The 115343-nt window shown below is 67.9% G+C and carries 95 protein-coding genes and 2 tRNA genes (1 of these 97 running past the window's edge); 55 read left to right on the top strand and 42 right to left on the bottom strand.

Going from position 1 to position 115343, the window contains the following annotated elements:
• Positions 1–671: 671 nt before the first annotated feature.
• Both mfd and ACFU5M_RS04890 read left to right on the top strand, forming a co-directional pair.
• Positions 672–4283: a transcription-repair coupling factor gene (gene mfd / locus ACFU5M_RS04885; protein WP_379043802.1), complete on the top strand. Its 3612-nt coding sequence runs from the start codon at positions 672–674 to the stop codon at positions 4281–4283.
• A 146-nt stretch (positions 4284–4429) separates the two neighbouring features.
• Complete coding sequence (locus ACFU5M_RS04890; protein WP_379044097.1) at positions 4430–5071, top strand: MazG family protein; 642 nt, start codon at positions 4430–4432, stop codon at positions 5069–5071.
• 341 nt (positions 5072–5412) lie between these two features.
• On the opposite strand, the gene ACFU5M_RS04895 is transcribed toward ACFU5M_RS04890, so the two are convergent.
• The 6 genes from ACFU5M_RS04895 to ACFU5M_RS04920 form a co-directional block, all read right to left on the bottom strand.
• Positions 5413–6786, bottom strand: coding sequence for an aminotransferase class I/II-fold pyridoxal phosphate-dependent enzyme (locus ACFU5M_RS04895; RefSeq protein WP_379043805.1), 1374 nt, complete (start codon positions 6784–6786; stop codon positions 5413–5415).
• The gene (locus ACFU5M_RS04900) at positions 6783–13181 is read right to left on the bottom strand and encodes an SDR family NAD(P)-dependent oxidoreductase (protein WP_379043808.1); all 6399 of its coding nucleotides are present in this window, start codon (positions 13179–13181) and stop codon (positions 6783–6785) included. The genes ACFU5M_RS04895 and ACFU5M_RS04900 overlap by 4 nt, the downstream gene beginning before the upstream one ends.
• Before the next feature lie 73 nt (positions 13182–13254).
• Positions 13255–13884 carry a GNAT family N-acetyltransferase gene (locus tag ACFU5M_RS04905; protein WP_379043811.1) on the bottom strand — a complete coding sequence of 210 codons (630 nt, stop codon included), beginning with the start codon at positions 13882–13884 and terminating at the stop codon, positions 13255–13257.
• A 555-nt stretch (positions 13885–14439) separates the two neighbouring features.
• Positions 14440–15015, bottom strand: a complete 576-nt coding sequence (locus ACFU5M_RS04910) for a TerD family protein (protein WP_379043814.1) — start codon at positions 15013–15015, stop codon at positions 14440–14442.
• A gap of 70 nt (positions 15016–15085) precedes the next feature.
• Positions 15086–15565: a hypothetical protein gene (locus ACFU5M_RS04915; RefSeq protein WP_379044100.1), complete on the bottom strand. Its 480-nt coding sequence runs from the start codon at positions 15563–15565 to the stop codon at positions 15086–15088.
• Positions 15566–15707: 142 nt separating this feature from the next.
• The gene (locus ACFU5M_RS04920; protein WP_379043817.1) at positions 15708–15908 is read right to left on the bottom strand and encodes a hypothetical protein; all 201 of its coding nucleotides are present in this window, start codon (positions 15906–15908) and stop codon (positions 15708–15710) included.
• A 506-nt stretch (positions 15909–16414) separates the two neighbouring features.
• Here ACFU5M_RS04920 and ACFU5M_RS04925 point away from each other — a divergent pair.
• Positions 16415–17878: a stealth family protein gene (locus ACFU5M_RS04925; RefSeq protein WP_379043820.1), complete on the top strand. Its 1464-nt coding sequence runs from the start codon at positions 16415–16417 to the stop codon at positions 17876–17878.
• Here the strand turns inward: ACFU5M_RS04925 and ACFU5M_RS04930 are convergent.
• From ACFU5M_RS04930 to ACFU5M_RS04960, 7 genes are all read right to left on the bottom strand, one after another.
• Complete coding sequence (locus tag ACFU5M_RS04930) at positions 17826–18779, bottom strand: phosphodiesterase (RefSeq protein ID WP_379043823.1); 954 nt, start codon at positions 18777–18779, stop codon at positions 17826–17828. The two genes, ACFU5M_RS04925 and ACFU5M_RS04930, sit on opposite strands and share 53 nt — an antisense overlap.
• 163 nt (positions 18780–18942) lie before the next feature.
• Positions 18943–19185 (bottom strand): hypothetical protein, encoded by a 243-nt coding sequence (locus tag ACFU5M_RS04935; protein WP_379043826.1) that lies wholly within the window; start codon positions 19183–19185, stop codon positions 18943–18945.
• 353 nt (positions 19186–19538) lie between these two features.
• The gene (locus ACFU5M_RS04940) at positions 19539–20942 is read right to left on the bottom strand and encodes an MATE family efflux transporter (protein ID WP_379043828.1); all 1404 of its coding nucleotides are present in this window, start codon (positions 20940–20942) and stop codon (positions 19539–19541) included.
• A gap of 73 nt (positions 20943–21015) precedes the next feature.
• Positions 21016–22047, bottom strand: a complete 1032-nt coding sequence (locus ACFU5M_RS04945) for a PLP-dependent cysteine synthase family protein (RefSeq protein WP_379043831.1) — start codon at positions 22045–22047, stop codon at positions 21016–21018.
• Between the two features lie 34 nt (positions 22048–22081).
• Positions 22082–23386 (bottom strand): alanine racemase, encoded by a 1305-nt coding sequence (locus ACFU5M_RS04950; RefSeq protein WP_379044103.1) that lies wholly within the window; start codon positions 23384–23386, stop codon positions 22082–22084.
• Positions 23387–23480: 94 nt separating this feature from the next.
• A complete protein-coding gene (locus tag ACFU5M_RS04955; RefSeq protein ID WP_379043834.1) occupies positions 23481–24491 on the bottom strand; it encodes an ornithine cyclodeaminase family protein in 1011 nt (336 codons plus the stop codon).
• Positions 24463–25560 carry a TauD/TfdA family dioxygenase gene (locus tag ACFU5M_RS04960; protein WP_379043837.1) on the bottom strand — a complete coding sequence of 366 codons (1098 nt, stop codon included), beginning with the start codon at positions 25558–25560 and terminating at the stop codon, positions 24463–24465. Before ACFU5M_RS04960 ends, ACFU5M_RS04955 begins: the two co-directional genes overlap by 29 nt.
• A gap of 361 nt (positions 25561–25921) precedes the next feature.
• Between ACFU5M_RS04960 and ACFU5M_RS04965 the strand changes: the two genes are divergently transcribed.
• The 9 genes from ACFU5M_RS04965 to ACFU5M_RS05005 all read left to right on the top strand — a co-directional run bounded on the left by ACFU5M_RS04965 (position 25922) and on the right by ACFU5M_RS05005 (position 35188).
• A complete protein-coding gene (locus ACFU5M_RS04965; protein WP_379043840.1) occupies positions 25922–27439 on the top strand; it encodes an ABC transporter substrate-binding protein in 1518 nt (505 codons plus the stop codon).
• Positions 27424–28365 carry an ABC transporter permease gene (locus ACFU5M_RS04970; RefSeq protein ID WP_379043843.1) on the top strand — a complete coding sequence of 314 codons (942 nt, stop codon included), beginning with the start codon at positions 27424–27426 and terminating at the stop codon, positions 28363–28365. Before ACFU5M_RS04965 ends, ACFU5M_RS04970 begins: the two co-directional genes overlap by 16 nt.
• Positions 28362–29183, top strand: a complete 822-nt coding sequence (locus tag ACFU5M_RS04975; RefSeq protein ID WP_379043847.1) for an ABC transporter permease — start codon at positions 28362–28364, stop codon at positions 29181–29183. The genes ACFU5M_RS04970 and ACFU5M_RS04975 overlap by 4 nt, the downstream gene beginning before the upstream one ends.
• Positions 29180–30790, top strand: a complete 1611-nt coding sequence (locus ACFU5M_RS04980; RefSeq protein ID WP_379043850.1) for an ABC transporter ATP-binding protein — start codon at positions 29180–29182, stop codon at positions 30788–30790. The genes ACFU5M_RS04975 and ACFU5M_RS04980 overlap by 4 nt, the downstream gene beginning before the upstream one ends.
• 81 nt (positions 30791–30871) lie before the next feature.
• Positions 30872–31597: a lytic transglycosylase domain-containing protein gene (locus ACFU5M_RS04985; RefSeq protein WP_379044106.1), complete on the top strand. Its 726-nt coding sequence runs from the start codon at positions 30872–30874 to the stop codon at positions 31595–31597.
• 115 nt (positions 31598–31712) lie between these two features.
• Positions 31713–32999: a phosphopyruvate hydratase gene (gene eno / locus ACFU5M_RS04990; protein ID WP_379043853.1), complete on the top strand. Its 1287-nt coding sequence runs from the start codon at positions 31713–31715 to the stop codon at positions 32997–32999.
• A 91-nt stretch (positions 33000–33090) separates the two neighbouring features.
• A complete protein-coding gene (locus tag ACFU5M_RS04995) occupies positions 33091–33711 on the top strand; it encodes a septum formation initiator family protein (RefSeq protein WP_379043856.1) in 621 nt (206 codons plus the stop codon).
• A complete protein-coding gene (locus tag ACFU5M_RS05000; protein WP_379043859.1) occupies positions 33708–34241 on the top strand; it encodes a DUF501 domain-containing protein in 534 nt (177 codons plus the stop codon). Before ACFU5M_RS04995 ends, ACFU5M_RS05000 begins: the two co-directional genes overlap by 4 nt.
• On the top strand, positions 34241–35188 hold the full coding sequence (locus ACFU5M_RS05005) for an exopolyphosphatase (RefSeq protein ID WP_379043862.1): 948 nt from the start codon (positions 34241–34243) through the stop codon (positions 35186–35188). The genes ACFU5M_RS05000 and ACFU5M_RS05005 overlap by 1 nt, the downstream gene beginning before the upstream one ends.
• A gap of 31 nt (positions 35189–35219) precedes the next feature.
• On the opposite strand, the gene ACFU5M_RS05010 is transcribed toward ACFU5M_RS05005, so the two are convergent.
• Complete coding sequence (locus tag ACFU5M_RS05010; RefSeq protein WP_379043865.1) at positions 35220–35738, bottom strand: SRPBCC family protein; 519 nt, start codon at positions 35736–35738, stop codon at positions 35220–35222.
• 223 nt (positions 35739–35961) lie between these two features.
• Between ACFU5M_RS05010 and ACFU5M_RS05015 the strand changes: the two genes are divergently transcribed.
• The 18 genes from ACFU5M_RS05015 (at position 35962) to asnB (ending at position 55435) form a co-directional block, all read left to right on the top strand.
• Entirely contained in the window at positions 35962–36138 is a 177-nt protein-coding gene (locus ACFU5M_RS05015) for a hypothetical protein (protein ID WP_379043868.1), read from the top strand.
• Between the two features lie 9 nt (positions 36139–36147).
• Positions 36148–37656: an APC family permease gene (locus tag ACFU5M_RS05020; protein WP_379043871.1), complete on the top strand. Its 1509-nt coding sequence runs from the start codon at positions 36148–36150 to the stop codon at positions 37654–37656.
• 46 nt (positions 37657–37702) lie between these two features.
• Positions 37703–38620 (top strand): ribonuclease Z, encoded by a 918-nt coding sequence (locus tag ACFU5M_RS05025; protein WP_379043874.1) that lies wholly within the window; start codon positions 37703–37705, stop codon positions 38618–38620.
• 217 nt (positions 38621–38837) lie between these two features.
• A tRNA-Leu gene (locus ACFU5M_RS05030) sits at positions 38838–38911 on the top strand.
• A 630-nt stretch (positions 38912–39541) separates the two neighbouring features.
• Positions 39542–40759 carry a condensation domain-containing protein gene (locus ACFU5M_RS05035; protein ID WP_379043877.1) on the top strand — a complete coding sequence of 406 codons (1218 nt, stop codon included), beginning with the start codon at positions 39542–39544 and terminating at the stop codon, positions 40757–40759.
• Positions 40756–43029, top strand: a complete 2274-nt coding sequence (locus ACFU5M_RS05040) for a peptidase domain-containing ABC transporter (RefSeq protein ID WP_379043880.1) — start codon at positions 40756–40758, stop codon at positions 43027–43029. Before ACFU5M_RS05035 ends, ACFU5M_RS05040 begins: the two co-directional genes overlap by 4 nt.
• A 29-nt stretch (positions 43030–43058) precedes the next feature.
• Positions 43059–43979: a BTAD domain-containing putative transcriptional regulator gene (locus ACFU5M_RS05045; protein ID WP_379043883.1), complete on the top strand. Its 921-nt coding sequence runs from the start codon at positions 43059–43061 to the stop codon at positions 43977–43979.
• Positions 43976–44839, top strand: a complete 864-nt coding sequence (locus ACFU5M_RS05050; protein ID WP_379043886.1) for a phytanoyl-CoA dioxygenase family protein — start codon at positions 43976–43978, stop codon at positions 44837–44839. Before ACFU5M_RS05045 ends, ACFU5M_RS05050 begins: the two co-directional genes overlap by 4 nt.
• Positions 44836–45615, top strand: a complete 780-nt coding sequence (locus ACFU5M_RS05055; RefSeq protein ID WP_379043889.1) for a transketolase — start codon at positions 44836–44838, stop codon at positions 45613–45615. The genes ACFU5M_RS05050 and ACFU5M_RS05055 overlap by 4 nt, the downstream gene beginning before the upstream one ends.
• Positions 45612–46574 carry a transketolase family protein gene (locus ACFU5M_RS05060; RefSeq protein WP_379043892.1) on the top strand — a complete coding sequence of 321 codons (963 nt, stop codon included), beginning with the start codon at positions 45612–45614 and terminating at the stop codon, positions 46572–46574. Before ACFU5M_RS05055 ends, ACFU5M_RS05060 begins: the two co-directional genes overlap by 4 nt.
• Before the next feature lie 41 nt (positions 46575–46615).
• Positions 46616–47644, top strand: coding sequence for an inositol-3-phosphate synthase (locus ACFU5M_RS05065; protein ID WP_379043895.1), 1029 nt, complete (start codon positions 46616–46618; stop codon positions 47642–47644).
• Complete coding sequence (locus tag ACFU5M_RS05070) at positions 47641–48429, top strand: HAD family hydrolase (RefSeq protein WP_379043898.1); 789 nt, start codon at positions 47641–47643, stop codon at positions 48427–48429. The genes ACFU5M_RS05065 and ACFU5M_RS05070 overlap by 4 nt, the downstream gene beginning before the upstream one ends.
• A gap of 3 nt (positions 48430–48432) precedes the next feature.
• Positions 48433–49611, top strand: a complete 1179-nt coding sequence (locus ACFU5M_RS05075; RefSeq protein WP_379043901.1) for a nucleotidyltransferase family protein — start codon at positions 48433–48435, stop codon at positions 49609–49611.
• Positions 49612–49682: 71 nt separating this feature from the next.
• The gene (locus tag ACFU5M_RS05080; RefSeq protein WP_379043904.1) at positions 49683–50618 is read left to right on the top strand and encodes a hypothetical protein; all 936 of its coding nucleotides are present in this window, start codon (positions 49683–49685) and stop codon (positions 50616–50618) included.
• A complete protein-coding gene (locus ACFU5M_RS05085) occupies positions 50615–51403 on the top strand; it encodes an SDR family NAD(P)-dependent oxidoreductase (protein ID WP_379043907.1) in 789 nt (262 codons plus the stop codon). Before ACFU5M_RS05080 ends, ACFU5M_RS05085 begins: the two co-directional genes overlap by 4 nt.
• Positions 51404–51432: 29 nt before the next feature.
• Positions 51433–52596 carry a hypothetical protein gene (locus ACFU5M_RS05090; protein WP_379043910.1) on the top strand — a complete coding sequence of 388 codons (1164 nt, stop codon included), beginning with the start codon at positions 51433–51435 and terminating at the stop codon, positions 52594–52596.
• 5 nt (positions 52597–52601) lie between these two features.
• Entirely contained in the window at positions 52602–53705 is a 1104-nt protein-coding gene (locus ACFU5M_RS05095) for a hypothetical protein (RefSeq protein ID WP_379043913.1), read from the top strand.
• Positions 53705–55435 carry an asparagine synthase (glutamine-hydrolyzing) gene (gene asnB, locus ACFU5M_RS05100; RefSeq protein ID WP_379043916.1) on the top strand — a complete coding sequence of 577 codons (1731 nt, stop codon included), beginning with the start codon at positions 53705–53707 and terminating at the stop codon, positions 55433–55435. The genes ACFU5M_RS05095 and asnB overlap by 1 nt, the downstream gene beginning before the upstream one ends.
• 88 nt (positions 55436–55523) lie before the next feature.
• Here the strand turns inward: asnB and ACFU5M_RS05105 are convergent, their stop codons facing one another.
• From ACFU5M_RS05105 to ACFU5M_RS05120, 4 genes are read right to left on the bottom strand one after another with little or no spacing between them, the layout of a single operon-like run.
• The gene (locus tag ACFU5M_RS05105; protein ID WP_379043919.1) at positions 55524–56573 is read right to left on the bottom strand and encodes an aminoglycoside phosphotransferase family protein; all 1050 of its coding nucleotides are present in this window, start codon (positions 56571–56573) and stop codon (positions 55524–55526) included.
• Entirely contained in the window at positions 56570–57202 is a 633-nt protein-coding gene (locus ACFU5M_RS05110) for an AAA family ATPase (protein ID WP_379043922.1), read from the bottom strand. Before ACFU5M_RS05110 ends, ACFU5M_RS05105 begins: the two co-directional genes overlap by 4 nt.
• A gap of 7 nt (positions 57203–57209) precedes the next feature.
• Positions 57210–58238, bottom strand: coding sequence for a hypothetical protein (locus ACFU5M_RS05115; RefSeq protein ID WP_379043925.1), 1029 nt, complete (start codon positions 58236–58238; stop codon positions 57210–57212).
• A gap of 7 nt (positions 58239–58245) precedes the next feature.
• The gene (locus ACFU5M_RS05120; RefSeq protein ID WP_379043928.1) at positions 58246–59691 is read right to left on the bottom strand and encodes a methionine adenosyltransferase; all 1446 of its coding nucleotides are present in this window, start codon (positions 59689–59691) and stop codon (positions 58246–58248) included.
• Between the two features lie 202 nt (positions 59692–59893).
• On the opposite strand from ACFU5M_RS05120, the gene ACFU5M_RS05125 reads away from it, so the two are divergent.
• From ACFU5M_RS05125 to ACFU5M_RS05145, 5 genes are read left to right on the top strand one after another with little or no spacing between them, the layout of a single operon-like run.
• Complete coding sequence (locus ACFU5M_RS05125) at positions 59894–61297, top strand: class I adenylate-forming enzyme family protein (protein WP_379043931.1); 1404 nt, start codon at positions 59894–59896, stop codon at positions 61295–61297.
• Positions 61290–62525, top strand: a complete 1236-nt coding sequence (locus tag ACFU5M_RS05130) for a type III PLP-dependent enzyme (protein WP_379043934.1) — start codon at positions 61290–61292, stop codon at positions 62523–62525. The genes ACFU5M_RS05125 and ACFU5M_RS05130 overlap by 8 nt, the downstream gene beginning before the upstream one ends.
• A complete protein-coding gene (locus tag ACFU5M_RS05135; RefSeq protein WP_379043937.1) occupies positions 62522–63742 on the top strand; it encodes an acyl-CoA dehydrogenase family protein in 1221 nt (406 codons plus the stop codon). The genes ACFU5M_RS05130 and ACFU5M_RS05135 overlap by 4 nt, the downstream gene beginning before the upstream one ends.
• Positions 63743–63797: 55 nt before the next feature.
• Positions 63798–64064, top strand: coding sequence for a phosphopantetheine-binding protein (locus ACFU5M_RS05140; RefSeq protein WP_379043940.1), 267 nt, complete (start codon positions 63798–63800; stop codon positions 64062–64064).
• Positions 64065–64113: 49 nt separating this feature from the next.
• The gene (locus ACFU5M_RS05145) at positions 64114–64686 is read left to right on the top strand and encodes a response regulator transcription factor (protein ID WP_379043943.1); all 573 of its coding nucleotides are present in this window, start codon (positions 64114–64116) and stop codon (positions 64684–64686) included.
• 49 nt (positions 64687–64735) lie between these two features.
• Here ACFU5M_RS05145 and ACFU5M_RS05150 read toward each other — a convergent pair whose 3' ends face one another.
• Both ACFU5M_RS05150 and ACFU5M_RS05155 read right to left on the bottom strand, forming a co-directional pair.
• Positions 64736–65872 (bottom strand): glycosyltransferase 87 family protein, encoded by a 1137-nt coding sequence (locus tag ACFU5M_RS05150; protein ID WP_379043946.1) that lies wholly within the window; start codon positions 65870–65872, stop codon positions 64736–64738.
• A 182-nt stretch (positions 65873–66054) separates the two neighbouring features.
• Complete coding sequence (locus ACFU5M_RS05155; protein WP_379043950.1) at positions 66055–67059, bottom strand: histidinol-phosphatase; 1005 nt, start codon at positions 67057–67059, stop codon at positions 66055–66057.
• Between the two features lie 17 nt (positions 67060–67076).
• Here ACFU5M_RS05155 and ACFU5M_RS05160 point away from each other — a divergent pair, with 17 nt between their 5' ends.
• From ACFU5M_RS05160 to ACFU5M_RS05170, 3 genes are read left to right on the top strand one after another with little or no spacing between them, the layout of a single operon-like run.
• Entirely contained in the window at positions 67077–68876 is a 1800-nt protein-coding gene (locus tag ACFU5M_RS05160) for an ABC transporter ATP-binding protein (RefSeq protein ID WP_379043953.1), read from the top strand.
• Positions 68873–70711 (top strand): ATP-binding cassette domain-containing protein, encoded by a 1839-nt coding sequence (locus ACFU5M_RS05165; RefSeq protein ID WP_379043956.1) that lies wholly within the window; start codon positions 68873–68875, stop codon positions 70709–70711. Before ACFU5M_RS05160 ends, ACFU5M_RS05165 begins: the two co-directional genes overlap by 4 nt.
• Entirely contained in the window at positions 70708–71457 is a 750-nt protein-coding gene (locus ACFU5M_RS05170) for an SDR family NAD(P)-dependent oxidoreductase (protein WP_379043959.1), read from the top strand. The genes ACFU5M_RS05165 and ACFU5M_RS05170 overlap by 4 nt, the downstream gene beginning before the upstream one ends.
• 14 nt (positions 71458–71471) lie before the next feature.
• Here ACFU5M_RS05170 and ACFU5M_RS05175 read toward each other — a convergent pair whose 3' ends face one another.
• Positions 71472–72275, bottom strand: a complete 804-nt coding sequence (locus tag ACFU5M_RS05175) for an SDR family oxidoreductase (protein ID WP_379043962.1) — start codon at positions 72273–72275, stop codon at positions 71472–71474.
• A 462-nt stretch (positions 72276–72737) separates the two neighbouring features.
• Here ACFU5M_RS05175 and ACFU5M_RS05180 point away from each other — a divergent pair, with 462 nt between their 5' ends.
• A complete protein-coding gene (locus ACFU5M_RS05180) occupies positions 72738–74141 on the top strand; it encodes a three-helix bundle dimerization domain-containing protein (RefSeq protein ID WP_379043965.1) in 1404 nt (467 codons plus the stop codon).
• Between the two features lie 105 nt (positions 74142–74246).
• Positions 74247–74582, top strand: a complete 336-nt coding sequence (locus tag ACFU5M_RS05185) for a hypothetical protein (protein ID WP_379043968.1) — start codon at positions 74247–74249, stop codon at positions 74580–74582.
• Between the two features lie 9 nt (positions 74583–74591).
• On the opposite strand, the gene ACFU5M_RS05190 is transcribed toward ACFU5M_RS05185, so the two are convergent.
• From ACFU5M_RS05190 to ACFU5M_RS05215, 6 genes are all read right to left on the bottom strand, one after another.
• Positions 74592–80759: an amino acid adenylation domain-containing protein gene (locus ACFU5M_RS05190; protein WP_379043971.1), complete on the bottom strand. Its 6168-nt coding sequence runs from the start codon at positions 80757–80759 to the stop codon at positions 74592–74594.
• Positions 80760–80799: 40 nt separating this feature from the next.
• Entirely contained in the window at positions 80800–80961 is a 162-nt protein-coding gene (locus ACFU5M_RS05195) for a hypothetical protein (RefSeq protein ID WP_379043975.1), read from the bottom strand.
• Between the two features lie 120 nt (positions 80962–81081).
• A complete protein-coding gene (locus ACFU5M_RS05200) occupies positions 81082–81633 on the bottom strand; it encodes a hypothetical protein (RefSeq protein ID WP_379043977.1) in 552 nt (183 codons plus the stop codon).
• A 138-nt stretch (positions 81634–81771) separates the two neighbouring features.
• Complete coding sequence (locus tag ACFU5M_RS05205; protein ID WP_379043980.1) at positions 81772–82383, bottom strand: DUF305 domain-containing protein; 612 nt, start codon at positions 82381–82383, stop codon at positions 81772–81774.
• Between the two features lie 80 nt (positions 82384–82463).
• Entirely contained in the window at positions 82464–82988 is a 525-nt protein-coding gene (locus ACFU5M_RS05210) for a DUF6153 family protein (RefSeq protein ID WP_379043983.1), read from the bottom strand.
• A gap of 49 nt (positions 82989–83037) precedes the next feature.
• Positions 83038–83613, bottom strand: a complete 576-nt coding sequence (locus tag ACFU5M_RS05215; protein WP_379043986.1) for a hypothetical protein — start codon at positions 83611–83613, stop codon at positions 83038–83040.
• Positions 83614–84054: 441 nt separating this feature from the next.
• Between ACFU5M_RS05215 and ACFU5M_RS05220 the strand changes: the two genes are divergently transcribed.
• Together ACFU5M_RS05220 and ACFU5M_RS05225 are read left to right on the top strand one after the other, a co-directional pair.
• Entirely contained in the window at positions 84055–85206 is a 1152-nt protein-coding gene (locus tag ACFU5M_RS05220; RefSeq protein ID WP_379043989.1) for a class I SAM-dependent methyltransferase, read from the top strand.
• Positions 85207–85338: 132 nt separating this feature from the next.
• Positions 85339–86202 carry a Bax inhibitor-1/YccA family protein gene (locus ACFU5M_RS05225; RefSeq protein WP_379044109.1) on the top strand — a complete coding sequence of 288 codons (864 nt, stop codon included), beginning with the start codon at positions 85339–85341 and terminating at the stop codon, positions 86200–86202.
• Between the two features lie 58 nt (positions 86203–86260).
• On the opposite strand, the gene ACFU5M_RS05230 is transcribed toward ACFU5M_RS05225, so the two are convergent.
• The 3 genes from ACFU5M_RS05230 to ACFU5M_RS05240 form a co-directional block, all read right to left on the bottom strand.
• The gene (locus tag ACFU5M_RS05230; RefSeq protein ID WP_379043992.1) at positions 86261–87481 is read right to left on the bottom strand and encodes an acetyl-CoA C-acetyltransferase; all 1221 of its coding nucleotides are present in this window, start codon (positions 87479–87481) and stop codon (positions 86261–86263) included.
• A gap of 40 nt (positions 87482–87521) precedes the next feature.
• Entirely contained in the window at positions 87522–88373 is an 852-nt protein-coding gene (locus ACFU5M_RS05235) for an SGNH/GDSL hydrolase family protein (RefSeq protein WP_379044112.1), read from the bottom strand.
• 83 nt (positions 88374–88456) lie between these two features.
• The gene (locus tag ACFU5M_RS05240) at positions 88457–88918 is read right to left on the bottom strand and encodes a hypothetical protein (RefSeq protein WP_379043995.1); all 462 of its coding nucleotides are present in this window, start codon (positions 88916–88918) and stop codon (positions 88457–88459) included.
• A gap of 103 nt (positions 88919–89021) precedes the next feature.
• On the opposite strand from ACFU5M_RS05240, the gene ACFU5M_RS05245 reads away from it, so the two are divergent.
• Positions 89022–90410: a cystathionine beta-synthase gene (locus ACFU5M_RS05245; RefSeq protein ID WP_040869628.1), complete on the top strand. Its 1389-nt coding sequence runs from the start codon at positions 89022–89024 to the stop codon at positions 90408–90410.
• A 95-nt stretch (positions 90411–90505) separates the two neighbouring features.
• On the opposite strand, the gene ACFU5M_RS05250 is transcribed toward ACFU5M_RS05245, so the two are convergent.
• Both ACFU5M_RS05250 and ACFU5M_RS05255 read right to left on the bottom strand, forming a co-directional pair.
• Complete coding sequence (locus tag ACFU5M_RS05250; RefSeq protein WP_379043998.1) at positions 90506–90985, bottom strand: DUF4254 domain-containing protein; 480 nt, start codon at positions 90983–90985, stop codon at positions 90506–90508.
• Positions 90986–91260: 275 nt separating this feature from the next.
• Positions 91261–92895, bottom strand: a complete 1635-nt coding sequence (locus ACFU5M_RS05255; RefSeq protein ID WP_379044000.1) for an HD domain-containing phosphohydrolase — start codon at positions 92893–92895, stop codon at positions 91261–91263.
• Positions 92896–93174: 279 nt separating this feature from the next.
• Between ACFU5M_RS05255 and ACFU5M_RS05260 the strand changes: the two genes are divergently transcribed.
• The gene (locus ACFU5M_RS05260) at positions 93175–94161 is read left to right on the top strand and encodes a hypothetical protein (protein ID WP_379044003.1); all 987 of its coding nucleotides are present in this window, start codon (positions 93175–93177) and stop codon (positions 94159–94161) included.
• A 96-nt stretch (positions 94162–94257) separates the two neighbouring features.
• Here the strand turns inward: ACFU5M_RS05260 and ACFU5M_RS05265 are convergent, their stop codons facing one another.
• A complete protein-coding gene (locus ACFU5M_RS05265; protein ID WP_379044006.1) occupies positions 94258–95433 on the bottom strand; it encodes an acyl-CoA dehydrogenase family protein in 1176 nt (391 codons plus the stop codon).
• Positions 95434–95661: 228 nt separating this feature from the next.
• Here ACFU5M_RS05265 and ACFU5M_RS05270 point away from each other — a divergent pair, with 228 nt between their 5' ends.
• Complete coding sequence (locus tag ACFU5M_RS05270) at positions 95662–96804, top strand: cystathionine gamma-synthase (RefSeq protein ID WP_379044009.1); 1143 nt, start codon at positions 95662–95664, stop codon at positions 96802–96804.
• 97 nt (positions 96805–96901) lie between these two features.
• Here the strand turns inward: ACFU5M_RS05270 and greA are convergent, their stop codons facing one another.
• Positions 96902–97396, bottom strand: coding sequence for a transcription elongation factor GreA (greA, locus tag ACFU5M_RS05275; protein ID WP_379044012.1), 495 nt, complete (start codon positions 97394–97396; stop codon positions 96902–96904).
• A gap of 297 nt (positions 97397–97693) precedes the next feature.
• On the bottom strand, positions 97694–98164 hold the full coding sequence (locus ACFU5M_RS05280) for a DUF4307 domain-containing protein (protein ID WP_379044015.1): 471 nt from the start codon (positions 98162–98164) through the stop codon (positions 97694–97696).
• Positions 98165–98266: 102 nt separating this feature from the next.
• Between ACFU5M_RS05280 and mca the strand changes: the two genes are divergently transcribed.
• The 3 genes from mca to ACFU5M_RS05295 all read left to right on the top strand — a co-directional run bounded on the left by mca (position 98267) and on the right by ACFU5M_RS05295 (position 100894).
• Positions 98267–99151, top strand: a complete 885-nt coding sequence (gene mca, locus ACFU5M_RS05285) for a mycothiol conjugate amidase Mca (RefSeq protein ID WP_379044018.1) — start codon at positions 98267–98269, stop codon at positions 99149–99151.
• A complete protein-coding gene (locus ACFU5M_RS05290; protein WP_379044021.1) occupies positions 99148–99426 on the top strand; it encodes a hypothetical protein in 279 nt (92 codons plus the stop codon). Before mca ends, ACFU5M_RS05290 begins: the two co-directional genes overlap by 4 nt.
• A 157-nt stretch (positions 99427–99583) precedes the next feature.
• Entirely contained in the window at positions 99584–100894 is a 1311-nt protein-coding gene (locus ACFU5M_RS05295; RefSeq protein WP_379044024.1) for an FAD-binding oxidoreductase, read from the top strand.
• A 51-nt stretch (positions 100895–100945) separates the two neighbouring features.
• On the opposite strand, the gene ACFU5M_RS05300 is transcribed toward ACFU5M_RS05295, so the two are convergent.
• Positions 100946–102550 (bottom strand): TROVE domain-containing protein, encoded by a 1605-nt coding sequence (locus tag ACFU5M_RS05300; protein WP_379044027.1) that lies wholly within the window; start codon positions 102548–102550, stop codon positions 100946–100948.
• Between the two features lie 660 nt (positions 102551–103210).
• Positions 103211–103280 (bottom strand) — tRNA-OTHER (locus tag ACFU5M_RS05305).
• Between the two features lie 172 nt (positions 103281–103452).
• Here ACFU5M_RS05305 and ACFU5M_RS05310 point away from each other — a divergent pair.
• Positions 103453–104031 carry a TIGR03086 family metal-binding protein gene (locus ACFU5M_RS05310; protein ID WP_379044030.1) on the top strand — a complete coding sequence of 193 codons (579 nt, stop codon included), beginning with the start codon at positions 103453–103455 and terminating at the stop codon, positions 104029–104031.
• 1008 nt (positions 104032–105039) lie between these two features.
• Positions 105040–107094, top strand: coding sequence for a thioredoxin domain-containing protein (locus ACFU5M_RS05315; protein WP_379044033.1), 2055 nt, complete (start codon positions 105040–105042; stop codon positions 107092–107094).
• 187 nt (positions 107095–107281) lie between these two features.
• On the opposite strand, the gene ACFU5M_RS05320 is transcribed toward ACFU5M_RS05315, so the two are convergent.
• Positions 107282–108910 (bottom strand): adenylate/guanylate cyclase domain-containing protein, encoded by a 1629-nt coding sequence (locus ACFU5M_RS05320; RefSeq protein ID WP_379044036.1) that lies wholly within the window; start codon positions 108908–108910, stop codon positions 107282–107284.
• A gap of 118 nt (positions 108911–109028) precedes the next feature.
• Positions 109029–109652 (bottom strand): hemolysin III family protein, encoded by a 624-nt coding sequence (locus ACFU5M_RS05325; protein WP_379044115.1) that lies wholly within the window; start codon positions 109650–109652, stop codon positions 109029–109031.
• A 276-nt stretch (positions 109653–109928) separates the two neighbouring features.
• Here ACFU5M_RS05325 and ACFU5M_RS05330 point away from each other — a divergent pair, with 276 nt between their 5' ends.
• Positions 109929–110708 carry an isoprenyl transferase gene (locus ACFU5M_RS05330; RefSeq protein ID WP_379044039.1) on the top strand — a complete coding sequence of 260 codons (780 nt, stop codon included), beginning with the start codon at positions 109929–109931 and terminating at the stop codon, positions 110706–110708.
• Here ACFU5M_RS05330 and ACFU5M_RS05335 read toward each other — a convergent pair.
• Together ACFU5M_RS05335 and coaA are read right to left on the bottom strand one after the other, a co-directional pair.
• Positions 110687–110902: a hypothetical protein gene (locus ACFU5M_RS05335; protein WP_379044042.1), complete on the bottom strand. Its 216-nt coding sequence runs from the start codon at positions 110900–110902 to the stop codon at positions 110687–110689. The genes ACFU5M_RS05330 and ACFU5M_RS05335 overlap by 22 nt on opposite strands.
• Before the next feature lie 57 nt (positions 110903–110959).
• Positions 110960–111892, bottom strand: coding sequence for a type I pantothenate kinase (gene coaA, locus ACFU5M_RS05340; protein ID WP_379044045.1), 933 nt, complete (start codon positions 111890–111892; stop codon positions 110960–110962).
• Between the two features lie 181 nt (positions 111893–112073).
• Here coaA and ACFU5M_RS05345 point away from each other — a divergent pair, with 181 nt between their 5' ends.
• Together ACFU5M_RS05345 and ACFU5M_RS05350 are read left to right on the top strand one after the other, a co-directional pair.
• On the top strand, positions 112074–113273 hold the full coding sequence (locus ACFU5M_RS05345; protein WP_379044048.1) for a DUF885 domain-containing protein: 1200 nt from the start codon (positions 112074–112076) through the stop codon (positions 113271–113273).
• A 37-nt stretch (positions 113274–113310) separates the two neighbouring features.
• A complete protein-coding gene (locus ACFU5M_RS05350; protein WP_379044051.1) occupies positions 113311–113481 on the top strand; it encodes a hypothetical protein in 171 nt (56 codons plus the stop codon).
• 52 nt (positions 113482–113533) lie between these two features.
• On the opposite strand, the gene ACFU5M_RS05355 is transcribed toward ACFU5M_RS05350, so the two are convergent.
• Entirely contained in the window at positions 113534–113992 is a 459-nt protein-coding gene (locus ACFU5M_RS05355; protein ID WP_379044054.1) for a PaaI family thioesterase, read from the bottom strand.
• Between the two features lie 94 nt (positions 113993–114086).
• Here ACFU5M_RS05355 and ACFU5M_RS05360 point away from each other — a divergent pair, with 94 nt between their 5' ends.
• Both ACFU5M_RS05360 and glyA read left to right on the top strand, forming a co-directional pair.
• A complete protein-coding gene (locus ACFU5M_RS05360; RefSeq protein WP_379044057.1) occupies positions 114087–114665 on the top strand; it encodes a TetR/AcrR family transcriptional regulator in 579 nt (192 codons plus the stop codon).
• A gap of 123 nt (positions 114666–114788) precedes the next feature.
• A protein-coding gene (gene glyA, locus ACFU5M_RS05365; RefSeq protein WP_379044060.1) for a serine hydroxymethyltransferase crosses the window boundary here: on the top strand, positions 114789–115343 show its start. Its footprint extends 741 nt past the window's final position; the window shows 555 of its 1296 coding nt (coding positions 1–555); it begins with the start codon at positions 114789–114791; its stop codon lies off the right edge, out of view.

Here is a 115343-nt window from a genome sequence, read left to right on the forward strand (position 1 = left end):
GGACATGCTCGGTCTCGCTTCGCTCGAAACCTGGAGTTGAGGTAGGTGGGCGTGTCGGCGTTCGAACTCGGGACGGAGTGCGCGCGGCTCAGGCGGGTGGAGTTGGGGTGACCAGTGGGTGTGATCCGTTGCGGCGTCGTTCGGGCAAAGCCGGGGACACGAACGACTCGTGATCGCTCCGCGTCGCCCGACACCTGGCGTTTGGTGCGCGGCGGCCTCGAGTTCGCGATATTGCGCGGCTTGGAGCCGCAGGACGGAGTGCGCGGCTCGGGCGGGTGGAGTCGGGGCGATCAGTGGGTGTGATCCGTTGCGGCGTCGTTCGGGCACAAGCCGGGGACGTGAACGACTCGTGATCGCCCCGCGTCGCTCGACACCTGTCGTTGTGGTGGGCGGCGGCCTCGAGTTCGCGATATCGCGCGGCTTGGAGCGGCAGGGCGGTGCGCGCGTCGGTACTGGTCGCGGCCGGGCGTGGGCGATGCCGACACCAGTGTGGTCGGGGCTCGCTTCGTTCGTCCTACCGGAGGTGCGCCTGCCTGCTTGCGGCTTCTTCGGAGCGCAGACCGGTGGCGGGCGCGAGTGCGTGTCCCCGCAGGCGCTGCATTTGTGAGACACCCGCTTAACTAGACTCGGTTGGCCGCTAGAACCGTGTCGCCTGCGCTCAGGAGTTGTCGATGTCCACCCACCGCCCACCGCTGGCGGGACTGGCCGCTGCGGCCGGTGCCGATACCTCGCTACGGACCGTCGCGGAGCTGATCGGCACCTCGTCGGTCGAGTTGGTCGCGCCGTCGGCGGTGCGGCCGTTCGTCGCGGCGCGGGTCGCGGCCGAGCGGCCGTTGGTGGTGGTCACGGCCACAGGGCGGGAGGCCGACGATCTGACCGTCGAGCTGGCGGAGATGCTGGGTCCCACGGTCGCGCAGTTCCCGTCCTGGGAGACGCTGCCGCACGAGCGGCTCTCGCCGGGCGCGGACACGGTGGGGCGCAGGCTGGAAGTGCTGCGCCGGATCGCGCACCCCGACGACCCGTATTCCCCCGCGCCACTGCGCGTGGTGGTGACCACGGTGCGGTCGCTGATGCAGCCGATGGCGGGCGGGCTCGGCGACATCGAGCCGGTCGTGCTTCGCGTCGGCGTCGAGCTGGACTTCGACGACTTGCTCCTGCGGCTGGTCGAATTCGCCTACACCCGGGTCGACATGGTGGGCAAGCGCGGCGAGTTCGCGGTGCGCGGCGGCATCCTCGACGTCTTCCCGCCCACCGCAGACCACCCGGTGCGCGTGGAGTTCTGGGGCGACGAGATCACCGAACTGCGGCCGTTCGCCGTCGCGGACCAGCGCTCGCTGCCGGACGTCGCGGTGGACGTCGTGGTCGCGCCGCCGTGCCGGGAGCTGCTGCTCACCGCCGAGGTGCGCGAACGGGCCGCCGAGGTGGCCGCCGCCAACGCGGCCGACGCGGCGCTGGTGGAAATGCTGGAGAAACTGGCGCAGGGCATCCCGGTCGAGGGCATGGAAGCGCTGCTGCCGGTGCTGCAACCCGGGCAACTGCGGCTGCTCACCGAGGTGCTGCCGGAAGGCACTCACGTGCTGCTGTGCGATCCGGAGAAGATCCGCACCCGCGCCGCGGACCTGGTGCGCACCGGTGAGGAATTCCTGGAGGCGTCCTGGACCGCCGCTTCGTTCGGCGGCGCGGCGCCGCTCGGCGGGCACGGGCTCGACCTGGCCGCGTCGGCCTATCAGCCGCTGCCCGAGATCCACGCCAGCGCCGACCGGCAGGGCCTGCCGTGGTGGACGCTGAGCCCGCTCGCCTCCGGCGATGCGTCCGAGGTCGTCCTGCGGGTGCTGCCCGGCCCCACCGCGCGCGGGTCCGACGAATTGGTGGCGACGATGTTCGCCTCGTTGCGCGCCCACGTGATGACCGGCGGCAGGGCCGTGGTGGTCGTCGCCGGTCACGGCACGGCCCAGCGCATCCTGGAACGGCTGGCGGAGGCCGACGTGCCCGCCGCGACGCTGGAGACGGGCGCCGAGCCGAACGAAGGCGTGGTGGGCGTGCTGTGCGGCTCGCTGCACGACGGCCTGGTGTTCGAGGACGCCGGGCTGGTGGTCGTCGCCGAGTCCGATCTCACCGGCAACCGGGTGACCGCGCCGACCGAAGCCAAGCGGATGCCGGCCAAACGCCGCAACCAGGTCGACCCGCTCGCGCTGAGCGCCGGTGACATGGTGGTGCACGACCAGCACGGCATCGGCAGATTCGTCGAGATGATCGAGCGCACCGTCGGCGGCGCCCGCCGCGAGTACCTGGTGATCGAGTACGCGCCCGGCAAGCGCGGCCAGCCCGGCGACCGGCTGTTCGTGCCGATGGAGTCGCTCGACCAGCTCTCCCGCTACGTCGGCGGCGAGATGCCCAGCCTGTCCAAACTCGGCGGCTCGGACTGGGCCAACACGAAACGCAAGGCGCGCAAGGCCGTTCGCGAGATCGCGGGGGAGCTCGTGCAGCTGTACGCGGCCCGTCAGGCCGCACCGGGCCACGCCTTCGGGGCCGACACGCCGTGGCAGAAGGAGATGGAGGACGCGTTCGCGTTCACCGAGACCGTCGACCAGATGACCGCCATCGCCGAGGTGAAGGCGGACATGGAGAAGCCGGTCCCGATGGACCGCGTGGTCTGCGGCGACGTCGGCTACGGCAAGACCGAGATCGCGGTGCGCGCCGCGTTCAAGGCGGTGCAGGACGGCAAACAGGTCGTCGTGCTGGTGCCCACCACGCTGCTTGCCCAACAGCATCTCCAGACTTTCGCCGAGCGGGTCGCCGGTTTCCCGATCACCGTGAAGGGCCTGTCCCGGTTCACCGATCCGGCCGACGCCCGCGCCGTGCTGGAGGGAATGGCCGACGGCGGCGTCGACATCGTGGTAGGTACCCACCGGCTGTTGCAGACCGGCGTGCGCTGGAAAGACCTCGGCCTGGTCGTCGTCGACGAGGAGCAGCGGTTCGGCGTCGAGCACAAGGAGCACATCAAGGCGCTGCGCACGCACGTCGACGTGCTCACCATGTCGGCCACCCCGATCCCGCGCACGCTGGAGATGAGCCTGGCCGGAATCCGTGAGATGTCGACCATCCTCACGCCGCCGGAGGAGCGCCACCCGGTGCTCACCTACGTGGGCGCCTACAACGACAAGCAGGTCACCGCCGCCATCCGCCGCGAACTGCTGCGCGACGGCCAGGTCTTCTACGTGCACAACCGTGTGTCCTCGATCGACAAGGCGGCCAAGCGGATTCGTGATCTGGTGCCGGAGGCGCGGGTGGCGGTCGCGCACGGCCAGATGAACGAGGACGCGCTGGAATCCACCGTGCAGGGCTTCTGGCAGCGCGAATACGACGTGCTGGTGTGCACCACGATCATCGAGACCGGCCTGGACATCTCCAACGCCAACACGCTGATCGTGGAACGCGCCGACGCGCTGGGCCTCTCGCAATTGCATCAGTTGCGCGGCCGGGTCGGGCGCAGCCGGGAACGCGGCTACGCCTACTTCCTGTACCCGCCGGAGAAGCCGCTCACCGAGACGGCCTACGACCGGCTGGCCACCATCTCGCAGAACTCCGACCTCGGCGCGGGCATGGCGGTCGCGATGAAGGACCTGGAGATCCGCGGCGCGGGCAACGTGCTCGGCGCCGAGCAGTCCGGTCACGTCGCGGGCGTCGGCTTCGATCTCTACGTGCGGCTGGTCGGCGAGGCCGTCGAGGCGTATCGCGCTGCGGCAGATGGCAAGCCGATCACCACCGAGGAGGTCAAGGAGGTGCGCATCGACCTGCCCGTGGACGCGCACATCCCGCCCGATTACATCGCCAGCGACCGGCTTCGCCTGGAGGCATACCGGAAACTGGCTTCCGCGCAAGATGATTCGGCGCTGTCGCTGGTCGTGGACGAACTCGTCGACCGCTACGGCCCGCTGCCGGTAGAAGTCGGGCGCTTGGTCTCGGTGGCGAAGTTGCGGCTGCTCGCCCGCGAGTACGAGATCGCCGAGATCGCGGTCACCGGGACGACTTTGAAGATCTCGCCGCTGCACCTGCCCGATTCCAAGCAGATGCGCCTCAAGCGGCTCTACCCGAGCGCGGGATACCGCGCCGCCTCCGGTGTGGTGCAGCTTCCTCTGCCGCGTGTCGAGGACAGCGTCGGGGCCGAGCGAGTCCGGGATGTGGTGCTGCTGCAATTGGTCGCCGACCTGCTGCTGGCGTTGGACGGGAAGGCACAGGGAGCGGTCGATCTCACCGTCGCCGCCGAGATGGCGCCGCGATGAGTTCGACGGGGCGTGACGAGTCCGTCCTGCGGGCCGCCCGGCATCGCGCCGCCGGGAGCGTACCGTCCGGCAGCGTGCCGAACGGCGACTCGCCACGCACGGATACGGCGGTGGTCGCGGCGGGGCTGGCGGACGCCGTCGAGGTGATGGACCGCCTCTGGCATTTCGGGGGGTGGGAGGTCACCCAGACCCACGACTCCCTGCGCCCCTATCTGCTCGAGGAGACCTACGAGCTGCTCGACGCCATCCAGCACAGCGATGCCGAGACGATCAAGGAGGAACTCGGCGACCTGCTGCTGCAAGTACTCTTCCATTCCCGAATCGCCGAGGCAGCAGGAGAATTCACGGTCGACGATGTAGCCGCCGCCCTGGTCGCCAAGCTGGTCAACCGCAGCCCGCACCTGGTGGACACCCCGATCGATCCGTCCGCGTCGGTGGCGGAGAAGATCGCCGCTCAGGAACGCGCCTGGGAGGAACGCAAATCCGCCGAGAAGTCCCGCCGCTCCTGCCTGGACGGCATCGCCATGGCCCAGCCCGCCTTGGCGCTGGCGGAGAAGATCGTCTCTCGCAGCACCAAAGCCGGTCTCCCGCCCGATCTCGTCCCCGAAGCGCTCCGGGTGGTGCGTCTCGGCGGTCCGGAAAGCGCTGAAGAACGCCTCCGCAAAGCGGCGCTGAGGTTCGCCACCGCTATCCGTGCGACGGAAGACGCGGCGGAAGAGGACCGCGGCGAACGCCTCCCGCTCAGCGCCGAGGATTGGCGCGCCTTCTGGCCGGGAGAGACCGAGTAGGAAGACCACCTGGCTGCGAACCGTAGGGCAATCCGCGCGGCCGTCCGCATCAAGGACACCGAGATGATGCCGGACCCCGAGCTGAACGCACGCCCGCGCCGGCAATCGACCGGGAACGGCAGGTTTCCCGTCGCCGCCCACGTCGACGGCCAGTGGTGGATCTCGCGGATGAACGGTTTTCCCGACCACCCGCTCTGGAACTGTTCATCGACGGCGCACCGCGTTTCGATCTCGACGACACCCCGGCCACCTGGGGCGCTGCCGCCGTAGTCGCTCGGCGGAAGACGCGGCCGCGAGAACTCGCACAATCGACAGGCCACTGACAGCATGGCCGGTGCGGATCATGTGTCGACCGTGCTGTCCGGGATCTGCTCGGCTCGGGCGATCGTTTCGGTGAGCAGATCCACCGTTCTGGTCAGTTGCTCCTCGGTGTGCTCGGAGGTGATGAAGAAGCGGAGGCGTTCCTGTCCGGCCGGGACCGCGGGCGAGGAGATCAGGCCCGCGTAGACGCCGTTCTCCAGCAAGGTGGAGGAGACGTACCCGGCGCGGATCTCGCCGGGAACGATGACGGGCACGATCGGCGTGCCATGGGAGACACCCAGGTTCACGCCGCGTTCGGACAGCGCACCGTGGAACAGGGCGGCATTCGCCCACAGGCGGGTCAACCGTTCCGGCTCCCGCTCGAGCACCTCCAGTGCCGCCAGTGCTGCGCCGATCGCCGCGGGCGCGGGTGCGCCGGTGAGCATGGCGACGCCCGGCGCGGACGACTTCATCGCGCCGATGAGATCCGCGTCGGCCGCGACGAATCCGCCGGTGCTACCCAACGCTTTGGACAACGTCGCCATCCAGATGTCGACGGCGTCACCAGGCAGACCGTAGTGCTCGCGGATGCCATGCCCCTTGTCGCCGAAGACCCCGAACGAGTGGGCTTCGTCGACCATCACCGCACAGTCGTACTCCCGCGCTATGGCGGCCAATTCCTCGATTCGGCCGACGGTGCCGTCCATGCTGTAGTGGCCCTCGAGCACCACCAGCGCACGGTCGAATCCGCTGCGCGAAGTACGCAGTACAGACCGCAGCGACTCGGGGTCGTTGTGCCGGAAATTGATGCGTCGCGCACCGGACCACTGAACGCCGGAGATGACGCTGCCATGAATGAGCGAGTCGCAGACCGCGACATCGCCCTCCCCGAGCAGGAATCCGATCACACCGGCATTGGTGAGGTAACCGCTGGTGGTCACCATGGCGTCGCCGACACCGTAGATGTCGGCGAGGCGGCGTTCCAACTCTTGGTAGAGCGGGATCTCACCGGCGACGATGCGACTGGCCGCCGCCGAGGCCCCGAACTGATCCAAGGCCCTCTTCGCGCCATCGACCACCCGCGGATGGTTGGCCAAGCCGAGGTAGTTGTAGGCGCTGAAGTTCACCAGATCCATGCCCGCCAGCCGTGGCTCCGTGACGTGGATAACCGTGTCGTTGGGCCCCGTCCGGGGCAGGAACAACGGGTTCACCAGCTGGGTCTGCTCATACAGCGACGCGATCATCGCTCGCTTCCGCACGGCCGCCGCCACGTCCGGATGATCGGCGAACTGGCGTCCCGGGCCGCGGCGCTGCCGCGACCGCGTCACCGGTCGCATCGGCGGCGCCGCCGCAGTGCTCCCGGATTTGTTATCCGCCAGTAGTTTTCGCGCCAAATCACGCGCCGACTCGGTCATGCCTGCACCGTCGCCGCGCCGATCGATGCCCCATGTGAGCCGACGCCCTCGACGATCGCCTCGGCGGCCTTGGCGCCGGCTTGCTCCAGGCTGAACGACCGACCGAGCTTCAGCGAGATCAATTCGACACCCAAGGACTGCGTGACCAGCGAACCGAATTCCACCGCCATGAGCGAGTCCAGGCCCAGTTCCGGCAAGGGCAGGGTCAGGTCGATCGATTCAGCGGACACTCCCATCACCGACGCCAGCTGCTCGGCCAGCATGTGCGCGACCACCTCGTTGCGTTTGGCCTCGTCGAGGGCGGCGAGTTCGGAACGGAGGCGGCTGGCGGCGGAATCGTTCTGCGCCGCCGCCGCGATCATGGACTCGAGCCTGCCGGTCAGGGCCAGTTGCGGTCCGGTGGCGGCGACTCGGGTCCAGTTGATCGGGAAGATGTCGACTCTCGTGACGCCGAGTCGCAGGGCCTCCTCCAGATATTCCGGTCCTTCGTCCATTTCGATCGTGTCGAATCCCGTGTTGACCAGGTAGCGAGCAAGATTCTCGTCGGCGGCCGCCATACCGGCTCCGGCCATATGGCCCCAGCCGACCGCCAGCGCGTTGACTCCCTCGCGGGCCAGGGCCTGCGCATACGCGTTCACCGCGATATTCGCTGCGGTGTAGGAGTAGTGGCCGATCCCGCCGAAGATGGCACTACCCGAGGAGAACAGGACGAACTGTTCGAGTTGTGCGCCGGCCGCCACCACTCCGGCGTACAGCGCTCGCGCGCCCTCGAGCTTGGGCCGGAACACCTTCGCCAGGCTGTTGCGATCCATCGCGTGGATTCGCTTGTCGTCTACCGCACCCGCCGTGTGGAAGATGCCCTCGAGCGGATGCTCGGGCCGGTGTGCCCGCGCTATCACCGCACCGACGGCCTCCGGATCGGTCACATCGACCAGCTCGGTGGTCACCTCGACACCCTGTCGCTCCCAGACGACCAGTTGCTGCCTGGCCTCCTCGGTGGTCGCGCCACCGCGTCCGAGCAGAGTCAGGCGCCGAGCGCCCTTGCCGACCAGCCAGCGGCCGATCGCCAGCCCGAACCCACCGAAACCTCCGGTGATCAGGTACTGCGCATCGGAGTGGATGACCACATCGGGGATCTGCGGGCGCACCTGTGGAGCCTGCTCGTCCATGCGCAACACGACGCGACCGATCCGCGTGGATCGCGCCACTTCCTCGAACGCCTGGGCTACCTCGGCAGTGCTGAACGTGTCGAAGGGCAGCGGCCGGTAGGTTCCGTCGTCGAGTCTGCCGTTGACCGCTTTGACGAAATCGAAGACCTTGTGCTGCCGCAGCTTCATCATCCGGTCCAGGTCGAACGAGGAGTACGTCACGTTCTTGTCGAAGTGCCGCAGCTCGAGGACGCCGCCGAAGTAGATGTCCGCCTTGCCGACCTCGATGATGCGCCCGAATTCCGCGACCACGGCGAAGTTCTGCACCAGGATCTCGCCGGGTGCCGAGCTGATCACCACGTCCGCGCCGCGGCCGCCGGTGAGTTCGAGGACGTCGTCGACGAAGTTCAGCGACCGTGAGTGCAGCGCGTGGTCCGCACCTTGATCGAGCACGTAAGCACGGCGCTCGGCGGTGCTCGCGGTGCCGATCACCACGGCGCCGTGGAGTTTCGCTATCTGCACCGCCGCCGAACCGACACCGCCGGCCGCACCGTGCACCAGCACCGTCTCGCCCGGCTGGAGCCGGGCCAGCTCCAGCAGCGCGTACTCGGCGGCGACGAACGAGGTCGAACTGCTGCATCGGCCGGGTTCGAAGCCGTCGCCGACGCGCCAGACCAGATCCGCGCTCAAGGTGTTGAATCGGCCGATCATCCCCTTGCACGCCAAGCTGACCTGGTCACCGATCTCGAATTCGCTGACATCGGGACCGATGCGGACGATGGTGCCGTCACCCTCCATGCCCGGCGCGGTGCCGAAGAAGGTGTCGCCGAGTTCGCGATCACCGAGCAGTCCGATGACCCGCAGCGAGTCCTTGTAGTTGAGGCCGACGGCCGCCATGCGCACCTCGACCTCACCCGGACCGGGATCCCGCCGTTCACTACGCCGCCAGCCCAGTCGCGAGAAGGTCTTGGTCTTGGGGATTTCCAGCCGGAAATCGGCTTCCGGATCGGTCAGCGGCTCGGCCTGGTCCAGGGCGTCCAGGCGATCCTGCAACGTCCGGCTCACCACGGTGGTCCAGCGCAAGCCGTTACGCAGGAACACCTCATCGGCGCGGTCGAAAACGAAGGCTCCGGGAATGGTCAGTTCCGCGCGCAGATCCGCATCGGCGACGTCGGCTGAAACGTCGATCAGTCGCCACCGCAGCCGGGTCTGCTCATTGAGCAGCGCACGACGGGCACCGGCCAGTGCGGCATGGCTCGGATTCGGCGCGACATCGCCCTCCGGGTGGGTGTAGGCGTGCTCGGTGACGAGGGAGGCGTAGAAGGTGTCGTCACCGAGGACATCCCGGTCGGAACCTTGCTCCACCAGCCAGGTGTCGAGGAAGTCCTGTTCGGTCGAGTCGAGGAACTGCTGCGCGGCCAATGCGATCCGGCGCAGTGTCCAGAGGTTGTCCATATCGTCGTAGCCCGATCCGGCGACCACAACCAGATGCACGCGGCCGACGCCGGGAAGCATCCGAGCAGCCCGAAGCCGTTCGGTCACTACGGCTTCCAAATCGTCACGGGACGGGTCGCCGGTGACGATCAGTGGCGAGACCTCGCCCGATACGACCGGAGTGGTGATGCGGACGAGATGTTCGGCCCGCTCGGTCGCCGCGCGGTCCATCGCGACGACCAAGGTGAACAGATCGTCTGTCGCCGGAAGCGCGGCGCGGTCGATGGGATCGCGCATCTCCCAGCGGTCCTCGTAGAAGAAGTCGACCATCCGCTGCATCGGGCCGGGCCGCGGTGCGATCGATCCGAACTTCATCCCGACGATCTGCATACGGAGGTTGTGGTCGGCGTCGAGCAGGTCGATGTCCGCGGTCGGTTCGTCCGTAGTGTCCAGCCGGGCCACCACCGTGACCTCCTCCGGCAGCGACGCGAACAACCGCACCGCACCGACCGCCACCGGGACCATCGCGCCGTCCTGCTTGCTGCCTGCGCCGACGAGCAGGGCGGCCACGCTCTGCAACGCCGCGTCGACGACCGCGGGGTGCGCCGGATGCCCGGCCTTACGGGCGATGGTGCCATCCAGGGTGCTCACGACCGTGGAGCCGGAGATTCGAATCGCGGTCGCACGGCGGAAGGTGGGCCCGTAATCGAGTCCATGCGCCGCGAGACCGGTGTAGAAGTCGACGGGATCGATCTCGAGCATCGAATCGTCATCGGGTACGTCGATCTTGGCCGGTTCGTACACGCCCTCCACGAGCCGTCCGACGGCATTGATCGTCCACACCGAACCCGCCACACCGCGCGAGCGAATGGTGAAGCGCCGGGTCGACTCCTCGAGGTCGAACTCCATGATCGGCGTCTCGCCCGCATCGATGACCAGTGGTGCGACGAAGCGTACGTCTTCGACCGCCACGGACGCGGATTCGGTCCGCAGCGCTGCCGCGCTGAGCGCGGCATCCAGATAGGCCGCACCGGGCAGGATCCGCGATCCGCCGACGACATGGTCGGCCAGCCACGGCAGCGATTCGATGCCCAGCTCGACCCGCCAGGTCGAGGCGTCGTCCGGATCCTGGTCGCCCAGCATCGGATATGCCTCGGCAGTGCCGTGCCGCTTGCGCTGGTATGCCGGAATGTCGTTGCGCAGATGGGTGCGCTGCCACGGGTATGCCGGCAGATCGATATGCCGTGTCGGGGAAATCGAATCGGCGAACAGCGCGTCGATATCGAGGGCTCCGGCGTTGTACAGTCCCGCGATGGTCTGCCTGATGCTGTCGGCATCGGACTGCTTGCGGTTGAGCGTCGCGACGGTCGCCCCGGTCTCGCCCGCGGCGATCAGGATTTCGCGGATGTTGGCGCCGAGTACCGGATGCGGGCCGACCTCGAGGAACACACGGCTGCCCGCGCGCACGAGTTCGGTGATCGCATCGTGGAAGCGGACCGCCTGCCGCACATTTCCGCACCAGTACTCGGCATCCCAATCCGGTTCGGTGACGCGCGCACCGGTGACGGTGGAGAACAGCGGGATGCGGGGCGCCCGCAGCTCCAAATCGGTCAGTACCGAGCGCAGCTCATCCAGGATCGGCTCCATCAGGTGGCTGTGGTACGGCACCTCGACCTGTAGTCGACGGGCGAAAACACCCTGTTCGGTGAGTGCTTCCGCGATTTCGTCCAGGCGGAGGGCGTCACCGGCGAGAGTGACGGCCGACGGACTGTTGACGGCCGCGACATCCACCCGTGCATCGTCCGCGATCAGTTTCCGCACGTCGGCCGGCGCCAGGCCGACCGCGAGCATCCCGCCGGATCCGGCGGTCGTGGCCTGTAGCCGGGCGCGGTGATAACTCACCAGCAGGGCGTCGCGCAGCGACAGCATGCCGGTCACATACGCGGCCGACACCTCGCCGACGCTGTGACCGACGATCGCCGCGGGCTTGATGCCGAGTTCGTCCAGCATGGCGTACAGGGAGACCTGAACGAGGAAATTCGCGGGCTGCGCCACAGCGGTCGTCGTCACGCGCGACTCTTCCTCGGGCCGCAGCAGTTCCTCGATGATCGACCAGCCCGCGATCTCCCGGAACACCGCATCGATGCGCTCGGCCTCCGCGGCGAAAGTGCCCCCGTTGCGCAACAGCTCACGGCCCATCGCCCACCATTGCGGACCCATACCGGTGAACACGAACACCGGTTCGGGAGCGTTGCGAGCGACGGTCCGGCTCACCCGTCCCGCGCCGCCCGCGAATTCGATCAACGCGCGGACCAATTCGGTGTCGTCGCCGAAGGCTATCCCGGCGCGAAGCAGATGGTGATTGCGTCGGGTCCAGGCGGCCTCGGCGAGGTGGCCCGGGTCGGCGCCGTCGGCAATGCGCTCGGCGAAACCGCGCGCCAGATCTCGGGCGGCCTGCTCGCTGCGCGCGGAGATCGGCAGCACCCCGAAGTGTTTCGGCCGGCGTTCGGCCGCAATCGAAGGGCGATATTCTTGCAGGATCGCATGCGCGTTCGTGCCGCCGTAGCCGAATCCGTTGACGGCGACGGTCATCCGCTCGACCTCTGGGCCGACCTCCTCGGCCTCCAGCTGCAACCGGAGCCCGAGTTCGTCGAAGGGAATTTCCGGATTCGGCGTTTCCAACCAACCCTGTGGTGCGATGGTCCGTTTGGACACGGCCAGCGCCGACTTGATGACACTCGCGATACCGGACGCGGCCTCGGTATGGCCGAGCTGCGCCTTGACCGAGCCGACGCCCAGCGGTGTGGTGCGGCCGTCGACAGCGCCATACGCACGGCCGATCGCTCGTAGCTCCAGAGGATCTCCGACGGGGGTTCCGGTACCGTGCGCCTCCACGTAGGTGACCTCGTGCGGCCGGATGCCCGCGCGGCGGGTCACCATCTTCGCCAGCGCCTCCTGCGAATCAGCGTTGGGTACCGTGATCGCCGTGGTGCGGCCGTCTTGGTTGGATCCCGTACCCTTGATCACCGCGTAGACCCGATCACCATCGCGTTCGGCGTCGGCCAGCTTCTTCAGCACCACCATCCCGGCGCCTTCACCACGACCGTAACCGTCAGCGGCGGCGTCGAAAGGCTTGCTGCGGCCGTCGGCGGCGAGGAAGCCGCCCTTGCACATGGAGACGAACGGCTCGGGCTCGGCCAGCACGGTCACACCACCCGCGACGGCGACCTCGCAGTCGCCGTTGTCCAGCGCTTGGCAGGCCAGGTGCACCGCGACCAGCGATGACGAGCACGCGGTGTCCACGGTGATCGCGGGGCCGACCAGGTTGAGCGCGTAGGCGATCCGGTTCGAGATCATCGTGTAGGAGGCACCGGCCGCGGTGTGCATGTCGACGAACGGCAGCGCCGGGCCGCCGACCGAAACACCCAGCTGGTCCATGGTGAACGCGCCGGCGTACACGCCCAGCGGTGCGCCGCTGACCCGCCCGGCGATACCGGCGTCGTCGAAGGCTTCCCAGGTGACCTCGAGAACGAGGCGCTGCTGCGGATCCATCGCCGCCGCCTCGCGCGGTGAGATGCCGAAGAAGTCCGGGTCGAACGCCCAGGGGTCACTGGTCATGAAAGCCGCACGCTTGGTGTACATCCGGCCCGGCGTCCTCCGATCCGAGTCGTAGAAACGCCGGTAATCCCAACGGCTCTCCGGGATATCCACGACACCGTCGCCTTTTCCGACGATGAATTCCCAGAAGGATTCGGGGGAATCGATACCACCGGCGTACCGGCAGCCGATACCGATAATTGCAATGTCGGACACAACAACTCCCTGGATCGAACTCGAAATTTTCCCCGACGAGAATGGGAATTTTGAATCGCGCTGCCGGTCCCGGCTACGCGGCGGCGTTGCGCAGTGGCTGACGAGCCACGACGTTCATTTCCGGGCCGTTCTTGCCCAGCACCGTCTTGGCCACCGGTTCGAGGCCGAAGGCGCGGTAGTAGTCGACATTCGCATCCTTGCAGAGCCCATACAGCGGAACCGATTGCGCGTCGGCCTTGTCCACGAGCGAGCCGAACAGCGCGCGACCGACACCGCTGCGCTGCAGCCCGGGGTCGCACCCGAGATAGACACAGCACAAATTCGGCTCGGCGGGTGCTGCCCGCTCGATCGCGCTGTCCACGACGACTCCGCGTCGCGTCGCGGTGCCCATCGCGAACAGCAGCAGGACCCCCGAGACGAGTTCGCGCCAGAAATCTTTTCGGTATCCGGCCGGATACCACAGCAGCACACCGGCCACCTTGTCGTCGACGATGCCGACCTCGGCGCCGCCCGCGGGCAGGAAACGGTACTCGATCATCAGCCGCAGCATCCGCGCAGCACGACGATGACGCACTTTCTCGTCCGGGAAGACGAAGTCCTCGATCGGATCGTCATTGGCAAAGGCGGCACTGAGCACGCGCACCATATCGGTCACATCGTCACGCGTCGCCGGACGCACGACCGGCCCGTTCGCCTGGTTCAAAGCTGTTGTCCCTCAAAGCATGTCGATCATCTGCGGACTGTGCGGCAGCACAACGAACGAAGCTACCGATCAGTAGACTACATGAATCCGCGTGCAACGCTACCCGTCGGTAGTCAGCAATATGTAACGCGTTCCAACATTGTCCCGAGCGGCAGTCTGGAGTGGTTGTGCGCAATCCTGCAAATCTCTGGCTTACCATCCGTGGGAGTATCGGGACCGGCGGATCGCCTCGAATTGGACATTTACGGCAATACGGTTGGCGACGACTTCGCCGAGGATTTCGGACCGGCGAGCGCGGTCGCGGCTGAAGGGCCGGGCACGTATGACCCGCCGCAGAGGTCCGGCGAAAGTCGGAATGGTGCCGCATGAGTCGGTCTTGCCGACGGTGGCCGGGTCACGAAAGGGCGCGGATGCGCGGCATTCGACACCTCGCGGTATCAGCACCCGGCGGGAACGTGACAGATCGGCTCGCGCCACACGAATCGCCACGAACTCGGGGCTGTGCACGCCACCGAGCCGAGAACCCGGCGCGGCGGTCGTGGAAGTGGGACGCAGTCAGACGTTGACGCCGTAGTCCCGGGCGATGCCCGCCAGGCCGGAAGCGTAGCCCTGGCCGATGGCGCGGAACTTCCACTCGTTGTTGTGGCGGTACACTTCGCCGAAGATCATGGCCGTTTCGGTGGACGCGTCCTCGGTGAGGTCGTAGCGAGCCAGTTCGACGCCGGTGCCTGCGTCGACGACGCGGATGAAGGCGTTGCGGATCTGGCCGAACGACTGGCCGCGGGCGTCGGCGTCGTGGATGGACACCGGGAAGAAGATGTTGGTGATCTCCGGTGGAACGGCGGTGAGGTCGACGTTGATCACCTCGTCGTCACCTTCTCCCGCGCCGGTGAGGTTGTCGCCGGTGTGCTCGATGGATCCGTCGGGCGAACGCAGGTTGTTGTAGAAGATGAAATGCTGGTCGGACAGCACTTTGAGATTCGGTCCGCAGACCAGCGCGCTGGCGTCGAGGTCGTAGTCGGCACCGGTGGTGGTGCGCACGTCCCAGCCGAGCCCCACCGACACCTTGGTGAGATTCGCCGCCTGCTTCGACAGCGAGACGTTGCCGCCTTTGGCCAGAGTGACGCTCATGATTCCCTTCCGCGCGGCACGGCCGGTGCCGCCTTCTCTCTGCTCCCGGAAACGTCGGGCTGCTGAAGTTCTAGTGGTCGGCCCAGGATTGCAGGATGCCGACCCGGTCCTTCAGCGCACGCAGTTCGCTCTCGTCGTCGAGCACCGTGCGCTGGATGCCTTGCACGACCGCGAAGGCCGACTGGCGGTGGTCATCGATCACGTCGACGTCGATGCGGACGGCGACATAGTCGTCGGCGCCGGGCATCTGCTCGGCGACTACATGCGCGGTGCCCCGGGCGCACATCGCCACGTTGCCTCCGCCGAGGATCAGCAGCGCCACCTCGGGATGGTCGCGCAGCCGGGCCAGCGAACCGCGATCGTACTTCAGGCTGAGCAGGATTCGCCGGTCACCCGCCCGCACCGGCCAGGACACCGGAATCGCATGCGGCGCGGGATCGGTCGTCACCAGCACGCCGATCGTCTCCAGGGGCCATTCCGGGAGCACGTCCAGCTCGGGATGATCTGTCGAGTTGTGCTGACGTTGGGCGGGGCTCGCTCCGGCTGCCATCTTCGTCACCTCATGGATCGTCGAGCGCGGCGGGCTGTGCCGCGCTTGATAGCAGTCTAAGGTGCTGTGCCCCTTGCGTGCTGGCGCTGGGTGCTTTGTCCGGACCTCACTTCGGGGACCCGCCGCCGGTGCGCGGCGCCGGTCAGGCCGAGAGCAGCGCGGGGACGTCGAGTGCGTCGGCCCATTGCCGAGCCATGTCCCGGACGCGGATCTCGGTCGACGCGTCGTGCCGCGCGTGTTCGCCGAGCTGGACGGCTCCGCGGGCGACGAGCTCCTCGGCGATGCTGTCCGCCGCGGACTCCGCGGTACCCATCTCGGTTCCGAACAGGATGACGACACGCACTGCGCAACCCTTTCTCCAACATGAATATGGTGAGGCTACCCTAATTGTAGCCGGAGGTGTGCTGTGCCTCCGGCGGATGGCCGGGGCCCGCGGCAGCGCCGGGACACGCGCGGTTCAGCTGCGCCGATTGACGGAATCCGCAACACGTTGCATCATTCGTAGAGGTGCCCGGTGTTTTCTGGGCTGACCACTTTTCCGCCGGCCGATGGCTGTCCGGCTCCGCGACTGCCGCCCGTGTCCTTCGAGTCCTCGCACGAGTGCAGCGCTTCCATCCATGACGCTCAGCGCGTCCGGCCGTGAGTGAGGTGAAAACGAAATGGTCTACCAGTCGTCTGCATTCCCGGTGATCAATTCGCGCGCCCGCTTCGGCTCCCTTCCCCACTTCTGAATGTCACCGCGCCGGGCGCGGTCTTCAATCGTCGATGTCTCGCATCGGCGGACTCGCGGCTCGGCGCGGTGCCCCGGACGTAATCGAAACCGGTGGATCGACGGATGTGGAGACAGTCATGGTGGACAGGGGAGCGGTGGATTCGGGGGCTGTGGAAATGGTGACGCGGCCTATGGCGAGCAACCTCGCCGTGTCGGCCGCGATGATCGCGGATCTGGGGTATCTGCGCGCGGAACTGGCGGCGGCGGAGGTGCCGTTTCTGCTCGTGCGAGACAGCGGGCACCGGCTCGTGCTCGCGGCCGACGCGGCGCACCGCCCGATGGTGCGCCGGGTGACCGCCGCGGCGATGTCGGCGGGATTCTCCTTCGCCGAGGTGCAGCGCAACGTCTTCCGGCTCGGGCGCGACCACGATCCGGCGCATCACGTCGAGCTGGAGCTGTGGGAGTACCACGGTGACACGGTGACCTGTCCGCGCCCGAACGCGCTGACTCGGACGGTCTTCGACGTCGCCGACGTCCAGCGCACGCAGGTGCGGCTGTTCGACCGGACCTGGCCCACCCTGGTGGACATGTTCGCGCCGCAGACCGGCGACGTCGGTTTCGACATCGACCTGGTGTTCTCCTGGGTGGACGGCTCCGATCCGGAATTCCGCGCCCGCCGCGCCGGGATGCTCGCCCAGGTCGTGGTCGGCGAGGGCGACGACGCGGACGCCAGGATCCGGCAGATCGACGAGTTGAAATACGCCTTGCGGTCGGTGCACAAGAACGCGCCGTGGATCCGCAGGATCTTCATCGCGACCGACTCCACGCCGCCGGACTGGCTTACCGCGCATCCGAAGGTGACCGTGGTGCGGGCGGTGGACCACTTCCGCGACGTCAGCGGTTTGCCGGTATTCAACTCGCACGCGGTGGAATGCCAGTTGCAGCACATCGACGGGCTCAGCGAGCACTTCCTGTACTCGAACGACGACATGTTCTTCGCGCGGCCGGTGCGTCCGTCGATGTTCTTCACGCCGGGCGGCGTGAGCCGGTTCATCGAAGCGGACACCAGGATCGGTCCGGGGCGCAACAACGAGCGGCGCAGCGGTTTCGAGAACGCCGCGCGGGTCAACCGGGCGCTGCTGGCCGATCGTTTCGGTTATGTCATCACCCGGCACCTGGAGCACACGCCCGCGCCGTTGCGGCGCAGCGTGCTCATCGAGATGGAAGAGGAATTCGCCGCGGAATTCGCGCGTACGAGCGCGAGCCGGTTCCGGGCGGCCACCGACATCTCGGTCACCAATTCGCTGTACCACTATTACGCCATGCTGACCGGGCGCGCGGTGCCGCAGGAGGTGGCGAAGGTGCGCTACGTCGACACCACCAGCTACGGCGGCCTGCGCTTGCTGGACGGGCTGGCGCGCCGGCGCGATGTCGACTTCTTCTGCCTCAACGACGGCAGTTTCCCCGAGGTCGGCGAAGCCGAGCGGGTGCGCATGGTCGCGGAGTTCCTGGCCAGGTACTACCCGGAGCCCGCGCCCTGGGAGAAGATCAGCGCACCGCCTCGTCATCCGCTTCCGGAGTCGACGCAGGGCGCCGCATGACGTGCGGGATGCGCCCGGCGGGCGGGATCACGATGCCCTCCTCCGCCAGTCGCAGCTGCGCCTCCTCCGGCGTCGCGGGAGCGCCGACCGTGCGGCCGCGTTCGATGGGCACCACCGAGTGCACCACGGTGTCCGGGTAGATGTGCACGTAGTTGAAGGCCTGCGCGCCGTCCCGGCCGCGCAGGCCACCCTGCGCCACCCCGAGATCCTGGCTGTAGCAGGTGGCCGACGCCACCGAGACCGGGATGCCCGCGAAGGTCGCGCTGGTGGAGAAGTGCAGGTGCCCCGCCAGGATGGCGCGCACGTCGCTGCCGTCGAGCACGTCGGCCAGCCTGCGCTGATCGCGCAGTTCCACGGTGACGGCGAGGTCGACCACGCACGGCACCGGAGGGTGGTGCATGGCCAGGACGGTGCCGAATGGCGCGGGCTCGGCCAGCACCGAGCGCAGCCACTCCAGCTGCTCGTCGGCGATCTCGCCGTAGTGGTGCCCGGGCACCGAGGTGTCCAGGGCGACGATGCGCAGCCCGTCGATCAGGTGCACTCGATCCAGCGGGGAAGTGGTGGGGTACTCGCCGAGCAGGCGGGCACGCAGGGCGGCGCGGTCGTCGTGGTTGCCGGTCACCCACACGATGGGCGTCTGCAAACTTCTAGCGAACGGCTCGACGATCGACTTCAGCTTGGCGTACGCGGCGGGCTCGCCCCGATCGGTGAGGTCGCCGGTGAACACGATCGCGGTCGGGCGGATCCGGCTCGCGGCGGCCTGCTCGAGCAACTGTCGTAACCGCAGGTCGGCGTCGACATCGCCGTACAGGGGGTCGTCGCCCGCGATGAGATGTGTGTCGCTGAAGTGAAACAACACGTGATCCGGACGCGGATACTCCGCGACTCTGGTGATGGACACCGGACCGAACTCCTCCTGGCGGTTTGCCCGCCATTGGCTTGGCTCCGTCGCCACGATAGCGTCGGTTACGGACAGGTTTCCCGACGGTTGATGAAGACACGCTTGCGGGAAGGTGAGTTTTCGGTGTCGAACGCTGGGGAAACGCCGATCGGTGTGGGATTGGTCACCGGCCGAGTGCGTCAGCGGTGCGCAGGGCGTCCACCACCATCGCGGCGTCCACTGGGAAAGGTTCGTTGTGGATCGTCTCGCCCGCAACGGTCGCGCGCCTGGCGATGGCCGACAACGTCTCGTCGTCGGCGTCGGGCAGACCGAGTGCGGCGAGCGCGGACTCCGGCCCTCCGGGACTGGCGGGGCCGGAACGCGATCCAGCCCTCTCGGGATCAACACTGCCGCAGCCGGAACCCATCGCCGCGCCGTGATCGGCGATGGCGCGGGTGTTCGGGGCCGGCGATGGCGTGGCGCTCCGAGTCGGCTGTTGCGTGGCGCTCCGAGTCGGCCCATCGCATCGGCGCTCGGGGCGGGCAGGGGCTCGCGAAGCCGTCCCGCCGACCGGCGGCACCCGTGCCCGAATGTGCTCCGCACTGCGACGGTGGGCCGGGGCAGCATCGCGGACGGGACATCGCCCGCCGACCACCGCGCCGGATACCGAAGAGGAGCTGCCATCTGACATGCGGCCGCTTGTCCGGTCCGAGGCGGCTTCTGCGGTCGGGAGCGCCCCTCCGCGACCCCGTAGGTGGCGAAGGAGCGCTCGCGGCCGGATCAGCTCGGTGTGGTGAGCGATTCCGGGAGCAGGCGGGGCCGGTCGTGTTCCCGCTCGCTCAGCAACGCGAAGTAGCGGCGCAGCATGAGGATGGCGGTGGTGGCAAGGCCGGCGGTGAGGCCCCACCAGACACCTGCCGCACCGAGACCGGCCGGGTAGGCCAGCAGCAGGGCGACGGGCAGGCCCACGCCCCAATAGCCGATCAGCGAGAGCCGGAAGCCCGCGTTGGTCGCCTTGAGCCCGCGCAGCAAGCCGGTGCCGATGTTCTGCGCGGCGTCGAAGAACTGCAACACGATGCCGATCAGCAGCAGAGTGTGCGCGACCCGGATGGTGTCGGCATCCGAGGAATCCAGGAAGGGGCGCAGCACCAGATCGGGGGCGACCACGTACACCGCGCCCGTCAGCGCCGCGATCACCGCGGCGTGCCGCAGCGCGAGCCAGGCCAGCGCGCGGGCGTGCGTGTGCTCGTCCCGCGCGACCGCGTGGCTGACCAGGATCGAGGCCCCGTGCGACAGGCCGATCGCGACTTGGAAGACGATGTAGATGATCTGGTAGACGACGTTGTGCGCGGCCAGCGCCGCGGGGCCGATGCTGCCCATGACGAGGGCGAGCACCGAGAACATGCCCGCCTCGGAGCCGTAGGTCAATGCGATCGGCGTGCCCAGTTTCAGTTCGGCGCGCACGGTGTCGAGCCGCACCGGCAGTGGCGTCTTGGGCAGGGTGGGGCCGAGTTCCTCGTCGCGCCACACCATCGCCCAGAACACGCCGAAGGTGATCAGGAAGACGAGCGAGGTCGCGACGCCGATACCGGTCAGCCCGAGTTCGGGCAGCCCGCCCTTGCCGTGGATGAAGCCGAGGGCCAGCAGCAGGTTCAGCGCCACCGAGCCGAGTGTCACCAGCAACAGCGCCTGCGGGCGCTGCATGCCGACGGTGTATTGGCGCAGAACCTGGAACCACAGGCAGGGCAGCAGGCCCGGCGCGAGCGCCACCAGCAGCGGACGGGCGTCGGCGAGCACGCCCGGGTCCTGCCCGAGCCAGGGCAGCACCCAGCCCAGCCCGATCAGCACCGCGCCACCGAGCAGCCCGGCGACCGTGGCGATCGCGAAGCTCGAGCGCAGCAGGTCGCGGATCTCCGGATCGGGCGAGTCGCCGCGCTTGCCCGCCGCGCTCACGGCGGTGGCGATCTGGTTGCCGCTGGCGGTGATCAAACCGACGCACATGGTGCGGATCTGGTTGAACAGCACGATCGCCAGGCCGCCCGCGGCCACCTGCCGCACACCGAGCGTGCCCATCAGCGCGATGTTGGTGGTGGATACCGTGATCTGGGCCAGCTGGGTCAGCGCGATCGGCGTCGCGAGCGCGGTGAGCCGCCCGCCGTCGCCGCGGAAACTCGTCACGATCACCGGTTCTCCTTCGCAGAAGGCGGGAGCGCAGTCCCGCGCGGGCGCAACGTCGTGCCGTAGGAGCGACCGGACCTCACCGCGCCTGCACCAGCGTGTTCCGGGCCGCGGGCGTATAGCGCCGCAGCAGCTCCGCGACCGAGCGTTCGGCGTCGGCGTCGAGCAGGTCGCGCTCGCTCATCCAGTCGTCGTCGAACACCGTGTCCAAGTACTTCTCCCCGCCGTCGCACACGATGGTGACCACGGTGGAGCCCGGCGGGAACTCCTCGAGCCGGGTCAGCCCGGCGTGCACCGAACCGCCCGCCGACCCGCCGATCATCAGGCCCAGCTCCGCCGCCACCGCGCGGGCGGTCGCGAAGGCCGCCACGTCGGAGACCTTCACCCCCTCGTCCAGCAGCGAATAGTCGACGGCGGTGCCGATGGTGGCGCCCGGCGGGGTGCCGGTGCCCGACTGCCAGTACGGGCCGCCCGGCCCGCCGAAGGCGATCGAACCGACCGGCTCGACGCCGATCACGTAGGGCGTGCAGCCGAGCTGGTGCAGCCGGGTCGCGGTGCCGAACAGCGAACCTCCGGTTCCCACCGCGGACAGCAGGATGTCGACTCGCTCGACGTCCTCGAGCAATTCCTCCGCCACCGGGTAGTAGCCCACCGCGTTGGCGTCGTTGTTGTGCTGCTCGGTGAAGAACGCGTCGGCGCGTTCGGCCGCCATCGCCTCGGCCAGGTCTTCCCGTGCCGAGGTGGCGAGATTGTCGTCACCGTCGTCGGCGACGTACACCAGTTCCGCACCCATTGCCCGCATCGCGCGCAGTTTGTCCTTACATGCGTGATGGTCGACCACTGCGGTGAAGCGATACCCACGTTCGGCGGCAACTACCGCCAGGCCGAGCCCGGTGTTCCCGGACGTGGATTCGATGATATGTCCGCCACTGCGCAGCAAACCGCGACGCTCGGCGTCGAGCACCATTTCGCGCGCCATCCTGATCTTGGCCGCGCCGGTCGGGTTGAACTGCTCGAGCTTGAGCAGTAGGCGGGTGCCCGTCGCGGTGGCCGCGAGCTCGAACAGCGGCGTGCGACCGATCAGATCCGTCACGCGCGTGACGAGCGGCATTGATATCTCCTGGTTCGGGTCGGGGAAGTCGGGGTCAGCTGCCGTCGCGGGTCCAGCGGAAGCGCTCGCCGGGTGCGTCGTGCAGCACGACTTTCGGTGGGATGGGGAGTTCGTGGAACGCGGACTCGTTCGAGTCCATCTGATATCCCGCCGTATTCGGGTAGATCAGCAGGTCACCGACTTCGGCGGGGCGCGGCAGCGGCACCCGGCGCCAGCTCAGCATGTCGGAATCCAGACAGCTGGCCGCACCGACGCTGGTCGGCGTCACGGCGCCGGGCCGCGCGGGCCACAGCACCGGATCGGGCAGGTACTCGCTGTCGAACCATTGCTCCGAGAGGCTGAGGCTCGTGCCGTCGACGGTGAGCAACCGGTAGGGCTTGCCGTGCGCATGCCTGGTCTTGCCGCCCTGCACGCGGAAGACGGTGCAGCCCGCGTGCGCGAGCAGCGCGCGTCCCGGTTCGATCGCCAGGCGCACGGCGTTGTCGCGCAGCCGTCCGGCGAGATCCTCGTGCGCGAGGATCTGTGTGAGCATGGCCGCGCCGGGCACCGGAAAGTGGTACGGATAGTACGAATCGAAGGACTTCCCGGAATGGAACCACTGCCTGTCCATCCCCGCGGTGAACGCCGAGGCGGCGTCCGCCGGAACGTAATCGACGCCGAAGCCCCCGCCGATCGACACGGTGGTGGCCGGATGTCCCAGGGTGCGCGCGTGCAGACAGCGGGCGATGAGCTCACCCGCCAGCTCCGCCCGCGCCACCGCGTCGTAGCCGGACAGATGGAAACTGAAGCCTTCGAGCCGGATCGACTCGTGGCCGCCGCACAGCGCCAGCGCGTCCTCGATCTCGCCGGAGGTCATGCCGAACCGGCTGGCCGAGGCAGCGGGCAGCACGCGCAGCAGCACACGCGCGGGCTCGCCGGGAGACGTCAGCGCGGCGAGACGCTCGAGTTCCCCGAGATCGTCCGTGGCGATCAGCGCACCGTGCCGGGCGGCCAGCCACAACAGATCGTCCGCCTTGGCCGGGCCGGTCACCATGAGTTCGTCGCCGCGCACGCCCTGTGCCAGCGCGGCGGTCAGTTCGCCGACGCTGGCGACGTCGACGCCGGCGCCGTGTTCCGCGCACGCCCGCGCGACACAACCGGCTTTGTTCGCCTTCTTGCCGTAGTAGATCGTGCCGTGCACCCCGGCGCGGGTGAAAGCGGCGCGGAAGGCCCGAATGTTGTGGCCGACCCGCGCCGGATACATGACATGGAACGGGCCGCCCATCGCGAAGGACAGGTCACCGAGGAGGTCCGGGTCGGCGAGTAGACGGCGCTCCCACGGGTCGAGATGCGCGGGCATCGGTGACGCGCTGATCGAATCGTGCGCGTTCGCATCGGGCCCCGGCTGCACGGCGATACTCGAATGTTCTAGTCCCACCGTGTGCCTCCGTGCGCTAATCCCACAGCGGCACCTCCGTACCCCGGCCTTCCGCGATCGCTCGCTCGGCCAGCGCATGGGCCACCGCGATGTCGGTCAGCACCAGTCCGCTGTTGTAGACGAAGATGCGCTCGTCGTCGGAGCGGCGAGCGACCGCACGGCGATTCAGGATCTGCGGCAGCTCGGCGTCCACCGCGCGCAGCGTGCCGTCGGGTCCCGCCATGTCGGTGCCGGTCAGCGCCATCTGCTCCGCGCTGGTCGCGATCACGCGGTCGGCATCGGCCAGAGCAGAGGGCGCGAGTCCGTAGCCGACCAGCACTGCCACCGAACCCGGTGCCAGGTCATCGGATTCGAGTGCGACCTCGGTGGCCGGGCCCGCGGTGGCCAGCACGACATCGGCCGTGGCCGCCGCGGCGCGGGGGTCGGTCACGGTCTCGAGCAGGGCGTGCGGATGATGCTCGGCCAGGCCGCGGTGCACGGCTTCCAGCCCCTCGGCGTGCGTGCCGTAGACCATCAGTTTGCGCAGCTGCGGGTTGGCGGCGAGCAGCTGCGGCAGGGCGTTGCGGCCCTGGGTCCCGGTGCCGATCAGCAGCACACTCTCCGCGCCGCGGCGGATCGTCTCGCGCACCAGCAGCGCCGACACCGCTGGCGTGCGCAACGCGCCGACCCGCGCGCAGTCCATCATCGCGATCGGCGCACCGGTGCTGTCGTCGTAGAGCGTGATGGTGGTGTAGTACCGCTTGGTGCTGCGATCGTGGCCCGGGTCGAACTTGTAGGAAGTCTTCATCGCCACCACGCGTCTACGTCCGTCCCGGCCGAGCATGGCGTAGGCGACCGACCAGCCGTCCGGGTTCGCGACGCTGAGTTTGCGCGGGTTGTCCGAATCACCTCCCGCGAAGGCGAGATACGCCTCTTCCACCGCACGCACCACCGCAGCCGGTGTGATCGGCACGTCGGCGAGGTCGCTGCGGCTCAGCACCCGCAGGGGTGTGCTTCGGTCACGCGTGTTCAAGGGTTCCTCGATCATGTCGTACTGCATCCCGCTCATGAGTGCCGCTCGCGACCGGCGGGGTGGCCGCCGCCCGGAACGGGGCCACGATTTGTTGCCCGTAGCCATTCTCGTCGGCTTCCTCGGCCCGCCGCTGACGTTCCGGAAGCCGGATGTTCACTCGCTTGAGCCACCGGTCGGTTCCGTCGTACCGCGCGGTGAACGGCACCCGGCCGTGCACGGCGACGTCGTTGTCCACCAGCAACAGCTCGCCGGGGGAGAGCGCGGCGGTCACGCAGACGCGTTCGAGCTCGGCGGCGAGTTGTTCGTAGGCCGCGCGGAATTCCGGGTCGGCCTCGGCGAGCGGCGTGTATGCGGGGTCGTAACGCAGTGTCTGCTGGTCGGGGCCCGTAGCGCTCCACAGGGTCGGAACCGCTGCGGCCGTGCGTGTTTCGTGCCCTTCGCCGTAAGAGACGTCCGGCAGGATCGGCAGGGCGGGAGTGCTCAGTAGTGCGCGCTGCTCGGTGGAGAGTTCGATCCGGCGCACCGACGAGACGGTGGTGCCGACCAGGTCCGGGTTGCGCAGGCAGCCGAGCATCAGTAAGTGGGCACGGCGGGGATGGAAGGCGTCCTCGGTGTGCGGGCTGAGCAGCACATCGCTGCTGGCGCCGGACTGTTCGTGCTCGTGACCGGCCGCGGGGACGATGTTGTTGACCAACCGGCCGTCCTGCTGCCCCTGCCAGCCGAACGGCTCGCCCGCACTCCGCGCGAGCAACAGCATGACCAAGTCGAGTTCGAACGAGCGCGCGCGCCGAACCGGGTCGCCGCTCCACCGCGCCGCCTCGCGCCAGCTCGGCGGCGTGGGCCCGAATTCGTTGTCCTCCAGTGGAAGACGGCCCACGACGGCGGCACCCGCGGCGGTGGCGGGCGGGCGCATGGCATGGCGCACCTCGGCCGGGAGTTCGGCGGCGCCCGCATCGATCCGTTCGATGATCGCCGGGTCGGTGAGGGTGCGCGCGGCGGCGGCCGGATCGGTGAGTTCGTGATCGAGTGTGGCGCATATCTCGCGGGCGAGATCGCGCACCGCCCGTCCCGCCTCCGCGGACATCTCACGTCGTTCGAGGCCTTGTGGGTGAAGCGTCTTACGTTCGGAGAGAACGCTTTTCACCAAGAGTCCCTTCTTCGCATCGGTTCGAAAAGCAGGGGTCACGTTCTGTATGCGAAGGTAACTCACACCGTCGGAGTGAAGCAAGGCTTACCTAAGCGAGTCGGCAAAAAAATAGCTGGCGCGCATAACTGTGGTCGGTGGTCGGCGCCTCGGTCGGGGGGTTTGCGGGCGGTACGCCCTTGCGCTGCCGTTTCGGTGCCGGAATCGGCGAGTCGCGCAAACCATTAGGCTAGCCTGTCCTGATCAATACACTGGGTGGGCGGTACCGCGGTGGGTTCGGTGCAGGAATGAGGGCAGCGCAATGGTTTTGAATCGACGGCATTTGCTGCGGTCAAGTCTCGGGCTAGGGGCGGTCTTGCTGGTAGCCGCCTGTTCCGACGACGCGGGCTCGTCCGGCCCTGCGCGGCGCGGCGGCACACTGCGGGTCGGCGCGCTCGGGACCGCGGCTCGCATCGAACGCGACCCGCACGCCAATCTCAGCAACGGCAGCGACTTCCTGATCACCTCCCTGATCTACGACGCCCTCACCGTGCCGGGCGGTAACCCGAATGTCGTCCCGCGCCTGGCCACTCGATGGGAGCCCGACGCCGATCGGCGGCGCTGGAGCTTCACCCTGGCCGAGAACGCGGCCTTCCACGACGGGTCACCGGTGACATCCGAGGACGTCGTGTGGTCGCTGCGCAGGCTGCGGACGGTCGGCGGCTCGTCGAAGATGCCGGTGGCCGTGGAGGACATCACCGCAGACGGGCCGAACCGGGTGGTCCTCACAGTGCCCGAGCCGAATAGTCAACTGCCGCTGCTTGTCCGGTTGATGACATTCACGGTCAGGAAGGACAGCAGCGATTTCACCGAGGCGATCGGCAGCGGACCGTTCCGGTTGGAGTCCTACCAGGGCGGTAACGCCCGGCTGGTGCGCAACGAGCAGTGGCACGGCGGTGCGCCGCTGCTGGACGCCATCGAGGTCACCATGTTCGAAAGCGTGACCGCGCTGGGCAACGCGGTGCTCGGCGGGCAGATCGACCTGGCCTCGAACGTCGGCGCCATCGCGGGACGCACCGCCGAGGGGCGCGGTGACCTGACGGTCGTGCGCCGCGCGAACGACACGGTGGTCGGCGTCGCCATGCGCACCTCCGACGGGCCGTTCGCCGACGCGCGCGTGCGCACTGCCCTTCGGCTCGGTGTCGACCGCAAAGCCCTGGTCAACCAGGTGCATTCCGGGTACGGGACGGTGGCCAACGACATCCTCGGCACCGGCGACCCGCTCTACGACACCTCCCTCGCCCAGCGCACCCGCGACGTGGACCGCGCGAAGGCGCTACTGCGCGAAGCGAATTTCGACACCGGGCGCAGCTATCCGTTCGTCACCAAGGCCGAGGCGCCCGGTGAGGTCGAGTCGGCGAAGGTGATCGCCACCCAGCTCGCCGAGATCGGTGTCCGTCTGGACGTGGTCACCCAGGAGCCGAACGCCTTCTACGACCAAACCTGGTTGAAGGCGCCGCTGTACACGATCTCCTGGGGCACCAACGATTCCACGCTCTTCTTCGCGAGCAAGTTGCTGGCCGGCGGATCGAATCGCAACGAGACCGCGTTCAAGGACGCGGCGTTCGACACCGCCACGGCCGAAGCGCTCGCCGCGCACAGCGACGAGAAGTATCAACAGGCCGCCAGGGAACTCCAGCGCATCCAGTACGAGCGTGGCGGGTACCTGGTCTGGGGCATGGCCGACGGCATCGACATCGCCGCCTCCCGGGTGCGCGGCCTCCCGACGCTCGGCGGCTTCGCGCGCGTCCAACTGGAAAAGGCGTGGCTGGCCGGGTGATCTCCTTCGCGCGACTGCTGCTCCGGCGCGTCATCCTCCTGGTGATGCTGCTGGCCTGCGTCTTCGTCGCCGTGGACCTGCTGCCGGGCAACACCGCCCGCGCGGTCCTCGGCCGGGAGGCCACGCCGGAGCAGATCGCGGCCAAAGAACACGAACTGGGACTGGACCGCCCTCTGGCGGTGCGGTTCTGGCACTGGATATCGGGCGTCGCGACCGGCGATTTCGGGCGTACCGCGCGCGGACGACCGGTCAACGACCTGCTCGTCGACAAATTCCCGCCGACACTGCTGCTCGGTGGGCTCGCCCTCGCGGTGACCGTGCTCGCGTCGCTCGCGCTCGGCGCGTGGTGGGCGACGCGTCCGGGCAGCGTGGCCGCGCGCGTGTTGCAGCCGACGACGACCACCGCGGTGGCGGTGCCCGAATTCGTGATCTCCACGCTGCTGATCCTGGTGTTCGCGCTGGCGCTCGGGTGGCTGCCCGCGGTCACCATCACCGGCCGCTCCGGATTGCCCGCCGGACCGGAGATGCTGGTGCTGCCGGTGCTGGCGCTCGCCCTGCCCCAGGTCGGGTGGAACACCAGGGTGGTGCGCGCCGCCGTGTCCGACGCCGCGCTGGCGCCCCATGTGGAAAGCGCGATGCTGGATGGGATTTCGTCCCGAATGCTGCTGGCTCGGCACGTGCTGCCGTTCGCGTTGCCGACCATCGTGGCCAGCTTCGCCACGACGGTGGGGATGCTGCTCGGTGGCGCCTTGGTGGTGGAGACCGTCTTCAACTACCCCGGTCTCGGCGCGGTCCTGGCCGGCTCGGTGGCCGATCGGGACACCTCGGTGGTCGCGGCGGTGGTCGCGCTGTCCGGGGTGATCATCATGATCATGCTGGCCGCCGCCGACGGCATCCGCACCTGGTCGTTACGGGGGCGCCGATGAAGCCATCGACCGAGGTCAGGAGCCCGGCTCGGCGACGGCTCGGCGTGCTGACCGTCGCACCCGCGCTGCTGGTCACCCTGCTGGCGGTGCTCGGCCCGACGCTGGCGCCGCACCCGGCGGAGGAAGCGATCGGGATCCCGTTCGGCGATCCCGGTGCGGGCGTGCCGCTGGGCACCGACCGCCTCGGCCGCGACGTGCTCAGCCAACTGCTCTACGGCGGTTGGGGATTGCTGCTGGTGGCCGCGGTGATCGCGGTGACGGTTACCGGGGTGTCGTGTGTCCTCGGCGCGGTCGCGGCGCTGCGCCCGCGGATCGGCGAGTGGATCGAACTGGGCACCGACCTGTTCATCCTGCTGCCCGCGGTGCTGGGCATCCTGCTCGTGCTGACCTCGTGGCCGGACGCGGGCACCTCGGGGCTGATCGTTCTGGCGCTGCTGTTCGGCGTTCCCTACTGCGCGCGAATCTTCACGGCCGCCGCTGCCGGGGTCGCGGCATCCGGATATGTCGAGAGCGCACGCGCCGCCGGTGAATCGCTGACGCATCTGGTGTTCCGGGAGGTCATCCCGAATCTGCGCGCGGTGTCGACGACTCAGCTCGGGCTGCGTTTCGTGGCGGGGGTCTATCTAGTGAGCACGGCGTCCTTCTTACAACTGCCCACCACGCTCGGCGCGACCAACTGGGCGGTCATGGTGCGCGAGAACACCTCCGGCATGTTGCTGAATCCCTGGGCGGTGCTGGCCCCGAGCCTCGCGATCGCGATCGTCGCGGTGAGCGTGAACCTGGCGGTGTCGGCGTTCGGGCGAGGGGAGCGGGAATGAACGTGAACGCGACGAAATACGGTCACCCGTCGATCGAGGTGGAGGGGGATGGGCAGGCGAGGGCCGATTCCGTCGTGGTCGACGGCCTGACGGTGCTCGACCCGAGCGGGCGGGAATTGGCCGGTCCCGCGACCTTCCGGATACCGGCGGGCACGGTGACGGCGCTCACCGGCCCGTCCGGGTCGGGCAAGACGACGGTGATGCGCGCCCTGCTCGGGCAGCTGCCGTCCGCCCGAGCCCGCGCGACGGGATCGGCGTCGGTCGCCGGGCACGACGTGCTGACGCTCGATCGTCCGGCGCTGCACCGGTTCCGGCGCCGGCATATCGCCTACGTCGGGCAGGACCCGGGTTCGGCGCTGAATCCGCTGCTGCGCGTGCGCGCCCTGCTGCGCGAGGTCGCTCCGGACGTGTCCGAGCCCACCCTGACCGACACGCTGGCGCTGGTCGGTCTGTCCCGGGACTATCTGCGCCGCCGCCCCGGTGAACTCTCCGGCGGCCAGCAGCGCCGCGTCGCCCTGGCCAGAGCGCTGATCCGCCGCACCGGCGTGCTGGTGCTCGACGAACCGCTCGCCGGGCTGCACGGCGCGCTGCGCATCGACATCGCCGGACAGCTCGCATCGCTCGCCCGCGAGCGGTCGGTGGCGATCCTGCTGTCCGGTCACGACACCGCCCTCGTGCACTCGATCGCCGACGACATCGTCGAACTCGGCATGGTGCCCCAGGCATCCGTGCCTCCGGCTCGGGCGACCGCTACAGCAGGGAGAACCTCCGGTGCGGTGACCGAGCCCGCACTGCGCACGCGTGGGGCAGCAGAGCAGACGGGCAACGGTCACAAGTCCTCCGTTGTCGTCGCGGCGGCCGATCGGCCGCCGGACGTGGTGCTGCGCGCCGAGGGGATCAACGCCTCGATCGACGGGCACCAGGTGCTCGCCGACATCGGTTTCGTGCTCGAAGCGGGTTCGGTGCTAGCGGTGGTCGGCGCGTCGGGCGCGGGCAAGACCACCTTGGCGCGCGTCGTCGCGGGGTTGCACCATTCGGCGACCGGATCACTGGAGTTGCACGGGAACCCGATCGTCGTGGGCGCGAACAGGCGAGTTCGATACGGTGCGGGCGGCATCCAGTTGGTCACCCAGAACCCCCGCTCCGCGCTCAACCCCCGCCGCACCGTGGCGCAGACGCTCGGCCGCCCGCTGCGGCGGATCGGGCGCGTCACGCGCGGGGACCTCGCGCGCCGGGTCGCCGAACTCCTCGCCGCGGTCGAGCTGTCCGCCGACCTGGCCGCCCGCTACCCGCACGAGCTGTCCGGCGGACAACGTCAGCGGGTGGCCCTGGCCCGCGCCCTCGCCGCCGAACCCGCCGTGCTCCTGTGCGACGAGATCACCTCGGCACTGGACCACGCCACCGCGGCGGCCATCATGGCACTGCTGGACCGGATCCGGGCCGAACGCGACACCGCCCTGCTGGTCATCTCCCATGACATGGCCTTGGTCGCCGAGTACTGTCCCAGCCTGCTCGTCCTCGATCAGGGGCGCATCGCCGAATCGGGTCACACCGGAACCGTTCTCGCCGCGCCGACGCACAACGCGACCAGCGAGCTGCTCGTCTGAACCGGTTCGGGTCATGCCGACGCCCGACACGCGGTGGACTCCGCCACCGGCTTGCCGCCCACGGTCGCCGTCATCTGGATCATGGAAGGGGTGTTGCGAAAAACCGGCGTCTCGGCCGCCGTCGTGGTGATTCTCGGGCTCGTCGGCTGCGGTATCGACCGCACCCCGATTCCGGAGGGTATTCCACCCGGGCCGGGCACCCCGCTGCCCGCGATCGACCTGGACGCGCCCGGCCGCACGGCCGTCCAGTTGCGCGGCTGGGCCGGCGAGCAGGCCGACCGGCTGGGCATCCCGTCGGTCGCGCTGGAGGCTTACGGCTACGCGGCGGCCGTGATGACCAGGGCCCGTCCCGACTGCGGCATCGCGTGGACGACGCTGGCGGGCATCGCGAGCGTGGAGAGCAGGCACGGCACCCATCGCGGTGCGAAGCTCGGCGAGGACGGCGCGATCCGCCCGCCGATCATCGGCATCCCGCTGGACGGCTCGCCCGGCGTCGCGTTGGTCGACGACACCGACCGCGGCGCCCTCGACGACGATCCGGTGCACGACCGCGCCGTCGGCCCCTTGCAGTTCATCCCGGAGACCTGGAAGCGCTGGGGTGTCGACGCGAACGGAGACGGCGCCGCCGATCCGCAGAACATCGACGACGCCGCGCTCACCGCCGCCAGATACCTGTGCGCCAGCGGCGGCGATCTCACTTCCGAGCACGGCTGGCAGCGAGCGCTACTCACCTACAACCAGTCGCACAGCTACCTGCTGACGGTGCGCGATCGAGCCGCGAGCTACAGCGTCGGCCGCCGGGTGTGAACCTCCGGTCCCCGGAGTGCCGGTTACCCGCCTCGCTGCCGGGACGATAGGCTCGGCAACGCACGGCCCATCCCGTGAGACCAACCGTGTCAGCAGCCGAAGGAGTGTCGTTTTCGTGGCCATCATCGAACAGGTCGGAGCTCGCGAGATCCTGGATTCCCGCGGTAACCCCACCGTCGAGGTCGAGATCGCTCTCGACGACGGCACCCTGACCCGCGCAGCTGTGCCTTCCGGCGCGTCCACCGGCGAGCACGAGGCCGTCGAACTGCGTGACGGTGGCGAGCGCTACGGCGGCAAGGGCGTACGCAAGGCGGTCGAGGGTGTGCTCGACGAGATCGCGCCCGCCGTCATCGGCTTGGACGCCGTGGAGCAGCGCACCGTCGATCAGGTGCTGCTCGACCTGGATGGCACGCAGGACAAGTCCCGGCTCGGCGCCAACGCCCTGCTCGGTGTCTCGCTGGCCGTGGCCCGCGCCGCCGCCGAGTCCTCGGGGCTCGAGCTGTTCCGCTACCTCGGCGGTCCGAACGCGCACGTACTGCCCGTCCCGATGATGAACATCCTCAACGGCGGCGCGCACGCAGACACCGGCGTCGACGTGCAGGAATTCATGGTCGCCCCGATCGGCGCGCCGACCTTCAAGGAGTCGCTGCGCTGGGGCGCGGAGGTCTACCACGCGCTGAAGTCGGTGCTCAAGGCCAAGGGCCTGTCCACCGGCCTCGGTGACGAGGGTGGTTTCGCACCCGACGTGGCGGGCACCAAGGCGGCGCTCGACCTGATCAGCGAGGCCATCGACAAGACCGGCCTGAAGCTGGGCAGCGACGTGGCGCTCGCGCTCGACGTCGCGGCCACCGAGTTCTACACCTCCGGCAGCGGCTACAAGTTCGAGGGCGCCGTGCGCTCGGCCGAGGAGATGGCGCAGTTCTACGCCGACCTGATCGGCGCCTACCCGCTGGTCTCCATCGAGGACCCGCTGTCGGAGGACGACTGGGACGGCTGGGTGAGCTTGACCGACCAGATCGGCGACAAGATCCAGCTCGTCGGCGACGACCTGTTCGTCACCAACCCGGAGCGCCTGGAAGAGGGCATCGCCAAGGGCGCCGCCAACGCGCTGCTGGTGAAGGTCAACCAGATCGGCACGCTCACCGAGACTCTGGACGCGGTGGAGCTGGCGCACCGCAACGGCTACAAGACGATGATGTCGCACCGGTCCGGCGAGACCGAGGACACCACCATCGCCGACCTCGCCGTCGCGGTGGGCAGCGGCCAGATCAAGACCGGCGCCCCCGCTCGCAGCGAGCGCGTCGCCAAGTACAACCAGCTGCTGCGCATCGAGGACGCGCTCGGCGACTCGGCGCGCTACGCCGGCGACGTCGCGTTTCCTCGCTTCGCGTTCGAAAGCTGACCTGCGGTACGAGCGACGGGCCCTGAGGAGGTAGGCGTGCGTAACCACTCAGGGCCCCGGGAGTACCGCGAAGCAGAGACCGAGGCGTGAGATGACGGAGCGACGTGCGCGTGGGACCAGTCCGGCCGGACGTGGGGACCGCCGCACGTCGCGTGCCGCCGAATCGCGCCCGGCCGACGCGGCGGCCAAGCGCGGGCGCAGGCGATCGGAGACCACGGACAAGCCGAAACCGCGCAAGAGCGCGCGGGGTTCGGCCGTCGACAGGCACGACCATACGTTCCTCGGCCTCTCCACCGGCAAGGCGGTGATCCTCGCGATGGTGGTGTGCGGGCTCGCGCTCACCCTCGCCGTGCCGATGCGCACGTACTTCACCCAGCGCGCCGAGGCCACGCAGCTGGCGCAGCAGCGCGAGGAACTCGAGGCGGATCTGGCCAGGTTGCGCGATCGCCGTGCGCAGCAACAGGACCCGGCCTACATCCGCACCGAGGCGCGGGACCGTCTTCGCCTGGTGCTGCCCGGCGAGACGCCGTACATCGTGCAGGTGCCCGGCATCGAGGCGCCCGCCCCGCCGCCGGCGCCCACCAGAGCCAGAGAACCCGATCCCTGGTACACCGAATTGTGGCGCAGCATCGCCGAGCCGCAGCCGACGCCGGCGGCCGCTCCGGCGCCGCACGCCGTCCCGCTACCGCAAGCACCGGAAGGACCTAGGTGACCGCACCGAACGACCAGGATCTCGCGATCATCGCCGAGCAGCTGGGCCGTGCGCCGCGCGGCGTGCTCGCCATCGCCTATCGCACCCCGGACGGGATCCCGGCCGTTGTGAAGACCGCGCCCCGGCTACCGGACGGCACCCCTTTCCCGACGCTCTACTATCTGACCGATCCCCGGCTCACCGCGGAGGCGAGCAGGCAGGAATCCGCCGGCGTGATGCGTGCGATGACCGAGCGACTGGCCGCCGAGCCGGAGCTGGCTGCCGCCTATCAGGCCGCACACGAGAGCTATCTGGCCGAACGAGACGAAATCGAATCGCTCGGTACGGAATTCAGCGGCGGCGGGATGCCCGAGCGGGTCAAGTGCCTGCACGTCCTGATCGCACACGCACTGGCCAAAGGGCCGGGAGTCAACCCGCTCGGCGACGAGGCCGTGGCGCTGGCCGCCGAGCACGGTCTGCGTGGCACCGCCGTTCCGGCCGACTGGCCCGCGCCCCGGCCGAGCGGTCCGCGAGAGAGTGGAGCACAGTGATGAGTGACCGGGTAGCCGCCGTGGATTGCGGCACGAACTCCATCCGACTGCTGATCGCCGACGTGCTCGGCGATGGGCGCTTGGCCGACGTGCACCGCGAGATGCGCATCGTCCGCCTCGGCCAAGGGGTCGACGCGACCGGTTCGCTGGCGCCCGAGGCGATCGAACGCACCCGCGCCGCCCTGGCCGACTACGCCGCGCTGATGCGCGAGGCGGGTGTCGGCCGGGTACGGATGGTGGCCACCTCCGCCACCAGGGACGCCGCCAACCGCGAGGACTTCTTCGCCATGGCCGGAGCCGAACTCGGCGCCGTGGTCGCGGGCGCGGAAGCCGAGGTGATCACCGGCGACGAGGAGGCGCGCCTGTCGTTCGCCGGCGCGATCGGCGAACTGTCCAGCGCGTCGGGTCCCTTCGTCGTCGTGGACCTGGGCGGCGGATCGACCGAGCTGGTATTCGGGGACAGCGCGGGAGTGCGGGCCGCCTTCTCCGCCGACATCGGCTGCGTCCGGATCACCGAGCGCTGCCTTGCGGGCAACCCCCCGACCACCGAAGAGATCGCCGCCGCCCGTGCCTTCGCCACCGAGCGGTTGACCGAAGCGTTCACCCACGTCCCTGTCGAGGGCGCCCACACCTGGGTCGGCGTGGCGGGCACCATGACCACCTTGGCCGCGGTCGCGCTCGATCTTCCCGAATACGACTCCGAACGGGTGCATCTCACCCGATTGACCATGGACCAGGTCCACCAGGTCTGCGACCGGCTGATCGCCATGGACCACGATCAGCGCGCCGCGCTGGGGCCGATGCACCCAGGCCGGGTCGACGTGATCGGCGGCGGCGCGGTCATCACCGAGGTGCTCGCGCGGGAACTGTCCCGGCGCGCGGGCATCGCCGAGCTGATCGTCAGCGAGCACGACATCCTGGACGGCATCGCCCTGTCGATCGCCTGATCGGGCTTCGTCCGTCCGGCGACCGGACCGGTCAGTTCTGCGTTACGTGGCCGTCCAGCCGGGCTTCGGCGTGCGTCTGCGCTCCGGGCGGGGCTTCGATGCTGCCCTCGCGGCGTGCTTTGCCGACCGCGATATCGGCGAGCCGGGAGAGCGATTCCTTGTTCCGCGGCACCAAGAGGAGCTCTTGCAGCACGTTGGGCACCAGGGCGCCCAATCCTCGCTCGGCGTGCTCGTACATCCGGATCTGGGTCTCGCCGGGTGCGGTCTCCGCGAGTTCCAGACGGATCCACGCGGCGCCCAGCGGCGAGAGTTTGGCCTCGAGTTCGAGCATATGCGGCGGATCCACCGACACCACCTGGGTGGTGTCGTTCACGGTGAACGGCCACACGCCGGCGCTGTAGTGCAGTCGGGAGCCTGCGCCGGGCCACTCGCCGTCGACGTCGCGAATGTGCGTGGCGCCGACCACCCAGGCGCAGAACAGCCATCCGTCGGCGAGGACGTCGAAGACCTGTTCCGGTGTCGTCGGCACGGTGATTTCCACGTGAACCATCAGCTCAGCGCTTTCTGGGTGTAGGCCGTGGCTGGTTTGCCTGCCGATTGCGGGGTGCCCGGTGGTGCGGTGGGCAAACCACCTGCCGCGATCCGATTGCCCGGCGCGTCTGAACAGAACATACGAATCCTCCACAATGCCGCCCGAGGTGAGATCTTCGGGGAATGGTTGAAGCGGCAACACCGCGGCGCTGTCTTTCCCGGTTGTCTGGATATCGGGTAGTTTGGCTCGGTTCTATGACCCAGGTCACGAGTTCGCCTATTCCGGTATCGCCGGGACGGTCATGGTGGGTGCGGGGCTGATCACCGCCGCCAGCGCACCATGGATCAGCGAATTCCCGGCCGGCGTGCATCGACTCGTCGTATGGGTACAGAACACCAAGCACAGCAGCACGAGCTAAGGAGAACGCGTGACTAACCCCGGGCCACAAGCCGATCCGGCGGGTGATGTCTCGTCTCGGTGGGGCGGCTTGTTCCGCACCAAATCCATCGAACAGTCGATCCGCGACACCGACGAACCCGACTCGAAACTTCGCAAGGACCTGACCGCCTGGGACCTCACCGTCTTCGGCGTGGCCGTCGTGGTCGGCGCGGGCATCTTCACCCTCACCGCACGCACCGCGGGCAATGTCGCGGGTCCGTCGGTCTCGCTCGCCTTCGTGTTCGCCGCGATCGCCTGCGGGCTGACCGCGCTCTGCTACGCCGAGTTCGCGTCCACCGTGCCGGTGGCGGGCAGCGCCTACACCTACTCCTACGCCACCTTCGGCGAGCTGGTGGCGTGGATCATCGGCTGGGACCTGATCCTGGAGTTCGCGCTCGCCGCGGCGGTGGTGGCCAAGGGCTGGTCGCAGTACCTCGGCGAGGTGCTCGGCGACGTCTCCCCGATCGCGCACCTCGGCCCGGTGACCTTCGATTGGGGTGCGGTGCTGCTGATCGCCGTGCTCGGCGTGCTGCTCGCGACCGGCACCAAGGTCTCCTCGCGGGTGTCGGCGGTGGCCGTCGCCATCAAGCTGGGCGTGATCGCGCTGGTGCTGGTCGTCGGCCTCACCTATTTCAAGTCCTCGAACCTCTCGCCGTACATCCCGCCGTCGCAGCCCGGTGAGCGGGGCGAGGGTCTGCGGCAGTCGCTGTTCTCCTATCTGACCGGCGCCGGGGACAGCAACTTCGGCTGGTACGGCCTGCTCGCCGCGGCCAGCCTGGTGTTCTTCGCATTCATCGGCTTCGACGTCGTCGCCACGACGGCGGAGGAGACTCGCAATCCGCAGAAGGCCGTGCCGCGCGGCATCCTCGGCTCGCTGCTGATCGTCACCATCCTGTACGTCGCGGTGTCGCTCGTGCTCACCGGCATGGTGCCCTACACCGAGCTGTCGGGCGGCGACGCGACGCTGGCGACGGCGTTCGGCATCCACGGCGTCACCTGGGCGAAGAACATCATCTCGATCGGTGCCCTCGCCGGGCTCACCACGGTGGTCATGGTGATGTACCTCGGACAGACCCGGGTGCTGTTCGCGATGGCGCGTGACGGACTGATGCCGCGCAAGCTCGCGCACACCGGCGACAACGGCACACCGGTGCGGGTCACCATCATCGTCGGCGTGGCGTGCGCGCTGCTGGCCGGGTTCGTGGACTTCGGCACGCTGGAGGAGATGGTCAACATCGGGACGCTGTTCGCGTTCGTGCTGGTGTCGATCGGCGTGCTCATCCTGCGACGCACGCGTCCGGACCTGCCGCGCGGATTCCGGGTTCCGCTCGTGCCGCTGGTTCCCATCCTGGCGGTGCTGTCGTGCGTGTGGCTGATGCTGAACCTGTCGGTGGAGACCTGGCTGCGGTTCGTGGTGTGGATGCTGATCGGTTTCGTCGTCTACTTCGCCTACTCCCGGCGCAATTCCCTGCTCCGGAAGGCTCACTCCGTCCGGTAACGCGACCCTGTGCGGCTGCTCGGGAGTGGGCGGATAGCCTGACGCCGTGTCGCAGCGTGAGTTGGTTGTTCTCGGGACCGCGAGTCAGGTGCCGACGAAACAGCGAAACCACAACGGGTACCTGCTCCGGTGGGACGACGAGGCGATCCTGTTCGATCCCGGTGAGGGTACGCAGCGGCAGATGACCTACGCCGGTGTGACCGTCACCGGGCTCACCCGGATCGCCATCACTCATTTCCACGGCGACCACAGCCTCGGGCTGGCCGGAGTGGTGCAACGGATCAACCTCGATCGGGTACCGCATCCGGTCGACGTCTGTTTCCCGGCGTCGGGCGCCGCGTACTACGACCGCCTGGTCAACGCGACGTCCTACTATCATCGCGCTGAACTGCGGCCGCGCCCGGTCGTCGCCGCCGGTCCCGTCGACCTGCCCGGGGCGCCGTTCACGGTGACGGCGGTGCGGCTCTCGCATCCGGTGGACACCTTCGGCTACCGGCTGAGCGAGCCGCCCGGCCGGCGCATCCTGCCGGACCGGTTGCGGGCCCTGGGGTTACGCGGCCCGATCATCTCCGAACTGCAACAGCGTGGCAGCGTCGAGTTGGAAGGTCGCACAATCACTTTGGCGGAGATCAGCGAACCCCGGGCCGGGCAGAGCTTCGCCTTCGTGATGGACACCCGGCTGTGCCCCGGCGTCCGGGAACTCGCCGCCGACGTCGACATGCTCGTCATCGAGGCCACCTTCCTGGACGTCGACGAACACCTGGCCGTCGAATACGGCCATCTCACCGCGGGCCAAGCCGCGCGGGCCGCCGCGGACGCGGGCGTGCGCACCCTTGTCCTCACCCACTTCTCCCAGCGCTACCGCGATCTCGACGAGCACCTGGCCGAAGCGGCGAAGTACTTCTCCGGCGAGATCCACATCGCCACCGACCTCGCCCGAATCCCGGTGCCGCCCCGGCGCTGACGCCCGACACGCCGAGTTGATCGGCGAACGCTAACACCCGCCCGCCGTCACCGATCTAGTTCTCTGGGACGCTTGCCAACCCGGGCTCGAAACAACCGCCACCGGCACCGGTCACCCGACCGCGCCGTCCGGCGCCCGCCCACGGCCGACGCCCCGCCACCCCGACGAACAGTCGGAATTCCGGTACAGCCGTACGACTCGGTACGCTGTCCCGGACGCCCCTATAGCCCAATTGGCAGAGGCAGCGGACTTAAAATCCGCCCAGTGTCGGTTCGAGTCCGACTGGGGGCACCGCTCGGTCGCGCATCCAGCGTGACCGGAGGCCCGCGTCGATGTCCGGACCGGACAGTCGTCCCGCCCCGCTGTCCTGCGGTTATCGGGCTGGAAGCCTTGCGGGGGGTTGTGATCGATTCGCTGTCTGCCTAAAGTCCGATTCGAGATGCTTTTCCACGGCATTCTTGTTTGCAGTGTTCGATCGGGGGGTGGACGTAGCGTGCATTCGCAGTACAAATTTTCCTGCCTGAATCGAATCGGCGGGCGCGAAAAAGAGCCCGTCTCTCGGCGGCTCGGCACGATCTCCGCGCGTTGCGGTTATTCCATTGGGCGCCCTCATGAAGCGACCCGCCATCACCTCGGCAATTCGCCATCGGATCTCGCACCCGCATATCGCCGGGTCTGCGCTTTCCCGACAACAGTGAAGGAGGTGAAAGGAAATGGAGATCAACTTCAAGAAGGTGAACATCGAGACCATCGATGAGCACAGCCTCGACGACATCGTCGGTGGGTTCGTTGTGGCCTGCCCCGGGGCTGCCTGATCCGACCCGGATCGGGATACCGGCCATGAGGTTCCGGGCGCGCGCGTCCGGGGCCTCATGGCTCTCCAGTCGATCATCAGAAGATTCAATTCACTCGAGGTTGTACATGAAGTTTCCCGTGCTGGCCGGTCAAACGGATCTGCTGCTGGATCAGGAGGTATCGGGGCATTCGAGCAGCCATCTCGGCTTCACGATGACGTTTCCCGATCATGTGCGACCCGAACATATTCTCTCCGGCATACAAGCTGTGGTGCGCGGATTCGCGGCGTTGCGATTGCGCTTCTCCGGTTCGGCGGAGCGGGGTTACCAACAGGAGATCGAGCCGTTCGACCGTCACGATCTCGCAGTGGAATTCCACGATGTCTCGGATGCCGCGACCGCCCAGCAGTCGCGTTATGTGCAGAATCTCCTGTATCAGGATGCCGTGAGCTGGGATTGGGATCGCATCGGAGTTTACCGATTCGTGGTCATCAAGCTCGCGGAGCGCAGATATCAGCTGGTCGTCTCGCTGCAGCAGGTCGCCATCGACCGCGCTTCGATCGTTCTGGTGATCAATGCCCTGCGATCGACGGTGCTGAGCGCCGCCCGCGGAGACGCTCCGGCGGCTCCCGCCGACCGCTACGAGGCCGCCGTCGATGAAGCGCTGTTGACGCCGACGGCCGAAGCGTCGGCGCGGCGTCACTGGGAAGGTGAGTTCGATCTGCCGGACGAGGCGTTCGCCGGCTGTACCGAGATTCCGCCTGCACGTCCACGCAGCCACAAAGCCGTCATCGCGGGTTCCGATTACGACGAGCTGAAAAGGACCGCGGCGTCCGGGCCTTGGGGTTCCTCGGTGGTGTTCCTGAAGCGTCTGCTCACTGCCTGGCAGAGATATCAGCCTCGGACAACGCTCGTCGACGTCTTCTGCACGATCCGTTCGGAAACCCTGGCGCATCAGGCCGGTATGTTCTCGACCCTCCGTCCGATCGTGGTCGATCTGGCCGGTGACGCCTGGCGTGACAAGGTCACCGGTCGGCTCATCCGCGCGGCAGCCCATCAGCAGGTGGACAGCAGGCAACTGCGTGACCTGGAGGTGCGTCGAGGAGTTCCGCGGCGTCCCTTTCCGGTCTTCAGCTACATCGACGCCTTCAAACCCCACAGCCAGAGCAAGCAGTTCGACGTGGTGCCGACAACACGATTCTTCGCACCCTACGCGCTGACCAGGCCCGTGTCGCTCAAGGTACGCGATACCGGGGATGCGTTCGCGGTCGTCTTGCAGACGAACTCGGCGACCTTCTCGGAGGCCGAGTCCACCGACCTTCTCGGCGGATTGGTGGGCCGATGACGCAGGACATGCTCGCCGAAAACAGCGAACAGCCCACGGGCCGGCTGCGGTTCCGTGAGGCGTCACTCGACCGCTACGGCCGCGCGGGCATTTTCGGAGGGGTGGTGTTGCGCGGCGGCCGTGATCCGTACGGACTCGGGCGCGGCATGTGGTCCGGCGGGACCGAAGTGCCCTTCTATCCGCAGATGACGGCAGCGGACTGCGGCCCGGCGTGCCTGCGCATGGTGTTGGCAAGTCGGGGCGTCCATGTTTCGGCCCGACAACTGCGGGAGGACGCGGAAAGCGGCCGTAACGGTGTGTCCGCATCGAAACTTCTGGAACTCGGCCGGCGCTACGGGCTCGACGGCCGCGGAGTGCGCACCGACCTGGCTGGACTCGCCCACCTCACCTCCGGAGCGATTCTCTTCTGGCGCTTCAACCACTTCGTCGTCTTGGTCCGGGCTACCCGGTCTCATCTCCTCATCATCGATCCCGCGGTGGGACGCCGGAGAATCGGCTGGAACGAAGCCGACACCGATTTCACCGGCATCGCTCTGGAGTTCACCGAAGAAGCAGTGACGCCAGCCCTCCGTGCGGCGTCGGAGACCGAGCGCAACGAGAGTGTCGCCGTCGCGGCGGCCTTCCTACCCCGCACGCGGCGGTGGCTGTGGGCCGCAGCCACTTCTGCGCTGCTTCTGGTCTACGCGCTGGCGTTCCCGTTCCTGCTGGGCCGGTTGGTGAACGCCGGACCGGATGTGGTGCGGAGCAGCCTGGACGCCCGGCTGCGATGGGTGGCGGTGTTGTTGTTCGCGATCATCTCGTTCGGACTGCTGCACTTCTCCCGGTCACGGTTGATCGTCTCGATTCAAAGTTTGCTCGAGGAACGTGCCGGGCACCTGCTGATGAGCCGACTCAGCCGGTTGCCGCTGGAGTTCTTCTCCTCGCGGCATCCGGGTGATCTGGCCCAGCGGGTGCGGTCCACCGCGCGGCTCAGGCAAGTGATTTCGGTGACCACCGTGGGCGCGGTCTTCGACGCCCTGATGGTTCTCGGCTATGTGCTGGTGATCGGAATCAGGCAATTCTGGTTGGCGCTTGCGATAGTCGCCTGCATCGCCGGCTTCGCGCTCGTGACGGCCTCTTCTTGGCGGCGGCAGCGGCAGCTGTCCTCGGACGTATTGGAGGCGCGCACCAAGTCGGCCAGCGAACTACACGAAATCCTGACCAACATGACGACCGTGAAAGCGCTGGGCGCGGAAAGTGTCGTCCATGCCCGCTGGCTGAATTCGTTCTCCGACGAATTGACGACCGGGACGCGGCAGCGGCGTCACGCCGGAGCGATCTCGTCGTTCACCGCCACGCTCCAGTTCGCCGCTCCGCTGATGGTCTTGCTCGCCGGATTGTTCTTCGCGGTACACAGCGGCGCCGACTTGTCCGCCACCATCTCCCTCGCCGCGCTCAGTTCCGGGTTGTTCGTCTCGATGTCGAACCTGTCGCTGGCGTCGAACGCCTTGATAGAACTCACGCCTGATCTGCAACGCATGAACGATGTCCTGACCAGTCCCGCCGAGCGGGGCGGGCTGCGAGGTCTGACGCGAGGGGGCCCACCGCCGACGGTTCGATTGGAACGGTTGTCGTACACCTATAGGGGCGCCACCGATGAATCGGTACGGGAGGTGACCGCCCAAGTCGGCTCCGGGCAGGTTTTGGCGATCATCGGCCCCTCTGGATCCGGGAAATCGACGTTGGGCATGCTGATCGGTGGCCTGCTCGATCCTACGTCGGGCAGACTTCTGATAGACGAGACGGATCTGTCCGAGATCGATCCGATCGAGTACCGCAAGTGCATCGGGTATGTCGACCAGAACAGCACTCTTTTGTCCGGAAGCATCATGGACAATATCGCACTGAGTTCTCCTGAAGCTTCCCTGGACGAAGTGCGCGCGGCCGCCCGAATCGCCGAGATAGACGATTTCATCAGTACTCTGCCGATGAAATACGAAACAATTCTCGGTTCCGGCGGTGCCGGGCTGTCAGGTGGGCAGCGGCAGCGCATAGCGTTGGCGAGGGCGCTGCTCGAGAAGCCTTCTCTGTTGATACTGGACGAAGCCACCAGCGCCGTGGACCCGGATACCGAGAGAAAAATCTTGAGAAATATCCGTGAATTGCACACTACGACTGTTCTGCTCGGCCACAGGGCGGCTCTGACAGTCGGTGCGGCCGGAATACTGCGGATGGCGGCAGGCGAAGGCGAATTCATGGATCACCCCGACTCCGGGGATCGCGACGAATGATCAGCCGGGCAGCCATCCAGGAGGTATCCGTGAGCTTCGAACAATATCCACAGCCGGGGGCGCGCGGGTTCGGTGTCCAGCCCGGTGAGTCCGATTCGACGTTTTCCTACCGGGTGCTCGGTGTGCTGGAGGTCCGGCGCGGTGGCAAACCCGTGGACGTCCCCAAAGGCAACACACTCAACGTGCTCGCCGCTCTCTTGCTGAATGCGAATACGACGGTGACGGCGGAGATGCTGATCGAACGGATCTGGGGAGACCGGCCACCGAAGACCGCGCGTGCTGTGCTGCAGAACTGCGTTTCACGGCTTCGCTCCCTCGGTGAGCCGGCCCGCGGCGTCAGGGCGATCCCCATGCCGATCGTCACCGGGCCGAACGGCTACTCGATCCGGGTCGCGGAGGGCGCCCTCGACCTGTATCGGTTCGACCGTCTGATGATCGACGCCGACCGGGCCTCTGCCGAAGGTCGCACGCGGGAGGCAGCGGATCTGCTGCACCGAGGACTGACGTTGTGGCACAACGATCTGCTGTCCGACGTGACGGCACCCGGCCTGCGCCACATCGAGATCAGGCAGCTGGGTGAGCGCCGAGCCGCGGTCCTGGATCGGTGGGCAGATTTGGAACTCGGTTCGGGACAGGCGCACCGAGTCATTCCCGAACTGCGCCGCGCGATTACGGCCATGCCGACCGCGGAACGGCTGCGCTACCAGCTAGTTCGTGCCCTGGTCGACAACCAGCAGATCGGCGAGGCGAGCCGGCTGCTTCGAGAGACGGAGACGATGCTGCGTGACCGGTACGGACTCGAGGCATGGCCGGTCCTGGAGCGCTGGTGGCGCCAGTTGGTCATCCAAGCCTCCGGTGACAGCGCCCATTGGCCACAGATCGTCAACCCCATGACAACGGAAGCGGTCGCGTGCGGGATACCAGCGATGTCGAAGAAGGCGATGCGATGAATCAGCATGTTCGCGCCTTCACGGATCAGGGGTTCGCCCTGGTTCCACAGGTGCTCGACAAACCGACGCGCGAACGCTGGTGGGCCGCCGTGGACCGCATCGCCGCGAGGGTGCGATCGGCCCCCGGGGCCTACGACAGCCGGTACACCTTGCGTGCCGAGCACGACACGGACACGTGGGGGGTCAGCCACATTTTCGATCCCGGCCTGTACGACCCGGCATTTGCGGAGATATTCGACCATCCGGGCGTGATGGGATTCGTCCGCGCGGTGCTCGGCGAGCAGTTGCGTTTCTGGACCGCGCATGCGTTGTGGGAACCCACGTCGGTGGACTACGAACTGAATTGGCACAAGGACAACATGGAGACCGACCGGTACGCGCCGGATGGTCGAAGCACCCATGTGCAGTTCAACGTTTGTCTCACCGCCGACGACTGCTTCCGCGTGGTGCCCGGTTCCCACCGACGACCGCTGACAGATGTCGAGCGCGCACAGGTGGAGGCCCATGGTACGGATCCGCTGCCGGGCGAGGTCACCGTGCGGTGCCGCCCTGGCGACGTGCTGTTCATGAATCATCATGCGCTGCATCGTGGCTCGGGAGCCGCGGGAGTGGTGCGCCGCACCTTGCACGTGAACCTCCAGGCGGCCGACGAACCGACCGGCGGTCACACCTCGTGGCGATTCATGCGGCAAGAGGGCTACCTCGAGCGCATGACTCCGGTGGTACGTGAGCTGATGGAGAACACGATCGCCTGGGACGACGCGCATCCGCTACCGGTGTCCGAAGTGGTACGCCGTCGCCGGGCCAGCCGGGATATCAAAAAACACGAAGCACGAGTCGCCGGGGGGACGGATCGATGACTACGCCGAAGGAGTTGCGGCAAGAGGCCATCCGTATGACCGCACAAGCGGTGACCGGGCACATCCCATCGAATCTCTCGGCGATCGAGATCGTCTACACCCTGTTCCTGCGGGTTCTGCGGCTGGATCCGGAGCGTCCGGATTGGCCGGATCGGGATCGCTTCATCGCGAGCAAAGGCCATTGCGCGGCCGCGATCTATCTGGCCATGTCGGCTGCCGGGATCATCGATCGGCGGCGGTTGGACGATTTCAACGTCGACGGCGGAGAGGTACCGGCGATCGTGGCCCGATACGGGCTGCCGGGGCTGGAGGCCGATTCGGGGCCGCTCGGGCGGGGTCCGTCGATCGGGATCGGCATCGCACTGGCGGCCAAGCACGACGGCCGAGACTATCGCACCTATGTGCTGGTCGGGGATGGCGAGTGCCAGGAGGGCCAGATCTGGGAGGCGGCGATGCTGGCCCCCACGCTGGGCTTGGACAACCTGGTGTTGATCGTGGACGACAACCGGCTTCAGGGTTCGTTCGAGACCAGCAGCGTGGTCACCACCGATCTCGGCGAGCGCTTCACCGCATTCGGCTGGCAGTGCCACCGAGTGGACGGCCATTCGGTGCCCGAACTGGAGGCGGCGCTGCTGGCGCCACAGGATCGGCCGAAGGTCGTCATCGCGAACACGATCAAAGGAAAGGGGGTGTCCATGATGGAGAACGAAGCATCGTGGCATTACCGGAGACTCACGTTCGGTGAGCTCGTACTGAGTCTGCGGGAACTCCGATGACCGCGGTCGGCGAAGTAGTCGGCGAACTCTTGCTTCGCGAGGGGCGCCGGTCCGGGGACACCTATCTCGTCGTCGCCGACGGCAAGCTGGACGGCACCGAGCCGTTCATCACGACCTACCCCGACCGGTTCCTGAACGTGGGCATCGCGGAGCAGAACGCTGTGTCGATCGCCGCGGGGCTCGCATCCACCGGCAAAACCGTCTATCTCTGGAACTGCAGCACCTTCCTGCTCTACCGGCCCTTCGACCAGATCCGCGTGGACGCTGCCTTCGCCCGGACCAAACTACGCCTCATCGGCACGAGTACCGGTCTGACCCGGAGCGCGTCCGGCATCGCCCACCTCGCGATCGAGGACATCGCGGTGATGCGTGCCCTGCCCAACATGACCATCGTCTGTCCGGGCGACATCACCGAGGCCAGCCAGTTGCTGGAGCAGTGCCATGACATCGACGGGCCGGTGTATGTGCGCTTCCCGCTGGAGAACCAGGACCTGCCGCAGATTCACGCGCCGGGCACTCGAATCACGCTCGGCCGAGCTGCCACCGTGGTCGACGGCGACGACGCGGCGCTGATCGTCACGGGGAACATGTTGACGGTCGCCCGCGGCTGGATCGAAGAATTCGCCGCCGTCGGAGTGAACGTGCGGTTGGTGAGCATGCCGAGCATCAAGCCGTTCGATGCCGCCGCGGTGGCGGCAATGGTGGCCGAACGGATGCCGATCATCACCATGGAGGACCACTCCGTCATCGGGGGCCTGGGTAGCGCGGTAGCCGAGGCGATCGCCGGTACCGGCAGCGGCGTCCCGTTCCTCCGCGTCGGCGTGCCCGATCGGTACCCCTACATCGTCGGCACTCCCGACTACCTCCAGAGCCACTTCGGCATCCCGGGTTTTCCAGACCTGCTGGCCTGGATCAGTGACCGAGTCCCAGGTCACAGAGAGGAGTACGTCACGCCATGAACAAGTCTCTCGCGGTAGCAGTCGCAGGAGTCGGGTCCTGCATGTCCAGTCTCACGCAGGTGGTCGCCCTGGCCCGGCAGCGTCCGATGCCGTTGGCCGGCATCATGCACGAGCGCATCGGGGGCTATGGCCTCGCCGACATCGAGTTCGTCGCCGCCTTCGACGTCGATGCCGGAAAGGTGGGATTGGATCTGAGCAAAGCCGTCTTCCAGTCGCCCATCGCGGCGACCGCTCACGTCTCGGTCGATCCGGTCGGAGTGGCGGTGGAGGCGGGACCCCTGCTCGATGGCTTGAGTGGTCCGCTGAGCGGAATCGTCACACCCCACCCGGACAGCGCCGAACTGGATCCGGACGTCGTCCGCAGCCGATTGGCCGAGACAGGCGCGGAGGTGTTGATCTGTCTGTTGCCGACCGGTTCGACCGAGGCGGTGCAGATGTACGCCAGGGCAGCCGCTCTCGCGGGTGTCTCGTTCGTCAACGCGACGCCTGAGCCGGTCGCCCACGACGACGAGCTGGTGGCGCTGTTCGAGCAGTGCGGCGTTCCCTTGCTCGGTGACGATCTGCGCAGTCATCTCGGCGCCACCACCTTGCACACCGCTCTACTCGACTTGTTGCACTCGCGGGGGTTGCGCGTGGTCAACACCTATCAGCTGAACGTCGGTGGCAACACGGACTTCCTGAATCTGGCCGACCCGGGTCGTTCGGCGAGCAAGCAGCGTTCCAAGCGGCGCGCGCTCTCAGCCGCCGGGATCGACGCCAGCACGGTCGCGGCGGGTCCCAACGGGTTCGTGCCACACCTGAAGGACACCAAGATCTGTTTTCTACGGATCGAGGCGGACTCGGTGCTCGACACACCTCTGTCGCTGGAGATCCGGATGGAGGTCGAGGACAGTCCGAATGCCGCCGGGGTGCTGGCCAACGCGGTTCGAGTGGCGGCGGCGGCACGTACGGAGGGGATGACGGGTGTGCTCGACGACGCGTGCGCCTTCCTGTTCAAGAGTCCTCGCCGGCCGGCCACCGAGGCTGCCGGACTCCACGACTTCCAGGCTTTCGTCGCAGCACTGAGATGAAGATCCGTTATGCCGCCATCGATCTCGACGGCACCTTGATCGACGCCTGCGACCGGCCCTATGCGGGAGTGGTCGCCGGGCTCTCGGCTCTGCGGGCACAAGGAGTGGTGCCGGTGCTGGTGACCGGTCGATCCGCTCTCTCGTTCCGCAATTTGCGTCACCTGGGGGACCTCTTCGCGGAAGTGGACGACGCCGTGCTGCTGAGCGACGGCAATGTCCGGCTGGCCATGTCCACGGATGTGCTGACCGTCCTGCGGACCTGCCCGCACGAGGTACTCCATCGCCTGCTCGATGATCCCGACATCGATCTGGTCGCGGAGTGGTCGGGTGAGTTCCACGCCACCACCACGCGCGCGGCGACGCAGTTCGCGATGGTTTACCGCGTGCCGCGGCGCCACATCACGGTGCCGATTTACTCCGCCGCTGCCGGGGCACCGGTCACCGCGGTAACCGTGTTCCGGAGCGCCACGCCGGTGCCGGAGCTGGTGGCGGGTTCGGATTGCGAGGTCGCGTCGATCGGTCCGTTCGGCGCGGAGGTTGTCCGGCCGACCGGCACCGGCAAGGCCGCGGCGCTCGCCCGGCACATGCGATGGCGCTTCGGCGAGCCGGATCTCGGCCGGACGCTCGCGATCGGCGACGGTGCGGGCGACGCGGCAATGCTGAGCGCCTGCGCGGTGAGTGCCGCCCCCGAGGATGCCGACCTGGCGGCGATCGCGGCCGCTACCTGGCACCTGCGCGGCGACCTCGCCTCATTCCTGCACGACTTCCGACCCGAAAGGTGGTAGGCCATGGCACAGCCGGTCTCCCCCGAGATCGAACTGGTTCTCCTGCTGTCGCTTCCGGACCCCCGTCCCGACGACGTCGGGGCGATGCTCCGGTTGCTGAACACGCCACTGGACTGGAATCAAGTGCTCGGGATGCTCACCGTCCATCGAGTCATCGGTGTGGCTTGGCACAACGTAGTTCGATACGCGATCCAGCAGCGGCAGACACTGCCCTGCGCGTACTTCCTCAAATCACTGAAGGTGACCGCGGGCGGTCAGCGGGTGATGGCCGAGGAACAGACCGCACGTACCGCCGAGGTGCAACGGATCCTGCAACAGGCCGGAGTGCGCAGTGCCGTTCTCAAAGGCAGCGCCGTTGCCAAGATGGCGTACCCGGACCCCGGCATGCGGACATTCAACGACAACGATCTGCTGGTCGACCGGGCGCGACTTCCTGATGCGACGGCGGCGTTGCATGAGGCCGGCTACGTCCAGGGCAGCTGGGACTACGCCACCGGCTCGGTGCGACCCGCGCCGCGGCGCCAGGTGTTGCACATGGCGGTGCACTCGCACCAGACGTATTCGTACATGAAGCCGACGCCGGACGCCTCGCTACTGGAGTGCCATCGACTCGATATGCACTTCTCCGTAGATCTGATGACCGGAAACCGAAGTGACAGTGCGGTTTCGGCCCTGCTCGACGATCGAATGGAGCTCGGCGGGCTGACCGTGATCGCGCCGATCGACATGTTCATCTTCACCTGTCTGCATCTGGCCAGGGAGGCCGTGCACCGGAACGAGGTACTGGCACTCAAGGACCTGGTGCTCTACAAATTGGTCGATATTCTGGCGCTCAGCACCGGCGAGCACTGTCCGCGCATCGACTTCGACGCACTGCCCGCGCGAGCCGACCGCCTCGGCTTCGCCCCGGAAGTCTACTTCGCACTGCACTACACCGACGCGGTGTTCCCGGGGCGGGTCCCTGCAGGCTTGCTCGATCGGCTACGTCCGCACGATCTCGACTACTTGTCCGAGGTGCGCGACGGCAAGCAGGTGGTCCATCGCTGGCAGGGGCCGGTGGTGCGGCGGATGTTCGACATCCATCGGCTCCGTGAACTGGGTGACGATCTGCGCATCCCGGTGATGGGGGAGAGCGGAAGCGATGCGGTGACCGCATCGATCGAGTCGGGCGCGACATCATGATGAGCACCGACGGCCTCCACTGCCTTGTGGCCGACGCGCAGCGAAGCGGTGCGCGCCGCGACACCGGTGCCATGCGTACACCGGCGGCGGATGACGGCACCCATTTCGTGACGCTGGTGAAGCCGGAGGTTCTGCGGACCGACACCGCGGTCGATGCGATGGCCGAGGTCGTCCGGGTACTCGAAGCGGCGGACGTGGCCATCCTGCGCTGCGCGCTCATGCCCGCCAAAGAATTCGGGGAGCTGGGATTCCTGCTCCGGCACTACCCCCGTCTGCACCGGATCGCGACCGACGGACCGAGCGGACTGTGTTCGGACGCGAAACGGGAACTCGTATCGCTTCTGGCGCGGTCCGAGGCGAGCTTCGCCGTGGGCGCGTTCCAGGCGGGCGCCTACGACACCATCTTGTCGGCGACGACGTTGGAAGCCCGTTGTCGCGAAGCCGGCATCCACAAGCTGGGTTCGGGCTCTTATGCCTCGGTCATCGAATTGAACGGAGTGCCCATCGCGGTGCTGAACGGATTCGTGCCCGCTCTGACGTCGAGCTACCTCGATCCCACCGCGTTGGTGGGGCTCATCGAGTGCCACAGCTATCGGGAGATCGCAGATCTGCGCGCGGACGTCCTAGGTGCGTTGAATCCCGATGCGGCGAAGGTGAATTCGTTGCGTGGCGCACTAGGGGCGTTGGGTCGGAAGTACGGCGTCGACTTGTCCGAGGGCCGCAACGGGGTGCATCTGTCCGCGGGCCATCTCGAAGGAATGTTCCAGTGCTGGCAATACTTCGCGGCCGCCGACGGCCATGGCCTGGAAAGCACGGCCTTGGGCCGGTCACTGGATGATCGCGGAACACCGATGGCGGCGGTCGCGGCGCTGGCCGACGATCGCAATCTGCGCGAGGACTCCGAAAAAACGGTAGCTCCCTTCGGCGCTACCGAAGATCTCAGCCGCGACGCGGTCGTCGACCGGGTGCGGCGTTGGACTGCCGATGGGAGAGGTACCGACACATGACGAGTTCTTCGAGCAGATTCGCCGGTCGTACCGCGGTGGTTACCGGTGGCGCGCAGGGAATCGGCGCCGCGGTCACGGAGCGGCTGTGCGGCGAAGGATGTCGCGTGGTGATCTATGACAAAAGCGCCGACCATGGTCGCATCACGGTAGATGAATTCCGCCGACGGGGGTGGCAAGCGCACTTGGCAGTCGGTGACGTGACCGACCAGGCCGCGGTGGCCGCGGCTTTCGCCGAAGCGCCCGGCGACTGGTCCCCGCCCACTTTGCTGGTGAACTGCGCCGCGGGCTTCGTCTTCGCGGGAGTGGAAGCTACCCCCGCGCAATGGCGGTCCGCGTTGGATCCGACCATCATCGGCCTCTCGCTGGTTACGCAGACCTTCGTGAACGGGTTGCCACCGCACGAAGCCGACGCTGCGATCGTGAACATCGCCTCCATCTCGGCGCACATCGCGCAGGAGGGCTATCTGACCTATAACACGAGCAAGGCGGCTGTGCTGGGGTTCACCCGCTGCGCGGCACAGGAGTTGGCGCCGCGAGGCATACGGGTCAATTCGGTGAGCCCCGGAACCGTGTGGAACGCGAACAACGCGCGCTACCACCGCGAGGTTCTCGGTCTGGACCGTCCGGCGGCCGAAGCAGCGCCGGAGCACGGCGGCAAGTTCCTGCTCGGACGTTTCGCAGACCCAGCGGAGATCGCGGCGCCGATCGCGTTCCTGTTGTCGTCGGAGGCGAGTTTCATCACCGGCGTCGACCTTCCGGTCGACGGTGGATATCTGGCGGTATGACGTGCAGGGCGAACGCAAGGGAACAAATGATGAAGGTCAGTGATTATTCGGCCGGCGCGCCGCGCGGCGCGACGATACGGCAGTTCCGGGTCCGCGATCATCTGCTGAAGGTCGTCACGGCTTCGACGGGAGCCGATGAGTTGGTGACCGAGACTTTCCACCCCCCGGGTATGTTGAATGTCTGCGAGGTTCGGGACGACCACGAGCCCGACCTGACGATCGTCGACCTGGTATGCGGCGATGCGGAAATCGAAGAGTTGCTCCTGACGGCGTCGGTGGGAACGCGTAACGAGTACGAACTCACCAGAGACTTCCGGCTGCCGCGCTTCGATCTCGATGAGCACACCGTCTTCACACTTCAGGACGTCAACTCCGACGAGGTCGCGGCCGTCGTGCGCACCGATCGTCGCGTCACCATCGTCCGTCCTCCGACAGGTCTCGGCGACCGATGGCTGACCCGGGTGATCCGTGATGTGGCCACCAGGTACGCCAAGGCGGACGGTTCCCTGATTCTGCATTCATCGGCGTTCGTCTCCGAGGGCAGCGCCTACCTGGTGATCGGTGATTCGGGGGCGGGTAAGTCGACGACGGCCATCGCGCTGGCCCGGCTGTTGCCCACCGGTGGATGGATGGGCAACGACCGCATGCATCTCGATACGCAGGGCTCGCACTATCGAGTCACCGCGTGCCCGTTGCCGCTGGCCGTCAACAAAGGCTCGCTCGACGTTCTGGGGGTCACCGGTTTCGAGGGATGGTCCGTGCGTGCCGGCTTCCCCGGCCCTGGATCGGACTGGGACAGGTTCCAGGGCGAGGACAAGCTGAAGCTGAGTTCCGAGGAGGTCGATCGTTATCTCGGCGTTCAGGTGGTGCCGGAAGCACCGCTTGCCGGTGTGATCCTGCCCAGAATCGACTTGTCGGCCGAATATGACTGCGAGGCAGCGAAACCCGACTATGCCGCCGCCGTCATCGAGCGGAACTGCTTCTCTCTCGACGACAATCTGTACGGCGAAGACTGGCTGGGAGTGACCGCCCACAGGCGCGTCGCGGCCCCGTCGCTCGACGTTTTCCTCGACTACCTCACCGATCTTCCGGTGCTCAGCTGTTCGATGAGTTGCGCCGACGACGTGGCCAGGTTGCTGGTCGACTTTCAACGAGCGGTAGCGGCGACACCCACCACCAGAAAGAGGATTTAGCAGCGATGCTTTCCCTTCATCGGCACCTCGCCGATATCAAAGGCATGGACGACTTCGACGAGGAATCCGTGCTGGCGAAGATACACCTGGTCGAGGGTGACATCCTGATGTTGTCCGGCTCTCTGGTCGACGGCTCCGGCACCCCGTCCTCGGACTTCGATTTCTGCGTAATCGCTCGGTCGGAGGACGAACGGTTCCACCGCGACACATTTCCCCGGGAAAGCCACATGAGGTACTACACGAGTGGTGACCGGGTCAAGGCGAGCTTCGACTACCTGCCGGATAGCCTGCTCGGAGTCGACGTCGAATACTGGACGGCAGAGGCCATCTCGCAGATGATCGCCGCGCACCGAAGTCTGTATCGGCACATGGCGGGCCGCGCCCGGAAGTCGTCGGGTTTTGCGCCATCGGTTGTGGACTTCCGGCTGATGTCCCGGTTGACCTATGGCGTCGCCCTTACGAACAGCTCCGACTTCCAGCGGATAACCAGCGACCTGGTACCCGGTGAGATCGCGTACACCGCATTCCGCACAGCGGTCGGCAGCTACCCGGACTTCCGCGATCTCATCGGAATGTGGGTGCAGGACGACTACGAATCCGCATTGGTGGCGGCTCGCAAGCTCGGCGTGGACACGTTTCGCGGCCTGACACACGTCTACGGCAATACGAACCGGAACCCGAAGTACCTCGCGCGTTTTCTGTACCGGCTTCCCGCCTCGCTGTCCGAGCTGTCCACGAGATTCCGGCAGCTGAACTCCTACGGGGTGGCAGGGCCGGAGGAAGCGCCCGAAGCGATCCTCGCCTGGCTCGACCTGATCGATGCGGCATTCGCCGAGATCCGCCGTGTACGCGACGATGTCGACGCGTTCGTCGATCGCGAGCACTTCCTCGAACTGTTGAAGAGCGAGTTGCACCAGACCATGAGCTGGAACGCCGAGATCTCCAACGAGTACTGCTTCCGGGCGCGCGAGGCAGAGGACGGTCTTCCCTCGCTACGTGAATTACTGGCGGCCATGGAGAAGCGCGATGAGGCGAAGCATGCACTGCCGCTGCACCAATGGGCGGCGGGGCAGGCCACGCCCGCGGGCGAGAACAACAAGTCCGTCTGATGTGCAGGATATTCGGATACTTCGGCCGGGAGTTCGACTCGTCTCTCCTGGATGCGGCCCGAGACGCGCAGCTGTCGGGCGGGCCGGATCACCAGCACCATGTCACGGGCGACGGGTGGGCCCTTGGCTGCAATCGTCTCTCGATCCAAGACCCGCGTAGTGGATTTCAGCCCTTCACCAATGTCGACGGCTCCGTCCATCTGGTTTTCAACGGGGAGATCTACAACTTCCGAGCCATCAGGGACGAGCTGGCACGGCACGGTGTTCACGTTTCCGGCGACTCCGACGGCTCGGTCCTGCTGCCGTACTACGAACTGCACGGCGACAGTTTCGTAAGTCGGCTCGAGGGCATGTTCACCATCGCATTGGTCGACTTGCGCTCAGGCCGCAGGCTGAAGCTGTGGTGTGATCCGCTGGCTGTCAAGAGTGTGTACTACGCCGTCACCCACAACGGTGTGGCGTTCGCCTCCGAAATCCGCGGTCTGGCGGCCCTGGTGAAGGTGCCGCTCGACATCGATGCGTTCGCTGTCGACGAATATTTGAACTGGCAGTGCCTGCCGGGCAGGACGTCGCTGTATCGCGGCGTGTCGTCCCTGCTCCCGGGTGAGCGGTTGGTTTGTGACGGCCAGACCGTCGTCGACCGGTATCTGGAGTGCCCGGACCCGGCGGAAGAAGAGCACACACCGGGCCGGCTGCGGGAACTGTTGTCCGAGGAGGTGGCGTCGATGTCCGTCCAGGACAGTCCGATAGCCATTCAGCTCTCCGGTGGTCTGGACTCGAGCATCCTCGCCATGTTGCTCGCCCAGCGCCGCGATGACGTCACCGCTTTCCATGTGACCCACGAGGGCAACCATCCGTCCGACGAACTGTTCTACGCGCGGGCGGTCGCCGCACACGCCGGTATTCCGCTTCAGGTCGTCGAAGTCGCACAAGCGGAACTTCCGGAACTCCTCCCGGACCTGGTGACGACCCTCGGCATGCCGAACGCGACGCCACACGCGTTGAGCGCTTTCGTTCTGTTCCGCGCGATCTCGCAGAGCGGATTCCGGGTCTGCTTCGTAGGTGACGGAGCCGACGAGCAGTTCGGTGGTTACCGCAGGTACAGCACCGCGCTCGCGATGAGCGACGCCGCTTGGCCCTCGCGCTATCTGGATCGGCTTTCGCTGATCCCTGAGGCCGAATACCGGCAGCTCTACACTCCCGGCTACCGCGAACTGATCGACTCGAGACAGACCAGCCGCCAGCGTGCCGAGCAGTTGCTGTCCTGCCCGGCCACCTCACGACTGGAACAGATCCTCACCTTCGATCGGCTCCACAAACTGCCGAGTCTCAATTTGCGCAAGCTCGATCACCTCTCCATGGCGCACGCGGTGGAAGGCCGAGTTCCTTACTGCCAGCCACGCATCAGCGCATTCGCCCGGCACACCGACGACGCGTGGAAAGTCGCCGGCTCGCGTCGCAAGCAAATCCTCTGGGATGCCGGAGCCGGATTGATTCCACCGGTGGTTCAGGCTCGTCGCAAACAGCCGTTCACCTTTCCAGTCAGCGCGTTCATGCGGTCGGCGACGTTGTGGGACTTCGTTGTCGACGTCTTGTCGCGGCCGCGGCTGTGTTCGTCCGGTTTCCTGGACGGAGTCGCGGTGCGGAAAGTGATCGAGGAGCACCGCGCCGGTACGGACCACTCTCGCCTGCTCTGGGGCTTGATGGTTCTGGAAATGTCTCTTCCGTAACCCTGCGGCCGCGGAGCACGGCCACGAGCGTGCGGGATCTACCCGGCGTGCCGCAGTCCTTCGACCGATGTGCTCTCGAGGTCGGATTTCATCTCGGTACCCGGTGCCTGGTTCGAGTGGCGCGCCGGGCCTCGGTGACGCTCGTCGGCCGGAGATCTGAGCGCGCACCCTGCTCGAGCACTGCCGCCACGCGGGACACCACGTTCAGGTTGCGCCGGTACCGCGACCAGAAGCCGGAAATCCATTGGAGATACCACGAGGCCAGCGCCGAATCGCGCTGCTCGAGAAGAGTGAGATGGTCGGACTTCGGTAGAAACCACATCGCGCCCAGCTTCGCGAGGTCGCAGGCGTTCGCGTAAGGGAGATGCAGCACTGTGTGCATGCGTTCGAGATAGTGCTGCACCGCCGCTGGGCGCAGCACGAAGTCGCCGCGTCCTTCTCGGCAGGACAGCCACAGCGTCTTGCCGGCATCGGCCGGGCGGCGGGAGAATCCGGCCTCGTCCCAATCGATCACGGTGCGTTGCCGCGATCCACCGAAGATGAGGTTTCGGCCGTGGAGATCGCCGTGATAGACGGCGAGGCTCTCTGGCCTGGTCAAGCGCTGCGCGCTGGTTCGGAGGTCGCTGATGTGGACGTCTACCGCCTCCGCGAGATCCGGCCATTGCGCGGCCAGGAAACCGCTCGCCATGCCGCGCTCCATCCGTCGATCGGACAGCCAGGGGGACGCGTAGTCCCCGATGAGGTCGTTCGCGACTTCGATGCCCGCACCGCGCGCGGCGAGGTCACCGAGAATCTCGGTGACCTCGCCGAGGAGATGCCTCGGGTCCTCCGACGGAGCTCCTACCGAGAACGGCCGGATCGCGACCAGGACGGGATGTTCAGTATCCAGTTCATAGAACCCCAGGTCGATCAGCGGCGGATACCAGGCTGCGCCCTGTAGTGCCCTATCGACGTGCTGGATCCGCCGCAGTTCGACGGCGGAGGACCGGCTCGGGCAATGGACTTTCACCCCGACCTGCCGGTGGCCGTCGGCAACCAAGTAGGACGAGTTGACGCCTCTGCCTTCGAGAACCACGGCCTTGCCACGAGCAACGGCGACCATGACGCGCCTGATCTCGGCCCCTGGCGGAATGGTCACGAGCCGCGACCATCCGGGAGACGTTCGCTGTTGAGCCATTTCTCCACAGCGTCGATCAGTTCGAGGACCGGCGCGGCGCTGTCGAGTCGCAGGACGGGGCATCGAAGTTCGGCCATCCACCGTTCGTGTTCGGCTCGGCGGCGCCCTGAGAATTGATCGTCATCGTAGCCGCGCGCCCAGTCCATGAAATCGTGGTGAGCTGCCTCATTGCTTCCGCCCGGTTCGATCGTGTTTCCGTACCTGCGGACTTCACGGCTCAGCAAGCGGTCCATGCGTGTTCGCGGTTCGACGGTGAGAAATACGATGCCGTCGAGCAAATCGACGAGGCTGTCACCCCAACCCACCACGGATCCGGACAGAATCCAGGAGTCGCGCGGCAGGAACACCTGGTTCATCAGGGCCAGGCGCTCCTCGGCCGGGCGCTTGTGTGTGTACGGCGGCGAGGTCGGAATCCAGAAGTAGTCGTCGACGTCCGCGTGCGGTACCGACCGCAGGGAGGCCAGTGCCCGGCCCAGAGTTGTTGTACCTGACCCACTTGCCCCGGTAATGAGCAGTCGACGCGCGCGCATACGCCCTCCATCCTGTCGAATTGCCTGTGCCCCTGTCGGTACCCGCCTGGCACTGGCCATGGCAACGCTAGATCCTTCCCGACAGGTAGTCCGCCAACCGGTCGACCTGCTGGTGTACATCACGGAAGTCATATCGAAAGCGGAACGAAGGCAACGCGGTCAGAGCACGCCGTGTGCGCTCGACACTGCCGGGGGAGGGTTCGTGGCCGAAGATGTTGAGATGCTTGTTCGGTAGCCGCAGAATCCGTTCGCTCAGCAGTTCTGTGCTCGCTGCCTGCGGTACCGCGGCCAGATCCACCTCCGCCGGGTCGTCGGCCAAGCTCAGGTAGACCAGCGCGTCGACCTTCGTCGACTGCCCGATCTTCGTGTGCAGAATGTCCGCGTATTCCCACGGATACAGCAGAGCCGTGCCGTGTGGTTCGACTCCGGAGTCGCGCAGAGTCGGCAGAGTCTCGTTGGCGGGGTGCGACAGCGAGGATCGGATTTCCTCCGCTCGGTCGCGGCCGAACAGGAGTTCCAGCGTGTCCAAGCGCACCGAGATCGACCGCGGCCATCCGGTGCCGATGACGCCGGGCCGGTCCGCGTGCGCGGCGATGCTCACATCGTCGTTGCAGACCATGACGCCGGATCCGTTGAGCACGCTGGCCATGATGAACGAGGTCTTGCCCGCTCGGCTTCCTCCGACCAACGCCACACCGATGCCGTTCAACTCCACCAGTCCGGCATGGAGGAACAGCACGCCTTGCCGGCCGGCCGCGCACCGGTGCACGGCTCGTGTGGCTCGGAGAACGGACTGCGTGATCCAGGCGTCACTACGCGGTGCGACGTGGAAAAGGACTCGGTCCGCATGGTCGACCGCGTACTCCACAGCCACTTCACCTTGTGCTGTGACCGTTTCCGCCACGGTCGCGTCCAGCCGCGGCGGTGGATTCGCGACCACTCTCCAAGCCCCCGGCTCCGCGGCGCCCTGGTCCAGCGTCAGGTAGGGCGCCGCGAGGTGATGCACCTGTTCGGCCACCTCCGGTGCACAGGTCAAACCGGTGTGCGCGAAAGGTGAACGAACCGTGTACTGCCGCGTCGAACTGCTCGAGTCCATCCGAACGTCACCACATCACGATGCCGGTGTTGATCAGTCGTGCGGTGATCCCGGACACATCGGCCAAAGCGTGGTCGACAATCGCACGCAGGCGCGCCTCCTCCTCGGCGTCCGGTTCCCACCCGAGCACGCGGACGATGACCTCGTCGGGAGCACCCAGTGGAGCCTCCTTGGAGGTGAACACGTGCGTCTCGACGGAATACCCGGTCGCCTGGTGGATCTCGGCCGCGAGGTCGCGGGCAAGCACGCCGTACAACTTCCCGGTGTGGTCCAAAGGGTTCTTGCCTGCAGGTGCCTCGATGCTCATCGACCGCATCGGTGTGATCAGTCCGTTGATCCGGTTGCCCCGCCCTACCACCCCCACATCACCGGTGTCCGCGACGGACCCGAGCGCGGTCAGGTATGGCTTGCCGTTGCGATCGGTCGGATTGAGCAAGAGTTCCGGTCGCTTTTCGAGCAGTTGTTCGCTGAATATGCCGATCTGCTGCTCGCATTGCTGTTTGCGGGCGAAGTAGTGTTCCAGCGATGTGATCCGAGCCGCCAGGAACGGCATGTTGACGATCAGCTTGAACTCTTCGCCGAACCGGCTGCCGAACACCTTGACGTCCCAGCCGGTGTCCGGATTCGCCAGCTTGAACTCGGCGCCGTTGATGTACTGCTCGACGCTGAGCACCAACTGTTCGAGGCGGCTCAACGGTGCGTAACCGTGCAACAGATTGCAATCGTTGGAGACCAACCGCGGATCCCCGATCTCGACCAGGTCGTCGAGGACTTGTGGCCGATACCGGGAGCCGCCCCGGCCTGCGCCTTGATGGTCGACGATTTCGCACTGCACCCGCAGGTGCTGCTCCGGATCGAAGCCCGTGGTCACCTCCGACAGGACCTCGGCCGTGGCCGCGAAAAGCAACTCGCGCAGCGGGATCGGCTCGTCGCCGAAGGCATAGGCGCCCTTGCCGGCGAACAGCACGGTGTACGGCTTGGTCTGCACTCCGCGGCCGTAATCGATGTCGGCCTCGCCGCCGAAGAGCATCACCTTGTCGAACCAGTGGTGTGCGACTCGGCCGAATTTCTTCGAGCAGTATTCGGAATAGCGACGCGAGGCTCGTTCGGCGATGGCATCGCACATCGTATCCGGATGACCGACCCCTTTACGCTCGACGAGCTCGTACGGCAGGTCTTCGGCGCTCGCCGAAGTGTCGGGCAGAATACGAACTGCGCTGAGGTGTGCAGCGGTCACTTGATCCTCATTTCCCTGGGTGCCTGCAGCCGAATGGGCAATCGCTCTACGCCCGCAGTGGCATATCCGCTGCTCAGGGCGGTCGGCTGTAGAACAGTGCGCGCGATCCGTATTCCGGTCGTGCTCCGGATCGCTGCGACCCAGAATAGGGGTACGAGAATGCGGGGGTGCGCGAGAAAACTGATTACTAAACGAAGTCCAATCGCCCCCTAACACTGCTCTAATTCGGACATCGTGCCGTCGGTTTCGTTACTCGGCAGAGCTTCGACGCGGACGTGATCGAATACCGTCGTTCGAGCGAATTCATTGACGGGCTGCACGGTACTGGGTACGTTGTAACCATTACCGGGGAGGCAGGGGGAATATGTCCGGCGAATCAAGGCGACTTCTGGTTCACGAACTCGTCGCGAAGGCTGCCGTGCGAAGTCCTGAGACGGTGGCGGTAGCCGATATCGATGGTTCGTGGACGTACGCGGAGTTGAACGACCGCGTAACGGAATGTGCGAGAGAAATCGCCGCGGCCGGTATCGGGGTCGGTGATCGGGTCCTGATCCGTGCCACTGCCGAGCGCTGGGTGCTCGCCGCGATCTACGCCTGTTCGCGCATCGGTGCGATAGCCGTACCGCTCAATCCAGATCTGCGCCCGGCCCAGTGGGAGCAGATCCGTGCCGACGCGGAACCGGCACTCGAGTTGGACAGCCTGCGGTCGGCCGCACAGTCCGTCGCAACCGGTGCGCCGGCGCCGGTGGAGGCCTCCGATCCGGAAGCTACGGCGCTTCTGCTCTACACCTCCGGCAGCACCGCTGCCCCGAAAGCCGTTGTGTGTGCACACAGCTCGGTACTGTTCGCGACCGCGGCGATCGCCGCTCGGGTGAACTACCGCCGAGACGATGTCGTGCTGTGCCGGCTTCCGCTGTCTTTCGACTACGGTCTCTACCAGGCCTTTCTGACGGCGTTCCGCGGCGCGACGCTGGTGCTGTCCGGCCCCGGCGCGGACGCGGGTCTGCTCGCGACCATCCGCCGGTTCGGAGTGACCGTCGTGCCGGTGGTGCCGTCGCTGGCGACGATGCTGGTGCGGTTGGCGGCGCGCCGCACGGCGCCCACTATCCGGTTGTTCACCAATACCGGTCAAGAGCTGACGAAAGGGCAGATCGACGCGCTGCGCGAGACATTCCCGTCCGCCGCCGTTCAGCTGATGTACGGAACCACTGAATGTAAACGGATCACGATCGGCGATCCGGACGGCGATCTGATCCGGCCCGGCTCGGTGGGATTGCCGTTGCCAGGAACTACCGTCCGGATCGTCGATCCGGACGGCAGACCGGTGGCGCCCGGTGCTGAAGGCCAGATCACGGTTATCGGACCGCATCTCATGAACGGCTATTGGCGGGACGACGAGCTCACCGCGCGGACGTATCGCCGCGATGTCGTCACCGGCGAGCGAGTGCTCTACACCGGTGACTACGGTCACCTCGACGAGGATGGCCACTTGTACTTCCGCGGCCGGCGCGACCAGTTGTTCAAATCGCGAGGCGTGCGCACAAGCGTCGCCGAGGTCGAGGCCGCGGCACTGGCGGTGCCGGGTGTGCTGGACGCCGCTGTGCTGCCACCGCGCGGTGACGATGACGCGGTGCTGTTCGCCGTGACCGCTTCGACGCCGACCGAAGTCCTGCGCGGTTTACGAGATCGTCTGGAACCGCTCAAAGTTCCGGCCCGCTGCGTGGTGATAGCGGAGATTCCGCTCGGAGCCACGGGCAAAACCGACCGGACAGCGCTGGCCGAACTGGCCGAGGGTGCGCAGGCAGGAGTTATTCGTGCCTGACCTCGCGACTTTGATCCGCCGGTACGGGAGCCCGCTCTACGTCTATCAACTGGACGCGGTCGGCCGAGCTCTCGCAGATCTGCGCGCGGCGCTGCCCGCCCGTTCGGTGGTCTACTACTCGCTCAAGGCGAATCCGCATGTGGCGATCGCCGCGGAACTGCGGAGCCTCGGCTGCCGGGCGGAAACGAGCTCATCGGGAGAGCTGGCCGCCGCCATGCGAGCAGGCTTCCGCAGCGAGGACTGTCTCTACACCGGTCCCGGCAAGACCGATGCGGAGATCGGTGATGCCCTCGGCATCGGGGTGCGAAGGTTCTCTGCCGAATCCGCCGGTGAACTCGAGCGAATCGGGCGAGCCGCGCGGGCGCACGGTACGGAGGCGACGGTGCTGTTGCGTGTCAACGGTGACTCCGCCGGGGCCACAGGACTCCGGATGACCGGAGCCGAGTCTCAGTTCGGGGTGGCCGAGGCGCAGGTCATCGCCGATCCGGCTCGGTTCACCGGGGTACCCGGCGTTCGGTTGGCCGGCGTGCATCTGTTTCCCCTCAGCAACGCAAGCAGCGAGGAAAGCCTGATCGCGGCGTTCCGGGCCAGCATCGCGCTCGCCACGCGGTTGCGCGAACGAGCCGGTCTGCCTCTGCGCATCATCGATCTGGGCGGCGGATTCGCGGCGCCCTACGCGCGGCCGGGCCGCCGCCCGGTCTATTCCCGACTGCGGGGAGCTTTGGAAGGCATGCTGGACGAAGGCCTACCCGGCTGGCGCCACAGCGACGTGGAGATAGCCTTCGAATCCGGACGCTATCTGGTCGGCGACTGCGGTCGGTTGGTCACCACCATCCAAGACGTCAAAATCAGCGGTGACCGTACCTTCGTCGTTCTGGACGCCGGGATCAATCACCTCGGCGGCATGGCCGGACTGGGCAGGTTGGCGCGACCCTCCGCCACGCCGGACGACCTCGGCCGTACTACGAAGACGGTGACGCTGGTCGGGCCGCTGTGTACTCCCGCCGACGTGCTGGGTCGTGACGTCCAGGTATCGACTTCCGTACCGGGGGACCCACTGGTGGTGCCGAATGTCGGCGCATACGGGCTGAGCGCCAGTCTCGTGGCGTTTCTCGGCCGGCCGGCACCGGCGGAGGTCACCCTGATGGACGGCGAGGTGCGGACCGCGAGCCGGCTGCGCTTGGCGTATGACGACTTGCCCGTCACACAACCTGTGGAGGCACCATGACCAAGCCCGCTGTGCTCGCTACCGAGCTCGTGCCGGTCTTGGCGCGACATGCGGCGAAAGCCGACGTCGAGGCCGAATTCCCGCACGAGAGCGTCCAGGCGCTCCGTGCGGCCGGTCTGTTCGGTCTGCTCGTCCCGACCGAGTACGGCGGCATGGGCGCAGACCTGGGCGACATGGTCGACGTGGCGGCCGTGCTGGCCGGTGGTTGTCTGTCCACCGCCATGATCTGGGCTATGCACTGCCAGCAGGTCGACGCTGTCGTGCGACATGCGAACGGACGGTTGCGCGCCGCCCTGCTTCCGCGTATCGCCACGGAAGGCTACTACCTCGCTTCGGTGACCACCGAGCCCGGCAAAGGCGCCCACCTGTTGACCGCGCGATCCGCCATCGTCGATACGGACCAGCAGCTGGTCATCCGCAGGGAGGCCCCCGTGGTGACGGGCGGTGAAATCGCTGACGGATTTTTGGTCACCATGCGTGCGAGCGCTGACGATCCGCCCAACCGGGTAAGCCTGGTCTACCTGGACCGCAGCCAGGTCGACGCGAAGACCGTGCGCGACTGGAACGCGATGGGTATGCGCGGCACGCGAAGTGTCGGCATGGTGTTGTCCGGCACCGCCTCCGCCGATCAGGTGATCGGCCCGTCTGGAGAATTTCGCAAGGTGGCCGTGGACAGCATGATCCCGGCCGGTTATCTGGCCTGGTCGGCATGCTGGCTCGGTGCGGCGCGGGCGGCGTTGAACGGGGTGACATCGCTCATCAGATCCACCGATCGGCCGGCAGGCATCGATGCCGCAAGCGATCTCGTCCGGCACCGGCTCGCAAGGACCCGGATCGATCTCGAATTGTGTGGCGCCTATCTGCTGCAGATCCGCGGTGAAGTGCTGCACCGCAGGTGCAGCGGACGGCACATGGAAGAGTACGGCTTCCAGCTCAAGCTGGACACCCTGAAAGTGGCCTGCTCCGAGCTGACCTTCTCGGCGGTGGACCGCTTGGTCCAGCTGGGCGGAGCGATGACCGGCTACCAGCGCAACGCACCGGTGCCGCTGGAGCGGTGTTTCCGAGATCTGCGGTCGGCGAGCCTGAACTACGCCAACGACCGCCTCCTCACCGCGATCGGCGCGCTGACGCTGCTGGACGGCGCGGGACCCATCGCCGAATCGCCCACGAGCATGACGAATCCTTCGTCCTCGCGTGCCGCGGGCTCTCCTTCATGACCGTAAGCACCACCACTATTGCGCCGACCGCAATCCCAGCAAGAGAGGAGTTCACATGACCCGGCAAACGTGGACCGAACCGTTCGAAAAGACGTTGCGCGCCTACTTACCTCTGCTGTCACCCGACCAGGAGGTGACTCCGGATCTGAACCTTGCCGATCAGGGCCTCGACTCGGTGGCCACCGTCAGTCTCCTGCTCGACCTCGAAGAAGCTTTCCTGGTGACCATCCCAGACCATCTGCTCTCCGTGACCACCTTCGCGACGCCGGGCGGTCTCTGGGAAGTCATCACCGGTTTGCGAGGAGCGGAGACCAGTCGGTGACGCGTTCGGGCGATCATGGCCGCAGCGGCCCGATTCGAAGATTTCGGCTTTGATCACGGTCGCGATCGCGCTGCCGCATCCGTTGATCCGCCTCGGCATCGAATACGTGCTGGCCACCGACGAACGCTTAGGCGTCGTCGCCTCGGTCGACACCGCGGATCAGTTCGATGTGGCGGCCTGGCATCCCGATGTGGTGGTGTGCGGGCCCGATCTCGTGCCGGTACTCGGCGACAGGTGCCCCATTGTGGTGGTCGTGCCGGATGCTGCGCAGACTCCCCGCGGCGCCACTGCAGTGATCGCCTGGCGAGCGGATCCCGTACACCTCACGGCCGCCCTACTGCGTGCGGCGACCAAAGCTTCACCCAGCATCGACATCGGTCACGGGAATGGGAGAAGGGGCCTGGGTAAGCGCGAGATCGAAGCGTTGCAATGGGTCGCTCGCGGATTGACCCACCGACAGGTCGGCCGCCGGATGGGACTGACCGAAGAGACGGTCAACACATACATCAAGCGCGTCAGGTCCAAGCTCGGCGCCCACAACAAAGCCGCGTTGACCCGCCGCGCCATCGAACTGGGCTATCTCGCTGGTCATAAGAGCTTCGTCTCGGAATCCGCCGACTGAGCCGTAACGGGCTCGGATGGCCGTGAGCAAGGTCGGCCGGGCCACGGGATCAGGGGAATGAGGTTCGAGAGCGGTGAGCACTCCACACCGTCCACCCCATCATCACGCCGCCGGCGATCACGAAGCTTGCTGCGAACAATTGCTGGACCACACTCATGTGCAATTCCCCCGCCGCCTGATGGGGAACCCCCCACCAGAACAGTCTCGCGGTGAACACGACGACCGACACGAGGACCACCGTCCACGCGACGACCGAGCGTGCTTTCCAGGCCACCGTACCGACCACCATGAGCATGGGCACGATCCAGATCCAATGGTGTTCCCACGAAATCGGTGAGATCAGCAAGCCGGTGAAGGCGCATAGACATGCGCCGGCCAGCGGCGCACCACGCCGATAGAGCAGCACCGCCGCACCGAGGCCGAGCACACCGACAACCGACCCGGCGACGAGCCACACCTCGGTGACTCGAGCGGTGCCGAGCAGGCGAGCCAGCACCGACCGCAGCGATTGGTTGTACGAGTTCTGCGGCCTGCTCACCGGATTGATTCGAAACACTTTGGAGAACCAATATGTGGACGCGTCGGAAGGCAGCACGGCGAAGCTCGCCACGATGGTTGCTCCGAATGCGCCAATGGCCCACAGCGCCTGGCGGATTCGGCCGGTGCACGCGAGATAGACGACGAAGATCAGCGGAGTCAACTTCAGCCCTGCCGCGATGCCGATTCCGATGCCCTGGCCGCGTGCGCCGGAGCGAAGAAGATCCCACAGCACGATGAGCACGAGCATGGTGTTGACCTGTCCGGCCATCAGGTCGACGTCCACGGGCGTGAGCGGCAGGGCGAGCACCGTTGACCCCGCAGCCCAGCCGAGTCGGCGGCGGTGCCCCTGCATGCCGCAGTGCTGCAGGCACAATCGGATCACCGTGATGAGGCAGGCCGCCTCGATCGTATTCCACACGATCATGGCAACAGGTAAGGACGGGAGCGAGAGGGGCGCGAACAGCAGAGCCGCGAAGGGCGGATAGATGAAAGGCAGCTTCCCAGACGGTGACGCGTAGACACTGTGCCCATCCGAGAGAGCCGCGCCTGCGGCACGGTAGACCGCCAGATCCACCGCCCATAGTTCAGAGCCGCGATGGACCGCGAACTCCACGACCGCGATAGCCGCCGATACCGCTATGGTCACCGCGATCGCCACCCATCGGCTCGGCGGTGTGGCACTTCGCTCCACTGGTTGTACGGCACGGCTCATCGAGCCGCCGTCTCCGCGAGTAGAGATCGAATCGTTCGTAACCATCTGCGATACATCCCGGGGTGTGGTCGGCTCGAGATCGTCATTTCATTCCCCGTGCGGCAGAGCGCGATTTCCTACAGTGCCCGCCGTTGGCGCACGCGATCGCGGAAGACGTACCACTCTCGATAACCCAAATCGTGCAGGTGGTTGCGGACCGCTTCGAATTCTTCACCGATGCGGTCAGGCCGGTGCGCATCCGATCCGAACGTCACCTTCACGCCGTAGTAGGCAGCGCGTTCGAGTATGTCCGGCGCCGGATACCACCCGCCTACCGGCTTCGTCTTGCCGGAAGTGTTGACTTCTATCACGACATCGGACTCGGCGATATCACGTAGCATCCGATCCACGGCCGGAGTCCGGATCGCTGCGATCTCCGGGCGGTTCCCTTTGATGGCATCGATGTGCCCGAGGATATCGAACAACCCGCTACGTGCGGAACGGCCGACGGCGGCGCAGTATTTCTCCTTCTCCTCGAGCAGGTCCGCTCCGATCCAGCGTGCCGGGTCGAAGATGTCTCGCTCGCCCAGCACATGCACCGAGCCGATGATGTAGTCCAGCGGATAGCGTCGATACACCTGGCGGTACAACTCGCAGTGCTCGTCGAAGAAGTCGGACTCCACGCCGACGAGCACTGTGATGCGGTCACGGTACTCGTCGCGCAGCGCAATCGCCTCGGCGATATATCTCGGAAACTCCGACTTGGCCATCGCCACCCAGGGTTTGAAATGGTCGACCGCCTCGCCGAAGAATGGCGAATGGTCCGACAGCCCGATGGTATCGAGGCCGGCTTCGATCGCGGCCTCGATCATCTGCCGCAACGTGCCTTCGGCGTGACCACACCGTTCGTGATGCGTGTGCAGATCGAACATGGCTCCAGTCTCATCTCCATCGATATTCATCGACGGTGACAATCTTTCGGCCGCACGGTGACTTCGTCGACGTCCCAGTTCTGGGACAAGCGCTCCAGTGCTCGCGGGTGGCATGAATGACATCGACCATCGATCCGAGCCGATAGCGTGGACAAACCATGACAAACACCCGCTCGGCCACAGTAGGCCGACCGTCGAATGCGCCCGCATTCCTCCGGGATCGGGTCATGCTGCTCGCCGAACTGCGCCACGCCGGGCCGGTGGCTACCGGGGCCCTCGCCACCGTACAACTGGCGGTCAGCTCCGTCCCGGCGCTGACCGCCGTCGCATTGGAGCATCTGATCGGTCGTCTGCTCGCCGGTGCGTCGACGACGCCGGCTCTGGTCGTGTTCGGCGGGGTAGTCCTCCTCGGCCGGCTGGCGCAGACGATGTCGGCGCCTACGGCGTATCTCGTGACGCAGCGGATCGATGCCGCGCGACGCGCGGACTTGACGGAACTCGCGGCGACAAGTGCGGAACTGGGCATGTTGGAGCGGCCGCGGGTACGTGAGCTGTTGCGGATCGCGCGCGCGGACCCGGAATTCTGGGCTGAACGCACGCCGGGGCAGGGTGCTACCGCTCAACTCGACCTCCTCGCCCGGTGGGGCGGCGTGCTGGGCTCCGCCGTAGTCCTTACCGGCTTCGCTTGGTGGCTCGCTCCTTTGGTGATCGTTCCGGTGCTGATCAGCCGCTCTATCTGGCGACGCCAGTTCATGGAGCACATCGAAATCGAGCGGGCCGGTGTTCGCGCCGGGATAGCGGCGGACCATTGGCGCCGGTTGGCCATGGAGTGGACCGACGGCAAGGAGAGCCGCACGTTCGGACTGCAGGACTGGGCGGTCGATCGCTGGAAGCAAGAACTGATGGTCGTGCTGGCGCCGAAATGGAGCGCCGGTCTCCGCAGTGTGGCGGAGCAGTGGAAGATCGCCGCCATCACCGGATTGCCGTTGATGCTGGCGTTCGCGCTGGTCGTGTGGCAGGCCGGCGGGTCGGGCGGAAGTGTGGCGGCCGCTGCGGCGGTGCTGGGCGCCGGGTGGTCGATTCTCAATTTGCTCGGCTTCGCCGACGCACTGGAAATCGAAGGCGCCGTCCCGGGTTGCCGGGCATACGCGGAATTGGGTGCCGAGCTGACCGGAACAGAGGTACCAACCGGCGGATATTCGTTCGAGCAGTGCGCGACATCGGCGGCGCCTTCGGTGCGGTTCGAGGGAGTCTCTTTCGCCTATTCCGCTTCGTCACCTGGCGTGCTGGACCGGTTGGACCTCGAGATCCGGCCCGGGGAGTTGCTCGCGATCGTAGGTCTCAACGGCGCGGGGAAGTCCACTCTGATCAAACTGCTGGCGGGCCTGTATCGCCCGACCGGCGGGCGGATCACGGTGGACGGTATCGATCTGGCGCGAATCGACCAACGGGACTGGTATCGCCGGATTTCCATCGTGTTCCAGGATTTCGTCCGCTATCACTTGTCGGTATCGGACAACGTCGCGCTCGGGTACGCGGCGGTGCCGGTGGACCGGAAGCGCGCCGAGCAGGCCGCGCAAGACACCGGCTTGGGCCGAATCGTGGCCGGACTGCCGCATGGTTGGGATACTCCGCTGTCCCGGTCTCGCACCGATGGTGTCGACCTGTCCGGCGGCCAATGGCAGCAGGTGGTGTTGACCCGGGCCCTCTACGCACTGCGGGGCGGTGCTCGCCTGCTGGTGCTGGACGAGCCCACAGCGCATCTCGACGTCGAGTCGGAGTTCGAGGTATTCGAGCGACTGGCCGGCCACAAGCGGCATGCCGGAATCGTGTTGATCTCCCACCGATTGTCCACCGTGCGCTTGGCGGACCGGATCGTTCTGCTCGCCGATGGACGGATCGAGGAGGACGGTACGCACGCCGAGTTGATGGCGTCGGGCGGCGAATACGCCAGGCTCTTCACCACCCAAGCGAGACGGTTCGCCCAGGGATTCGACGACCACATCGACGCCGGAGCGACATCGTGACCCGCTATCTTCGCCTATGGGGCGAGATACTCGGCATCTCCTGGCGCCATGCGCCTGGACTGACCGCGACCGTCTTCCTCATCGAAATCGGTTCGGTCGTCGGCAATGTGGGCCTCGCGCTCGCGCTACGCTCCACCGTGGATGCCTTGGTCGCGCATCACACCGCAGTGGCCGTTATGGCGGCGGTGGCCGCGGCGACAGCGTGCGCGCTCGTCCTCGTACTCAACCGAATGCACGGACTCGTCGGGCTTTTCCTGGTCGTGGAGAAGGTCGGCGTCGTCATCGAAGACCGGCTGATGCGCGATATCGCCTATCTGGAAACGATCGAGCATCTGGAACGGAGTGACTACCTGGACCGGATCACAGTCCTGCGTGGGGCTCCGCGCCGCATCGTCGGCGGCATGTGGACCGCGGTACGCGCGTGCTTCACGATTCTCCAGCTCGTCCTCACCCTGCTGCTGCTCGGGACGGTCACTCCCTGGCTTCTGCTGTTGCTCGCCCTCGCGGTGGTTCCATTGTGGTGTGACAGCAAGGGCCGCGCACTGGAAAGCCGCGCAGAGACCGACACCGGCGAAGCGTTCCGGCTGCAACAGCACTTGTTCGAGCTCGCCACCGACGCCGACGCAGGCAAGGAGATTCGGACGGCGCAGGCAGGGCCGGTAATCGCGCGGCTGCAATCCGCGGCGATGCGAGAAGCCACCGGCGGCCGGTATGCGGCTCGGGTACGGGGAGCGCTGCTGCGTGCCGTGGGCTGGACCGTGTTCGTCACGGGGTTCAGCGCATCGCTCGTCGTGGTGACACGGATGGCCGGACCCGACGCCGCGACGGCCGGTGATGTCGTGCTCGTGGTGACACTGGCAGTCAGCCTGCAGCAGACGGTGCAAGCGGCTGTCGGGCAGCTGGCGACAACGATGAACGCGGGAAGCTTCTTGGAGCCGTATCTCTGGTTGAGGTCGTATCTCGCGGCCGAGCGGAAGGCACGCCGCGGCCACCGGCCGCCCCCGGAACGGTTACGGACCGGAATCGAATTCGAGCACGTCGGCTTCACATACTCCGGCACCGACAAGCCCGTGGTCGAGGACATCAGCGTGCTGCTGCCCGCGGGCAGCGTGGTCGCCCTGGTCGGCTCCTTCGGCTCCGGCAAGTCGACCCTGGTCAAACTGCTCGGTAAGTTCTACGAACCCCAGTCGGGCGCTATCACCGTCGACGGTGTCGATCTGCGCGACCTGAAGACCGAAGACTGGCGTCGCCGCATCAGCGCCGCCTACCAGGACTTCGGCCGGTATCCCCAGATGACGTTCGGGGAAGCCGTCGGTCTGGGCGACCTCGCCCAGCTGACCGACGAGAGAGCGGTTGCCGAGGCCGTTGCCACAGCCGACGCCGAAGGCCTGGTCCAAAGCCTGCCCGGAGGAACGGCGACTCGGCTGTCTCCGATCTACGGCGGCGTCGAACTCTCCGAGGGCCAATGGCAGAAGACCGCGCTCGCGCGTTCCGGGATGCGGTGTGATCCGCTGCTGTTCCTGCTCGACGAGCCCACCGCCTCGCTCGACGCACCCAGCGAGCACGCGATCTTTCAGCAGTACCTGCGGCGGGCGCGGCGGCTGGCGGCACGCAATGGTGCCATTACGCTCCTGGTGTCGCACCGGCTGTCGACCGTCGTCGACGCCGATTTGGTATTGGTGCTGGAGGGCGGACGAATCGTCGAAAAAGGCAGCCACGCGGAACTCCTCGTGTCCGGCGGCCGCTACAGCAGGTTGCATCGCCTGCAAGCGGATGCGTACCGGCTGGGCTCCCACCACTCCTCGTCGGCGCACCCGAGCGAGGTGGCGCGATGAGGCAGCCGTTGCCGGCTTCGACGACTCGGCCGAACGCCTTGGTGACCGGCGTTTCGCGCGGGCTCGGATGGCACATCTGTCAGGCGCTCGCGGCGGCCGGGTATCGCGTGTTGGGCGCGGGCATGGCGCGTTCGCCACAGAACGACGCTGTCGACGACTACCGGGTCATCGACCTACGAGAGCCCCTCACGACCGACTTGTTCGCATCCGAGGACGTCGACGTGTTCATCAACAACGCAGGCGTCTATCTCGACGATCCCCGCAGAGGATATGGCGATCTGTTCGACCTACGGATCGACGATCTACGGAAAACGTTCGAGGTCAACCTTTTCGGTCCCACTCAAATGGTTCTCCGATACGCACCGTGCATGATCGCACGGTCGTCCGGCCGCATCGTCTGCGTCTCGTCCGGCATGGGCAGACTCCAAGACGCCGATGGCGCGTCGTTCGCATACCGATCTTCCAAGCTGGCGATCAATTCCATGGCGCTGACCGTGGCTCGCCACTTCGCCTCCAGCCCGGGGGACCTGTCCGCCTTCTCCTACTGCCCGGGATGGATTCGCACCGAGATGGGTACGCCACTGGCCCCCGATGATCCCGAGTCCGCAGCCGGGGATCTGGTCCGGTTGCTGGCTTATCCGGCCGCCCGGTCCAACGGCAGATTTTTTCGTCGACTCGACGAACTCGGGTGGGATACACAGGGGCCGTTCGTAACGGAAGAGTCGATCGGCGCATCTACCCGGTAGGGGCAACCCGTATGTCAGCGGGACAGTCCGTGGGCGCGGGCGATGATGCGTTCCATGATCGTGCGGGGCAGGAGGCGGCGGAGCGTGAAGAGGACGGGGGCGTTGCTTCCTATGGCGTAGAGAGGTTGGGGGCGGTCGGCTTCGATCGCCTTGACGATCGTGGTGGCGACTTTTTCCGGGGTGATGCCCTTCCCTTGCTTTTCGTCGAGTTTCGCCATGAAAGTCGTGAAATCGGCTGTGTGCGGGGAGTTTTCGGTCAAATATTTGGTGCGCCGTTCGCGCAGACCGGTGTCGATCTGGCCGGGCTCGACGGCGGTGATCCAGACGTCGAAGGGTGATTCCTCGAAGCGGGCGGCCACCGCGAAGCCGCGCAGTGCCGCCTTGGTGGCGACATAGGACGAGCGGTAGGGCATCGGGAAGCTGGCGAGCATCGACCCGACCATGACGACGCGCCCGTACCGGCGTTCCCGCATGCCGGGGAGCACCGCTTTGGTCAGGGCGACCGGTCCGAGCACATTCAATTGGAACAGTCGTTCGACGGCGTCGGTGGGCAGTTCGGCCAGCGGGCCCGCCTGGCTTTCGCCCGCGTTGTTCACCAGCACGTCGACCTGATCCAGACCGGCGGCGAAGGCATCGATCGACGCCGGGTCGGTGAGGTCGAGCGCCCGGTACTCGACGCCGGGCACAGCGGCGTCGGAGCCGATGGTGCCGGGGTTACGGCTGGTTCCGATCACTCGATATCCCCGCCCGGCCAGTGCGGCGGCCGTGGCCTTCCCGATTCCGGACGACGCACCGGTGACCACAGCGACGCGAGACATAGCGCTCCTTTCGACAGCAAATACGCTGACGATATCGTCAACTCATTGATCCGCGCTACCCGTAAGTAACTTTCTGCCGCCGAAAGAGGGAGGCGGGGGTGTGGAACAGATCACGACGTGCGCCGTCGATGATCCCGTCCGGTCCGCAGCGGCGGCGGGAAACGGGAATACAACATGTGGTGGCGGGTCGGGGATTGCCCATTGAATTCTCCATGGCGGGTTCGGCACAGCCCGCGGTGTCGCGGTGCTCCCGCGTGCGTCGCGCTCGGGTCGTTCGCGAGCCTGTGAGCTGGGCAGACGGACCGGCGCGGCACCGTGGGATGTGCACCGGCGCAGCCGAAATCGTTCACCGGCGGGAAGTCTGCGCGAATGTCGGCGGTCGCGTGATGGGGCTAGTGTTGGCCGGCGCGGTGCAGGCCGGAGACGCTGCCGCGTTACCCCCCCGACGCCGAGGAGAATGTGGTGGTTGTCGATACCGTCCGCGAGGAACAGGCGATCCGTCAGATGACGGAGCGGCTGGTCGAAAACTACACCGAGACTTATTCTCCCGAGCATATCGAGAGCACCGTCGGTGCGGCGCGGCAGAAGTTCGCGGGCCACCCGGTGCGCCAATTCGTCCCGATTCTGGTCGAGCGGGTGGTACGACGGGAACTGGAGAAATCTCCGGAAGCGGAGGTCCAACCCGCTACGGTCCCGCTGGACAACGCGCAGCAGCCATCCGCGGCCCGTGCGGGAATTCTGTCGAAGTGGCGTGACTTGTGGTCGTCGAAGAAGCGTTTCGCACCCTATGCGGTGGGCGCCGTCGTCATCCTGACGGTGATCGCCCTCGTTCTCGCCGTGCGGCAGCCCGCTCCCGAGGCGCCCGCTGCCGCTCCGGCTCCCGCCGCGCCGCTCACGGTTGTCCACGGCGTGGTCGGGTCGGAGAAGATGCCGTTCTTCCAGGATCCGAAGGTGATCGACGCGCTGGCGCGGGGCGGCGTGCGCGTCGAGGTCGAGCCCGCCGGGTCGCGGCAGATCGCCACGTCCATCGATCTCACGAAATTCGACTTCGCCTTCCCGTCCAGCGAGCAGGCGGCCGAGCGCATCCAGCGGCAGCGCAACGTCACCGCCAAATACACGCCGTTCTCTTCGCCGATGGCCGTCGCGACGTTCGCGCCGATCACCGATCTGCTCGCCCGGACGGGCGCGGTGCGCCCCGGCCCGGTGCCCACACTGGACCTGCGCCGCTACCTCGAACTGGTCCGCAACGGCACCCGCTGGGACGAACTGCCCGACAACACCGCCTACCCGGTGCGCAAGAACATCCTGATCTCCACCACCGACCCGCGTAGCTCGAACTCCGCCGCCATGTATCTGGCCGCGGCGAGTTATGCCGCGAACAACAACACGATCGTGCAAGGGCACACCGCCGAACAGGCTGTCCTGCCCGCGGTGTCGCGGCTGTTCGTGGGCCAGGGCTACACCGAGAACACCACCGAGGGCCCGTTCAACAACTACCTCGCCACGGGTATGGGCCCGACGCCGATGGTGTGGATCTACGAGGCGCAGTACGTCGAGGCGCTGGTGCGCGGCCAGATCAGACCCGAGATGACGCTGCTGTACCCCTCCCCGACAGTGCTGTCCCGGCACACGCTGGTGCCGTTCGGCGCGACGGGTGACCGGCTCGGCCGCCTGTTGTCCACCGATCCGGAGTTGCAGCGGCTGGCCGCCGAGCACGGTTTCCGCACCAACGACGGCGCCCAGTTCGCGAAGGTCGCCGCCGAACGCAACGCTCCGGTGGCCGCGGACCTGCTCGACGTCGTCGCCACCCCGACCTACGACACCCTGGAACACCTGCTCGACGGAGTCACCAAGACCTACAACTGAAGCCGGGGTGTGTCCGCGCCCGCGTTTCGGTGGAGATGATGCGGGCATCCCTCCCACATCAGATACCGGAAGAAACGGCCGGTATCGCGGCGGGAGGAACTACCGGTGACAGCGGACGACGGGCCATGGGAGATCCCTCCGATCGATGACGCTCCGGATATCGCGCGCGACCCCGCGCCCGCGCCCGGGGCGACGATGGCCGACACCAGGAGCTGGCCGGGCTACGGGTTGCTGCTGGTCTCGGCCGCGGTCGCGATAGCCGCCGCGGTACTGGCGGGCTGGGGGCTCGCCCAGCTCTCGGCCGTAGCCGCGATCATCGCGGCGGTCTTCCTATTGATCGGGGTTGGCCTGATCGTGCTGGAGCAGGTGCGTGCTCGAGGGCAGGCTCGCAGGCACACCGAACAACCCGCCGAGCGGGCCACCGTGCGCCCGGGATACTGAGGCCTCCCTTCAATCCCGCGGCAGGAAACCCGACTCGATGAACTCCCGGACGAAGGTGTCCACCACCGTGCGGTCCACCTTCGGGCAGTCCACGCCGGTGCCCGCCAGCGCCGCGCGAGTGTGCTCGTCGGCCCAGTCGAGGTGACCGGCGAGTTCGGCGAAATCGCGGCTCAGCAGCGCCGCGCGCACCAGCGAATCGTCGCCGAGCGCGTCGCGGCGGCGCGCTTCCCTGACCAGGCCCGCGCGCACCGCGTCCTCCGGCATCGTCGCCACCGGCAGCCCGTGGGCACGCAGACTGGCGAGAATGTCGCCGACCGCGACCGGGGCCCGGTTGACCAGGTGGAAGACGGTTTCCGAGCGCGGGCGGGCCGAAATCTCCACGACCGCGCCCGCCACATAGCTCACCGGAACCAGCGAGACGGTCGCGTCGCCGACATCGGGCGCCATACCGAGCATCGCGGCGGCACGGACCATATTCCACAGCGAATCGTCCGGGCTGTTCACGCCGACGTCCGGGCAGCCGCAGATGGTGCCCGGCCGGTAGATGGCGATCGGCACTCCGCGCTCACCGGCTTGACGGACCAGTTCCTCGGCAGCCCATTTGGACGCGAGGTAGCCGTTGCCGGGCACTTGGTCGGCACGCAAGCGGACGCCCTCGGCGACCACCGGAGATTCCGGTGCGACGCCGACGGCCGCACCCATGGTGGAGATCAGATGGAACGGCTTCACCCGGCGAGTGGTCGCCAGCCGCAATAATTCCCGGGTGCCCTCGACGTTGGCCTGCCGTAGCCGGGCGTAGGGGTCGAGGTGATTGACGCGCGCGCCGTTGTGGTAGATCGCATCGATGCTTCCGGCCAGGCAGTCGTAGTCGGCAGGGTCCAGGCCGAGGCGCGGTGCGGTGAGATCGCCCGCGACCACGACGATCCGCTCCGCGGCGGTCGTCCCGGCGAGCCGATAGTGGTTCAGCGCGCTCAGGATCCGGTCGATGCCCTCCTCGGCGTCGTCGGCGCGCACCACGCACCACACCCGCGCTTCGGTGCGGTCCAGCAGTTCTTGCAGCAGGTGTGCGCCGAGAAAACCGGTCGCACCGGTGAGCAGGACCTCCTGCGGCGGCCCGCTGTGCGCGGGTTCGCAGCCCCCGATACCGATTTCCGGCTCCAGGACGGCGTCACGTTCCGGTGTCGGCGCGGCGGGCGCGCACTCGCCGGTCAGCCGCGCCGCGAGCCCGCCGACCGTCGGGGCCGCGAGAATCGCCGACATGGGTACATCGCGCCGCAGCCGATCCGACAGCCGCTGATGCAAGGTGAACGCGAGCAGTGACGACCCGCCGAGTTCGAAGAAGTCGTCGCCCACCCCGATCGGGGACACCGTGAGCACCTCGGCGAAGACCTCGGCGATCGCGCGCTCCAGCGAGGTGCCGGGGCGCACACCGACGCGTGCGGTGAACACCGGCTGGGGCAGCGCGGCGCGGTCGAGCTTCCCGCTGGTGTTCACCGGGAACGTGTCCAGCGCCAGCACCGCCGACGGCACCATATATCCAGGCAGGATCCGGGCGACCGAGTGACGCACGGCGTCCGGATCGACCGTGGCTCCCGATGCGGCGACGACGTAGCCCACCAGCCGATCTCCCGCATCGGAGCCTTTGACCGCCACCGCGGCCCGGCCGACCGCCGAAACGGCCAGCAGGGCCGCCTCGATCTCGCCGAGTTCGATGCGATGGCCGCGGACCTTGACCTGGAAGTCGGTGCGGCCCAGATAGTCCAGGGTGCCGCCGCGGTTCCACCGCACCAGGTCACCGGTCCGGTACATCCGCTCGCCGGGGTGCAGCGGATCGGCGACGAACCGGGCCGCGGTCAGGCCGGGCGCGCGGTGGTAGCCGCGGGCCAGCTGAACTCCACCCAGGTAGAGTTCGCCCGCCACACCGACCGGAACCGGCCGCATCCGGTCGTCCAGGACGTGGCACCGCGAATTCCATTCCGGCACACCGATGGAGATGCCGGCAGCGGTGCGTTCGGTGGCCGAGACGGCGTGCCGGGTGATGCTCACCGCCGCCTCGGTCGGACCGTACAGGTTGTGCAAGCCTGCCCGGGCCACACCGGCGAAGGTCCGTGCGGTCTCCGGGGGCAGCGCCTCGCCGATGACGAAAACAGCTCGCAGCGAGACCAAGTCGTCTTCGGTCGCGTGCTGGGCGAACACGGAAAGCATCGCGGGAACGAAATCGGTGAGCGTCACCCGATGTTCGGCGATCAGGCGCACCAGCGCCGCCGGATCGCGATGCTCGTCCGGCCCGGCCAGGACCAGCCGTGCGCCCGCGCGTAGCGGCAGGAAGTAGCCCCACAGGGACACGTCGAAGGTCGCCGGGGTCTTGTGCAGATAGACGTCCGTGGCGTCGACGCCGTATTCGGCCCGCATCCAGGCGAGTTGGTGCACGATCGCCCGATGGCTGACCACCACGCCTTTGGGGCGGCCGGTCGATCCGGAGGTGTAGATGAGGTAGGCGGGCTGATCGGCATGCCACGGCGCTCGGCGCTCCGCGTCGATCACCGGCTCCGGACCGAAGCGCTCGAGGTCCAGGGTGTCGATGTCGTACGCCTCGGCGGCCGTGAAGCCGTCCGCTGCGGTGGTGAGCACGCACCGCGGCGCCGCCGACTCGAGCACGTAGCGGATCCGGTCGGCGGGATGGCCGGGATCGATCGGCACCCAGGCCGCGCCCGCTTCCACGATCGCGTTCAGCGCGACCACCTGCTGGATCGAGCGGCGCATCGCCACCGCGACGACGGTCTCCGGACCCACGCCCCGTTCGATCAGCCAGCGCGCCAGGCGGGCGGCCCGCTCGCGCAGTCGCGCATAGGTGAGGGTCTCGGATTCGCAGACCACGGCGATCGCGTCCGGTGTCGCCGCGGCCTGACGCGCCGACGCGGCGGTGAGCGGCTCGGCAGGCACCTCGTGCTCGGCACCGGCGCCCCAGGACCGGATGCGTTTGTGCTCGACCGGGTCCATGATGTCGATGTCGCCGACGACGGCACCGGGGTCGTCCGCGATCCGGAGCAGGATGCGAATGTAGCCGTCCAGGAAACGCTGCACGGTGTGCTCGTCGAACAGGTCGGTGCTGTAACCGAATCGGATGATGATCTCGCTCGGCTCGCCGTCGGAGTCGCGGGTGTCGACCACACCGATGTGCAGGTCGGTCTTCGCCGTGTCGGCGTCCACGTCGAGGAACGACACGCTGGGCCCGGTGAGCTCGAGGGTGGCCTGCGTGAAATTCTGGAACGCGAAGCCGACCTGGTAGAGCGGGTGACGTCCGGGCGAGCGGGTGGGATCGACCGCGTCGACCACGTGCTCGAAGGGCACCTCGGAGTGCGCGAAGTTGACCAGATCCCGCTCCCTGGTGCGATGCAGCAGAGCGGTGAAACGCTCCGCGGGCTCGATCCTGGTCCGGGAGACCGTCGTGTTGACGAACATGCCGACGACGTCGGTGAGCGCGGGCTCGGCCCGGTTGGTCATCGGCACGCCGATCGCGATGTCGGTGCTGCCGGACAGGCGGGCCAGCAGCACCGCGAGCGCCGAACGCATCACCATGAACAGCGTCGCCCGGTGTGCGCGGGCCACGGTGAGCAGGTCACGGTGCACGGTCGCGGGCACCGACCGCTGGGTGGCGGAGCCGCGCAGCGTGGCCACCGGCGGGCGCGGTCGATCGGCGGGCAGGTCGAGTTCATCGGGCAGACCGGCCAGTTCGCCGGTCCAGTACGCCAGTTGCCGGGACAGCGGCGAATCCGGGTCGTCGCGGGAACCGAGCAGATCGCGCTGCCACAGGGCGTAGTCGGCGTACTGGACATCCGGTGGCTGCCAGGCGGGAGCGGTGCCCGTGCTCCGGGCCGCGTAGGCCGAGGCCACGTCGCGGGCCAGCGGCGCCAGGGAGGACCCGTCGGCGCAGATGTGGTGCAGGGCGCAGACCAGGACGTATTCGGTGGGGGTGCGTAGCAGCCGGACGCGCAGCGGCACCTCGGCCGCTACGTCGAACCCGTGCCGCAGGATCGTGCGTACCCGGACGGGTACCGCGTCGTCGGACAGTTCCTCCACCGCGAAATCCTCGACCACCCGCTCGGTGTCGAGGATCAGCTGCCGCGGTCCGGCCTCGTCGGCGGGATAGCTGGTGCGCAGCGACTCGTGCCGTTCGACGGTATCGGCGAACGCCGCGCGCAAGGCGCGGACGTCCACTTCCGACAGTCGCAGGGCGAAACCGATGTTGTCCACCGAGGACGTGGTGTCGAACTGGTTGCGCAACCAGAATCGCAGCTGGGCGGGGGACAGTGGGATGCGCTCGGGCCTGGTTCGCGCGCGCAGAACCGGGCGGGCCGTGTCGAATTGCTGCGAGCGGATCGCCTTCGCCAAGCCGGCGACGGTGGGATGGTCGAACACCAGCCGCGGCGGAATGCGCAGCCGCCAGGTTTCGCTCAACCGCGCGGCGACCTGGGTCGCCAGCAGCGAATTGCCGCCTGCCGCGAAGAAATCGGCGTCGGCGCCGAACCGCTCCCGGCCCAGCACGCGCGCGAGGACCTCGGCGACCGTTTCCTCGCCGAGGTCGGCGGCGGGCCGATAGTCCGGCTCGTCCAGGGCGCGCAGGCGCAGTGCGGGCCGATCGGCCTTGCCCGTCGAAGTGCGCGGGATCCGATCGAGGACGGTGATCGTGTTGGGCACCATGTACTTCGGCAGCAGTGCGGCGAGCGCGTCGGCCAGAGCGGTGGGATCCGGGGCGTGCCCGGATTCGGGCTGGACGAAGGCGGCCAGTGTGGTCTCGCCCGCCGCGGTCTTGCGGTCGACGGTCACGGCCAGCCGGACGCCGGGTTGCGTCGAGAGGATGGCGTCGATCTCACCGAGCTCGATCCGGAAGCCGCGCACCTTGACCTGGTCGTCGGCCCGGCCGAAATAGTCCAGATCACCGGTGGTGGTGCGGCGGACGAGGTCGCCGGTGCGGTACATCCGGGAACCGGGCGGCCCGAACGGGTCGGCGAGGAACCGTTGCGCGGTCAGATCTGGTCGCCTGTGGTAACCCCTGGCCACCCCGGGCCCGGCCACATAGAGCTCGCCGACGACGCCGATGCCGACCGGCCGCAGCCGGTGATCGAGCACCTGGCAGCGCGTGCCGGGCACGGCCGATCCGATGGTGACCGGTGCATCCGGCGACAGCGCCGGGCTGAGCGTGGCCACGATGGTGGATTCGGTGGGGCCGTAGGCATTGTGGAACAAGCGGCCGCCGGTGGCCCAGTGTCGCGGCAACATCGGGGGACAGGGTTCGCCGCCGACGAGGACCGAGCGCAGCGCGGGCAGTCCGGCGGGTTCGATCGTGGCAAGCGCGGACGGGGTGAGGAAGGCATGGGTGATCGCATGTCGTGCCAGCAGTTCCACCAAGGCGGTGCCGCCGTATCGGCCGGGTGGGCTGATCACCAGCGTCGCCGCGGAGCAGATCGCGAGCAACAACTCCAGAACAGAGGCATCGAAGCTCGGTGACGCGAAGTGCAGCACCCGCGAGTCCTTGTCCAGCCCGTGCCGGGCGGCCAGTTCGGTGCACAGCGGGGCGAGTCCGGTATGGGTGACGGCGACGCCTTTCGGGCGTCCGGTGGATCCCGAGGTGTAGATCACGTAGGCCGCGTTGGTGGCTCGAAGTCGTGCCGTCCGTTCGAAGTACGCGATCGGACTCGCGGGGGTCGCCGCCACCCGCTCGGTCACCTCGGCGTCGTCCAGCGCGAGCCAGCGCACCTCGGTGGGCAGCGCCGTCACCTGCCCAGATCGGGTCAGTCCCAGTGTGGCGCCGCTGTCGGTTACCTGGAACTGTATGCGGGACAACGGAAGTGCTGGATCGATCGGCACGAATGCGGCACCGGTCTTGGCGATCGCCCACACCGCGAGCACCGAATCGGGAGATCGCGGAAGTGCCACCACCACAGCCGTTTCGGGCCCCGCGCCCGCGGCGATCAGCGTGCGCGCCAGCTGGGACGACCGGGCATCGAGGTCGCGGTAGGTGATCGCGGAATCGTCGGTCAGCACCGCGATGCCGTCGGGATTGTGCTCCGCGGCGGAGGCCAGCAGCGCGGCGAACGTCGGTATGGCGGAGTCGGCTGACCTGCGTCGGCGGCCGTTCCGGGCGGGTGGACGAGGATTCCGGATACCGCTGGTCATATCTTCGTCCCGTTCCGCGTGGCAGTAAACGCGCCAGATGCTATAACCGCGCCGCGGGATTCTTCACCGATGAGAAGGCGTCGGTCACCGGCTGCGCGGCGTCGCTCGGGTCATCCGGCGGCGTGCGCCGCGACGCCGTCCAGCAGCAGGTGAGCCCGAAGGCGAAACGCAGGTCGCCGTCCCGGTCCTCCGCATCCCGCATCCGCCGGGTGAACTCGGGATACTCACCGCTCGCGATGACCTCGCGGATGCGAGAGGTCCCGCGAGCAGGCGGGCGATCCGGTCGAGGCGCTGACCCGGGCAACGGCGGAACCGTTGCCGGTCAACGAGTGCCGTGCCCCTCACAGACGGTCAGCGCGGTGTTCTTGGTCGCGTTGAACCGGTCGATCGCCGAGTTCAGGGTGTCGGTGTCGGCGCTGCGGGCCAGCGTGTCGGCCAGGGCGTTGGTGTCGTCGCGGTAGGCGCGCAGCGGGTCGGCGATTCCGGACGGCACGTCTCTGGTCACGGATTGGTCGACCGAGCGCGCATTGTTACGCAGCGTCGATACCGCGGTGTCGGCTTTGCCGTTCGTATCGGGATCGCCGCGGCCTTTGGTGTTGCTGGCATCGATGTAGTCGTTGAATGCCCGTACCGAGCTACCGTTCGCGGCCAGGAAGGCGTCGCACGCCGATCCGGTCGCGCGCTCGACGGCCGCGGCCCGGGACGACGACGCGGCGGCCGAAGAGGAAGTGACCTCCGAGGCGTACGCGGCCAGGTCGGTCCGGTCGACCTCCGCCGTGCCGGAAACTTGCTGTGCGCAGGCGCCGATGAGCAGCACGCCGGCCGTGGTGGCCACCGCGGCCGCCAGCAGGCTCGCGCGTTCGAGTCGTCGCATGGTCGGTCCCTCACTCCCCTCGAAAGTCCGGCCGGGACGGCAGGACAGCGCCGGACAAACCGACCGTACGTCGTGCGGGCGAGCCATGCGCGCCCGCGCCGATATCGATGGCCAACCGATATCGGCGCGGGGCATGGTTCAGCGCTGGCCGAGCATGGTCTGCATCTGCTCGATCTCAGCCCGCTGAGCGGCGATGATCGCCGCCGCGAGCGCCTTCGCGTCGGCGTTGCCGCCCTCGGCCAGCTCTGTTTCGGACATGGCGATCGCACCCGCGTGATGCTCGATCATCATGGTCAGCCACTGGCGGTCGAAGTCCGGACCGGAGGCCGCCCGCAGCGCCGCCATCTGTTCGGCGGACATCACGCCGGGCATCGCGTGGCCTTCGTGCCCTTCGCTCGCGCTGGGAGCCGGCTTGCCGAAGCTCTGCAGAAGCGTGGTGATCTGCTGCATCTCCGGTGCTTGTGCTTGCTCGACCTGCGCGGCGAGCGTCCGCAACCGCGGGTTGTCGGTACGACTCGGCACCAGCTGCGCCATCTCGACGGCCTGGGCATGGTGGGGATACATCATCTGCAGAAACATCACGTCGGCGTCGTTGTGCTCCGCGCGTGCGGGTGCGCTCGTGACGGCCGATGTGGTTGTCGAGGTGCCGTGCTCGGTGGTGTGCCCGGTGTCGGCGTCGCCGCATCCGGCGAGACTCGCCGCTGCGACCGCGGCGAGAGCGACGATCGAGCGGGTACGAGTGATGAACATGAGAGTGCTCCTTGCGATGTCTGAGGACGGAGTGGACAACGCCGCGACCGTGGTTCGGACACACAGCGGCGGCGGACCTGTCAGATCCGTAGAATCGCCAGTTCGGCCAAGGTGAGTACGGTCCATGGCGGCGGTCGTCCCCCTCGCGCCCGCCGATGCCGCGGCCGCGCCGCGCCGCCGCCGGGACGATCGACAGCCATCCGGTAGAGCAGCACCAACGCGGCCAGCGCGATCAGGCCGGCCAGGATGAACACGCAGCCGTGCAGCGCACTGTGCGTGCCGTCGCACCCGCCCGCGCAGTGCGGGGGCATCGTCGCGCCGATTGCTCGTGCGGTCCCGGCTCCTGCCGCGGTGGCTCGATCGGGGTTGTCGGGTATCGCGTGGCGTGAGCCGGTCTCGTCGTTACCGGTGTGTCGAGGAGCGGTGTCGCGTCCGGGGCCGCCGGGTGCTGCTTCGGAAGCGGGCGCGGCGTGCGCGCCGGCCGGGTGCACGTGCCCCGAGGAACCGAAGACCGCCGAGTGCATGGCGAGCACTCCGGCGAGCAGCACCAGCATTCCGAGCAGCCGGGCGAGCCCGGCGGCGTGGAGTATGCGGCGTTCGACCACGAGCGCCCACTCTACCTGCTGCCCGGATACCGGTTGGCGGTACCGGTATCTACGAGGTTGCGATGTCCACCACGAGCCGGGTCGGGTTGGACAGCGCGGTGACGGTGAACGCGGGCCGGTCGGCCTGTATGCCGATGAACGACTGGGTCACGCCCTCGAACACCGTCGTCCGGTAGACGCCCGCGACGCCGGGGACCTCCGGATCCACGGCGGGGTCCGGGCCCTCGTACGGCGTCACGCCGCTGTCGAACGGGTAGGCCGACCCGAGGATGCGCACTTCCAGGATCGAGCGGCCCGCCACGTTCACGGGATTGCCGCTGCCGTCCTGTACGGCGCGGTCGGTGTATCGAACGAGCCAGCCGGGGGTGCCGCCCCCCCCGAGGTCGTAGACCACGCGATCGAAGCCGGGCTGACGCCCCAAGCGAACGTCGGTCACCGTGAGGGCGGCGTCGCCGGAGGGTTTGCCCTGCTTCGGTGCGGTATCCCCCGGGATCGGGGCCTGCGCGGCCGCGGCCGGCGTCCGGGTGCTGGAAGCGACCGGGAGACCCGGCGCCGAGTCGCCGTCGCCGCAGCCCGCGAGCAGTGCCGTCGCGACCGCGACCATGAGCACCATCCTGTTGCGCATGGCCCGATGCTACTCAGCCGAACGCTCCGGATGGCGTAACCGGAGAGCGTTGCGGCTGATTCGCCTACGGACGGTGACGGCGTGCGTCCCGGGGCGGGCGATCGCGGACCCGGCTGTTCGGCCGTTCGCGTATGGCTGATCGCTATTTGATTGCTATGGCGGGTGTTCGGTGTGCGAGGGTCCTGGCGTCTCTGGTCACCCGCCCACGCTGTCCCCATGCGGCACGTCCGACGACGAGTAAGCGCGCGACCTTTCGGCGGTCGGGCTCGTGCGGTGCGGGAAGTACTCGCCCACGGGCGGCCACGACAGCAACTCGAGCTACCGGCGAAATCGTATGTCCCGGGTGCGGTTCAGCGCCCGAGCCGCGATGACGCGAATGCGGCGACAACGATTGGGCGGGGTGGGCGCGACCATTCGGCAACGATCTAGCACACTTGAGGTGTGGGAGATGTCGAGGACGTACTGAGCCGGCTGCGGCGGTATCCGGACGTGGAGGCACTGAACCTCTACGCCGTGGATGCCGCCGATCGGCTGATTCTCGACGTCGCGGCCGACGCCCTGGCGACTGTGGATAGCGGAAAGGTAGCCGTTATCGGTGACGCCTACGGTGCGCTGACTCTCGGCGCCATCGCGGGGCACGATCTGCGCGACGTCCGGGTGCATCAGGATCTGCTCACCGGCGAACTCGCCCTGGCCGGCAACGCTCGTGCGGCAGGGCTGGCGGATCGCTACACGGCGCACCCGCTCGGCCCGGGGTTGCTGGGCGCTGCCCGGGTGGTTCTGCTTCGCCTGCCCCGGATGCTGGCCGGGCTGGCCGAGGTTGCCGACGCCATCGCGCGCTACGCGGATCCGGCGGTCGAGGTGTTCGCGGGCGGGCGGGACAAGTACCTGACCAAGTCGATGAACGATGTTCTGGCGCAATCGTTCTCCGAGGTGCGCGCCAGCCGCGGCAGGCAGAAGTCGCGGACGCTGCTGGTAACCGGACCCAAACCGGTGGCGGGTCAGCCGTTTCCGGTGCGCGATCGGCTGGACGAACTCGGTCTCGATGTGGTCGCGCACGGCGCGGCGTTCTCCGGCGCGCGTCTGGACATCGGCACCAGGTTCCTGCTCGAGCACCTGCGACTGATGAAGCCGGACGCCCGCGACGCCATCGATCTCGGTTGTGGCACCGGCATCCTTGCCGTCGCGCTGGCCACGGCGCGGCCGGGCATCAAGGTGACCGCCACGGACCAATCCGCCGCCGCCGTGGCTTCGGCGCGGGCTACCGCCGAGGCGAACGGGGTCGCCGACCGGGTGTGCGTCGTGCGCGACGATGCCATGTCCTCCGCCGCGGACAACAGCGCCGACCTCGTGCTGTGCAATCCGCCGTTCCATGTCGGCGCGGCAGTGCACACCGGATCGGCGATCAAGATGTTCACCGAGACCGGGCGGGTGCTGCGCCCGGGCGGGGAGCTGTGGACGGTGTACAACTCACATCTGAACTATCGGGCCCTGGTCGAACGCATGGTGGGCCGGACCGAAGTGGTCGGCCGCAACCGGAAGTTCACCGTGACTCGCTCGGTGCGTGGCCTGCACGACCCGCGGCAGCGGTAGAGTCCGAATTGTCCGGCTCTGTGCGACTCTCCGGGAACTCGCGACGGATGACAAACGTTGGACAGGGCAGTTGGATATCGAGTGAACGAACTCGATGAACAGCGGCAACGACTCCAGAAAGGGACGCCGTTCATGCGTACCACGAGCAATCCGGTTTTCAGGAACCTGCCCAGGCAGGAGGGCGGTGGATACGCCAGCTTCGGTTCCGGCGTGACCTCCGCGGGACAGTTCGGCAACCAGTACGGCCAGTACCCGCAGCAGTACGGCCAGTCTCCGCAGCCCTACCAGCAGGCCCCCGCCACCACACGGTCGATGACCATCGACGACGTGGTGACGAAGACGGGCATCACCCTCGCGGTGCTCGCCCTGTCCGCCATCGTCTCCTACGGCCTCACAAACGCGAACACTTCGCTCGCGCCGTTGTTCGTGATCGTCGGCGGCCTGGTCGGCTTGGCGCTGGTGCTGGTGGCGACCTTCGCGAACAAGATGGACAACCCGGTGCTCGTGTTGTCCTACGCCGTCGCCGAGGGCCTGTTCCTCGGTGCGCTGTCGTTCATGTTCACCAATATCGAGTTCGGCGGCGTCGGCGGTAGCGCGCTGATCGGTCAGGCGGTACTCGGCACGTTCGGTGTGTTCGCGGGCATGCTGGTGGTCTACAAGACCGGCGCCATCCGGGTGACGCCGCGCTTCACCAGGATCATCGTCGGCGCCATGATCGGCATCCTGGTGCTGATGCTCGGCAACCTGGTCGCGAGCTTCTTCATCGACGGCGGCCTCGGCCTGCGCGACGGCGGTCCGCTGGCGATCGTGTTCAGCCTGGTGGTCATCGCCATCGCCGCGTTCAGCTTCCTGCTCGACTTCGACGCCGCGGATCAGCTGATCCGCGCGCAGGCTCCGGAGCGGGCGGCCTGGGGCGTCGCCCTCGGCCTCACCGTCACCCTGGTCTGGCTGTACGTCGAGATCCTGCGACTGCTGAGCTACTTCCAGAACGACTAGCCATCGAGCAGACGGGCGGTCACCGGAGATCCGGTGACCGCCCTTTCTCGTCCGCGGGTCAGCTCAAGCGCTCGATGACCATCGCCATGCCCTGGCCGCCGCCGACGCACATGGTCTCCAGACCGAACTGCTTGTCGTGGGTCTGCAGGTTGTTGATCAGCGTGGTGGTGATCCGGGCGCCGGTCATGCCGAACGGGTGGCCCAGCGCGATCGCGCCGCCGGAGACGTTCAGCTTGTCCTCGTCGATCTTCAGCTCCCGGGCCGAGCCGAGCACCTGCACCGCGAACGCCTCGTTGATCTCGACCAGGTCGATGTCGTCGATGGTCTTGCCCGCCAGCGCCAGCGCGCGCTTACAGGCCTCGATCGGACCCAAGCCCATGATCTCCGGCGACAGGCCGGACACGCCGGTGGACACGATCCGCGCCAGCGGCGTCAGGCCGAGTTCCTTGGCCTTGGTGTCGCTCATGACGACCAGCGCGGCGGCGCCGTCGTTGAGCGGGCAGCAGTTGCCCGCGGTGATGGTGCCGTCCGGGCGGAACACCGGCTTCAGCGCGGAGACCGCCTCGTAGGTCACACCGGCGCGCGGGCCGTCGTCCTTGCTGACCACGGTGCCGTCCGGCAGCGTGACCGGGGTGATTTCCCGCTCGAAGAAGCCGTTCTCGATGGCCTCCTCGGCGCGGTTCTGCGAGCGCACGCCCCAGCGGTCCTGGTCCTCGCGGGTGATGCCGGTGGAGGTCGCCACGTTCTCGGCGGTCTGTCCCATCGCGATGTAGACGTCGGGAATCAGGCCGTCCTCGCGCGGGTCGTGCCAGATGCCCGCGCCGCCCTCCGCGGTCTTCGCGGTGCGCGCCTGCGCCTCGGCGAACAGTGGGTTCTGCGTGTTCGGCCAGCTGTCGGCGGAACCGTTCACGTACCGCGACACGGTCTCCACACCGGCGGAGATGAACACATCGCCCTCGCCGGCCTTGATCGCGTGGAACGCCATGCGGGTGGACTGCAGCGACGAAGCGCAGTAGCGGTGCACCGTGGTGCCGGGCACGAAGTCGTAGCCGAGCTGCACGGCGACGACGCGGGCGATGTTGAAGCCCTGCTCACCGCCCGGCGAGCCGCAGCCCAGGACCAGGTCGTCGATCTGGGCGGGGTCCAGGGCAGGCACCTTGTCGAGCGCTGCCCGCACAATCTGGGTGGTCAGATCGTCGGGCCGCAGATCGACCAGCGAGCCCTTGCGGGCACGGCCGATCGGGGAGCGTGCGGTCGAAACGATGACGGCCTCGGGCATGAGGACTCCTTGGGTCGGACGGTTCAGGCGAACCCCGTTGTTACTCGCGGGTTCGTACCGAATCTACGTCCCGTGGCCGAGTACCGGAAGCGTGTGTCCCGCCCAGTGCGTCCAGCAGCACCGGCAGCAATTGCGCCGCGGCCAGTTCGTAACCCGCGGCCGACGGGTGGAATCCGTCGGCGGCGAATAGCAGTTCGGGTGCGGCGCGGAACTCGGGAGCGAGCAGGTAGCCCATCCGCACCGAGTGCCCGCCCGCCACCGTCGTCGCCACGTGCTGCGCCTTGGCCAGCCGCGTGCTCCAGTTCTGCACGACGGTCCGTAGCGGCTGCGGGATGGCGGTCACGGTGCCGAGGTTCGGGCAGGTGCCGACCACCACCACCGCATCGGCGCGGCGCAACCGGGCGACCGCGGCGGCGAGCCTGCGCGCGGAGGCCCGGATCGAGTGCTTCTTGGTGACGTCGTTGGCGCCGACGAGGATGACCGCGGCATCCGGCGGCGCGCCCGCGACGAACATCGCGTCCACCTGACCGGCCAAGCCTTTGGAGGTGGCCCCGGAGATCGCTTTCGTGCTCAGGCGGATCCGCCGGCCGCTCGCCTCGGCGAGTCCGCGAGCCAGGCGAACGCCCGGCACATCGTCGGCCACCGTGCAGCCCAGGCCCGCCGCGGTGGAGTCGCCGAAGATCATCAGATGCAGGTCGGCGTGCTTGCCCGCACGCCACGGCTCGGGCTCCGCGCAGCCCGCGGTGTAGATGCCGTCGGCTTCCGGCGGCTTGGAGGTGTCCCGGCCGATCATCCCGCGCGCGACGCCCGCCTGCGCCATGAGCAGGCGGTAGGTCGCCAACCATGCGGTCCCCGCGCCGGAGCCGGCGAGTACGGCAGCCGCCCCGGTCATCGCCGCGGTGCGCCAGCGAAACTGAGGTGCGCTCACGCCAGAGATTTTACGAGAATCCCGCGTGGCACCCGGATCGGCTGACGTCAGCCCGGGACCACGAAGCTGCCGCGCGCGGGGATGCTCGCCGCGTCGGTGGAGACGGTGACCTCGACGAGGCCGGGGCCGGTGTCCTGGAACAGCGCGTACTGGATGCTGCCGTAGATGCCGGTGACCACGACGTTGTCGTAGCTGCCCGTCGCCCCGGTGGTGACATTGCGCCAGGCCACGGTGGTGCGGACCTCGCACAGCGGTGCCAGCGGGTAGATGCCGGGCCCGATACCGTTCACGGGGAGCGCGCGAACGTTGAGGATGGCGCGCCCCGGCCATTCGGGACCGGTGTCGGCCCAGGTGCGGATGCTGGTCCAGCACAGACCGCCGCGCGCCAGCGTCGGCACCTGCGGGAATTCGACGGTCGCCGCTCCCGCCTGCGCGCCGGCTCCGACCACTAGAGCCAGCGCCGATCCGGCCAGAAGCGTTGCGGCGCGGGCGATGTTCGGCTGCCTCATGGCAGCGATCCTAAGGCCGCGGGCGCCGGTTCGCGCGCACGCCGAGGCCACTGCGCGCGGCGTGCGCGAACTCACAGTTAGTGCGTCTGCAACTATGGGGGCCATGCGCATCGCGGATCATGTCGTGGATCTCATCGGCAACACGCCGCTGGTCCGGTTGAACTCGGTCGTGGGACCGAACGCGGGGCTGGTCGCGGCCAAGATCGAATACCTGAACCCGGGCGGCAGCTCCAAGGACCGGATCGCGGTGAAGATGATCGACGCCGCCGAGCAGTCCGGGAAACTGCGGCCGGGCGGCACCATCGTCGAGCCCACCTCCGGCAACACCGGCGTCGGCCTCGCCCTGGTCGCGCAGCAGCGCGGCTACAACTGCGTGTTCGTCTGCCCCGACAAGGTGAGCGAGGACAAGCGCAACGTGCTGCGCGCGTACGGCGCAGAGGTCGTGGTCTGCCCGACCGCGGTGCCGCCGGACCACCCGAACAGCTACTACAGCGTCTCCGACCGCCTGGTCCGGGAGATCGACGGCGCCTGGAAGCCCGACCAGTACTCCAACCCCGGCGGTCCGGCCAGCCACTACGAGACCACCGGCCCGGAGATCTGGCGCGACACCGACGGCAAGGTCACCCACTTCGTGGCTGGTGTCGGCACCGGCGGCACCATCACCGGGACCGGCCGCTACCTGAAGGAGGTCTCCGGCGGGAAGGTCCAGATCATCGGCGCCGATCCGGAGGGCTCGGTGTACTCCGGCGGCACCGGGCGGCCGTACCTGGTCGAGGGCGTCGGCGAGGACTTCTGGCCGTCGGCCTACGATCCCGCCGTGCCGGACGAGATCATCGCGGTCTCCGACGCGGACTCCTTCGACATGACCCGCAGGCTGGCCCGCGAGGAGGGCCTGCTGGTCGGTGGGTCCTGCGGCATGGCGGTCGTCGCGGCCGTCGAGGTCGCGCGACGCGATCCGGACGCGGTGGTCGTGGTGCTGCTGCCGGACGGCGGTCGCGGCTACCTGTCGAAGATCTTCAACGACGAATGGATGAGCTCCTACGGCTTCCTCCGCGAGCGGCTGGACGGCACAGCCGAGCCGCTCGTTGGTGACGTGCTGCGCGGCAAATCCGGCGCGCTGCCGGACCTGGTGCACACCCACCCGTCGGAGACGCTGCGTGACGCGATCGAGATCCTGCGCGAGTACGGCGTGTCCCAGATGCCCGTGGTCGGCGCGGAGCCGCCGGTCATGGCGGGCGAGGTCGCGGGCAGCGTGTCCGAACGCGATCTGCTGTCGGCGGTCTTCGAGGGCCGGGCCCACCTGACCGATTCGGTGGCCCAGCACATGAGCCCCTCGTTCCCGCTGATCGGTTCGGGCGAGCCCATCTCCGCCGCGACGAAGGCACTCTCGGACACCGACGCGCTGATGGTCGTCGAAGACGGCAAACCGGTCGGCGTGATCACCCGCCACGACCTGCTCGGCTTCCTCAGCACGGGCAGCCTCGGGAAGTAGGCGGACACCGACCGCTCCGGACAGCGGTGCCATAGCGCCGACTCGCCGTATCGCCCAGGGCAGTACGGCGAGCGGAGCGCTTCTGGGCTGTCGGCCTAGGCCGGTCTTCTGTCGCGCACCGTTTCGCGCACGCCGCCGGTGATCAGGTCGGTCCATTCGTCGGCCAGCAGGGCCAGTCGGTACCAGGCGGCGTGCACCCGCGCGTCGGACACCTTTTCGGCGGTGTGCAACAGGTGACTGGCGTGGACGTGCGCGGCGGCCATACGGTCGACGGTGGCGCCGACGGATTCGGCGCGCAGATGGTCGGTCGAACGCTTCCTCGGCAGCTGGTCGATCACCCACGCGTCGATGGTTGCGACCAATTCGGCTCGGCAGCAATCTATTCCGGCTGTGGCCAGTGGATCGCGGTGGCGCCGGCGATGCAGCGCGGCCAGCGTCGCGGCCCAGCCGAGCAGGGGGTGGTCTTTCGCCGGGTCACTCGGATGGCCGCCGAACGCGGCCACCAGTTCGCGCTGGTCCGGCAGTTGCCGGGCGATGCCGTGGGAGCGCCGGGGCAGATGGTCACGCACGAACATGGCAGGCTCCCGGTGCATCCGGAACCGACCACGGTGCGCGGGGATCGATCGTCAACGTGTGCATCTTCGCACCTCCGATGGTGTGGCGGTGGAGGCATCGCCCCAATGCCCATATCCCCCACTATCATCCGCATTCCCCTTGGCCTGACGGTGACGCCCATATGGCACCTGAATGACGAGAGGTAACAATCCTCTACCTATCCCGCCAGGAACTCGTGTGAGGCCGGACTTCAAAACCTGGGCACCGCGGGCTCTGTGCGAGAACGTGATTCGGGTCAGCCGGGCAAGAGGTGGTGGGACATGGCGAAGACGGCGGCACCCGCTCGGGTGCGGTGGCCGGTCTTGGCGCGCAAAGCGGTGAGATGGTTGGTGACGGTGCGTTCGGGGAGAAGCAGCTCGGCGGCGATCTCCCGGCCGCAGCGGCCGCGAGCCGACAGGCGCAGGACGTCGATCTCGGTTACGGAGAGGCCGTGGCCCGCGAGGTCGGTGTGGTCGGCGGCGGCCGCGATCACGGCGGCACAGGCGTCACCGTCGAGGCGGCCCGCGGCGACTTCGGCGCCGAGGTGCGCCGCGGCTTCCTCGGGACGGGCGGCACGACGATAGGGCCGCGCCTCGGTCCGGGCCGCGAAGACGTCCGCGGCCGCGAGTAATCGGGCCCCCGCCGAAGCGTCCTGCTCACCGCGGGGGTAGCCACTGCCGTCGAGCCGTTCGTGGTGCCCTGCCGCGAGATCGGCCAGATCCGCCAGCCCGGGGCAGCGGCGCAGAATACGTTCGGTCCAATAGCTGTGCAGCCGAACGCGTTTCCAGTCCAACGGTCCGAGCGGGCCGCCGCGGTCCCAGACTGTGCTGGGGACCGCGGCCCGGCCGAGATCGTGCAGCAGTGCGGCGGCGCGCAGTGCCGCCCGGTCGTCGGCGGGCACGCCCATCCGGGTGGCGGCGGCATCGGCCAGCCCGGCCACGTGCGCCGAATGGCCCAGGAGATAACGGCCTTTCAAGTCGACGACCATGGCCAGTGCGTGGCCGGGCCGGTCGAGTTCGGCGAACGGAAGCGTAGCCGGCGGCCCCGGCTCCGCGGCGAGAACGGCGGCGAGCAGGTCGGGGACGTCGAGCACCGCGCGGATGGGCTCGGCGTCACAGACGGCGACCAGGTCGGGGTCGAGGTGCCCACCGGCCCGTCGCCGCAATTCGTCGAGGACGGCATTTCGCCGGCTCGCCACAGTGCCCGGTCCGGGCCGTGCCGGGTCGCGCCCGGCCTCATCCGCCCGATGCCCGTTGCCTTCGTGCGCGACGCTGCGATCCACCCGTGGGACGGTCGCGGGCTCCGCGCCGATCCCGTCGAGCGCGAGCACCGCCTGTTCGGCCACGTGCAGGATCCGTCCGGTGAGCGAAATGGCTTCGCCGCGTAGCTGGTTGGGCGCACCGAGCCCGTCCCAGCGTTCCTCCACCTCGGTCAGTGCGCGGACGGCGGCATCCGGCAGGCCCAGTCGCGACCCGAGCGTCCGGACGATCTCACTCGATGAACGCAGGGCTTGCGGGGCGCCGGCCCGCACCTGCGCCACGAACCGATTACGCAGCGCCGATTGGGCGGCGGGCGACCAATTGCCGAATCGGCGCAGCTGCGCGGTGAAGACGGTGGAATCACCGGGATCGAGCACATGGCATGCGCGTTGGAAGGCGATGTCGTCGACATAGGACTCCGCGTTCTCCGAGGCGCGGCCGGTACATCCGAGGGCGGCGAGCAGTGCGGCGTGGAACACCGCTCGGCGCTCGGCGTCCGGCAGCCCGATCCGCTCGGCGAGGTGGGTGGCGACCAGGCAGGTGGCCAGCCCCTTTCCGAAGGGCATTCCGGTGGCGAGATCGGTGGTCAGCGACAGTGCCGCGAGGACCTCGGCGGCGCGGATCGACGACATGCACCGACAGTAGTGTCCGTTCGCGGCGCGCGCAGGACCAATTCGGTTCTCCTGAACCGTAATCCGCGCCGGATCACACCACTGGATCGAGCCCGCACCGGATCGGCCGCAGGACGGCCGGTGGGCGCCGATGGACCGATTTCGGGCGCCCGAGCGCAATGAACATAATTTGGCAACTTATTCGCAAATCGCGTTGACCAGTGAAGTCTCAGAGGTATAACCGGGCAGTATGTAATGGTGGCAAACGCCATGTGGTGGACGGATAGCGAAGGGAAGGTAATGCGCACCTCCAGTTCGGCTATCGATTATCAGCAGGGATTATCCGACGTGTGGAGTTCGGTGGCGCGGTTCGTGCCGCAACTCGCCGGGTTCCTCGTGATCCTGCTCATCGGCTGGCTGGCCGCCAAAGCGGTCGCCGGCCTCGTGGGCAAGGCGCTGGAGCGGGTCGGTTTCGACCGCCTCGCCGAACGCGGCGGGATCCGGCAGCTGCTGGCACGCAGCCGCTACGACGCCCGCGATCTGCTGGCGAAGCTGGCGTACTACGCGATCTTGTTGCTCGCGCTGCAGCTGGGCTTCGGCGTCTTCGGGCCCAATCCGGTGAGCGACACCATCGACGGCATCGTTTCCTGGCTGCCCAAGGCGGGCGTCGCGATCGTCATCCTGGTCGTCGCCGGCGCGGTCTCCCACGCGACGCGCGACAGGGTCGGCAGCCTGCTCGGCGGCCTGTCCTACGGCGCGATGCTCGGCCGGATCGCGGCGGTGTTCGTCTGGGGTATCGGCATCGTGGCGGCGCTGAACCAGATCGGCGTGGCCACCTCCGTCACGCTGCCGATCCTCATCACGGTGCTCGCCACCATCGGCGGCATCCTGGTGGTCGGCCTCGGCGGCGGCATGATCCGTCCGATGCAGCAACGCTGGGAGAACTGGCTCGGCGAGCTGGAGGAGGAGATGCCCGCGGTGCGCGGGCATGCCGCGGCCTATCAGCGCGGCCGCTCGGACGCAGCTCGTGAGCAGCTGTGGATGGATCAGCAAGCGGCGCGGGGGCAGCAGTGGGACGACCGGCCGGACCTCGGCGCGGAATGGCAGTGGGACCGGCGGGTCGACCGAGGGGATGGCGGGCCGTGGCAGGACGGTCCGGGGCGGCAACGGCACCAGCACGGTGCCCGAACCCGCGGGCAGCTCTGGGGCGACGGGGCGAGGTCCGGCGGCGCCCACCCGCCGTCGCGGGAGTACTTCGACCTCCCCGACGAGGATGATTTCCGTTAGAGCAGCAATTGTTCAGTTTTCCTCGACGCCCATCGCACTTCTCAGCTTGGCCGCTATTCCAGCGATATTCAGCAAATATTCATGCGAAACGGGGTGTCAACGGAAAGCATTCGCGTCGGTCAAGGCTCGGCCGAGCACCAGTTGATGCACCTCCGCGGTGCCTTCGTAGGTGAGCACCGACTCCAGATTGTTCGCATGGCGAAGCACGGGGTAGTCGAGTGTGATGCCGTTGGCGCCGAGGATGGTGCGGCATTCGCGGGCGATGGCGATGGCCTCGCGCGTGCTGTTCAGCTTGCCCGCGCTCACCTGCTCCGGTGTCACCACACCGCGGTCCTTCAGCCGCCCGATGTGCAGCGCGAGCAGTTGACCCTTGCCGAATTCCAGCGCCATGTCGGCCAGCTTGGCCTGGGTGAGCTGGTAGGCGGCCAGCGGCTTGTCGAACACCTCGCGGGTCCTCGCGTACTCGATGGTGGATGCCAGGCACTCGCGTGCCGCACCGAGCGCGCCGAAGACGATGCCGAAGCGCGCCTCGCTCAGGCATGCCAGCGGGGAGGCCAGCCCCCGTGAGCGCGGCAGCACCGCGTCGGCGGGCAGGCGCACGTCGTCGAAGTCCAGTTCCGCGGTGACCGACGCGCGCAGCGACAGTTTGCGACGCATTTCCCGCGCCGTGAACCCGGGCGTCCCCGCGGGCACCAAGAATCCGCGGATCACCTGCTTGCCCTCGTCCTCGGTCTGCGCCCAGACCACCGCGACGTCGCTCACCGACCCGTTGGTGATCCACATCTTCGAACCGTTCAAAACCCAGTCCGCGCCCTCGCGCTTCGCCCTGGTGCGCATGCCGCCCGGATTCGAGCCGAAGTCGGGTTCGGTCAGCCCGAAGCAACCGAGCGCGCGGCCCGCGGCCAGCTCCGGCAGCCACTGCTGCTTCTGTTCCTCCGAGCCGAATTCGTAAATCGCGGTCATCGCGAGCGATCCCTGCACCGAGACCATGCTGCGCACGCCCGAGTCGACCGCCTCCAGTTCCTGGCAGGCCAGGCCGTAGGTGGTCGCCGACATGCCCGCGCAGCCGTACCCCTCCAGATGCATACCGAGCAGTCCCAGCTCGCCCAGTTCCGGGGCGAGTTCGCGGGCCGGGAAGGTGCCCGTCTCGAACCACTCCGCGATGTGCGGACGCAGTCGCCGGGCCGCGAAGGCCGCGACGGTGTCCCGGATCTCGCGCTCGTCCTCGGACAGCAGTGCATCGGTGGCGAACAGTTCTTCCACGGTGACCATGGACTCAGCCTAGAGGGGGCGGTTCGCGTGAGACCGAACTCACCTCCGCCGTATCGGCACAGTATTTCCGGCCCATCGACGACATCGATGTAACTCGATCGGATCGAAGGGCCGGATTCCGTGATGCCGATGCCTTTGTGGGGGTTTGTCCGATTCTCCTGCGCACGCGGCCGCGATATGCACACACCGGGAAGTTGCCTGGGAATCGCCCCGATTAGGCTGGCCCTCATGAGCGAGCTGGGATTCTCCACACGGGCCGTGCACGCCGGGTATGAACCCGATCCGCAGACCGGCGCGGTGAATGTGCCCATCTACGCGAGTTCGACGTTCGCCCAGGACGGCGTGGGCGGTCTGCGCGGCGGTTTCGAATACGCCCGCACCGGCAACCCGACGCGGTCGGTGCTGGAGGCGAACCTCGCCGCGCTGGAATCGGGCCGCTACGGCCGGGCGTTCGCGTCCGGTATGGCCGCGACCGACTGTGCGCTGCGCGCCACGCTGCGTCCGGGCGATCACATCGTGATCCCCGACGACGCCTACGGCGGCACCTTCCGGCTGATCGACAAAGTCTTCAGCCAGTGGGGGATCGAGCATTCGCCCGCGCACGTCTTCAACCTCGACGAGATGCGTGCGGCGATCCGGCCGAACACCAAGCTGGTGTGGGTCGAAACCCCGACCAACCCGCTGCTGAGCATCGGCGACATCCCGGCGCTGGCCGAAGTCGCGCACGCGGCGGGCGCGAAGCTGGTCGTCGACAACACTTTCGCCACCCCCTATCTGCAGCAGCCCTTGCTGCTCGGGGCCGACATCGTGGTGCACTCCACCACCAAGTACCTCGGCGGCCACTCCGACGTCATCGGCGGCGCGCTGATCACCGACGATCCGGAACTCGACGCGGCATTCGCCTTCCTGCAGAACGGCGCGGGCGCGGTTCCCGGCCCGTTCGACGCTTTCCTCACGCTGCGCGGCATCAAGACTCTCGCGCTGCGGATGGACCGGCACTGCGACAACGCCGAAACCCTCGCCGAGTTCCTGTCCCGGCATCCGTCGATCTCGCAGGTGATCTACCCCGGTCTGCCGGAGCACCCTGGCCATGCCGTCGCAGGCAAGCAGATGCGCCGATTCGGCGGGATGATCTCGGTGCGGCTGCACGGCGACGTCGAAGCCGCGCGCAAGTTCTGCTCGCGGACCGAAGTGTTCACCCTCGCCGAATCGCTGGGCGGTATCGAGTCGTTGATCGAGCATCCGGCCGCGATGACGCACGCCTCCACCGAGGGGTCCGACCTGGAGGTGCCCGCGGACCTGGTGCGGCTCTCGGTCGGTATCGAGGATGTCAGCGACCTGCTCGCGGACATCGAGCAGGCATTGAGCTAGGTTCACAGACATGAGGAAGCGGCCGCACCCGATGCTCGGGCGCGGCCGCTCGTGTCCGCGGGGGTATCGGCCGGGCGCGGGGCCGCGGCCGAGTGCATCAGCTGTGGTAGGGCTCGGCGCTGATCAGGGTGACCTTCATCGTGTTGCCGTTGGGCAGGGTGTATTCCCTGGTCTCGCCGACCTTGGCGTCGATGAGCGCGCCGCCGAGCGGGGAGCTCGGCGAGTAGGTCTCCAGCTTCGAATCGCTGAGACCCTCCTCGCGGGTGGCGATCAGGAAGGTTTCGGTGTCCGTTTCGTCGCCGTCGTAGTAGACCTTGACGACCGACCCGGGAAGCGCGACGCCGGACTTGGTCGGTGCGACGCCGACCTTGGCGTTGTTCAGCAGCTCCTGCAGCTGGCGAATGCGCGCCTCCTGCTGACCCTGCTCCTCGCGGGCGGCGTGGTACCCGCCGTTCTCCTTGAGGTCGCCCTCTTCCCGGCGTTCGTTGATCTCGGCGGCGATGACCGGACGGTTGGCGATGAGCGCGTCGAGTTCGCTCTTGAGCCTGTCGTGCGACTCCGGGGTCAGCCAGGTCACTTGCGTCTCAGTCATCTCGATCACTCCCTAGTAGTTGTTCCCGGCAGGCCGGGATTCCCTGAGCACTGGCGTGTACCCACCCGGAAGCGGGCATGCACCAGTCGACGGCTAGAGCGATCCTGGGAAGTTCATCGAACCCCGACAGGCCCTGGTCGCGGGCAAGCTCGCAAGCCCGAACCGTCAGCGCTGGCCGCCAATGCAGCAAACACGGCTCCGAGCCCCGGAACCGTGTATCACGCCATTTTAGCATGATTCACAAATGTGCAGGTCGGAGTTGATTTCGTGGGCAGGTCGCCGGTAAATGCGCGGAAATCAGCCAGCTCGTAGGTAGCCGGGTACCCGATCGCTGCACGCGTACACACTGCCCGACGCGGGCCGCGCGGACGAGCGCACAACGGTGGTCAGCTCCACCGTCCCGCTGCTCGACGGTTCGATCAGCACTTCGCGGCGGCCGAGTTCGGAGCCGTCACGCGCCATCGCGCGGACGAAACACACCACCGGCCGCTCCGGATCGGCCCGGGTGACCTTGAGCCGGATGGTCATGGTCGAGTCGTCGACGACGACATAGCCGAGCTGCTCGGCCTCGATATCCTCCGGCCCGTACTTCTGGTAGCCGAGGTAGGCCACGCCGAGGCCGGCGAGTACCACCAGCACGCCGAGCACCGGCACGATCCAGCGGCGCGGCGTGCGGGGCCGGGTGCCGTACCGGTCGGCCGGAGGTCGGCCCGTGGACGCCGCCGTGGCCTTCGCGGCACCGCCGGGCTCCGGCGCGGGCTGGCTCATGGTGGTCGCTCCCGGGGGGTACGTCGGAACAAATGTCGGTCGAATGGAACTATAGGTAACGAAGCCCCGACACCCGCGACCGAGAGCGACGGAGAACGAGACGTGAGTGGCCTTCGCCTCATGGCGGTGCACGCCCACCCAGACGACGAATCCAGCAAGGGTGCCGCGACGACCGCCCGCTACGCCGACGAAGGACACGACGTCCTCGTCGTGACGCTGACCGGCGGAGAGCGCGGAAGCATCTTGAATCCGGCCATGGACACCCCCGGCGTCCTGGACCGGATTCACGAGATCCGCCGCGAGGAGATGGCCGCCGCGGCTCACGCGCTCGGCGTGCGCCAGCACTGGCTGGGATTCGTCGACTCGGGGCTGCCCGAGGGCGACCCGCTGCCGCCGCTGCCCGAGGGCAGTTTCGCGCTGGTTCCGCTGGAGGAGGCCACCGAGGCCCTGGTGCGCGTGGTACGCGAGTTCCGGCCGCACGTGATGACCACCTACGACGAGACCGGCGGCTACCCGCACCCCGACCACATCCGCTGCCACGAGGTGTCGATGGCGGCGTTCGAGGCGGCCGGGGATCCCGAGCGCTTCCCCGACGCGGGGGAGCCGTGGACGCCGCTCAAGCTGTACTACGACCACGGCTTCAGCATGCGGCGGATGGAAGCGTTCGCCGCGGAGTACGAGCGTCTCGGCGAACCGTTCCCGATGCAGGAATGGCTGGACCGGATGCGCAAGTACGCGGCCGAGCGTGGTGACATGTTCGCCCGGATCACCACCCAGATCGAGTGCGCCAAATACTTCCCGCAGCGCGACGACGCGTTGCGCGCGCACGCGACGCAGATCGACCCGAACGGCGCGTTCTTCGCCGTTCCGCTGGAGATGCAGCAGCGGTTGTGGCCGACCGAGGAGTTCGAACTGGCCAAGACCCGGGTGCGCACCGAACTGCCGGAGACCGACCTGTTCGCGGGCATCGAGGACGAGCGGTCGTGACGCTGGTCCTGCTCGCCCAGACGCCCGGGACGCCGACCGGCCCCGAGTTCGGCAAGGCGTCGCCGCTCGGTCTGGTCCTCGTCCTGCTCCTGCTCGCGGGAACCTTCCTGCTGATCCGTTCGATGAACCGGCACATCAAGGGCCTGCCCGCGACTTTCGAGCCCGAGCACCCCGAACCGGACCAGGAGGCCGACGAGGGGACCGAGCACGGCATCACCCGTCGTGCCGAAGGGACCGAAGGCGCCGGCCCGGACGGGCGCGCCGAATCGGGTTGACCGGGCACTAAAGCCCGCTGAGCTGCTCTTTGTTACTTCTCCGCACTCTCTTTCGTCAATGCGGTAGTCGCGGCACGAACCACGGCCCGCCCCCAGGACGGCCGGCTCCGCATTCGTCGCTCGCGTCTGCATCGAACGCTGAGAGTCAGGACGAGCAATGACATTCGACGAACTGCGCGCCGCGCTGCCCGGTCGCGTGCTGGTGGCCGGTGACGAGGGTTTCCAGACCGCGGCCCGGCCGTGGACGACGACGGTCACCCAGCCGGTGGCCGCGGTGGTGTCGGCCGGTGACGCCGGCGATATCGCGACCGTGGTCCGGTACGCGGGCCGCGTGGGCGCGCCGGTGGTGACCCAGCCGACCGGTCACGGCGCGTCCGGCGGAGTGCCCGACGCGATCCTGTTGCGCACCGGGCAGTTGAACGGCATCGAGATCGACGCCGAGCGGCGCGTGGCGCGCGTCGGCGCCGGTGTGGCCTGGGGCCGGGTGCAGGCCGCCGCCGCCAGGCACGGGTTGACCGGCCTGGCCGGCAGCAACCCGGTGGTCGGCGTCACCGGCTACACCCTCGGTGGCGGTATGAGCTGGTTCGGCCGCAAGCACGGCTGGGCCGGTGACGCCGTGCGCGCGTTCGAGGTCGTGGACGCCGAGGGCGCGAAGCGGCGGGTCACCGCCGAGGACGATCCGGACCTGTTCTGGGCGCTGCGCGGCGGCGGGGGCGACTTCGCCGTGGTCACCGCGCTCGAGTTCGACCTGTTTCCCGCGCCGGAGCTGTTCGGCGGCCGCATGCTGTGGCCCGAAGCGCGGATCCGCGAGGTCTTCGACGTCTTCCAGGAGATCACCGCCGCCGCGCCCGATGAGCTGAGCGTGTGGTTCCAGCGGTTGCAGATCCCGGACGCACCGCCCATGGTCGGCCTGGACGCGGTGTACCTCGGCGATCCGGACCACGGGCGTACGTTGCTCGCGCGGCTGGACGCCATCGGGGATCCGATTCTCGACAAGCGCGGCGTTTTCGGGCCCGCCGACATCGGCGCGGTCACCGGCGAACCTACGGACCCGAGCCCGTCGCTGTCGCGTGCCGAGCAGCTCACCGATCTCGGCGACGCCGTGGTAAAAACCCTGATCGACGAGCCGGTCGCACCGCTGGCGAACGTGCAGATCCGGCACCTGGGCGGTGCCTTGGCCGAAGCCAGGCCGGACGGGGGCGCGCGTGGCCCGATCGCGGAGCCATACCTGCTCTACTGCCTCGGCCTCGGACTGCCGCACCTCACCGACGCGGTTACGGCGCGGCGCACCGCGCTCGTCGACGCGGTGAGCGGGCAGATCAGCGGCCGCAAGCCGTACACCTTCCTCACGCCCGGCGAAACCGCTTCGGCCGCTTTCGATTTAGCGACGCTCGCCCGGCTGCGCGAGATCAAGCGGGCCCGGGACCCGCACGGCGTCATCCGGGCCAACTATCCGGTGCTCGGATAGACCGACGGCGACGGGGCCGAGACCGTCTGGTGGTCTCGCCCCCGCCGCAGCTCAGAAGGGCCAGTCGGCGTCGCGGCCCGCCTCCAGCAGCGGGATCATCCGGAACGCCGCGTCGGTCAGGCCGCCGAAGGTGTGCCGGTACGCAGTGCCGCCGGGGGCGTGCCCGTAGCGGTAACCCGCCAGGTTCCAGGTGTAGAGCGGCACCCGGCCGGGCAACGCCTGGCCGACGTCGCCGTCGTGCGCCTGCTCGTCGGTCAGGATGACGACCCGGTCGTGGCCCGCGTAGTGCTCACGCACCGCCGTGGCCGTGTCGGTTCCCCAGCCGAGGAAGTAGCCCTCCTCATGCCACCGCCGCACCGCCGCGAGCACCGGCTCGGCGCGCCGCCGCGGAAAAGCCAGGCTGCCGGGACGGGTGCGGCCCTTCCAGGTGCCACCGGGGCTGGAGTACGACACCACGTCCGCCTGCGCGCAGCGCCGGGCGAGCGCGAGGCCGAAGAGGGCGGCGGCGTCCCAGCGTGCCAGCTCGCCGTCCTTGGCGAACCCGGCTCGCATCGAGCCGGAGGTGTCCACCAGCACCAGCGTCCGTCCGGGCAGGGCGGGCACGGCGGCCAGCGAGTGACCGAGCGCCTGTTCGAGCGCGTGGCCCCAGCGCAGCGACGGCGCGGCCCGGTACGCCGACAGGAACCGCATCGGTAGTTGCCGCGAGCGGGCCACCTGGTGCTGGTCGGCGAGTTCGGCGGCTACGTCCGCGGCCACCGCGTCGCTCACCCCGGCCTGGTCGAAGTTGCGCAGGTTGCGCAGCTTGGCCATGTAGCCCATGGTCGGGATCAGCGCCTCCCACACCGCCGCGTCCATCGGACCTTGCAGCCAGCCCGCGACCGCCTCCCAGGTCATGCCCGCCGCGCGCAGCGTGGCGCGGGCCCGCTCGGGGTCGTCGAACAGCGCGCGGCGCTGCCCGGCCGGACGCGCCATCAGCTCCGCACGAGCCCGAAGCACGGCCAGGGTGGTGTTCGGCGCGCTCTCACGGCCGTACCGCCGGTCCAGCGCGTGTGCGAACAACGCACCTTGCCAGGGCTTGTCGGCCGCGGGCGCGGGATGGGTCAGCTGCAACACGTCGGCGAACCGGAATGCTCGTGCGGCGCTGTCCCACTTGAGCAGGGCGCGCTCGTCGTACAGGCGGCGTACGGCGTCGGCGATGCCGCGCTTGACCGGCTTGGGCAGCGCGCGCCCGTGTGCCGCGGTCCAGTAGGCGAGCAGTTCTCCCGGCTCGTCGGCGCGCTGCAAGACCGAGTCGATCACCTGCCGCGACATTCCCGCCGCGTCCGCGTCCAGCCGCGCCTTGGCGAACTCGGCGGCGCCGGCGATCGCGGCACTGCGCATGTTCGCCTCGGTGCGCAGCCAGCGCAGGAAGCGTGCGGTCCATTCCGGGTCGGCGAGCGTCGTCCGGCGCACCAGCGCGCCGTAGCGGTCGTCGCGCTGACCGGCGGACTCGTAGAAGGTGTGCTCGCCGGCCATGTTCGTGACGGCGAGCAGGAACAGCTCGCTCTGTGGGGTGCGCGCGTATCCCGCGCCGCCCTCGAACGTGCGGCCGGTGGGCCGGGTTTCGCTGGTCACCGGTGAAGTCGCGCCGGGGCGCGCGAAGTTGAACTTGCTCATTCTTCCCCCAGTCGTACGCGGGGACACACGCAGCGCATCGGCCCGAGATCGAAACCTTCTGCGGCGCACCAGTCGACGCGGGCGCGGATCGGCCCGCTCGTGGAAGTAGCCGTGAAGTCGCACCGGGCCGGTGCGTGCGATGCCCCCCGAGATGATCGTTCGTCCGCGGCTTTCCCAAGGGATCGTGGTCGAGAAGTAGCCGCCGACTTCGCACCGGGAGGTGCGATGGAGTTGTGGCGCACCCGGTGAATTCCGGATGCACGAGAAACTGTAGCGAGACCGAACCTTGTGTCGCAGCTTATTTTTCGCGAGATGTCCGAGAAAGGCGGCCACGGCATGCTCGCCGTATCGAGCGACCGAAATTGCTTCGGCAGGAGTTGAACCCGAAGTAGCCGTAGCCTGCGCACCGGACACGCACCGCGATTTCATTCGAGCGAACCGGTCCGAGATCGTATTCGGGCCACGGACATGCCCCCCGTGCTCGCCATTACACTACCGCCTCGCGGACGGTCCGGATTCGAACCGGAACTTGTGGGTCCCGAAGTAACCGTGGTCCGCGCACCGGGCCGGTTCGCGCGTGTGCTGGTCGCGCTGTTGTACACCCGAGATCGAAATCGGCGACGGTACGTACCGCTCTGCCATTGAGCTACCGGACCGTGAGGGCCCGGGCGGGACTCGAACCCGCAACCTGTCCATTAGAAGTGGAAGTATCCGTTGCCTGCGCACCGGGTGCATCGCCGAGCTTAGCGAGCGCGTTCGCCTCGCGCATCCGAATAATGTCCGGAGTCCCGAGAAGCACACTGCCGGCAACTATTCTGGCGCACTGTGCTGTTCGCATTACCGCGCACTTGTCGGCTCCCTGTGTTACCAATTCAGCCAAACCGCTCGACCGAAGGAAGCTCATGGACAACGTGATCGGACAGATCGACCGCGCATTGGATGCAACCGGAGCGATCGTCGCCGCCGTGGGACGAGCGGATCTGGCAGGGCCGACGCCGTGCCGGGGGTGGGATGTCCGCGCCGTGCTCAACCACACCGTGGGCGGCATGCACATCTTCGCGGCCGCGCTGAGCGGCACGGATGCGGGCGCCGAACACGAATCCGACTGGCTCGGCGGTGATCCGCAGGGCGCGTACGCCGCGGCGGCGGAGGTGGACCGCGCCGCCTGGCACCGGCCCGACGCGCTGGACGGCACGGTGGGCATTTCGCTCGGCGAACTGCCCGGCCCCGCGGCGGCGCTGGTGCATCTCACCGAGGTTCTCGTGCACGGAGTCGATATCGCGGTGGCCATCGATCGGCCGGAGCTCGCCGACGACGAGCTATGTGGCGAACTGCTCGCCACCATGCAAGCCATGGGAGGCATCGATACTTTCCGCGGCCCCGGCGTTTTCGGCCCAGAAGTCGCCGTCGCCGACGACGAACCGGCACACCGCCGGTTGTTGGCGTATGTGGGTCGAGAAGTGCTCGCCAGAACCGCCTAGTCGGCGGAACGAGCCCCCATCCGGCGTGGCAGGGGGCATGCGCACTTCACCCGGTTGCCGGTAATTCTCCACAGGTCGCCGCCGACACCCGCTCCGAGTGCGTGGACTGAGATAATTCGCAGCCGGAATATTCGAGCGATAACCGTCATTCGTCTTCATCGTGCGGGAGCGGCCGAACCGGAATCGGTCGCTCCCGCACGGCGCATCGGGCGCCCGAGATCTGGGCGGCGACGGATTACCGGCCCGAGTGAATCGAGCCCGACGGATCCGAAGACCCTGCCGTGGACAGCTCTACCGATTGAGCTACCGGATCGATCCGATCCGGACGGGACTCGAACCCGCAACCAATCCAGTGAATACGGAAGTATCCGTTGCCTGCGCACCGGGCGTGGATAGGACTGTATCCGGTCGATTCGAGAACCCGCAGCTCATTTTCTATCCGTCCGGCGCAACCAGGTAGCGCAGAATGGTTTTGCCTGATCACTCGGTGGTCTGCGTCGAGCGGACAGGTGGATCTCGTGGCGGTGATCACCCTTCGGCCGTCATGCAGGAGTCCATGCGCGCCGAGTTTCCGGTGCGGGCGCGTATGAGCCCACCCGCTGCGCTCGAGTCGGGTCGCGCACGGTGAGCCGTTCGAAGGTCGTGCCGGTGTCGGCGGTTACCGCCTCCGGCCTGCGGATGAGCAAGCTTCCACCGCCACCGTTCGCGCGGCGGTGGACCCAACCACGACCCTCGGGCTTCGGCACGACGAAGTTCTGCCCACGGCCTTCTTCGCCCCGTAGGCCGCCTGGTGGAGGGTTCACCGCGGTAGCGAAGGGTGGACACGCCGGCTCGCTCGGCCGTGAGTGGCGAATGTCGGAACCGCCGACTGTGTGTCCACTCCGCAGTAGTGCTAGTCGGTTGGCACCAGCGCTCTTCGTCCTGCGATCCTGTCGTCTCCCCGCAGGAGAGCCGAGACCACCGGCTGTGCTGCCCGCATGGCGCGTGGATGGGCCGTACGGTGGAGCCATGAACCGGCTCGGAGAGGCGACGTCCCCGTACCTGCGCCAGCATGCGGACAACCCGGTGCACTGGCGGGAGTGGGATGCCGAGGCACTGGCCGAAGCGCGCGAGCGGGACGTGCCCGTCCTGCTCTCGGTGGGGTACGCGTCCTGTCATTGGTGCCACGTGATGGCGCACGAGTCGTTCGAGGACGCGGACACGGCCGAGCAGATGAACGACAACTTCGTCTGCGTGAAGGTCGACCGGGAGGAGCGGCCCGATCTGGACGCGGTGTATATGAACGCCACGGTCGCGATGACAGGTCAGGGCGGCTGGCCGATGACATGCTTCCTGACCCCCGACGGCGAACCGTTCTACTGCGGCACCTACTACCCGAAGCTGCCGCGCGGCGGCATGCCGTCGTTCACCCAGTTGCTCACCGCGATCAGCCAGACCTGGCACACCCGCCGGGACGAGGTGATCCAGGCCTCCGCACAGGTGGCGGCGGCGCTGCGGGATCAGACGGCGGGACTGCCGGATACCGACCTGACGATCACCCCGGAGTTGCTCGCCCATGCCGTCGCCGCCGTGCTGCGCGACGAGGACGCCGAGCACGGCGGGTTCGGCGGCGCTCCCAAATTCCCGCCGTCGGCGCTGTTGGAAGGCCTGCTGCGGCATTGGGAGCGGACCGGTGAGCGCGCGGTGTTCGACGTGGCGGCCCGCACCGCCGAGGTGATGGCGCGAGGTGGCATCTACGACCAGCTGCGCGGCGGATTCGCACGGTATTCGGTCGACGCCGCCTGGCTGGTGCCGCACTTCGAGAAGATGCTCTACGACAACGCGCAGCTGCTGCGCGCCTACGCGCACCTGGCCCGGCGCACTACATCGGTGCTGCCGGAATCGTTGTCGCATCGGGTCACGCGGGAGACCGTACGTTTCCTGCTCGACGACCTGGGGACCGCCCAGGGCGGCTTCGCGTCGGCGCTGGACGCCGACACCCACTTGGAGCCCGGCGAACCCGGCGTCGAGGGCGCGACCTATGTGTGGACGCCCGCCGAGCTGGCCGGCGCTCTCGGCGCGATCGACGGTGGGTGGGCGGCCGAATTCTTCGGCGTCACCACCGCCGGGAACTTCGAACAGGGCACCTCGGTGCTGACCAGGTATACCGAGCCGACCACGGAGCAGGACACCGCGCGCCTGGAACGCGTTCGAGCGGCTCTGATCGCCGCCCGCGACCGCCGCCCGCAGCCGGACCGGGACGACAAAGTGGTCACCGCGTGGAACGGAATGGCGATCACCGCGCTCGCCGAAGCCGCGGCCGCGCTGGACGAGCCGCGGTGGGTCGCCGCCGCCGTCCGGTGCGCGCGCTTCCTGCTGACCGAGCACGTGGTGGACGGGCGGTTGCGGCGCGCCTCGCTCGGCGGCGTCGCCGGCGCCGCGCCCGGCATCCTGGAAGACCACGCCTGGCTGGTCACCGGGCTGCTCGCACTGCACCAGGCCACCGGCGAACTGGGCTGGCTGGAAGACGCGCAACGCTTGCTGGACATCGCGATCGAGCACTTCGCCGACCCGGACCAGCCGGGCGGCTGGTTCGACACCGCCGACGACGCCGAAACCCTCGTCGCGCGTCCCCGCGACCCGATCGACGGCGCCACGCCTGCGGGCGCCTCCGCACTGGCCGAAGCGCTGCTCACCGCGGCGGCCGCGAGCGACCCCGCACGTGCTGTTCGCTACCGCGAGCTCGCCGACCGCACCCTCGAGCGCGGCGCGATCGTGCTGGCGCGTGTGCCTCGTTCGGCTGGGCAGTGGCTCGCGGTCGCCGAGGCGGCACTGCGCGGTCCGTTGCAGGTCGCCATCGCCACCACCGAGCCGGCCGCCCACCCGGCCGAATTGCTCGCCGCGGCTCGGTCGGCCGCTCCGGGCGGTTCGGTCGTCCTCGCCGCTGCCCCGAACGCCGTCCCCCTCTTGGCCGACCGGCCCTTGGTTCACAACGCGGCAGCCGCCTATGTCTGCCGCGGGTCCGTCTGTGACCTTCCGGTCTCCACTCCGGACCAGCTCCGGGCGGCACTGCAACGGAACTAGCGGGAAGACGGGCGATCCGCCGCCGCAGGCTCCACCCCTCCATTGGTCCGTCGTCGGCGCCTCGGGCGCCAGAAGCGTGGCGCCAGATCCCCTTTGCGTGCGGCAAATCAGGTCGCGTATGCGCACTGATATCCGGCTACCTTCTGCCGGTTCGCGGCGAAGTGACTTTCGGTTTCGCGGGAGGGGCCTAGCGCCGCGGCGGGGCGTCGAGTTCGGATTCCGGCGTCTTGGTGCCATCGGCCGGGGGTTCGGCGGTGTGGATTTCGATGACCGGGTTGGTGTCCGCGGGCAGGTCGGGCTCATCGGTTTTCGTGTCGGTATTTCCGGGCTCGGCGTCGGAGGCGTCGATGTCGGTCCAGCAGGCCGTCGGCTCCTTCATGCCGCGCAGCACGATGGTGTCGTAGCACGTCCATTTGGCGCGTTCGTGTTCCGCGCCCGCCTCGATCACGGCTTGGCTCACCAGGATTCGCCGCGGCACCTCCTTGGCCGCCGTGGTGAGCCGGGCGGCTTCGTTGACGGCGTCGCCGATCACCGTGAACTCGAGCCGGGTGTCGGATCCGACGTCGCCTGCGAACACCGGTCCGCGTGCGACGCCGATTCCGATGTCGAGTTCTCCGGTGGCGATCACCTCGTCCCGGATGCGGCGCGCCGCCCGCAGGGCCGGGGTGGCGTTGTCGCCCAACGCGATCGGCGCTCCGAAGACGCACAGTGCCGCGTCGCCCTCGAACTTGTTGACCAGGCCGTTGTTCTCCTCGGTCGCCGCGACGACGATCGCGAGCAATCGGTTGAGCTTGGCCACGAACTCCTGCGGCGGCAGCCCGGTGGACAGTTCCACCGACCCGGTCACGTCGACGAACAGCGCCGATACCTCGCGCACGTCACCGGTGAGATCCGCGCCGCGGGCGAGCGCGCGCTCGGCCACCTCCGTCCCGACATGCCTGCCGAACACCTCCCGCATCCGCTCGCGCTCGCGCAGGTTCGCCGCCAGCTCGTTGACCGAATGCTCCAACCTGCCGATCTCGCTGGTACTGCCGATCGGCACCCGGGCGCCCAGGTCGCCCGAGGCGATCCGGTCCAGGGCCTGACGCAGGGTGCGCATCGGCGCGGCGACCGCGCGAGCGAGGAATGCCGTGGCCAGCGCGCCGACGCCGATGCCGACCCCGGACAGGTAGATGGCGGTGCGGACCCGGTCGGGCGCGGCGGCGGCCGGATCGGCCAGTACGACGATCAGCATGAGCAGCGGAAGCGCCGCCGCCACGGCCCAGGTCAGCACGACCCGCACCAGCACCGAGGAACTCCAGTGCATGGTCCAGCCGAGGACCCCGGCGACCACCGGAATGGTCGGGCGGATCAACCGGTCCACGATCAGGAAGGTGACCGCCGCCGACTCGAAAGCGCCGATCGTGAACAGCGCCGCCGTCACACCGGGGTCGTTGTCCGGGCTCAGCTGCGCGAAGATCACGGTCGCCACGATGACGCCGGGGATCCACAGTGCGAGCGCGCGCATGGTGATCGCGACGGGCAGGTGCAACAGGCGCCGCGCCTCCACCTCGGTCGGCTTGCGCGCGGCGTCGAGCCAGCCGAAGTAGGTCTTCCGGTCGCGCACCGCGAGCACGATGCCGGCCAGGAAACCCATCGCCGGATAGATGCCGACGAAAGCCAGCGCCCGCGGCCAATCCGGGCCGAGCCTGCCGAGGAACCCGTTCAGCCACAGCTGGGTGACGATCACCGCGAGGCCGCTGAGATTCGCCGTGGTGACCAGCGCGGCCAGCCCACCCCGCGCTTTGAGCGCCCAGACGACGAGCTTCGCGATCATGGAGTCCGCAACCCCGACGGCCGACGCGCACCGACTCCGAGTGCGCCGGTCATCTCCCTCGCCGTCCCATCACGCGCGCCGCCCCTCCTCGTCCGACCTCCCCGTCGACTCTATGCGCTCAGCGCAAGACGACGAGCCAGACCGCCGCGTAATGGGTCAGTGCCGCGAGCACCGTGGCCGCGTGGAAGAACTCGTGGTGGCCGAAGACGTCCGGCCACGGGTTCGGCCACTTGGTGGCGTAGAGGATCGCGCCGCCGCTGTAGAACAGGCCGCCGATCAGCAGCAGAATCAGCGGCGCGATGCCGATCTGGGTGTTCAGCTCTCCGGCCACCGGCACGATGGCCCAGCCGAGCAGCAGATACAGCGGAACGCCGACCCAGCGGGGAGCGGTCGGCCACAGCAGTTTCAGCGCCACTCCGGCCAGCGCGCCCGCCCAGACCACGGCCAGCAGCGTCTGCCCGGTGCGGCCGGGCAGGCCGAGCAGGGCGAAGGGGGTATAGCTGCCCGCGATGAACAGGAAGATCATCGAGTGGTCGGCTCGCTTCATCCGGATGCGAGCGCGAGTGGTCGGCCAGGTCACCCGGTGGTAGACCGCGCTGACGCCGAACAGCCCGCACACGGTGAGCCCATAGATCAGTGTGGACCATCCCGCGGTCGCCGAGATCGTCGTGGCGGTGGCGATCAGCACGACCGCCGCGATCGCCGCGACGCCGACGGCCCAGGTATGGATCCAGCCCCGCATGCGTGGCTTGACCAACGCATCGGCGAGCGCTTCGCCTGCCGAGCCGGGGACCGGCGTGACCGGTGCCGGTTGGGTGGCGCCGACCGATTCGGACACGAGAACCTCCTCGAGGGGCAGCCGGACGAGTCTATTCGCGGCCCCGCGCCGGGCCCGGTACCGACGAGCCGGCTAACCCGTCAGTAACCTACGCAACCGTAACTTGTGCGCTCTCGGCCACTGTACCGGCCCATCGCGGTCGATGCCGTGATCGTGCCCCCGAGGCGTAGGGTTGCCCGCGTGGAACTTCCGAGTCAGGTGCGGGGTCTGCCGTATCGCATCTACGAGACCCGGCTGTCCAGGCAGCTGGCCGGCAAACAACATCCCCGGCACGTCGCGGTGATGTGTGACGGCAATCGCCGCTGGGCGCGGGAGAACGGTTTCACCGACGTCAGTCACGGCCATCGGGTCGGCGCGCTGAAGATCGCCGAATTGGTCGGCTGGTGCGAGGCCGAGGGCATCGAGATGGTGACCGTCTACCTGCTGTCCACCGAGAACCTGCAGCGCGATCCCGACGAATTGGAGACGCTGTTCGAGGTGATCACCGACGTGGTCGAGGAGCTGTCGGCGCCGGAACAGAACTGGAGCGTGCGCATCGTCGGCTCGCTCGACGGCTTTCCCGAGCTGATCGCCAAGCGGCTGCGCACCGCCGCCGAGCGCACCGACGGCCGCGACGGGGTGCACGTCAATGTCGCGGTCGGCTACGGCGGCAGGCAGGAGATCACCGACGCGGTCCGCTCGCTGGTCCGTCAGGAGATCGCCGCGGGCGAGACCGGCGAAGACCTGGTTCAGTCGATCACCGTGAACGCCATCGGCCAGCACCTCTACACCTCCGGTCAGCCCGACCCCGACCTGGTCATTCGCACTTCCGGCGAGCAGCGGCTGTCCGGGTTCCTGCTGTGGCAGAGCGCATACTCGGAGATATGGTTCACCGAGGCGTATTGGCCGGAGTTCCGCCGGGTGGATTTCCTGCGGGCGCTGCGCGACTTCGCCGCGCGTCACCGCCGCTTCGGCGTCTGAGTCCCTCTCGGCCCGGTGAATTCGGTGCCACCGCCGCCGTTCCCGCGTATATCGCCGAACCGCGGCCGGGCGACGTGCGCGTCGATGTGGCCGCCGCCAAGCGCGGGCAGTTGTCGCGCATCCTCGACGGCGTCGATCACGAGATCAAGCGTTTCGTCGCCCGATACATCTCCGCCGAGATCCGAAAGCCGCACGTCCGCGCTATAGACGTCGCCCGACGCCTGGATGAAGCGTGGAAATTGTAAGCGGAATCACAATTTCCGCAGCCGCAGCCGGTTGATGGTGTGATCGGCGTCTTTGCGCAGCACCAGGGTCGCACGCGGACGGGTGGGCAGAATATTCTCCACCAGATTCGGCCGATTGGTGTTGTTCCAGATCTCCTGGGCCGCGGCGGTCGCCTGTTCGTCGGTGAATCCGGCGTAGTGGTGGAAATGCGCGTTCGGATCGGCGAAAGCGGTGTTGCGCAGAGTGAGAAACCGTTGCACGTACCACTTCTCGATGTCTTCGATACGCGCGTCGACGTAGATCGAGAAGTCGAACAGATCCGAGACCATCAGGCGCGGACCGGTCTGCAACACGTTCAAACCCTCGACGATCAGAATGTCGGGCTGGCGCACGCAGTGCAGCTTGCCCGCCACGATGTCGTAGGAGATGTGCGAATAGACCGGGGCGCAGACTTCGGCAGCACCGGATTTCACCTCGGTGACGAATCGCAGCAGCTTACGGCGGTCGTAACTCTCCGGAAAACCCTTGCGGTGCATGAGGCCGCGCCGGGTGAGTTCCGCGGTGGGGTAGAGAAATCCGTCGGTGGTGACCAGGTCGACCCGTGGGTGGTGATCCCAGCGGGCCAGCAGCGCCTGTAGTACGCGCGCGGTGGTCGACTTGCCCACCGCGACGCTGCCCGCGACGCCGATCACGAACGGCACCTGCTGGTCGGGATGGGTTTCGCCGAGAAAGGTCGCGGTCGCGGCGAACAACCGCTGACGTGCGGCCACTTGCAGATGGATGAGACGAGCGAGCGGAAGATAGACCTCCGCGACTTCCTCGAGATCGATCTGTTCCCCGAGACCGCGCAGGCCGATCAGTTCTTCCTCGGTGAGCACCAGGGGAGTCGATTTACGCAGGGTCCGCCACTGTTTCCGGTCGAATTCCACGTAGGGACTCGGCTCGCTCATTCGTGCCACTTACCCGACGCTCCGTTTCGGCAAACACGCACAGTCAGGGCGCGGATCCGGTGAGATTCGGTCTAGCTGTCGCCGCATAGCCGAATTCTGCTCCGCGTCAACATCGTGGGATGAGCGGGGTACCACTACCGGTTGGTAACCGACTCGATGACCCGGGTGTGAACCGCTAATGTCGGCTGGCATGGATGCGCATCCGCTCGTGACCGAATACTTGCGGCTCGGCCTCGCCTTCGACCGGCTGGAGGAAGGGTTCGTCGACGCCTACACCGGCGACCCGGCGCTGCGCCGCGCGGTGCAGAACGCGCCCGCGCCGCAGCCGCGCGAGCTGGCTCGTCGTGCCGCCGAGTTGCGTGCCGAGGTGCCGGAGGCCGGGCTGGCGCCACAACGCGCCGAATTCCTCGATGTGCACCTGCGCGCGCTGGAGTGTTCCGGACGAAAATTCGCCGGGGACGACATCGGGTTCGTCGAGGAGGTCAGCGCCTATTTCGACGTCGACATCGCGCCCGGCGACGTGGACGACTATCGAGACGCGCACCGGCAGATGGACGAGGTGCTCGCCGGAGACGGCCCGCTGGCCGAACGGGTGGCCGCGCATCGCAAGGCCGATGAGATCCCGCCGGAGCGCCTGTCGGTCTGCGTCGAGGCGTTCTCCAGCGCGCTGCGCGAGCTGGTCCGCGCCCGCTACCCGCTGCCCGACCGCGAGCACGTCACCTACGAGGTGGTCGGGGACAAGCCGTGGTCCGGGTTCAACTACTACCTGGGCAACTATCACTCCCGGGTCGCGATCAATTCCGACCTGAAGCAGCACATGGCGCACCTGCCGCAGCTGATCGCGCACGAGTCCTATCCGGGGCACCACACCGAGCACTGCCGCAAGGAGGCCGGCCTGGTCGCCGCCGGACAGGCCGAGCAAACGCTGTTTCTGGTGAACACGCCGCAGTGCCTGATGGCCGAGGGGCTCGCGGATCTGGCGCTGCGTTCGATCGTCGGGCCCGGCTGGGGCAAGTGGGCGCAGGAGATCTACGCGGATCTGGGGTTGCGCTTCGACGGCGAACGAGCCGAACGCCTTTCGAACGCCTCGGCCGCCCTGCTGAGCGTGCGCCAGGACGCCGCGCTGTTGCTGCACGATCGGGGGCGCTCGCACGACGAGGTGGCGGAGTTCTTGCAGACCTGGAACCTGACGACACCGGAGCGGGCGCGCCAGTCGCTGCGATTCCTGTCCTCGCCGCTGTGGCGGGCGTACATCTCCACCTACGTCGAGGGGTACCGGCTGCTGGGCGGGTGGCTCGATCGCGCGGTCGACGCCGAGGACCGGGCCGATCGCTTCCGCAGGTTGCTCGACGAGCCGCTCACGCCGGCAGCGGTGCGCGCGGCCGCGTGAGCCGGTGCCCGACGGGAACGGGCTGAGCGGTTACTGGATGACCGCGCAGCCCTGCCCGCCCGCGGAGATGCTGAACCCGCCGGGGCCGGCCCGATCTCGCGCCGACCGTCTCCAGTTCGGCGATCAGCGGCGACCGGACGCCGAGCCGGTCGAGCAGGCCGACGGCCGGGTTGACCAGATAGCGGCCGACCAGGCGTTCGCGCCGTAATTTCCGTACCGTGGCGCTCGGTGTTCGTGCAGCTATGGCAGTGCTCCTCGGGTCACTGTGGTGCGCGGAAGATGACGCAGGTGGTGGTGGCGTGCGCGACCAGGCGGCCCTGCTCGTCGACCACCCGTCCCTCGGCGGTCGCGGTGGTGCGCCCGACGTGGATCGTGGTGCCGGTGGCGGTGAGGCGCTGTCCGCCGGTGGGCACGGCCCGGATGTAGTTGATCTTCAGCTCCAGCGTCGTGTACCCGACGCCGGGCTCCAGCGTGGTGTGCACCGCGCAGCCCATCACCGAGTCGAGCAGGGTCGCGCAGATGCCGCCGTGGGTGGTACCGAGCGGGTTCGCGAAATCGGGCCGGGTGCGCAGTGCGAAGACCACCTTGCCGTGTTCGAGTTCGTCGACCTCCATACCGAGCAGATCGCCGATGAACGGCGGACGATCCGTTCTGCTCATCGCGGTACGCAGGAGTTCGAGACCGGACAGTTGGGCCGCGTCGGCTGTGGCTTCGGGCATCAATCCCATCCTTTCGATGAACCGATCGGTCCACATCTGAGATGATTGCAACATGGACCGATCGGTTCACGCAACCCTCGAGCAAGGAACTCGCATGACCGCAGGGCCGCGCACCAGGCTGATCGACAGCGCCATCGAACTGGTTCGCGAGCAGGGTGTGCACGCCGCCGGGCTGGCCGCCCTGCTGGAACGCAGCAACGCCTCACGCAACTCGCTCTATCAACACTTCCCTGCCGGAAAGAGTGAGCTGGTCGAGACCGCCACCCGGGTGGCCGGCGCGCGGATCGGTGAGGTGATCGACAAGGTCACCGCCGCGCCGCCGCGTCGCTGGTTCGATTCACTGCTCGGTTGGTGGGTGCCCGCACTGCAGAGGACCGGCTATCGCGCCGGGTGCCCGGTCGTCGGGGCGGCGCTGGCCGAGTCCGAGCCCGGCGTGCAGGCGGCGGCGGGCGAGGTCTTCGCAGATTGGCACGAACGGCTCGGCGCGGCATTGGTGGCCGCGGGCATGACCGCCGATGACGCGCGCTCGTTCAGCAGTTTCGCGTTCAGCGCGATGGAGGGGGCCATCGTCCAGGCGCGAGCCATGAAGTGCACGCGGCCGCTGGAAGACGCGCAGCGGCATCTCTCGGTGCTGCTGGAGAACTACCTGCCGGAGATCGGCGACTCCCGCTGACCGGGCGGCGGCCGGCCCGGCGCGTGCGAACGGGGTGTCGCGCGTCACGGCCACACCGCATGTCGCGCCACTGGTGTGAACCCCCTGCCCGAGGGCCGGGCCCGCGGCCCATAGACTGAGGTCGTGACGCAGACGACCGCCTCTGTCAATTCCCAGTCTCTCGGTGAGCTCGATCCGGAGCTCGCTGCCGCGATGGCAGGCGAGCTCGCCCGCGAACGCGACACGCTCGAGATGATCGCCTCGGAGAACTTCGTGCCGCGCGCGGTGCTGCAGGCGCAGGGCAGCGTGCTCACCAACAAGTACGCCGAGGGTTACCCGGGGCGGCGCTACTACGGCGGCTGCGAGCACGTCGACGTGGTGGAGACCTTGGCGCGCGACCGCGCCAAGGAGCTGTTCGGCGCCGAATTCGCCAACGTGCAGCCGCATTCCGGCGCGCAGGCCAACGCCGCGGTGCTGATGTCGCTGATGGACCCGGGCGACAAGCTGCTCGGCCTCGACCTCGCGCACGGTGGTCACCTGACCCACGGCATGCGCCTGAACTTCTCCGGCAAGCTCTACGAGGTGCACTCCTACGGGGTGAGCAAGGAAGACCACCGCGTCGACATGGACGAGGTGCGCGAGATCGCCTTGCAGGCCCGGCCGAAGGTGATCGTGGCGGGCTGGTCGGCTTACCCGCGC

This window comes from Nocardia sp. NPDC057455, from assembly GCF_042802775.1.
Classification (GTDB): domain Bacteria; phylum Actinomycetota; class Actinomycetes; order Mycobacteriales; family Mycobacteriaceae; genus Nocardia.

Coding starts and splice junctions, on each gene's coding strand:
- ACFU5M_RS05085 (WP_379043907.1), top strand. CDS start 50,615: ATGACGAGTTCTTCGAGCAGATTCGCCGGTCGTACCGCGGTGGTTACC.
- ACFU5M_RS04965 (WP_379043840.1), top strand. CDS start 25,922: ATGGTTTTGAATCGACGGCATTTGCTGCGGTCAAGTCTCGGGCTAGGG.
- ACFU5M_RS05320 (WP_379044036.1), bottom strand. CDS start 108,910: ATGATCGCGAAGCTCGTCGTCTGGGCGCTCAAAGCGCGGGGTGGGCTG.
- ACFU5M_RS05360 (WP_379044057.1), top strand. CDS start 114,087: ATGACCGCAGGGCCGCGCACCAGGCTGATCGACAGCGCCATCGAACTG.
- ACFU5M_RS05350 (WP_379044051.1), top strand. CDS start 113,311: ATGACCGCGCAGCCCTGCCCGCCCGCGGAGATGCTGAACCCGCCGGGG.
- ACFU5M_RS05295 (WP_379044024.1), top strand. CDS start 99,584: ATGACATTCGACGAACTGCGCGCCGCGCTGCCCGGTCGCGTGCTGGTG.
- ACFU5M_RS04955 (WP_379043834.1), bottom strand. CDS start 24,491: ATGATCGAGGAACCCTTGAACACGCGTGACCGAAGCACACCCCTGCGG.
- ACFU5M_RS05135 (WP_379043937.1), top strand. CDS start 62,522: ATGACCAAGCCCGCTGTGCTCGCTACCGAGCTCGTGCCGGTCTTGGCG.
- ACFU5M_RS05240 (WP_379043995.1), bottom strand. CDS start 88,918: ATGAGGCAGCCGAACATCGCCCGCGCCGCAACGCTTCTGGCCGGATCG.
- greA (WP_379044012.1), bottom strand. CDS start 97,396: ATGACTGAGACGCAAGTGACCTGGCTGACCCCGGAGTCGCACGACAGG.
- ACFU5M_RS05170 (WP_379043959.1), top strand. CDS start 70,708: ATGAGGCAGCCGTTGCCGGCTTCGACGACTCGGCCGAACGCCTTGGTG.
- ACFU5M_RS05270 (WP_379044009.1), top strand. CDS start 95,662: ATGAGCGAGCTGGGATTCTCCACACGGGCCGTGCACGCCGGGTATGAA.
- ACFU5M_RS04975 (WP_379043847.1), top strand. CDS start 28,362: ATGAAGCCATCGACCGAGGTCAGGAGCCCGGCTCGGCGACGGCTCGGC.
- ACFU5M_RS05310 (WP_379044030.1), top strand. CDS start 103,453: ATGGACAACGTGATCGGACAGATCGACCGCGCATTGGATGCAACCGGA.
- ACFU5M_RS05080 (WP_379043904.1), top strand. CDS start 49,683: ATGCGTACACCGGCGGCGGATGACGGCACCCATTTCGTGACGCTGGTG.
- ACFU5M_RS04910 (WP_379043814.1), bottom strand. CDS start 15,015: ATGAGCGTCACTCTGGCCAAAGGCGGCAACGTCTCGCTGTCGAAGCAG.
- ACFU5M_RS05300 (WP_379044027.1), bottom strand. CDS start 102,550: ATGAGCAAGTTCAACTTCGCGCGCCCCGGCGCGACTTCACCGGTGACC.
- ACFU5M_RS04895 (WP_379043805.1), bottom strand. CDS start 6,786: ATGACCGAGTCGGCGCGTGATTTGGCGCGAAAACTACTGGCGGATAAC.
- ACFU5M_RS05155 (WP_379043950.1), bottom strand. CDS start 67,059: ATGCGGGCGCATTCGACGGTCGGCCTACTGTGGCCGAGCGGGTGTTTG.
- ACFU5M_RS05140 (WP_379043940.1), top strand. CDS start 63,798: ATGACCCGGCAAACGTGGACCGAACCGTTCGAAAAGACGTTGCGCGCC.
- ACFU5M_RS05070 (WP_379043898.1), top strand. CDS start 47,641: ATGAAGATCCGTTATGCCGCCATCGATCTCGACGGCACCTTGATCGAC.
- ACFU5M_RS05215 (WP_379043986.1), bottom strand. CDS start 83,613: ATGCGCAACAGGATGGTGCTCATGGTCGCGGTCGCGACGGCACTGCTC.
- ACFU5M_RS05090 (WP_379043910.1), top strand. CDS start 51,433: ATGAAGGTCAGTGATTATTCGGCCGGCGCGCCGCGCGGCGCGACGATA.
- ACFU5M_RS04945 (WP_379043831.1), bottom strand. CDS start 22,047: ATGCCGCTCGTCACGCGCGTGACGGATCTGATCGGTCGCACGCCGCTG.
- ACFU5M_RS05205 (WP_379043980.1), bottom strand. CDS start 82,383: ATGTTCATCACTCGTACCCGCTCGATCGTCGCTCTCGCCGCGGTCGCA.
- ACFU5M_RS05325 (WP_379044115.1), bottom strand. CDS start 109,652: ATGCGGGGCTGGATCCATACCTGGGCCGTCGGCGTCGCGGCGATCGCG.
- ACFU5M_RS04995 (WP_379043856.1), top strand. CDS start 33,091: ATGACGGAGCGACGTGCGCGTGGGACCAGTCCGGCCGGACGTGGGGAC.
- ACFU5M_RS05075 (WP_379043901.1), top strand. CDS start 48,433: ATGGCACAGCCGGTCTCCCCCGAGATCGAACTGGTTCTCCTGCTGTCG.
- ACFU5M_RS05225 (WP_379044109.1), top strand. CDS start 85,339: ATGCGTACCACGAGCAATCCGGTTTTCAGGAACCTGCCCAGGCAGGAG.
- ACFU5M_RS05200 (WP_379043977.1), bottom strand. CDS start 81,633: ATGCGACGACTCGAACGCGCGAGCCTGCTGGCGGCCGCGGTGGCCACC.
- ACFU5M_RS05260 (WP_379044003.1), top strand. CDS start 93,175: ATGCGCACCTCCAGTTCGGCTATCGATTATCAGCAGGGATTATCCGAC.
- ACFU5M_RS05050 (WP_379043886.1), top strand. CDS start 43,976: ATGAATCAGCATGTTCGCGCCTTCACGGATCAGGGGTTCGCCCTGGTT.
- ACFU5M_RS05060 (WP_379043892.1), top strand. CDS start 45,612: ATGACCGCGGTCGGCGAAGTAGTCGGCGAACTCTTGCTTCGCGAGGGG.
- ACFU5M_RS05345 (WP_379044048.1), top strand. CDS start 112,074: ATGGATGCGCATCCGCTCGTGACCGAATACTTGCGGCTCGGCCTCGCC.
- ACFU5M_RS04890 (WP_379044097.1), top strand. CDS start 4,430: ATGGACCGCCTCTGGCATTTCGGGGGGTGGGAGGTCACCCAGACCCAC.
- ACFU5M_RS05055 (WP_379043889.1), top strand. CDS start 44,836: ATGACTACGCCGAAGGAGTTGCGGCAAGAGGCCATCCGTATGACCGCA.
- ACFU5M_RS05160 (WP_379043953.1), top strand. CDS start 67,077: ATGCTGCTCGCCGAACTGCGCCACGCCGGGCCGGTGGCTACCGGGGCC.
- ACFU5M_RS05250 (WP_379043998.1), bottom strand. CDS start 90,985: ATGTTCGTGCGTGACCATCTGCCCCGGCGCTCCCACGGCATCGCCCGG.
- ACFU5M_RS05195 (WP_379043975.1), bottom strand. CDS start 80,961: ATGCGGGATGCGGAGGACCGGGACGGCGACCTGCGTTTCGCCTTCGGG.
- ACFU5M_RS05230 (WP_379043992.1), bottom strand. CDS start 87,481: ATGCCCGAGGCCGTCATCGTTTCGACCGCACGCTCCCCGATCGGCCGT.
- ACFU5M_RS05040 (WP_379043880.1), top strand. CDS start 40,756: ATGACGCAGGACATGCTCGCCGAAAACAGCGAACAGCCCACGGGCCGG.
- ACFU5M_RS05010 (WP_379043865.1), bottom strand. CDS start 35,738: ATGGTTCACGTGGAAATCACCGTGCCGACGACACCGGAACAGGTCTTC.
- ACFU5M_RS05035 (WP_379043877.1), top strand. CDS start 39,542: ATGAAGTTTCCCGTGCTGGCCGGTCAAACGGATCTGCTGCTGGATCAG.
- ACFU5M_RS05235 (WP_379044112.1), bottom strand. CDS start 88,373: ATGACCGGGGCGGCTGCCGTACTCGCCGGCTCCGGCGCGGGGACCGCA.
- ACFU5M_RS04925 (WP_379043820.1), top strand. CDS start 16,415: ATGGTGGACAGGGGAGCGGTGGATTCGGGGGCTGTGGAAATGGTGACG.
- asnB (WP_379043916.1), top strand. CDS start 53,705: ATGTGCAGGATATTCGGATACTTCGGCCGGGAGTTCGACTCGTCTCTC.
- ACFU5M_RS05355 (WP_379044054.1), bottom strand. CDS start 113,992: ATGCCCGAAGCCACAGCCGACGCGGCCCAACTGTCCGGTCTCGAACTC.
- ACFU5M_RS04915 (WP_379044100.1), bottom strand. CDS start 15,565: ATGGCAGCCGGAGCGAGCCCCGCCCAACGTCAGCACAACTCGACAGAT.
- ACFU5M_RS05315 (WP_379044033.1), top strand. CDS start 105,040: ATGAACCGGCTCGGAGAGGCGACGTCCCCGTACCTGCGCCAGCATGCG.
- ACFU5M_RS04950 (WP_379044103.1), bottom strand. CDS start 23,386: ATGCCCGCGCATCTCGACCCGTGGGAGCGCCGTCTACTCGCCGACCCG.
- ACFU5M_RS04985 (WP_379044106.1), top strand. CDS start 30,872: ATGGAAGGGGTGTTGCGAAAAACCGGCGTCTCGGCCGCCGTCGTGGTG.
- ACFU5M_RS05175 (WP_379043962.1), bottom strand. CDS start 72,275: ATGTCTCGCGTCGCTGTGGTCACCGGTGCGTCGTCCGGAATCGGGAAG.
- mfd (WP_379043802.1), top strand. CDS start 672: ATGTCCACCCACCGCCCACCGCTGGCGGGACTGGCCGCTGCGGCCGGT.
- ACFU5M_RS05245 (WP_040869628.1), top strand. CDS start 89,022: ATGCGCATCGCGGATCATGTCGTGGATCTCATCGGCAACACGCCGCTG.
- ACFU5M_RS05280 (WP_379044015.1), bottom strand. CDS start 98,164: ATGAGCCAGCCCGCGCCGGAGCCCGGCGGTGCCGCGAAGGCCACGGCG.
- ACFU5M_RS05265 (WP_379044006.1), bottom strand. CDS start 95,433: ATGGTCACCGTGGAAGAACTGTTCGCCACCGATGCACTGCTGTCCGAG.
- ACFU5M_RS04980 (WP_379043850.1), top strand. CDS start 29,180: ATGAACGTGAACGCGACGAAATACGGTCACCCGTCGATCGAGGTGGAG.
- ACFU5M_RS05255 (WP_379044000.1), bottom strand. CDS start 92,895: ATGTCGTCGATCCGCGCCGCCGAGGTCCTCGCGGCACTGTCGCTGACC.
- ACFU5M_RS05115 (WP_379043925.1), bottom strand. CDS start 58,238: ATGGACTCGAGCAGTTCGACGCGGCAGTACACGGTTCGTTCACCTTTC.
- ACFU5M_RS04960 (WP_379043837.1), bottom strand. CDS start 25,560: ATGTCCGCGGAGGCGGGACGGGCGGTGCGCGATCTCGCCCGCGAGATA.
- ACFU5M_RS05095 (WP_379043913.1), top strand. CDS start 52,602: ATGCTTTCCCTTCATCGGCACCTCGCCGATATCAAAGGCATGGACGAC.
- ACFU5M_RS05110 (WP_379043922.1), bottom strand. CDS start 57,202: ATGGCCAGTGCCAGGCGGGTACCGACAGGGGCACAGGCAATTCGACAG.
- ACFU5M_RS05190 (WP_379043971.1), bottom strand. CDS start 80,759: ATGACCAGCGGTATCCGGAATCCTCGTCCACCCGCCCGGAACGGCCGC.
- ACFU5M_RS05005 (WP_379043862.1), top strand. CDS start 34,241: ATGAGTGACCGGGTAGCCGCCGTGGATTGCGGCACGAACTCCATCCGA.
- ACFU5M_RS04935 (WP_379043826.1), bottom strand. CDS start 19,185: ATGGGTTCCGGCTGCGGCAGTGTTGATCCCGAGAGGGCTGGATCGCGT.
- ACFU5M_RS05065 (WP_379043895.1), top strand. CDS start 46,616: ATGTCCAGTCTCACGCAGGTGGTCGCCCTGGCCCGGCAGCGTCCGATG.